Consider the following 111,626-nt stretch of genomic DNA (forward strand, 5'->3'; position numbering starts at 1 on the left):
GGCGTACGCGGGCACGGAGCTGGAGTTCATCGTCTTCAAGGACACCTACGAGCAGGCCTGGACGAACGGCTACCGCGACCTGACCCCCGCCAACCAGTACAACGTCGACTACTCCCTGCTCGGCACCGGCCGCGTGGAGCCGCTGCTGCGCCGCATCCGCAACGAGATGGGCGCCGCCGGGATGCGCGTGGAGTCCGCCAAGGGCGAGTGCAACCTCGGCCAGCACGAGATCGCCTTCCGCTACGACGAGGCCCTGGTCACCTGCGACCAGCACAGCGTATACAAGACCGGCGCCAAGTCGATCGCCGCGCAGGAGGGGTACTCCCTCACCTTCATGGCGAAGTACAACGAACGCGAGGGCAACTCCTGCCACATCCACCTCTCGCTGCGCGACGAGGACGAGCGGCCGGTCTTCGCGGGCGACGAGCCGGGCGGCATGTCGGAGACGATGCGGCACTTCCTGGCCGGGCAGCTCGCCGCGCTGCGCGACTTCTCCCTGCTGTACGCGCCCAACATCAACTCCTACAAGCGGTTCCGGCCCGGCTCCTTCGCCCCCACCGCCGTCGCCTGGGGCCCCGACAACCGCACCTGCGCCCTGCGCGTGGTCGGGCACTCCCCGTCCGCGCTGCGCCTGGAGAACCGCGTGCCGGGCGGTGACGTCAACCCCTACCTCGCCGTCGCCGGGATGATCGCCGCCGGCCTGCACGGCGTGGAGCAGAAGCTCACCCTCCCCGAGCCCGTCACGGGCAACGCCTACGCCAGCGACGGCGTGGCGCACGTGCCGGCCACGCTGCGCGAGGCCGCCGAGCTGTGGGAGGCCAGCCCGATCGCCCGGGCGGCCTTCGGCGACGAGGTCGTCGAGCACTACCTGAACATGGCCCGCGTCGAGCAGGACGCGTACGACACCGCCGTGACCGACTGGGAGCGCTACCGCTCCTTCGAACGCATGTGAGGCAGCGAGTGCCCGAAGCACCCGAACCGCTCGAAGCGCTGGACGTGCTCAACCCGGCCACCGAGGAGGTGATCGCCACCGTCCCTGCGGCCCGCCGGGAGGACGTCGACGCCGCCGTCACCCGCGCGGCCCGCGCCCAGACCGCCTGGGCGGCCCTGGCCCCGGCCGACCGCGCGCGGCTGCTGCGGCGTTTCGCGGCCGTGGTCGACGCGCACGTGGAGGAACTGGCCGCCCTGGAGGTGCGGGAGGCGGGCCACACGGTGGGCAACGCCCGCTGGGAGGCAGGCAACGTCCGCGACCTGCTCGACTACGCGGCGGGCGGCGTCGAGCGGCTCAGCGGCCGGCAGATCCCGGTGCCCGGCGGCATCGACGTCACCTTCCTGGAGCCGCTCGGCGTCGTCGGCGTCATCGCGCCCTGGAACTTCCCCATGCCCATCGCCGCCTGGGGGACCGCCCCGGCGCTCGCGGCGGGCAACGCGGTGATCCTCAAGCCCGCCGAGACCACCCCGCTGACCGCGCTGCGCCTGGCGGACCTGGCACTGGAGGCGGGACTGCCCGAGCACCTCTTCCAGGTGCTGCCCGGCCGGGGCCCGGTCGCGGGGGCGGCCCTCGTCGAGCACCCGGGCGTCGCGAAGATCGTCTTCACCGGGTCGACCCGCGTCGGCAAGCAGATCATGGCCACGTGCGCCGGCACCCTCAAGCGGGTCACCCTGGAGCTCGGCGGCAAGTCGCCGAACATCGTCTTCGCCGACGCGGACCTCGAGAAGGCCGCGGCGACCGCCCCGATGGCCTTCCTCGACAACGCCGGGCAGGACTGCTGCGCCCGCACCCGGATCCTGGTCCAGCGCCAGGTGCACGACCGCTTCATGGAGCTGCTGGAGCCCGCCGTCCTGGCCGTCGGGGTCGGCGACCCGGCTGATCCGGCCACCGGCATGGGCCCGCTCATCTCCGCCGTGCAGCGCGACCGCGTCCGCTCGTACGTGTCCCCCGACGCGCCCGTCGCGATCCGCGGCACGGCCCCGGAGGGCAAGGGCTTCTGGTACCCGCCGACCGTGCTGACCCCCGCCGACCCGGCCGGGCGCGTCGCGGTGGAGGAGGTCTTCGGCCCGGTGGCCGTCGTGCTGCCCTTCGAGGACGAGACCGACGCGCTGCGCCTGGCCAACGCCACCCCGTACGGACTGTCGGGCTCGATCTGGACCCGGGACGTCGGCCGCGCCCTGCGGCTGGCCCGGGGCACCGCCGCCGGCAACCTGTCGGTGAACTCCCACAGCTCGGTGCGCTACTGGACACCGTTCGGCGGGTTCAAGCAGTCGGGGCTCGGCCGCGAGCTCGGCCCGGACGCGCTGGCCGCCTTCACCGAGACCAAGAACGTCTTCATCAGCACGGAGGAGTGATCCCGGCAATGACGGAAGCAGAAGCAGTGGTGTGCCGCCGCCTGGTGGGCCGGACGGCGGTGGTCACCGGCGCCGGCAGCGGCATCGGGCTCGCCTCGGCGCGCCGGCTGGCCTCCGAGGGCGCGCACGTGGTGTGCGCCGACATCGACGAGGCCGCGGGCAAGGCGGCCGCCGAGGAGGTCGGCGGGCTGTTCGTCCAGGTCGACGTCACCGACGCCGGGCAGGTGGAGGCGCTGTTCAAGGCGGCGTACGACACCTACGGCTCGGTCGACGTCGCCTTCAACAACGCCGGCATCTCGCCCCCCGACGACGACTCGATCCTCACCACCGGCATCGACGCCTGGCGCCGCGTCCAGGAGGTCAACCTCACGTCGGTGTACCTGTGCTGCAAGGCGGCGCTGCCGTACATGCAGCGCCAGGGCAAGGGCTCGATCATCAACACCGCGAGCTTCGTCGCCGTCATGGGTGCGGCGACCTCGCAGATCTCGTACACCGCCTCCAAGGGCGGTGTGCTGGCGATGTCCCGCGAGCTGGGCGTGCAGTTCGCCCGGGAGGGCATCCGGGTCAACGCGCTGTGCCCGGGACCGGTCAACACCCCGCTGCTGCGGGAGCTGTTCGCCAAGGACCCGGAGCGCGCCGCGCGCCGCCTGGTGCACATCCCGGTGGGCCGCTTCGCGGAGGCCGAGGAGATCGCCGCCGCCGTGGCCTTCCTCGCCAGCGACGACGCGTCCTTCATCACCGGAGCGGAGTTCCTGGTGGACGGGGGCATCGCGGGTGCGTACGTGACCCCTCTGTGACCGGGTGACTGACGGGAATCTTAAGGGCCGGGCCTTAGGGTGACGCCGTGACCATGACGACCCCGCCCGGCTGGTACCCAGAGCCCGGGCAGACAGGCAACGGGCCCGCTCTGGAGCGCTGGTGGGACGGGACCGCGTGGACCGAGTACACCCGCACGGCCCCGCCCCCCGCCCCGGCGTTCGGCGCCGGGGCGCCGGGCCATCCGCAGTACCCCGGCTACCCCGGCGCGTTCCCCGCCGCCCCCCGCAAGCGGCGCGGCGGTCTGATAGCGATCGCCGTCGTCGCCGCGGTCGTGGTGGCCGGCGCGGTGATCGGAGGCGTCGTCGCCCTCGGCAGGAGCGGCGGCGACGGCGCGGACTCCGCCCGGCCCGCCCCCTCGTTCACGGCCCCCGGGCAGGGCCCGGAGGGCGACGGTCCGGGCGGTGGGGGTCCGGACGGCGGCGGCCCGCAGGACGTGCCCAAGAGCGAGCCCGGCTTCGCCCTGGACGCCGTCGACGGCGTCAGCCTGCCCGTTCCCGACGGCTGGACCGGCTCCACCAGCCGGTACGGGCTCGCGGAGCTCACCGTGGGCGAGTACGCCTGCCCCGGCGACGCCTCGAACACCTGCCTGCGCGGCGGCGTCTTCTCCATGCCCGCCGCGTCGGTGAAGCTGAAATCCACCACCGCCGAGGCCGCGGCCAAGGAGGACATCGCCGGCAACGCCGAGGGGGCCTACGGCGGCAAGGTCTACGGCGACATCACCTCGCACACGCAGCTGCTGTCGAAGAAGGTCACGGTCGCCGGCGAGCAGGGCTACCTGGTGCGCTGGAAGGTCGTCACCGAGAGGGGCGACGACGGCTACGTCCAGTCGCTGGTGTTCCCCTCGCCGTCGGACCCCGACAGGCTCGTCCTGGTCCGCTACGGCTTCGACGTCAACCCCAAGGCGCCCGGCCTCGCGGTGATGGACGAGATCACCAAGGGCATCAAGGCGTCGGGCTCCGGCGGCGGCACCGGCGTGTGACCCCCGTCCCCGCACGAGGGCGCCCCGGTCCGGTCCGTCCGGCCGGGGCGTCCGGGCGTCCGGGTGTCACAGGAACGTCTTGCCCTCGCCGCGGTAGGTCGGCACCGCCCGCACCACCCGGTCGCCCTCGATCAGCTGCAGCGTGTCGAAGCGCTCGCACAGCTCGCCCGCCTTGGCGTGCCGGAACCACACCTTGTCGCCGATGAGCAGGTCGTCGGCGGCCGTCCCGATCAGCGGCGTCTGCACCTCGCCCGGCCCCTCCTGGGGGTCGTAGCGCAGCCCCTGCGGCAGGTGGGGTACCGGCAGCCGGTCCCGGCCCGCCGCGCCCGATGCCGGGTAGCCGCCGCCGAGGACGGTGACGACGCCCACACCCGGGCGGCGCACCACGGGCTGCGCGAACAGCGCCGCCGGACGGCCCCGGAAGGAGGTGTAGTTGTCGAACAGCCGCGGCACGTACAGGCCCGACCCGGCGGCGACCTCCGTCACCGCGTCCTCGGCGGCCGTGCTCTGCACGCTGCCCGTCCCGCCGCCGTTGACGAACTCCAGCCCGGGCGCCACCTCCCGCACCGCCCGGACGACCTCCGCGCGCCGCGCCGCCAGCTCCCGGCGTGCCGTCGCCTGCATCAGCCGCACCGCGCGCGAGCGCAGCGGCCGGCCGCCGACCGAGTCGCCGACCCCGGCCACATGGCCCTCGTACGCCATGATCCCCACCAGCCTGAACCCGGGCCGCCGGGACACCTCGCGGGCCAGCGCGGCCATCTGCTCGGGCTGGTGGAGCGGGGAGCGCAGCGCCCCGATGCGGAGCCGGCCCCCCAGCATCTTCAGCGAGGTGTCCAGCTCCAGGCAGACCCGGACGATCTCGGAGCCGCCCGCGCGCGAGGAGTCGATGAGGTCGAGCTGCGCCGCGTCGTCGACCATGACGGTCACCGCGGCCGCCAGCTTCGGGTCCGCGGCCAGCTCCGCGTAGCCGGAACGATCCGCCGACGGGTACGCCAGCAGGACGTCGTCGAAGCCCGACCGCGCCAGCCACAGCGACTCGGCGAGGGTGAACGACATGATCCCCTCGAAGCCGTCCCGCTCCAGCACCCGCTCCAGGAGCGCGCGGCAGCGGACCGACTTGGACGCCACCCGGATCGGTTTGCCGCCCGCCCTGCGGACCAGGTCGTCCGCGTTGGCGTCGAACGCCTCCAGGTCCACGATCGCCACCGGCGCGTCGAGGTGGGCGGTGGCCCGGTCGTACCGGGCGCGAGCTGCTCCGCGATCAGACATGCGCGAAGCTTGCCAGAATGCCCCTACCGAGCGGTAGGGGCAAGTGATCCGTACTGACGCCTCGTGACGTCGCCGCGCCCAGTAGAGTGACGCCGCAGTCCATCGTGTGAACGGGCCGACCGCCGTGCGGCCGTGAGGGGGCACCGGGTGAGCGCCGGTTTCGACAGCGGGGGAGCGACCCCCCGGCCGAGCTGGTCCCCTCCGCGCCCCATACCGCCGCCCCCGGGCACCGCCCCGCACACCTCCGCCCCGGCTCACTGGGCCGCCTCCGCAGCCGCCGGCCGGGCGTCCGTGCCGTGGGCCGCCGCGGGCCCCGCCGCGACCGGCGAGCCGGAGGGCGGGCTGCCCCAGGAGCTGTACGGTACGACCCCCGCGCCGGCGCCCCCGTACCCGTGGCCCGCAGGCGAGCGGGGCCCCGTCGGCGTCGCCTACCCGGCCGGCCCCGTGCCGCCCTCGGCCGTGCCCGGTGCGCCGCCCGTGCCCGGGCATCCCCCGGCCGCGGCCTGGTCCTCGCCCGTCCCGCCCTCCGCACCGCCGCCGCACCCTCCCCGGCCGCCGCACGCGTCCTCGCACGCCGACCGGGCCCGGCCCCGTACGGCTGCCGCCGCGCTGTGCCTGGTGCTGGGCCTCGGTCTCCTCGCCGGCGCCGGCGCCGGGATGTGGATCAACCACGACCCGGCCGCGCCCACGCCCACGGCGGCGGAGGCGAGCAAGCGCGACTTCGCCCTCGCCCGCGGCCTGTGGCACAGCACGCCCGTCGACACGCTCTTCCCGCCCACCCTGCACGGCAAGGGCCTCGGCCCGGGCGGCGCCGAACGCACCTGGACGCGGATCGGCGTGGCGCCCGCCGGCAACTGCCAGGAGGCCTTCGACCCGCAGCTGGCGAAGGTGCTGCGCCCCGCGGGCTGCGTGAAGCTGCTGCGCGCCACGTACACCGACGCGACGTCGAGCGCCGTGACCACGGTCGGACTGCTCGTCACCAGGGCGGACGCCCCCGCGATGCGCAGACTGCGCGACCGCTGGTCCGCCGAACGCCTGGGCTCCCGCGCGGATCTGATGCCCCGTCCGGTCGCCTTCCCGGGCACCGTCTCGGCCGGCTTCGGCGACCGCCAGCGCGCCAGCTGGACGGTCACGGTCGCCGCCGACCTCCCCGTCGTCGTGTACGCGGTGAGCGGCTTCGCCGACGACCGCGAGATCGCGACCCCGCAGCCCGCCGCCTCGGCCGTCACCGCGGGCGCCACGGCCGCGCCCGCCCAGGCCGGACTCGGCCACGAGGCCGATGCCCTGGCCGATGCCGTCGACGGCCGGGCCCGCCGTGCCGCACGCTCGCTGACCGCCACCCCGACGGGAGGTTCCGGATGAGGCGACTGGCCACCGGGATGGCCGCCGCGGCCCTCGCCCTGCTGCCCGTCGTCCCGGCCCACGCCGACGCCGTACGCGACGCGGACTGGGCGCTGGACGCGCTGCACGCACAGGAGGCCTGGCAGCGGACGAAGGGCGCGGGCGTCACCGTCGCCGTCCTCGACACGGGCGTGGACGGCACCCACCCGGACCTGACCGGGCAGGTCCTCAAGGGCAAGGACATGGTCGGCTTCGGGGCCCGCCGCGGCGACAGCGCCTGGGCCCGGCACGGCACCGGCATGGCCGGGATCATCGCCGGCCACGGCCACGGCCCCGGCGGTTCGGACGGCGTGCTGGGCATCGCCCCGGAGGCCCGGATCCTGCCGGTCCGGGTGATCCTGGAGGACAAGGACCCGCAGCGGAAGAAGGCCCGCACCACGCGCGGCAGCGCCCTCGCCGACGGCATCCGGTGGGCCGCCGACCACGGTGCCGACGTCATCAACCTCTCCCTCGGCGACGACAGCCGCACCGCCCACCCCGAGGCGCAGGAGGACGACGCGATCCAGTACGCCCTCCGCAAGGGCGTGGTCGTCGTCGCCTCCTCGGGGAACGGGGGCGAGCAGGGAAACCGGGCCTCCTACCCCGCGGCGTACCCGGGCGTCATCGCGGTGGCCGCCGTCGACCGCTACGGCTCCCGCGCCGCCTTCTCCACCCGCCGCTGGTACGCGACGGTCGCCGCACCCGGTGTCGACGTCGTGATCGCCGACCCCAACCGCCGCTACTACGAGGGCTGGGGCACCAGCACCGCCTCCGCCTACGTGTCGGGCACCGCCGCACTCGTCCGCTCCGCCTACCCCCGGCTCAGCCCCGCCCAGGTGAAGCGGCTGCTGGAGGAGTCGGCGCGGAACACCCCGGCGGAGGGCCGCGACGACGCCGTCGGGTACGGACTGGTCGACCCCGCGGCGGCGCTGAAGGCGGCGGCGAAGCTCAAGCCCGAGGGCGCCGTGCCGAGCGCCGCCCCCTACGCGCGCAAGTACTTCGGCGCCGGCCCCGACGCGGCGAAGGCGGCCGCGGCCGCCGACGGGGACGCCCTGGGCGACGGCATCGCCGTGGCCTTCGCGATCGCCGGCACCGGACTGGTCGCGGCGGCCGCCCTGTTGTGGCTGCGGCCCCGGCTCACGACGTCCCGGAACGGCGGGCGGCGCGGCTGAACGCGTCCACCGCCGCCCGCGCGGCCCGTTCCACCAGCGTGATGCCCGCGGCCTGGGTCGTACTGCCGCGGGAGACCACGGCGACCAGGTAGGTCCGGCCGCCCGCCCGGACCCGCCCGATGCTGTTGATGTCCCACAGCCCGGTCGTACTCCGTTGCAGCCAGCCGTTCTTGACCTCGAACGAGCCGTCCGCCGCGGTTGGCACGCCCCAGGCCTGCGCGGCCGGGACGCGGCCCATCAGCCGCCGTACGTACGCGCGGGACGTCGCGTCGAGGGCGCCGTCGGTGCCGAACACCCGCTGCAGCAAGGTGAGCTGGTCGGCCGCCGTGGTCTGGGTCAGCCCCCACAGCAGCCCGCTGCCCGCCGTGGTCGAGGTGAGCCCGAGGCGGCGGTTGGCGGCGTCCAGCCCGGGGCCCTGGCCTATCGCCCGCCACAGCGCGGTGGCCGCGGCGTTGTCGCTGTTCTCGATCATCACCTCGGCCCGGGCCTCCTCCTGCGCCGTCAGGTCCCGCCCCGCGTCCTGCGCCTGGAGCAGCAGCGCCGCCAGGATGTCGACCTTGACGATGCTCGCCGTGTCGTACAGCCCGTCCCCGTGCACCGCCCGGGCGCCCGAGGCGGTGTCCAGGACCGCCACGGAGCAGTGCGCCCGCGGGTCCCCCGACACGTCCCGCAGCGCCGTCTCCAGCACCTCGCTCCACACCACCTGGGGCTCCACGCTCGCCTTCACGATCACCACGTTCGCCGCCGCCCCGCCGGTCCCGGCCGCGGTGAGCGCCGCCGTGCGCGGCGGCGACGCCGACCCGTACGTCACCGTGCCGAGGACGGCGCACGCCAGGAAGGCGGTCGCGGTCACACCGCGGACGATGCCGCGCGGGGCGCGGGGGACACGGGCAGTTGCGCCCGCACGGCCGGGACGCCGTGCGGCGGGTTCGTCGGAAGCCATGCCCACGGAAGCTAGGGACCGAAACTGCGCGGTCCGTGAGAGGCGGATGAAGGGGGCGTAAGAAATCCCCGCCCGGCACCCCGGATACCCTCGGGAGGTGGCTCTCAAGAACATCCCCGACCCCGGTTTCTCCGACGACGACGGCACCGCCGACCCCCGGCTCGCGGCGGCGCTCGCCGCCTACGACGCCGACCCGTCGGCCGAACCCGAGGTGCTCGCCGCCCTCCCGGGCGCGCGCTTCCTGGTGCCGGTGGTGGCACTGCTCGGGGAGGTCGAGGAGGGTCCCGGGGGGCTGCGCCGCGAGAAGACCAGCGACATGGCGGTGCCCACCATCCAGGCGGCCGACGGGCGCAGGGCGCTGCCGGCCTTCACCTCCACCGAGGCCCTCGCGCGCTGGCGGCCGGACGCGCGGCCGGTGGCCGTGCCGCTGGGCCAGGCGCTGCAGGCGCTGGCGCACGAGAAGGCCGACACCCTGCTGATCGACATGGCCGGGCCCGTGCCGTACGAGCTGACCGGTGCCGCGCTGCGTGCCGTCGCCTCGGGCCGCGCGGGCGCGGACCCGCTGGCCGACCCGGCGGTCCGTGCGGCCCTGCGGGCCGCGGTGGGCGCGGCGCCGGAGGTGGTCCGCGCGCACCTGGTCCCCTCCGCCGGTTCCGACGGCACGCTGGGACTGGTCCTGGACCCGGGCGCCGACGTGCGTCAGGTGGCCCAACGCGTCTCGACGACGCTCGCGGCGGACGAGGTGCTCCGCGGCGCGCTCGTGCGGGGCATCGAGCTGGCGCTGCTCCCCGCCGACACCAGGCTGCCCGGCGAACCGCTCTTCACGCGCTGACGGCGCCGCCCCACCGGGGGCGACGCCGTCGTGAGCGCGGGGTGCGGGGTGCGGTGCGGGGACTAGCCGTGGACGGGGCCGGTGAACTTCTCGCCCGGGCCCTCGCCCGGCGCGTCGGGGACGACGGACTCCTCGCGGAAGGCGAGCTGCAGCGACTTCAGGCCGTCCCGCAGCGGAGCGGCGTGGTAGGAGCCGATCTCGGTCGCGCCGGCGGTGACCAGGCCGGCCAGCGCGGTGATCAGCTTGCGTGCCTCGTCGAGGTCCTTGTGCCGCTCGCCGTCCTCCGCGAGGCCGAGGTTCACCGCCGCCGCGCTCATCAGGTGCACCGCGACCGTGGTGATCACCTCGACCGCCGGGACGTCCGCGATGTCGCGGGTCAGCGTGTCGAAGTCGGGGCGGTCCGCGGAGGGGGACTCGTGCTGGGGGCTGGCGTCACTCATGCCTCACACGATAGGGCCACGTCGGCCGATTACGGTCTGCGGTCGGACGCTGGTATGCTTGACGATCGACCGGCTGGACACCCCGTGGACGTCATGGAAACGGAGCGTTCCAGCCCACAAGTGGAGGCTCCGATCTCCCACCTTGCCGACTCTTCAAGGGCGGCGGGTCACCGGTCAGGTGCCGTGTCCCCGGACGAGGACAGGGCGCCCGATGCGCCCCGCGGGGAATTCCGCGGCGGTGCTCCCGGTTGTTGGAGCATCCGCCTGTGACCCGTATGGGGCGTTTTTTGACGTCTCCTCACGGGCCGGACCAAGTTTCAGACGTTACGCGGCTGTCAATCCAGTCAGACGCGTGGTGCTACCGAGGAGGCCCCATCAGCGCCGAGCCCCGCATCAACGACCGGATTCGCGTCCCCGAGGTGCGACTCGTCGGTCCCAGTGGCGAGCAGGTCGGCATCGTGCCGCTTGCCAAGGCACTGGAGCTTGCGCAGGAGTACGACCTCGACCTGGTCGAGGTGGCGGCGACCGCGCGCCCGCCGGTCTGCAAGCTCATGGACTACGGCAAGTTCAAGTACGAGTCGGCCATGAAGGCCCGTGAAGCGCGCAAGAACCAGGCGCACACGGTCATCAAGGAGATGAAGCTCCGGCCGAAGATCGATCCGCACGACTATGACACCAAGAAGGGTCATGTCGTCCGGTTCCTCAAGCAGGGCGACAAGGTCAAGATCACGATCATGTTCCGCGGTCGTGAGCAGTCGCGCCCGGAACTGGGCTTCCGACTGCTGCAGCGGCTCGCCGACGACGTCCAGGACCTGGGCTTCGTGGAGTCCTCGCCGAAGCAGGACGGCCGCAACATGATCATGGTTCTCGGTCCGCACAAGAAGAAGACCGAGGCGATGGCCGAAGCCCGCGAGGCGCAGGCCGCCCGCAAGGCCGGTCGCCTGCCGAGGGACCCCGATGATCAGGAGCAGGAGTCGGAGGAGGAGCACGTGCAGGACGCTCCCGCCGACGCCAGCTGACGCCGTCTGACGGCGTTCGCCAGGACCCGGAGTTCCGCTCCGGGTAACGCAATGAAGGACTGACGCTCTCCGTCCGCTCCAGGGCGGACGGGAGGGCCAGCGACGAGGAGACTACGGCGCATGCCGAAGAACAAGACCCACAGCGGTGCGAGCAAGCGATTCAAGATCACCGGCTCCGGCAAGGTGATCCGCGAGCGCGCCGGCAAGCGCCACCTGCTTGAGCACAAGCCGTCGACGAAGACCCGTGCCCTCACCGGCACTGTCGTCCTGGCCAAGCCCGACGCCAAGAAGATCAAGAAGCTTCTCGGCAAGTGACGGCACGCCCCCTTCGACCAGGGGGCGCGATGTTGGACCGGGACCCATTCGTTTTCGGGCCGTGTGAGCACCCCCACGGTCCCTTAGAAGGAGTTATCTAGTGGCACGCGTCAAGCGGGCAGTCAACGCCCAGAAGAAGCGCCGGGCGATCCTCGAGCAGGCCAGCGGTTACCGCGGCCAGCGTTCCCGCCTGTACCGCAAGGCGAAGGAGCAGGTCACCCACTCCCTCGTCTACAACTACAACGACCGCAAGAAGCGCAAGGGCGACTTCCGTCAGCTGTGGATCCAGCGCATCAACGCCGCTGCCCGCGCCAACGGCATCACCTACAACCGCTTCATCCAGGGTCTGAAGGCCGCCAACGTCGAGGTCGACCGCAAGATCCTCGCCGAGCTGGCCGTGAACGACGCCAACGCGTTCGCCGCGCTGGTCGAGGTGGCCCAGAAGGCCCTGCCGAGTGACGTCAACGCCCCCAAGGCGGCCTGACCCACGCTCTTCCGGACCCGCAGGCCGTGTGCCTGCGGGTCCGTGCTGTGTCCCGGAGCGCCGCGCCGCGCGTCCGGCCGGACCCGACCGAAGTGAGTGCACCCCCATGCCCGGCCCCGAGCTGACCTCCCTGCGATCCCCCCGCGTCGTCGCCGCGCGGCGGCTGGCCAAGCGCAGCTTCCGCGGCAAGGAGCGGCGCTTCCTCGCCGAGGGCCCGCAGGCCGTGCGCGAGGCCATGGCGCACCTGGTCGAGGTCTACGTCACGCCCGAGGCCGCCGCCCGGCACGAGGGGATCGTCGCCGCGGCCCACGCCGCCCGGGTGCCCGTGTTCACCGCGACCGACGAGGTCGTCGCGGAGATGTCGGACACCGTCACCCCGCAGGGGATCATCGGCCTGTGCCGCTTCCTGGACACCCCGTTCGAGGAGATCCTGCGCGCCCGGCCCAAGCTCGTCGCCGTCCTGGCCCACGTGCGCGACCCCGGCAACGCCGGCACCGTGCTGCGCTGCGCGGACGCCGCCGGGGCGGAGGCGGTCGTCCTCACCGACGCCTCCGTGGACCTGTACAACCCCAAGGCCGTACGGGCCTCCGTCGGCAGCCTCTTCCATCTGCCGGTCGCCGTCGGCGTCCCCATGGAGGCGGTGGTCGACGGCCTGCGCGGGGCGGGCGTCCGGCTGCTCGCCGCCGACGGCGCGGGGGAGCGCGACCTGGACGCCGAACTGGACGAGGCCACGATGGGCGGCCCCACGGCCTGGATCTTCGGCAACGAGGCCTGGGGTCTGCCGGAGGAGACCCGCGCACTCGCGGACGAAGTGGTGCGCGTCCCCATCCACGGCCGCGCCGAGAGCCTCAACCTCGCCACGGCCGCCGCCGTGTGCCTCTACGCCTCCGCCCGCGCGCAGCGTGCTCCCGGAGGGTGCCGCACCGTAACAATGAGCTAGTAGTGTGACGCCCTCGGGGACCGCCTTGGAGAGGGGGTTACGGGGATGGACGTCAGGACGACCGGCGGCACGCCGCCGAGCGCGCTGGAGGGCTGGCCGACTGTCCTGACCGAACTCGGCATCACGCCCGACGAGCTCCCGGACGGCCTCGTCGTCGCCGACGAGCACGGACTCGTCCTCTGCTTCAACGCCGCCGCCGCCCGGATCACCGCGCTCGACCCCGCCGACGTCCTCGGCCGCCCCCTCGAGCAGGCGCTGCCCCTGGAGGACCTGGACGGACGCCGCTGGTGGCAGCTCACCGACCCGTACGCGGGCCTGGCCACCCGCACCGGGCAGCCCGAGCGCAACCTGCTGCTCCCCGGCGGACGCGAGGTGCTGGTCTCCGCCAGGTACGTCCGCGACCACCCCACCGGCCCGGTGCGCCGACTGGTCGTCGCGCTGCGCGGCACCGAGGCGCGGCGGCGCACCGAGCGCAGCCACGCCGAACTGATCGCCACCGTCGCGCACGAGCTGCGCTCCCCGCTCACCTCCGTCAAGGGCTTCACCGCCACCCTGCTGGCGAAGTGGGAACGCTTCACCGAGGACCAGAAGAAGCTCATGCTGGAGACCGTCCACGCCGACGCCAACCGCGTCACCCGGCTGATCGCCGAGCTGCTCGACATCTCCCGCATCGACTCCGGCCGACTGGAGGTGCGCCGCCAGCCGGTCGACATCGCCGCCGCGGTGCGGCGCCACGTGGACGCCCTCGTCGCCGCAGGACAGCCCGCGGACCGCTTCGCCGTACGGGTGACGGAGTCGCTCCCGTCGCTGTGGGCCGACCCCGACAAGGTCGACCAGATCCTGGGGAACCTGCTGGAAAACGCCGTGCGCCACGGCGAGGGAACTGTCACCATTGACGTAGCACCTTCGTCGTCACCGCGCGAGCGCGGATGGTCCGGAACGGCAGTGACCGTGAGCGACGAGGGCCCCGGCATCCCGGAGGAGTCCATGAACCGCGTCTTCACCCGCTTCTGGCGGGGCAGCAAACGCGGTGGCACGGGCCTGGGCCTCTACATCGTCAAGGGCATCGTCGAGGCCCACGGCGGCACGATCACGGTGGGTCGCGCGCCCGGGAAGGGCGCCCAGTTCCGATTTATCCTGCCCGTCGGGGCGCCGGCCTTCACGGTCTGAGCATCGCGTGGTGATCCACCGGCCCCGACGGGCGTGACCAGCCTTTCCCCGTGGCCCCGATAGACTCGACCCTTGGCATTCAGCGGTCGGGCAGGCAGGTCGGCCACGCCATCACCCACATCGGAACGGGAAGAAATGTCGGCACCGAACAAGTCGTACGACCCTGTCGAGGTCGAGGCACTGAAACCGGAAGAGATCGAGCGCCGGCGCGACGAGGCGCTCGCCGCGATCGCGGAGGCCGCCGACCTTGACGCGCTGCGCGAGGTCAAGGTCGCGCACACCGGGGACCGCTCGCCGCTCGCCCTGGCCAACCGTGAGATCGGCGCACTGCCGCCGCACGCCAAGGCGGACGCGGGCAAGCGCGTCGGCCAGGCCCGCGGCACGGTCAATCAGGCGCTCAAGGCCCGGCAGGAGGTGCTGGAGAGCGAGCGCGACGAGCGTGTGCTGGTCGAGGAGGCGGTGGACGTCACCCTGCCGTACGACCGTGCCCCGCGCGGCGCCCGGCACCCGCTGACCACGCTCTCCGAGCGCATCGAGGACGTCTTCGTGGCCATGGGCTACGAGGTGGCCGAGGGCCCCGAGGTCGAGGCCGAGTGGTTCAACTTCGACGCCCTCAACATCTGGGCGGACCACCCGGCCCGCACCATGCAGGACACGTTCTTCGTCGAGGGCGACAAGCCCGCGGGCTCCGGCCCGGAGGAGAGCGGCGTCGTGCTGCGCACCCACACCTCCCCGGTGCAGATCCGCTCCCTGCTCGACCGCGAGCCGCCGGTCTACGTGATCTGCCCCGGCCGGGTCTACCGCTCCGACGAGCTGGACGCCACCCACACCCCGGTGTTCAACCAGGTCGAGCTGCTCGCCGTCGACGAGGGCCTGACCATGGCCGACCTCAAGGGCACCCTGGACCACATGGTCCAGTCGCTCTTCGGCGAGGACATCACGACCCGGCTCCGCCCGAACTACTTCCCCTTCACCGAGCCGTCCGCCGAGATGGACATGGTCTGCTACGTCTGCCGCGGCGAGTCCGTCGGCAACCCGGACCGTCCCTGCCGCACCTGCGGCAGCGAGGGCTGGATCGAGCTCGGCGGCTGCGGCATGGTCAACCCCCGGGTGCTCACCGCCTGCGGCGTCGACCCGGAGAAGTACAGCGGCTTCGCCTTCGGCTTCGGCATCGAGCGCATGCTGATGTTCCGTCACAACGTCGAGGACATGCGAGACATCGTCGAGGGTGACGTGCGCTTCACCCTTCCGTTCGGGATGGAGATCTGATGCGGGTCCCGCTTTCTTGGCTGCGGGAGTACGTCGACCTGCCCGCCGGCGAGTCCGGCCGCGACGTCCAGGCCAAGCTCATTTCCGCCGGCCTCGAGGTCGAGACCGTCGAGCAGCTCGGCGCCGGGCTCAAGGGCCCGCTGGTCGTCGGCAAGGTGCTCACCATCGAGGAGCTGAGCGGCTTCAAGAAGCCGATCCGCTTCTGCACCGTCGACGTCGGCACCGCGAACGGCACCGGCGAGCCGCAGGAGATCGTCTGCGGCGCGAGCAACTTCGCCGTCGGCGACAAGGTCGTCGTGATCCTTCCCGGTGGCGTGCTGCCCGGTAACTTCGAGATCTCCGCGCGCAAGACCTACGGCCGCAACTCGCACGGCATGATCTGCTCCGCCCGCGAGCTCGGCATGGGCGACGACCACGACGGCATCATCGTGCTGCCGCCGGAGCACGAGGCCGGCACCGACGCCATAGAGCTCCTGGAGCTCGTCGACGAGGTGCTGGACATCGCGGTCACCCCGGACCGCGGCTACTGCCTGTCCATGCGCGGCGTCGCCCGCGAGGCCGCCATCGCCTACGGTCTGCCGCTGCGCGACCCGGCGCTGCTCGACGTGCCCGGCCCGAACTCCTACGGCTACGAGGTGCGGGTCGCCGACCCGGTCGGCTGCGACCGCTTCACCGCGCGCACCGTCACCGGGCTCGACCCGGAGGCCGGCTCGCCGATCTGGCTGCAGCGCAGGCTGCAGAAGGCCGGCATGCGCCCGATCTCGCTCGCCGTGGACGTCACCAACTACGTGATGCTGGAGCTGGGCCAGCCCCTGCACGCCTACGACCGGCACCGCATCGAGGGCGCCATCGGCGTCCGCCGGGCCCAGCCGGGCGAGAAGCTGACCACGCTCGACGGCCAGGTCCGCGTCCTGGACGCCGAGGACCTGGTGATCACCGACAACCGCGGGCCGATCGGCCTGGCCGGGGTCATGGGCGGCGCCAACACCGAGATCGACGACACCGGCGCCTCGACGACCGACGTCGTCATCGAGGCGGCGCACTTCGACCCGGTCGCCATCGCCCGCACCGCGCGCCGCCACAAGCTGTCCTCCGAGGCGTCCAAGCGCTTCGAGCGCGGCGTGGACCCGCAGGCCGCGGCCGCCGCCGCGCAGCGCACCGTCGACCTGCTGGTACTGCTCGCGGGCGGCACCGCCGAGGCGGGCGTCACCGAGGTCATCGCGCCCTCGGCGCCGCACACCCTCACGATCCCCGCCGACCACCCGGACAAGGTGGCGGGCATGGCGTACGGCCGCGAGACCGTGGTGCGCCGGCTGCAGCAGGTCGGCTGCGACGTCTACGGTGCCGACGAGCTGATCGTCACCGTGCCGTCGTGGCGGCCCGACCTGCGCGACCCCAACGACCTCGCCGAGGAGGTCATCCGGCTGGAGGGCTACGAGAACCTGCCCTCCACCCTGCCGAACCTGCCCTCCGGCCGCGGTCTGACCGAGTCGCAGAAGCTGCGCCGCCGGGTCGGCCGGGCGCTCGCCGGGGCCGGCTACGTCGAGGTGCAGAACTACCCGTTCCTCGGCGAGGCCGTCTTCGACCAGCTCGGTCTCGACGCGGACGACCCGCGCCGCATCACCGTCAAGCTGGCCAACCCGCTGTCGGACGAGGAGCCCGCGCTCCGCACGTCCATGCTCCCCGGCCTGCTCGGCGCGCTGCGCCGCAACGTCGGGCGCGGCGCGCACGACCTCGCGCTCTTCGAGACCGGACTGGTCTTCCGCCCCAGCGGCGAGGAGCCCGCGCCGCCGCGGCTGCCGGTCGACCGGCGCCCGACCGACGCCGAGATCGCCGCCCTGGACGCCGCCCTGCCGCGGCAGCCGCGGCGCGTCGCCGTCGTCCTGGCCGGAGCCCGTGAGCAGGCCGGCTGGTGGGGCGAGGGCCGTCCCGCGGGGTCGGCCGACGCGATCGAGGCGGGCCGGATCGTCGCCCGCGAGGCCGGGGTCGAGCTGATCGTCCGCCAGGACCAGCAGGCACCCTTCCACCCCGGCCGCTGTGCCGCGCTCCTCGCGGTCGTCGACGGCGAGGAGGTGCTGGTCGGCAACGCCGGCGAGCTGCACCCCCGGGTGATCAAGGCGCTGCACCTGCCGGAGCGCACCTCCGCCATGGAGCTCGACCTCGACCGCCTGGAGCGGGCCGCCGGCGGCCCGGTCGTCGCGCCCCGTGTGTCCACCTTCCCGGTGGCCACCCAGGACGTCGCCCTGGTCGTGGACGCCTCCGTCCCGGCCGCCGAGGTGGAGGGCGCCCTGCGCTCCGGCGCCGGCGAACTGCTCGAATCGCTGCGGCTGTTCGACATCTTCACCGGTGAGCAGATCGGCGCGGGCAAGAAGTCGCTGGCCTACAGCCTGCGCTTCCGCGCCCCGGACCGTACGCTCACCGCGGAGGAGGCCTCCGCGGCCCGTGACGCCGCCGTCGCCGCCGCGGCGGAGAGCACGGGAGCGGCCCTGCGCGGCGCCTGAGGCGCACGCATGCGGGGCCCTGTGGGGCGCCCCCGGTCCGCCGGGTGCGCCCCACCGGCGTTCCTGCCGGTCACGTAGCCCGATCGGGTGAAATGGCTCCACTGGGTATCCGGTTCGTCGCGCCGAGTCGCCACAATCGATCGCGAACCAGGGCCCACTCGACGCGGGGGCTGTGTCGTCGCCGACCGCGTCAACGGCTTCAGGGGGAGCCCCGAGGCATGATCCGACCCAGGGCAGTGGGCCGCCCGAGCGGCCACAGGGCGCGGGGGCTGGCGCTCCTGTCGTTGCCGGGGCTGTGGGTGGCCGCGGTGCTGGGCCTGGTCTACGCGGTGCCGGGGGGAGTCCAGTGGGTGCCGGCCGTGGTCGCGGCCCCCGTGATCGCCTGCGCCGGGACGGGACGCCGCCGCTGCGTCCTGGCCAGCGGCGCGCTTGCCGTGGCGGCCGTCGCGGTGCCGGACACCGGGCAACGGCTCGGCACCGAGGTCGCCGTCCTCGCCGTCCTCGCCGTCTGCTTCCTGCTCGTCGACCGCAGGGCCCGGCTCGCCGCCGAGCTCGACCGCACCCGGGAGATCGCCCTCGCGGCCCAGCAGGTGCTGCTGCCCCCGCTGCCGCAGCACGTCGACGGCCTCGCGGTGGCCGGCGACCACCTCTCGGCCAGCCGCGGCGCCCGCGTCGGCGGCGACCTGTACGAGGTGCTCGCCACGCCCCACGGGGTGCGCGCGGTCATCGGCGACGTGCGCGGCCACGGTCTCGAGGCCATCGGCACCGTCGCCGCGCTGCTGGGCAGCTTCCGGGAGGCCGCGCACGACGAGCCTGAGCTCGCCGGCGTGCTCCGGCGCCTGGACCGGGCGCTCCACCGGCACCTGCGGGGGCGTTCGCACGCCGCCGAGGAGTTCGTGACCCTGATGCTGCTCGAACTGGGCGAGGACTGCGACGTCCAGGTCATCAACTGCGGCCATCCGCAGCCGTACCTGCTCTGCCCCGGCCGCCCCGGGCACCTGCGCGCCCATCCGCTGGAGGCCGGCGAACCGTTCCCGCCGCTCGGCCTGTTCGACCCCGGTCCCGGTACGAAGGCCGTCCCGTGCGGTGAACTCCTGCCCGGCCAGGCGCTGTTCCTGCACACCGACGGCGTGATGGACGCCCGGGACGCCGCCGGGGAGTTCTTCCCCCTGGTGCCGGCCCTGGAGGGGGCCGCCCAGGCGGCCGCCCGCGGCGGCGTGTTGTGCGCGCGGTCCCTGGTCGACGGGGTGCGGGCATCGTTCCTGCGGCACACGCGGGGGCGGCTCACCGACGACATGGCGCTGCTCGTGCTCCACCGGGACGCCTCCAGGGTGCCCGCCCAGACGGGCGCCGCCCCCACCGCAACCGGGGTTCCCGGAGTGCCGCGCCCTTGATCCGGCCCAATCCTTGGTAAACCTGGGTCGATCCCCGAGCGAAACGCCCATTGCTCGTATACCGGCCAGAACGAGGAGAGGGGCAGGCATGGCAACCTCCACCGTCACCGGAGCCGAACTGTCCACGCCCACGGGAGAACTGATCGCCGTGGTCGGCCCGCCCGGGCCGCAGCGCTCGGCCCTGCAGCTCGCCCTCAACAGCGCACCCTGGAGCCGGGGTCCGTCCGTCACGACGACCGTCATCAGCCGCGGCGCGTGGAGCGAGCTGCGGCGCGTGGCGGCCGCGGGGATCACGGTCGTCGCGGCGTGCGACAGCGCGGTGGCCGCGGATGCGGGGGCGCACCGTGTGGTGCTTCTGCCTCATCCCGATGGGGTTGCCTGACCCCGTGTCGCCGTGTGCGGGTCGTTTGCGCCCCGGGGTGCCCCTTGCGGCCTGTCGTTCGGGTGCGGGTTGTTTGCGCCTGCGGCGGGCGGGGAAACCGCCCGCCGCAGGCGCAAACAACCCGCACACAACAGCCGGCCGCAAGGGGTGACACGGGGCAACCCGGAGGGCGACGTGACTGCGGCCATTGACAAGGCAGTTGGGCAAACGTTGTCATGAGCATATGCCGTCCCTGATCGGGCGTCGGGAGATCCTCGACCATGCCCGGACACAGCTGACCGCCGGTCCGGGTGTACTGCTCCACGGAGCGGCCGGGATCGGCAAGTCCGCCCTGCTCGCGGCGCTGACCGACGAGGTCCCGCCGGGAGGCTCCGTGCTGCGGGCGGTGCCCGTCGAGGAGGACGCCAAGCTGCCCTTCGTGGCGCTGATGGACCTCTTCGCCCGCGTGCCGGAGGAGTACGTCGACGGGCTGACCGCGGGGCCACGGGCCGCGCTGCGGGCGGCGCTGCTGCGGGGGCACGAGCCGGTCGCGACGCAGAGCCGGCTGGCGGTGCGCGACGCGGCCGTCGAGCTGCTGCGGGCGCTCGCGGCGGCCGGCCCCGTGCTGATCGTCGTCGACGACCTGCAGTGGCTCGACGTGCCCAGCGCGGAGGTCCTGTCGCTCGCGCTGCGGCGGCTCCCGCCGGGCGAGGGCGTGCGCTTCCTGGCCGCCGAGCGGGTCGTGGAGGGCGAGGAGCCGCCCGGGTTGCGGTGCTGCCCGCCGGGCACCACCGCGCTGCTCGTGCCTCCGCTGTCCGACGGCGACGTGGCGGAGCTGCTGCTGGACGACACCGGGGCGGAGCTGCCCGAACGCGCCGTGCGGGCCGTCCAGGACACGGCCGCGGGCAATCCGCTGTACGCCCTCGAACTCGGCCGCGCCCTGCTGCGGGACGGTACGCCCTTCGAGGCCGGGGACGTGCTGTCCGTACCGCCGCGGCTGCGCGACCTGCTGCTGGACCGGGTGCGGCTGCTGCCCGCCTCCGCCCGGCAGACGCTGCTGGTCGCCAGCGCCGCGGCCCGCCCCACGCTGCCGCTGCTCGGTGCCGCGGGGATCCCGGACCCGGAGGGCGACCTGGGCACCGCGGAGAGCCTGGGGGTCGCCGCGGCCGACGCCGAAGGAACGATTCGCTTCCAGCACCCGCTGATCCGGGCCGCCGTGTACACCGACGCCCCCGAGCACGGCCGGCGCACCGCGCACAAGCTGCTGTCCCGCGTGGTCCCCGAGCCCGTGGAACAGGCGCGGCACCTGGCCCTGGCCCACCCGCACGCCGATGAGGCCACCGCGGCCACGCTCACCGCCGCCGCCGGGTCCGCGCGCCGCCGCGGCGCCCCCGCCACCGCCGCGGAACTGGCCGCCCTGGCGGTGCGCCGTACCCCCGAGGACCGCCCGGCCGAGCGCGCCGACCGGCTGCTGGCCGCGGCCGAGTACGCCAGCGACGCCGGGCTGCGGGGGGACGCCGACCGGGCCGCGGAGACCGTGCTCGCCGAGGCCGCATCCGCCCGGCAGCGGGTACTGGCCCGGCTGATCATGCTCGGCAACGCCGGTCAGGCGCTCGGCGCCGCGGGCCGCCTCATCTCGGACGGCCTGGTGGAGGCCGAGGGGCATCCCGAGCTGGAGGCCCGGCTGCACCACTGGGCCGCCCTGCGGCACCTCATCTGCGGGCGGCCCGCGCAGGCCTCCGCCCACGCCCGCCGGGCCGCCGACATCGCGGTCCAGGCGGGCGCCGTCGACACCCGCGTGGCCGCCCTGGCGCTGCTCGCCCGGCTGCACGCGCTGCACGGCGAGGCGGGGGCCGCCGAGGCAGCGCTGGGCGAGGCGTTCGGCCTCCCGGTGGCGCCCGACGGGCCCGGCGCCCGCGAACTGGTGCGCACCCGCGCGATCCTGGCCGCCGACGCCGACCGCATCACCGAGGCGGAGGGCGAGGTGGCCGGTCTCCTGGGCAGGACCGGCGAGTACGCCTCGGTCGAGGAGACCGCCGCCACGCTGGTGGCGCTGATCCGCATCCAGGTGCGGTCCGGACGCTGCCGCGAGGCCCTGGACAACGTCGCCCGCTGCGCCGTGCTCCCCGTCAGGGCCGGCAGCGACTCACCGCCGGTGCTGTACGCCGCCGCGCTCGCCGAGACCGCCGGGGGGCGCCTGGAACGCGCGTTGGAGCTCGCCGACCGCACCATCCGGGCCTGCATGACCGACGGGGACCAGCTCTTCCTGCTGCGGGCCCTGGGCGTCCGCGGCCGGGCGCAACTGCTGGCCGGTGGGCGGGAGAACACCGCGGCGGCCGTCGAGACCCTGCGGCAGGTGCGCAGGCTGGGGGAGACGATGGGCATCGCCGACCCGGTGATGCTGCGCTGGTACGGGGACCTGGCCGAGGCGACCGTCATCCTCGGTGACACGGACTCCGCCGCCGAGATCCTGCGCGCGGCGCGCCGCCGCGCCGGGGCCCGGCCCTCCGCCAGCGTGCAGTCCGCCCTGGACCGGGCCGAGGGGCTGCGCGACTGCGTGCTGGGCCGTTCCAAGCGGGGCGTCACCCGCATCCAGGCCGCCGCCGACCGCCTGCGGGGCCGTTCGCTCCCCATCGACCTCGCCCGCACGCTGATCGTGCTGGGTGCCGCCGAGCGCCGTCCGCGGCGGGCGCCGGCGGCCCGGGGCGCCCTGGTCGAGGCCCTGGAGATCAGTTCCGCGGTCGGCGCCGCCCCGGTCGAGGCCCGGGCCAGGGCGGAACTGGCCCGGCTCGACGCGCGGCGGGAGACGACGGCGCGGACGCCGAACTACACGTAGTCGTAGAAGCCGTGGCCGCTCTTGCGGCCCAGCCGGCCAGCGTCGACCATGCGCTGGAGCAGCGGGGGAGCGGCGTACAGCGGCTCCTTGAACTCCTCGTACATCGAGTCGGCGACCGAGGCCACGGTGTCCAGCCCGATCAGGTCGGAGAGCTTGAGCGGGCCCATCGGGTGGGCGCAGCCCATCTCCATGCCGTTGTCGATGTCCTCACGGCTGGCGATGCCGGTCTCGAACATCCGGATCGACGACAGCAGGTACGGGATGAGCAGCGCGTTGACCACGAAGCCCGCGCGGTCCTGGGCCCGGATCGGGTGCTTGCCCAGCACGTCGGTGACGAGCTTCTCGGCGCGCACCAGCGTCTGGCCGTCGGTGGTGAGGGCGGGGATCAGCTCGACGAGCTTCTGCACCGGCGCCGGGTTGAAGAAGTGGATGCCGAGCACCTGCTCCGGGCGGGAGGTCGCCACGGCGAGCTTCACCAGCGGGATGGAGGAGGTGTTCGAGGCCAGGATCGCGTCGCGGCGGGTCACCACCTGGTCGAGCACCTGGAAGATCTCGGTCTTGACCTGCTCGTTCTCGACGACGGCCTCGATGACGAGGTCGCGGTCGGCGAAGTCGCCCAGGTCGGTGGTGAAGGAGAGGCGCTCGAGCGCGGCGTCGCGCTCCTCCTCGGTGATCTTGCCGCGTTCCGCAGCCTTCTGCAGCGAGCTCGTCAGCCGCGTCCGGCCCAGCTCCAGGGCCTCGCCGGTGGTCTCCGCCACCCGGACCTCCAGTCCGGCCCGGGCGCACACCTCGGCGATACCCGCGCCCATCTGGCCACAGCCCACCACACCGACATAACGGATGTCGTCGTTCAACGCCCAGCCTCTCCCTGATCGCGAGATGGAGACCCGGACCGTCGTGAGGTCCGGACCAGCCCGCTCGACATTACACCCGGCCGGCGTACCGGTCCGGGTCCCGGTGCGGCCCGCCCCGGCGGGCCCGGCCGCCCCGTTGACCGGCCCCGACACCGCCGGTGCCGCCCGCGCGCCGGAAGTGGCGCGGGCGCCGCACGGGGCGGGCGGGGCCCGGGGCGCCCCGGACACGCCGGGGTCTGGGGAGGTTGCCGGACGGACCGATTCGGCCCAGTATCAGCGAAATATGAATATGACGGGCGATCAGGGGACAGCCATGCGCCGACTCTCACGCAGGAGCTTCGCCGCGGGCGCCGCCGGGGCACTGGGCACCGTCCTCGCCGCGGGCGAGGTCGCGAGGGCGGCGGAGGGGGCGGCCGGGGCGGTGGCCGCGGCGGCGACGGGCCCGGCCCGGGCCGTGACGGGCGGAGCCGGCGCGACGGGGCAGTTCCGCGGCATGTGGCTGGCGACGGTCGCCAACCGCGACTGGCCCTCGGCCCGCGGGCTGTCGGCCCGTCAGCAGCACGACGAACTGGTCGGCTTCCTCGACCTCGCCGTCGAGCGGCGCCTCAACGCGGTCGTCATGCAGGTCCGGCCGACCGCCGACGCGCTGTGGCCGTCCCCGTACGAGCCCTGGTCGGAGTTCCTGACCGGTGTCCAAGGGCGGGACCCCGGCTGGGACCCGCTCGGCACGGCCGTGGCGGAGGCGCACGCGCGCGGGCTGGAACTGCACGCCTGGTTCAACCCGTTCCGCGTCGCCACCCACGACGACCCGGAACGGCTCTCCCCGGACCACCCGGCCCGGGTCAACCCCGACTGGCTCGTCGCCTACGGCGGCAAGCTCTACTACAACCCGGGGATCCCCCAGGTGCGGCGCTTCGTGCAGGACGCCATGCTCGACGCCGTCCGCCGCTACCCCGTCGACGGGGTGCACTGGGACGACTACTTCTACCCCTATCCGGTCGCCGGCCGGCACTTCGCCGACGACGACGCCTTCGCCCGGTACGGGGAGGGCTTCGACGACCTCGCGTCCTGGCGGCGCGACAACATCGACCTGCTCGTCAGCGAGACCGCCGCCCGCATCCGGGCGCTCCGCCCCGCCACCCGCTTCGGGGTCAGCCCCTTCGCCGTCTGGCGCAACCGCCGCACGGACCCGCGCGGCTCCGACACCCGCGGCGGGGTCCAGACGTACGACGACCTCTACGCCGACACGCGCGGCTGGGTCCGCAAGGGCTGGATCGACTACATCGTCCCGCAGGTGTACTGGCACATCGGCTTCGACGTCGCCGACTACGCCACGCTCGTGCCCTGGTGGGCCCAGGTCGTCGACGGCACCCGCGTCCAGCTCTACATCGGAGAGGCCCTGTACCGCGCGGGCGCCGCGGGCGAGGCCAAGGCCTGGCAGGACCCGGCCGAACTCTCCCGCCACCTCGAACTGGACCGGAACCATCCCCAGGTGCTCGGCAACGTCTTCTTCTCCGCCAAGGAGGTCGCCGCCGACCCCATCGGCGCGATGTCCCGGGTCGTCGCCGACCACTACACGACGCAGGTCCGCACGCCCCGCCCCTGACCAGGGGCGCGGGAGCGTCGAGCGGGACCGCGGCCGCGTGGTGCGACGGCCGCGGTCCGGCACGATCCGGTGCGGAACGGTTCAGCGGGTCGGGGTCGCGCCCCGCCCGTGCTCCACCGTCGAGTCCGGTCCGGGGGACAGGATGCACTCGTGCCCGTCGTCGTACCGGACGCGGTACGGCGGCTCGCCCTCCTGCCCCATGACCTCGACGATCTCGGCCACCTTGTCGTGCTGGCCGACTACCCGCCCGTGCTGCCTGACCCGGTCACCCTTGTTCGCGTGCATCGGTAGACCTCCTGAGAACTCGGCGGTCCGCAGCCTTGCCCCTCCAGTCTAGGTTCGGGCGTCCGCTCCGCACCCTCTGGAACGCGGCCCGGGGCTCAGTCCGGCCGCAGGCCGAGTTCCGCCAGCATGCGCGGGTCGGGGGCGCGCCGGTAACCCGCCCACAGCGGGCCGCCGCAGGTGTGCAGCACCGCGTCGACCGCCGCGGCGAAGGGCTCGCGCGGGCCGCCGCGGACGAGATCCCGGTAACCGCCGAGCAGGAGCCCCGCGAGCTCGGGCTCGGCCTCGCGCAGCCGGCGGGGCAGCCACTTGCCGCCACCGCGCCAGTGGCCGCGCGTAGCGAGCAGCAGCTCGGCGGCGCGGTCCAGCAGGGCAGCGGCCACCGCGAGGAGCTCCTCCTCGTCCCGGGCGCCGAGGAGGTCGTCGCGCAGGTCGGTGACGGCGTAGCGCCGGTGGTCGCGCTCGGCGTCCGGGACGGCGGGCGGCCCGGCGGCGAGGATGCGCTCCGCCGTGTCGCGCAGCCGGGCGGCGGTGCCGTCGCGGTCGAGCAGGACGACGCCCCGCGCGCACATGAACGCCATCGTGCCGCTGCCGCGGTCGCGGTCCCACCCCATGAAGGCACGCAGCGACTCGGTGGTGTGCACGAAGAGCTCGACCGGCCAGGAGCCCCAGGTGAACGATTCCGCGTGGCACCCGGCGGGCGGATCGAGGACGACGACCACGTCCAGGTCGGACGTCGCCGTCCCCTCACCGCGGGCCGTGGACCCGCCCAGGAAGCCCGCGAGGGCGTCGGGGAAGCGTTCTGCGAGCAGGGCGCGGGCCGCGCCGACCGGATCGTCCATGGTCGGACCCTACGCGCCGCTCGCCACGGGGTTCAGAACGGGTAGTGCGCCTGCTGCGTGGCCAGGGTGACCCAGCGGGTGTTGGAGAACGCCTCCAGGCCCCAGCGGCCGCCGAAGCGGCCGTAGCCGGAGGCCTTGAAGCCGCCGAACGGCGCCTGCGGTTCGTCCGCCACGGACTGGTCGTTGACGTGCACGATGCCGGTGCGCAGCCGGCGGGCGACGGCGAGCCCGTGGGTGCCGTTCTCCGTGATGACGCCCGCGGTCAGACCGTGGTCGGTGTCGTTGGCCAGGGCCACGGCCTCGTCGTCGTCGGCGAAGGAGGCCACGGTGACGACGGGGCCGAAGGCTTCCCCGTAGTAGACCTCCGCGTCCTTGGGCACGTCCCGCAGCACGGTGGCCGGGTGCACCGCGCCGTCCGGCTCACCGCCGCCGGTCAGCACGGTGGCGCCCTTGGCGACCGCGTCCCGCACCAGCTCCGCGACGCGCCGCGCGGAGGCGGAGCTCACCAGCGGGCCGATCACGGTGTGCGGGTGCGAGGGGTCGCCCGAGGGCAGCGTGCCGACCTTGGCGGCGAACTTGGCCGTGAACTCCTCGGCGAGGCTCTCGTGGACGAGGATCCGGTCGCCGGACATGCAGATCTGCCCGGAGTTGAGGAAGACGCCGAAGACGGCGGCGTCGACGGCGTAGTCCACGTCGGCGTCGTCCAGCACGACGATCGCGTTCTTGCCGCCGAGCTCCAGCACGGCGGGCTTGAGGTGGCGCGCGGCATGGGTGCCGATGATCCGCCCGACCTCGGTCGACCCGGTGAAGTTGACGATGCGGACCCTCGGGTCGGCGATGAGGGCCTCGGCGACCTCCGCCGCGTCCTCACGGGCGTTGGTCACCACGTTCAGCACGCCGTCGGGCAGCCCGGCCTCGCGCAGCACGTCCGCGACGAACAGGCCGCAGGCCACCGGGGCGTCCTCGCTCGGCTTCACCACCACCGTGTTGCCCGCCGCCAGCGGCGCGGCGACCGCGCGGACACCCAGGATGACCGGGGCGTTCCACGGCGCGAAGGCGCCCACGACGCCGACCGGTTCGCGTACCGCCATGCCGAGGACGCCCTCCTCCTGCGCGCTGAGCACCTCACCGCGCGGCGCGGTGATGGCGGCGGCCACCTCGCGCAGGATGTTGGCGGCCAGCCCGACGTTGAAGTACGCCCAGGGGCGCGTGCCGCCGGCCTCGTGCGCCATGATCTCGGCAGCCTGCTCGGTGCGGGCCTCCAGCAGGTCGGCCGCGGTCAGGAAGATCTTGCGCCGTGCGAACGGGCTGAGCGCCGCCCACTCCGGGAACGCGGCCTCGGCCGCGTCCACCGCCCGGGTGATGTCCTCGGCACCCCCGGCGGCCACGGTCGCGTACACCTCCCCGGTGAAGGGGCTCACGTCCTCGGCCGTGCGTCCGGAGACGGCCGGGACGTCCTTGCCGCCGATCAGCAGTTCGCGGGTGATGGTCATGGCAGCCCCTGTCTGGCACGCGAACGCCTTCGTTCGCACAGTGAACTATCGTTCATTGAACGTTTGAGCACTGAGTCTGCGACGCACCCACCGCGCTGTCAACGGACCGGAACGCGCTTTGTGGAGGTGGCGGGAGCCAGCCCGCGCCGGGGTCCGGCCTTCGCTCCGCGAGGCGACGGTGGCCTGCGCCCGGTCCGCCGGAAGGCCGGGACGGCGCTCGGGCCGCGGCTCCCGAAGATCGGTCCCCGGCGCGTCGTGAACCCGCCGTCGGGGGAGACGGCATCTGCGGGGAGGTGGCCGCCGCCCGGCGAGCGCTCACGGCGCGGCGCGCCGGGGAGAGCGCGAAGCGGCGCTGCACCGTGAAGCTGACGGACTCGGGATCATCGGTCGCCCAGTGCGATGACGACGAGGGGGAACGGGGCCGGCAAGTAGCCGCGCGCGGGGGGCAACCGGCGGCTGCACCGGCCGGCCGCCTGGCAGACGGCGCGGGTACCCCCAGCGGTGCCCAAGCCGCCGGCGGGTCCGGGTGGCGAGCCGGAACGACGCCGCCCCGCGCGGTGGGCGCGGGGCGGCGTACGGCGGCGAGAGGGGGACGTCAGGCGTCGGCGCCGCCGGCGCGCTCCGCGTCGCGCTCCTTGAGGCGGGCGGCCTCCTTGCGGACCTCGGCCTGGGTGGCGCGCTCCTTCTGCAGCCACTCGGGCTCTTCCTGCTTCAGGGCCTCGATCTGCTCCGTGGTGAGCGCCTCGGTGACCCCGCCGCGGGCGAGGCCGGAGTTGGAGATGCCCAGCTTCGCCGCCACCACCGGGCGCGGGTGCGGGCCGTTGCGGCGCAGCTCCCGGAGCCACTCGGGCGGGTCGGCCTGCAGCGCGTTCAGCTCGTCGCGCGACACGACGCCCTCCCGGAACTCGGCGGGGGTGGCCTCGAGGTACACACCCAGCTTCTTCGCCGCCGTGGCGGGCTTCATGGTCTGGGCGGATTGGTGCGACGTCATGCCTCAAGGATATCGATCGCGGGAGCGGTCCCCGACCGGTGCCGGGGTAGCCTGGCGGGATGACCGGCTCGGAAGCTCCCCCCTCGTTCCGCCTCGCCTACGTCCCGGGCGTGACCCCCGCCAAATGGGTGCGGATCTGGCAGGAGCGGCTGCCGGACGTCCCGCTCGAGCTCGTCATGGTCACGGCCGCCGAGGTCCCCGGGATGCTCCGCGGCCTCGACGCGGACGCGGGCTTCGTACGGCTGCCGATCGACCGGACGGACCTCAGCGCCATCCCCCTCTACACGGAGACGACGGTCGTCGTCGTCCCCAAGGACCACCTCGTGGCGGCCGCCGAGGAGGTGTCGCTGGCGGACCTGGCCGACGACGTGGTGTTCCACCCCCTCGACGACACCCTGGACTGGGAGCAACTCCCCGGGCGGCCCGCGATCGAGCGCCCGGCCACGACCGATGACGCCGTCGAGCTCGTCGCGGCGGGCGTGGGGGTGCTGGTCGTGCCCCAGTCGCTGGCGCGCCTGCACCACCGCCGTGACCTCACCTACCGCACGGTGGTCGACGCCCCGCAGTCGCGGGTGGCCCTGTCGTGGCGCGAGGACACCACGACCGACCGGGTCGAGGACTTCATCGGCATCGTGCGCGGCCGCACCGTCAACAGCACCCGCGGCCGCACCCAGGCCCAGGCCCAGCCGCAGCCGAAGAAACAGCGCCCCGAGGAGGGGGCGGCGCGGCGCAAGCCCGCAGCGGGCAGGTCGTCCGGCCGTACGTCCGCCAAGACCCCCCGCCCCGCGAAGCGCGGCAAGCCCCGCCGCCGCTCGTAGACGGGGTGAGGGCACGCGGCCGCCACCGGCCGGAAGTCCGGACGCCGACCGGGCCGCCGACCACGCCGACCAGCCCCACCCCGAGAGCCAGGTCGGCCCCGTCCCAGGGGCGCCGCGACGCGCCCGGGGGCCGGACGATCATGTGACTCCTCGCTGTCCGGCTCCCGCGCCGGCACCGGGAATCGACAAGTAGCCGTACTGGGAGGGCGGGTGTCCGGCGTGAGACCCCGGCCCCGGCACTGACTCTCGACAGCCGCGCAGCGAATCCACCGTCTCGCTGTGCATCTGCATGCGGCAAGTCTGGCGCAGGGTCCCGTGCGCGCGTGTACGGGACGGGGAGCCTGACCGGTTGCGAGGTCCACCTCTTTCACCGTCCACCCGAGACCGTCGATCCGAAGGACGACGCCCACGGCCAGATCGATCAGCGCCTCGCGGCGGCGGTTCACGCTGTCGAGCCGGCAGTCACGAGTGCCCGCCAGGTCGGTCTGGTCCGCCGCCGTATGGCAACGGCGAAGGGCCGCATCCCGCCCCCGGACCACCGAGTGGGAGTACGGCCCTTCGGGACGTCGGTCTGGCTGGGTCAAGGGCCTACTGGCCGAGGACGACGTCGGACGGGCCGTTGTAGGCGTTCATGTGAGTGATCAGCCCGGACTCATCGAACTCCATGACATCTACCGACCGGACCTCGACGGGTGCGCCGTCGACGACGGCCCTGACAGTGAAGGCCATTGCTGCCGCGGAGCCGTGCGACGTACGGATCGGGGTGTCCAAGGTGAACGTCGACCCTACGGGCACCTGGTCGAACATCTTGGGCAGGCGCTCGGCGGCATCGGCGACGCCTGTGCCGACAGGGTCCTCCAGCGTGGCGCCGTCCGCGAACAAGGCGACAGCGCTGGCGACGTCGTGGTTGTTGAGCGCGTCCAGATACCTCTGCAGGGCAGCGCGCATGTGCTCTTCGGTGGGCATGGTGCCTCTTCCTAGGACTCGTGTTGTCAAGTGCGAGTGAGCCTCGCCTTCAGCATTCTAACCGAGATACAAATCTTGTTTGCAGACTCGAGTCGTAATGCCTATGCTGACACTCAGCGTCAAGTTAGGTTGCTGGTGTCGCTCAGGGTGTCCAGATCAGGGCAGCGAGAGCTATGGCGATACCTGCCACGTCGCGGACGCGGCGAGGAATCCGGACGGCAGCACCTGGCACGAAGATGCCCGCTCGTCGCCAGTGCGACGGCCGCGCAGGCAGTCACATCGGCAGCAGAGCCGCGTCGTGCACTTCCTCAACCTCCGGCACGTTGCCGGGATCACAACAGGAGAACCAACCATGCTCGAAGGATTCGAACACGCCTACGCCGAGGTCAACGGAACCCGTCTTCACTACGTCATCGGCGGTGAAGGCGAACCTCTCGTCCTCATGGAGGGATGGCCCCGTACGACCCACGCTCTTCGCGGGGTCATGGCCCCGCTGGCCCGGCACTTCCGTGTCATCGCGGTGGACATCCGGGGGATGGGCGAATCGGACAAGCCCGCCGACGGCTACGACAAGAAGAACATGGCCAAGGACGTCTACGAACTGGTCCGCAGCCTGGGATACGAGCGGGTCAACATAGCCGGCGGAGACATGGGCTCAACCGTCGCCTACAGCTTCGCTGCCAACCACCCCGAGGCCACCAGGAAGCTGGCCGTCTGGGAAGGTGCCACCTTTACTTCTGCCCACCTCGGGATCCCCGCGTTCCCCCAGCCGGGCGGATGGAACACCTGGTGGTACTCGCTGAGCCACATCGACGACCTGCCCGCGAAGCTCCTCGCCGGACGGTTCCGGCACGTGATCGACTGGGCCATCGACCACTTCGCGGTCCACCCCGAGAAGATCAGCGAGGAGGACCGCGCCATCTACGCGGCGGCCTACGACGACCCCGACGCGATCAGGGCGGGTTTCGCCTGGTACGGCGCGATCCACCAGGACCTGGCCGACAACGAGACCTACTCCAAGCTCACCATGCCTGTCCTGGCGCTCGGCGGCCCGCTCGTCATCGGCGCCATCGAGGGAGCGGTGAAGGAACTCGCGATCGACACCCGCTTCGTCACTGTCCAGGACACCGGTCACTACATGGCGGAGGAGCAGCCCGAAACCCTTGCTGCCGAACTCCACGAGTTCTTCGCCTGACAGCCGTTCCTACCCGAGGACGCCCGGCATCACGGTGCCCGCAGGGATCAGGTACGTCGCCGAGAAGCGCTCCGATGGTCCGCGTCCATCCAACCAGGAGTGTGCCGTGCAGACCCCAGTCGCTGCCCACAAGACGCCGCGGCCGCGTGCCGACGCGCTGCGCAATCGGGAGCGGATCGTCACTGCGGCCCGGGAGATGTTCGTCGAGTACGGCCCCGACGTGCCGCTGGATGAGATCGCCCGTCGGGCCGGTGTCGGCAATGCCACCCTGTACCGGAACTTTTCCGACCGTGACGCGCTCGTGCGCCAGCTCATCCACTCCGTCATGGACCGCACGATCAAAGCTGCCCAGATCGCACTCGAGCAGGACAGTGACCCGTTCACCGCTCTGGAACGCTTCGTGCACACCGTTGCCGCGGAACGGATCAGCGCGCTGTGTCCGATGATCGCCAGAAGGTTCGACCAGCACCATTCTGGTCCGGAAGCGGTGGCGCAGCAGGTTGAGCTGCTTGTCTCCGAGGTCATGGACCGTGCCCGGGCGGCCGGACAGCTACGGCCAGATGTCGGTGTAGGTGACCTCATGATCGCGATCGCCCAGCTGAGCCGCCCGCCGGCCGGTACGCAGTGTCTCGGCATCGACCGTGTCATGCACCGCCATCTGCAGATGTTCCTGGACGGTCTGCGAACCCCAGCCCAGTCCGTCCTGCCGGGCGCGACCGTCGCTCTGGAGGATCTGCGGCACCCCTGAGCACAGGCCAATGGGTCGGGGGCCGCGCCACGGTCCCTCTCCCGGACATCCAACCGCGCTTCCCGAGGGATGCTGCGGCCACCCGAGCTCTCGGCCCTTCGCACGCCCGCACCTGCGCCCAAGGCTCACGCGGTGCACACCCGCCCCTTCCAGCTCCAGCAGCTTCTTTCCGCAACGAAGTCCCGAAGTGGATACTCCCATGTCACATGCAGTTACCAAGGCTCCTCGAGCCGCCGCGCAGAGCGGCAGTGACGCCAACCGCTGGAAGGCGCTGATCTTCATCGCGCTCGCCCAGCTGATGGTCATCCTCGACGCCACGATCGTGAACATCGCGCTGCCCTCAGCCCAGGGCGACCTGGGGATATCGGACGGCAACCGGCAGTGGGTCATCACGGCCTACGCTCTTGCCTTCGGCGGCCTGCTCCTCTTTGGCGGCCGTATCGCCGACCTGTGGGGCCGCAAGCGCGCCTTCGTGTTCGGCCTGATCGGCTTCGCCCTCGCCTCCGTGCTTGGCGGGGCGGCTACGTCGGGCCCGATGATGTTCGGCGCTCGTGCTCTGCAGGGCGTCTTCGGCGCCCTGCTCGCCCCCGCCGCGCTCTCCCTGCTCTCAGTGATGTTCACCGACACCAAGGAGCGTGCCAAGGCGTTCGGTATCTTCGGCGCCATCTCCGGTGGCGGCAGCGCGGTCGGCCTGCTCCTCGGCGGTCTCCTCACGGAGTACCTGGACTGGCGCTGGACGTTCTTCGTCAACGTCCCCTTCGCCGTCGTCGCCTGCGCAGGTGCCTACTTCGTCATCAGTGAGCCCGAGGGCGGCAGTAACCGCTCCCCTCTGGACATACCTGGTGTCGTCCTTTCTGCCCTTGGCCTGGTCTCCCTCGTCTATGGCTTCACCCGTGCCGAGTCCGCCGGTTGGGGCGATGCTGTCACCATCTCGATGTTCGTCGCGGCCCTGGTGCTGCTGAGCACTTTCACGCTGATCGAGTCCAAGGTCAGGGCGCCACTGCTGCCACTGCGCGTGGTCACTGACCGCAACCGGGGTGCCGTCTACATCTCGCTCGGCCTCGCTGTCATCGGCCTGTTCGGCCTGTCCCTCTTCCTGACCTACTACCTGCAGGTCGTGAAGGGCTACACCCCGATCAAGACTGGTTTCGCGTTCATCCCCATGGTGGCCGGCATGATCACGGGTTCGACCCAAATCGGTGCCCGCCTGATGACCCGCGTCCGGCCCCGTCTGCTCATGGGCCCCGGCTTCCTGGTCGCCGGCATCGGCATGCTGCTGCTCACCCAGTTGGAGATCGGATCGACGTACGCCGCTCTGCTGCTGCCTGCGACAGTCTTGCTCGGCGTCGGCATTGGTACAGCGTTCATGCCCGCCATGTCTCTCGCCACACAGGGCATCCAGCCTCAAGACGCCGGTGTCGCCTCCGCCATGGTCAACACCTCGCAGCAGGTTGGCGGCGCGATCGGCACAGCCCTGCTGAACACGATCGCCGCTTCCGCAACGACATCGTTCGTCAAGGACCACGCTGCCAACGCAACCTCAAAACCGCAGGCGCAACTGGTCCGGCTCCAGGGCATGGTGCACGGCTACACCTCGGCGATCTGGTTTGCCGTCGGCATCCTGGCGCTCGCCTCACTGATCGCCTTCGCTTTCGTCAATGCCAACCGTCCGGGCTCTGCCTCGGCTTCTTCCGGTGACGGCGAGGACGCGCAGGACCGGCACGTGGTGCCGGTCGTCGCGCACTGACCACCGGCCACTGGCTCAGCGGAGCCCGAACGGCCGGCATCCATTTCGTTGCGCTGTCGGCCCTCGGTGAAGACTTCCATTCCGTGGAGTAGTGAGCATGACCCCCACGCTCAGCTCAGCTGCTGCAGAGCTGACGGTGAAGGGCCAGGGCGGCCCGAAAGGGAATCCTGAGTTCGCGCAGGCCACGCTTTTTGGTCATGCCGCCAGCACAGCGCATATGGAGACGCTCACCGTGATGACGATCGGCGAACTTTCCGAAAAAGCAGGAGTTACGCCACGCATGCTCCGCTATTACGAACAGCAAGGGCTGCTCACTCCGGGGCGTGGAAGCAACAGCTACCGGCTGTACGAGGATACGGCCGTGGAGCTGGTAGTACAGATACGCGAGCTCATTGAGTCAGGACTTCCGTCGCGTCTTCTGCGCACCGTGCTGCCCTGGCTCGGAAACCAGGATTGCGATACTCAGGTCACCTGCGGTGCCCTCGGCCACGAAGAGTTTGACGCGCTGCGTGAGCACATCCGCAGCATAGACCGCCGCATCGAGGTGCTGTCACGCAACCGCACCGCCATCAGGGACTATCTCCGCCTCATGAGCGCGGACACGCACGGTGACGGACGTCACAGCGGTCAAACTTGACCTTGACACTAGCGTCAATCTTTAGCCTCCAATGAGTACGCGTAAGCCATTTGAATTCCATAAGGAGATATCGTCATGCCCAAGGCATTGACAGGACGGACCGCGCTCGTGACCGGAGGGTCGCGCGGTATCGGTGCCGAGATCGCCCGTGGCCTGGCGCGCGAGGGGGCAAGTGTTGCCATCACTTACCGAAAGTCGCGCGAGCAGGCCGAAGAGGTCGTCGCCGAACTGGTTGCCCTGGGGGTGAAGGCATTCGCTCTGCAGACGGACCAGTCCGCTCCACAGGAAGCAGCAGCCGCCGTCCACCAGGCCGCCGAGCAGTTCGGCGGACGAATTGACGTCCTGGTGAACTCCGCCGGAATCGCCGTCACCGGCGGAGTCGGCCAGCTGGACGACCTCGAAGGAATCCAGCAGATGATGGCCACCAACATCATGGGAACCATAGCCACGACGCACACCGCGGCTCGCTACCTGTCCGACGGCGGGCGGGTCATCTTGCTGGGAAGCATCGTCGCCCACCGGATCGCCGTTCCTGGCGCTGCGGAGTACGCCGCCAGCAAGGCCGCGATCGACCAGCTGGGGCGCGGGTGGGCGCGTGACTTCGGCCCGCGCGGCATCACCGTCAACGTCATTCAGCCCGGAGCGACCGACACCGACATGAATCCTGCGGACGGCCCGTTCGCCGCAGCCCAGGTGGCAATGACGCCCCTCGGCCGCTTCGGTACGACCGACGACATCGCCAAGGCGGTCGTCTTCCTCGCGAGCGAGAACGCCGCGTTCATCACGGGCGCGCGATTGACCGTCGACGGCGGAGCCAGCATCTAGCCCAGGAGCAGCAATACCAGCGCGCGGGGCTCCGGGGCCAAAGAGACGGCCCATGGCACCGGAGTCCCGCCGTAGCCGAGTCTGTCCGTACATCCGTCCTCGGCCTGCTCCAGGCCCAGCGCGACCACTTCGGCGCCCACACCTACCGGTGCACCGACCGCCCCGGCAGCCACCGCACCCGCTGGGACACCGATCGGCTCGAACCGGTCAGCGAGTAGCAGCAGCCTGGCGCCGACGGCCGTCGCTGACGCGAGCGTGCTCGCGACGGATCCGGCCGCACGCGGCAGCCACCCCCGCAGGTGCCACGGTGACCCATCGGTCTTGGCCTGCTTCCCGATGGCCTTGGCCCGGTGCACAGCAACATCCCAACGTCCCACGAGGGCCACTCCGCGAGGTGGCCTCCCGGACCCGGGGCCGCATGAGCGGAGTCGGCCCCGATCGCGCTCATCCCGTGGGGACGAGGATGCGGCGCGACCCCGGGTCCGGCGGCCGGAAGACCCCGCGCCGCCGGACCCTGGGACAGTCGGCGAATCCGGGCCCGCGACTGCACTCCGCGGCCGACCGACCAGGCCCGGCCCGGTCACCGGAAAGCGCAACACCAACTACTCGCACTGCAGCGAGCTGAGCGCGTCCGACATGCCACGGCCCGCACGCTCTCGTAGTCCGTCAACAGCACGCTGACGTGCAGGAAGGCACACGCCGTGGGACACACGGAGCGCACCGCGCATCAGTGCGCCGCTGTCAGCTTGGGCCTGATGCGCAGCTTCGAGCTGCTCGGAAAACGATGGAACGGGCTGATCATGGCGGCACTCATGCAGCACCCTGCACGCTTCGCTGCGTTGCGTCGTTCGATCCCCGGCATCAGCGAGCGCATGCTCTCCGACCGGCTCACCGAGCTCGGCGAGGCGGGCTTGCTCGTCCGCGAGGTCGACCCGGGTCCCCCGCTACGCGTGAGTTATCGACTTACCCAGGCCGGCGAAGCACTCCGACCGGTCCTTGGGGAACTGTGCTCCTGGGCGAAGAACTATCTGTCCGACGACGGGGACGCCACCCGCGCCGACAGCGAACCGGCCCTTTGCTGCTGACCGACGCGACAACAAAGCGCCGCTCTCGCAGCGATGCGCCACGTCCCGGTCCTCCGACGCCGTGGAAGCGCCGGCACCCGCGCCGTGCCCGGCAACGGCGGCCGCGGTGTCTATGGCGGCCGACCTGCTGCGAGGTGTTGACCACCGCGGAGGCGACGCCGGCGTCACGCGGCTTGCTGGGAAGCGGTCACTTCACAGTGTCACGCGGAGGTAAGTGCTGCGAAGGCGTCATCGGTGAGGGTGTCGAGCGCGACTCGTGTGTCGACGTCGACCCATTGCTCCAACGCGACCGTCACGCACTCCATAGCTGCCGCAACACGCACGTGCGCGGCCAGGGGGGACATGCCCTCGGAGGCGGAACGCTCGACGAGTACTTCTGCCAGGGCGGGGCGCCAGCCGAGCTGCTTCTCGCGGAGGCGGGCAACGAGCGCGGGTGTGTTCTGTACCAGGCGCAGCAGCGCGAGTGTGTCCTCGGGGTCCTTGTCGAAGTACTTGATGGCGGGATCGACAGCCCGCCGTAGCGATGTCCAGCTGTCCTCGTCGGCGGGCCGGGTCCGCAGGGCGTCGGCCATCTGGTCGCCGAGGGGATCGAAGCCGCTGAGGACGACCTCCTCCTTGCTGCCGAAGTAGCGGAGGAAGGTGCTGCGGGACACCCCGGCCGCCGCGGCCAGGTCGTCGAAGGTCACCTTCTCAAAGGATTCGCGGTGGAACAGTCGGAACGCCACCTGGGCAAGCTCGCTACGAACGGCATTGCGCGCGATGTCCCGTGTCTTTGCCCGCGTCGTATCCATCCCACGATTGTACTTCACAACGGCCACTCGCTTGCCAGACTGGATCCTGGTGGCTGATCTGATGCTTAGTTGCAGTTGTGGACATGGGTTTTGCCTGTGCATTTGCGGTTGCCTGTTTGCGGGTGACGCCCGCGCCTTCCCGGGACCCCTCAGTGAACAGGATGGAACAGCCTCAACGGCAAGAGCTCTCGCAACCGGCTGCGGAGCGGCTCCCGCGGAGGCGCGGCGGCACACCGGCCTTCGCCGACGCGTACGAAGGACACAGTTCGGAGAGCGCTGCTTCATCCGTCAAGCAGTTCCGGGCGATCGCGTCCCGGTTCGGCAAACACGGCAGAGGGGTTCCGCGAACGGATGTGTCGACTCCTTGATACTGAGTTGCAAGATGGCTATTGGGTGGCATGCTTGCAAGTGAGTGGCTGCCGCGGGCTAAAATCGTCACGTGAACACGACACGGGACATCGCGCGCAACGCTGTTCGCCTCGAGCTGGCCGAGGTGGCGATCGGCTTGTTCTGCAGCCGCGGCTTCGAGCAGGCCACGTTCGACGATCTGGCTGTGGTGGCCGGCGTGTCCCGCAGCACCTTTCTGCGCTACTTCGGGACCAAGGAGGACGTCGTCCTCAGCGTCCTGGACCCCTTGGGCGATCTGATGTCCGAGGAATTGCGTTCGCGGCCCGCCGGCGAAGAGGAGTGGACGTCGCTGCGACGGGCCGTCGATCCCGCCATCGAGTACTTCTCCGGCAACCCCGCCGACAGTCTCGTGCTGCTTCGACTCACTCAGACCACACCTTCCCTGGCCGGTCGTCTGTGCGAGAAGCAGGCCAACTGGCGCCCCGCCCTGGCGGAGATCCTTGCCGCACGCACCTCCCCAGGGAACTCGACGCTCCTGGCCTCACACGTGCGCGCGGCAGCCGCCCTGCACTGCCTGGGCATCGCGGCAGAGCATTGGACCAACGCCGAAGCACGCCTCCCCCTCGGAACCCTCGTCGATCAAGCCTTCGCCACCTTCACTGCTCCGCGCCCTGCCACGGCGTGAACTCTCGTGACGCCGCAACGTTGCCGTGCAGGCGACGAGGGGGTCATGGCTTCGGGCGATCGTACTGGCCGAGACGGATCCCGGTAGGCGCCTAGTCGGGGGGTCTCTCGTTGATGGGTGATCAGCGGATCGGATGTACCCGTCCGGTTGGTGTTCACTAATGCGATGTGGGACCGGATTGAGAGCCGCTGATGCCGGCCGTTCCGCTCCGTGGCCAACAGCGGGCCGACCACCGCCGGACCGTGGATGCCATCGCGTAGGAGTACCGCACCTGGTCACCCCGGCGGGAGCTCCCAGAATGGCGCGGACCCTTTCGGAGCGTGCACAAACGCCTGATCAGATCGGCCATGGACGGCACGTGGGCACGGGTCCTCACGGCGGTCCTTGCCAGTGGCCGACGCCGATGACGACGTGGGCTGGACAGTCTCGGCGGGCCAAGAACCCGCCCCGCGGTCGTCCGTGCGGATCGTGCCTGCTCTTGCCCACCGTGCAGTCATTCCGCGGCCCGCCGACCATGTCGGGCATCGCCTGCGGCGAGGCCGCGCCGGAGGCCGCCCGCCCGGCTCGCTCACCGTGTCCCCAAAAGTCGTTGAGGGTCTCGATCCGCCGACTGCGCAGGCCAACGATCAGCTCACTGTCGAGTCGTCCTCGCGGTGCCCGGGAGCACCGCGAGGACAAATCCGGTTGTCAGCCGAAGAACTTCTGCAGTTCGGCGGCGAGCGCCTCCGGCTGCTCCTCGGCCAGGTAGTGGCCAGTGTCCTCGATGGTGACGAAGCGGGTGTCGGTGGCCCTGGCCCGCACTGCCCCCTCGATGGCGCCGATGACAAGCGGGCCGCCCAGTCCGAGGACGGGCATGGTCAGCTTCGGGTAGGTTTCGCCGTCGGCGAGATCCTGATGGATCGCGGCGTACGTGGCGAAGGACGCCCTCACCGCTTCGGGGTCGTCGTACGCCGCCGCGTAAATGGCGCGGTCCTCTTCGCTGATCTTCTCCGGGTGGACCGCGAAGTGGTCGATGGCCCAGTCGATCACGTGCCGGAACCGCCCCGCGAGGAGCTTCGCGGGCAGGTCCTCGACGTGGCTCAGCGAGTACCACCAGGCGTTCCATCCACCCGGCTGAGGGAAGGCGGGGATGGCGAGGTGGTCTGACGTGAACGTCGCCCCCTCCCACACCGCGAGCTTCTTGGTCGCCTCCGGGTAGTTCGCGGCGAAGCTGTAGGCGACGGTCGAGCCCATATCTCCGCCGGCAATGTTGATCTGCTCGTATCCCAGGCTGCGAACGAGTTCGTAGACGTCCTTCGCCATGTTCTTCTTGTCATAGCCGCCGGCGGGCTTGTCCGATCCGCCCATACCGCGGTAATCGACGGCGATGACCCGGAAGTGCCGGGCCAAGGGGGCCATGATCCCCCTGAGGGCGTGCGTGGTGCGGGGCCAGCCCTCCATGAGGACGAGCGGCTCCCCTTCGCCGCCGATGACGTAGTGAAGGCGGGTGCCGTTCACCTCGGCGTAGCCGTCTTCGAATCCTTCAAGCATGGTCGGTTCTCCTGTCGTGGTACCGGCAATGTGCCGAGAAGGTGGTAAATGCGCTGATGCGACGCTGCCGAGCACGGTCCTCCGGCAGTGCGGTTGACGTGCAGCCGACCTGGCTGCGCTGCGCGGCTTGGGAGCCGACGGCATCGGTACCGACATGGCCCCGGTGTCGCTGGCTGCGGCCCTTGATCGTTCGCTGCGCCCGCGGAGTGGCGCGGTATCGCACGGCGACACTGGCGTCGACCGAGAAGCCTCGATGGGCACGGACTCTCTCGTCTGACGCTGAGTGTCACTATAGCCATCAAGACGCAATGTTGTAAATGAGTGCCCGATGCGGGCTGAGATACCCATCGGGAGGCCTGCTCTCACGTGATCGCTTGAGTCTCAGGAAGGGGCGCCATGGCTACCGAAGAAGACATGCGGGCTGCGCTGCAGAAGCACCTGGACGCGCTCAACGCCCTCGACGTCGTCGGTGCCCTCGACCTGTTCGCACCGGGCTCCACGGTGGAGGACCCGTGGGCAGCGGCGTCGCACTCGCCACCGAGCGCCTGCACGAGATGTTCGGACAGATCCCCGACGGTGCAACGTTCGCCCTGGGCACCCCGATCCGGACCTCGCACGGCAACGCCGCGGCGATGGCCTTCACCGCCAGGGTGGTCCTCGACGGCGAGCCCATCGAAGTCCGGGCAGTGGACGTCATGGAATTCAATGATGAAGGCCGGATTGCCCACATGAACGCCTGCACTGGCCCGTCCGACGTCATTCACGGCAGGACTTGTCCGGGCGATCCGAGGGCGATGGCAGAGTGATCGTTCCGCTTGACTAGCCTTGCCGTCATGAATCGCTGGGAAGAGCTGACTGGTGGGAGCTCCGGAGAGGACTACGCCGCGCGTCTCGCGGTTGTGGCCGACAGCGGCAAGGACATGCATGGTGAGGCGCGATTCTGCGCCGCGCTCGTGCCCGCGGGAGCGCGGGTGCTGGACGCCGGGTGCGGTACCGGACGGGTCATGATCCGGCTCGCGGAGCTCGGGTATGACTGTGTCGGGGTGGATCTCGATGAGTCCATGCTGGCGGTGGCCCGCAGGGAAGCGCCGGACCTGACGTGGATCCGGGCCGACCTGACCGATTTTGCCCCGGCCGATGTTCATGCCGCTGCGGGCTTCGACCTCGTGGTCGCCGCCGGCAACATTTTCCCGCTTCTCGCCACAGGTACCGAGGCGGCGGCCGTCGGCCGAATGGCCGCGGTGCTGCGCCCGGGCGGTCTGTTCGTCTCCGGATTCGGCTTGGATGAGGCCCACCTGCCGGTGCCGCCAAGCATCACGCTGCCGGAGTACGACACCTACTGCGCCGCGGCGAGCCTCGCCTTCGTCGACCGCTTCGCCACCTGGGACGCCGACCCTTATGAGGGCGGCGGCTACGCGGTCAGCGTCCACCGGCGCTGAAAGATCCCGGAAGCCGTCTTGGCGCAGGCGGTATGGGTCGCGTGTTCTTGGGCCGTTTGCTTGCCGGGCGGGCTGTGGCGCTGAAGGTCGTCCATCCGCACTGCGCGCGCCAGGCGGTCGGTGACGCTTTCACGGCACCGGTGGTGGTGGCCGGTCCGGAGGGTGACTTGCCGTGGTTGGTGACCGTCCGCGTACCCGGGGCCGAGCCTTGCCGAGACGGTCGCGGCGGGCGGTCCTCTGATCCTCACCGCATAGGACACGGTCTGGGGCGAACGCCTGTGGCCAGTGGCCCGACCCGACTTGGCCGCACGAAGCCATACGGGTCGTCTCGGCATGTTCACGTGGTGGTGGCGAGTCCGGAGTGAGGGCCAACTATCGTCCTGAGGGGCCAGGCGCAGATCCTCGTCATAGGCGGCGGGGCCGGAACGGGCCGAAAAGCTTTGCATAAAACTTCCGGGCGCCGTATAGTCATGCCATCGACGAGGAGGGTCCATGGCATTCCGGGCAGCGGTGGCGGGAGCGAGCGGGTACGCGGGCGGGGAGATCCTGCGCCTGTTGCTGAACCACCCCGAGATCGAGATCGGCGCGCTCACCGGGAACACCAACGCCGGGCAGCGCCTCGGCGGCCTGCAGCCGCATCTGCTGCCGCTGGCCGACCGCGTCCTGGAGGCGACCGACGTGGAGGCGCTGGCCGGACACGACGTCGTCTTCCTCGCACTGCCGCACGGGCAGTCGGCCGCCGTCGCAGAGCAGCTCGGTGACACGGCCCTCGTCGTCGACTGCGGCGCCGACTTCCGGCTCGCGGACGCCGCGGACTGGGAGCGGTTCTACGGCTCCCCGCACGCGGGCACGTGGCCGTACGGCCTTCCGGAGCTGCCGGGTGCGCGCGCCGCGCTGGCGGGCTCCAGGCGCATCGCGGTGCCCGGTTGCTACCCCACCGCGGTCACGCTCGCGCTCTTCCCCGCGTACGCGGCGGGCCTGGTGGAGCCCGAGGCCGTCGTCGTCGCCGCGTCCGGCACCTCCGGTGCGGGCAAGGCCGCCAAGCCGCACCTGCTGGGCAGCGAGGTCATGGGCAACATGACCCCGTACGGCGTCGGCGGTACGCACCGCCATACCCCCGAGATGATCCAGAACCTCTCCGGCGTGGCCGGGGAGCGGGTCTGCGTCTCCTTCACCCCGACGCTGGCGCCGATGCCCCGTGGCATCCTCGCCACCTGCAGCGCCAAGGCCAGGCCCGGCACCACCGCCGACGCCGTACGGGGCACCTACGAGAAGGCGCTGGCCGACGAACCGTTCGCGCACCTGCTGCCGGAGGGCCAGTGGCCCGCCACCGCCGCCGTGTACGGCTCGAACGCCGCGCTGATCCAGGTCGCGTACGACGAAGCCGCCGGCCGGGTCGTCGTCGTCAGCGCCATCGACAACCTCACCAAGGGGACCGCCGGCGGCGCGGTGCAGAGCATGAACATCGCGCTCGGCCTCCCCGAGGGACTGGGCCTGAGCACCGCGGGGGTCGCACCATGACCCCCCGCCCCGCCGCCCGCGCCCGCCGCGCCGTCGCCGAGCTGCTCACCCGGGCCGCGCCCTGCGGCGCGGGGGCCGACGCGCCCGGCACGGCCCCGGTGACCGGGCCGTACACCGACATCACGGCGAAGGCCGCGCCCCTGCGGTGCGTCGGCCCAGAAGCGGACAAGGAGACGACACAGTGAGCGTCACGGCAGCACAGGGATTCACGGCGGCGGGCATCGCCGCCGGGATCAAGGAGAACGGCAACCCGGACCTCGCCCTCGTGGTGAACAACGGTCCGCGGCTCGCCGCGGCCGGCGTTTTCACCTCCAACCGCGTCAAGGCCGCCCCCGTCCTGTGGTCGGAGCAGGTCCTCAAGGGCGGTCAGGTCTCCGCCGTCGTCCTCAACTCCGGTGGCGCCAACGCCTGTACGGGCCCCCTGGGCTTCCAGGACACCCACGCCACCGCCGAGGCGGTCGCCGACGCCCTCGGGCAGAGCGCGGGGGAGGTCGCCGTCTGCTCCACCGGGCTGATCGGCGTCCGGCTGCCGATGGACAAGCTGCTGCCGGGCGTCGCCAAGGCGGCGGCCGAGCTCTCCGCCCACGGCGGCGAGAAGGCCGCCATCGCCATCAAGACCACCGACACCGTCCACAAGACCGCCGTGTACGAGGGCGAGGGCTGGACGGTCGGCGGCATGGCCAAGGGCGCGGGCATGCTCGCACCGGGCCTGGCCACCATGCTGGTCGTCCTCACCACCGACGCCGACCTGGACTCCGCCGCCCTCGACGGGGCGCTGCGCGCCGCCACCCGCACCACCTTCGACCGGGCCGACTCCGACGGCTGCATGTCGACCAACGACACGGTGCTGCTGCTCGGCTCCGGTGCCTCCGGCGTCACCCCCCCACCGGAGCCGTTCGCCGCCGCCGTCGAGCAGGTCTGCGCCGACCTCGCCCGCCAGCTGATCCGCGACGCCGAAGGCGCCTCCAAGGACATCAAGATCGAGGTCGTCAACGCCGCGACCGAGGACGACGCCGTCGAGGTGGGCCGCTCCATCGCCCGCAACAACCTCCTCAAGTGCGCGATCCACGGCGAGGACCCCAACTGGGGCCGGGTGCTCTCGGCGATCGGCACCACCTCCGCCGCCTTCGAGCCGGACCGCCTCAACGTCGCGATCAACGGCGTGTGGGTCTGCAAGTCCGGCTCCGTCGGCGAGGACCGCGAGCTGGTCGACATGCGCTACCGCGAGGTCCACATCACCGCCGACCTCGCCGCCGGCACCGAGACCGCGACCATCTGGACCAACGACCTGACCGCCGAGTACGTCCACGAGAACAGCGCCTACAGCTCATGAGCGCCCGCAAGCATACGGCCCTGCCCAAGGCGCAGATCCTGATCGAGGCGCTGCCGTGGCTGACCCGGCACCACGGCAAGACGGTCGTCATCAAGTTCGGCGGCAACGCCATGGTCGACGAGGAGCTGAAGGCGGCCTTCGCCCAGGACGTCGTCTTCCTGCGGCACGCCGGCCTCAAGCCGGTCGTGGTGCACGGCGGCGGCCCGCAGATCAGCGCGCAGCTCGACAAGCAGGGCCTGGTCAGCGAGTTCAAGGCGGGGCTGCGGGTCACCACCCCGGAGGCCATGGACGTCGTCCGCATGGTGCTCGCCGGGCAGGTGCAGCGCGAGCTGGTCAACCTGCTCAACCAGCACGGCCCGCTCGCCGTCGGCCTGACCGGTGAGGACGCCCACACCATCAGCGCGACCCGGCACCGCCCGATGATCGACGGCGAGGCCGTCGACATCGGCCGGGTCGGGCAGATCACCGAGATCGACACCGGTGCCATCCGGGCCCTGCTGGACGACGGCCGCATCCCGGTCGTCTCCTCCATCGCCCGCAGCGCCGACGACGGCCACATCTACAACGTCAACGCCGACACCGCCGCGGCGGCGCTCGCGGCCGCGCTCGGCGCGGAGACCCTGATGGTCCTCACGGACGTCGAGGGCCTGTACGAGGACTGGCCGCACAGCGACGAGGTGATCAGCCGGCTCACCGCGAGCGAGCTGGAGAAACTGCTGCCCGAGCTGTCCAGCGGCATGGTGCCCAAGATGGAGGGGTGCCTGCACGCGGTGCGCAACGGCGTCCACACCGCCCGGGTCATCGACGGGCGGGTCCAGCACTCGATCCTGCTGGAGATCTTCACCGACGAGGGAATCGGCACGATGGTGGTACCCGACGGCGTCGACACGGCGGGCGGCACATCGCGGAACGAAGGGGAACGGGCATGACCGGGACCGGCGACCAGGGGAACGAGGCGCTCACACGGCGCTGGCAGGGCTCCCTGATGGACAACTACGGCACCCCGCGGCTGCCCCTGGTCCGCGGCGAGGGCGCCCGGTACTGGGACGCCGACGGCAACGAGTACCTGGACTTCCTCGGCGGCATCGCGGTCAACGCCCTCGGCACCGCCCACCCCGCCGTCGTCCGCGCGGTCTCCGAGCAGATCGCGACCCTCGGCCACGTCTCGAACTTCTTCATCGCCGAGCCCACGGTCGCCCTCGCCGAGCGGCTGCTCCAGCTGTCCGGCCGGCCTGGCCGCGTGCTGTTCTGCAACTCCGGCGCCGAGGCCAACGAAGCCGCCTTCAAGATCGGCCGGCTGACGGGCCGTACGCACATGGTGGCCACCGACGGCGGCTTCCACGGCCGCACCATGGGCGCGCTCGCGCTCACCGGGCAGCCGAGGAAGCAGGAGTCCTTCCGCCCCCTGCCCGGTGACGTCACCCATGTGCCCTACGGCGACGCCGACGCGCTGCGCGCCGCCGTCACCGAGCGGACCGCGCTGGTGATGCTCGAGCCCGTCCAGGGCGAGAACGGCGTCATCGTGCCCCCGGCCGGATACCTGGCCGCCGCCCGGGAGATCACCCGCGCCACCGGCACCCTGCTCGTCATGGACGAGGTGCAGACCGGCATCGGCCGCACCGGCCACTGGTTCGAGCACCAGGCGCAGGGCGTCGAGCCGGACGTCGTCACCCTCGCCAAGGCGCTCGGCGGCGGCCTGCCCATCGGCGCCACCCTCGCCTTCGGCCCCGCGGCCGAGCTGCTGACCCCCGGTCAGCACGGCACCACCTTCGGCGGCAACCCGGTGGCCTGCGCTGCGGCGCTGGCCGTCCTGGACACCATCGCCCAGGAGGGCGTGCTGGACAACGTCAAGCGCCAGGGCGAGAAACTGCGCCAGGGCGTCGAGGCGCTGGACCACCCTCTGGTCGATCACGTGCGCGGTGCGGGCCTCCTGCTGGGTATCGTGCTCACCGAGCCGCTCTCCGCGCAGGTGCAGAAGGCGGCTCAGGACGCCGGACTCCTGGTGAACGCCGCCGTACCCGACACGGTGCGGCTCGCCCCGCCGCTGATCCTCGGTGACGCCGAGGTGGACGCGTTCCTGGGGGCGCTGCCGGGTGTCCTCGACGCCGTACATGCCGCAGAGGGACACCGATCCGGAGAATGACACGACGATGAGCGAGGCGCAGCAGCAGGCCGGCGGGGGAGCCGCCGCCGTACCGCAGACCCGGATGGCACGCCACCGGCGGATCGTCGACATCCTCAACCGGCTGCCGGTGCGGTCCCAGAGCCAGCTCGCCAAGCTGCTCTCCGACGACGGGCTGAGCGTCACCCAGGCGACGCTCTCCCGTGACCTCGACGAACTGGGCGCGGTGAAGATCCGCACCAACAACGGCGAACTCATCTACGCCGTGCCCAGCGAGGGCGGTTTCCGCACCCCCATGGCGCCGCTCGGGGAGTCGGTGAAGGAGGAGCGGATGAGCCGCCTCGCCGGCGAACTGCTGATCTCCGCGGAGGCCTCGGCCAACCTCGTCGTCGTCCGCACCCCGCCCGGCGCGGCGCAGTTCTTCGCCTCCGCGATCGACCAGGCCGAGGTGTACGACATCCTCGGCACGATCGCGGGCGACGACACGGTCATGCTGATCAGCCGCGACCCGGCCGGCGGGCAGGCGGTCGCCGACCACCTGCTGCGCCTGGCCGCGGGCGGTTAGGACCGGGCCCCGGGCCCGGTCAGACGACGGGGCTCAGGCCCCCGTCGAGGTTGATGCCGGTGCCGGTGACGTAGCCGGCCCGGCCGGACAGCAGGAAGGCCACCAGGTCGGCGAACTCCTCGGCGCGGCCCACCCGGCCCAGGGGGATGCCGGACTCGCGGCCCATCGTGGCGTACAGCTCCTCGACGGTGATCCCGCGCTCCTCGGCCTGCCGGGTCCACTGGCCGCTCTCGACCAGGCCGACGAGCACGGCGTTGACCCGGATGTTGTCGGGCCCGAGCTCCTTGGACAGCGCCTTGGTCAGCGCGAGGCCGGCCGCGCGGGAGACCGAGGTCGGGGTGCTGCCCGCGCCGGGGGCCTTGGCGGAGACGGCGAGGGTGTTGACGACGCTGCCGCCCCCCGCGGCGCGCAGGTGGGGGAGGGCCAGCCGGGTCAGCCGCACCGCGGCGTGCAGCTTCAGCTGCAGGTCCTCCTCCCACACCGAGTCGTCCTGGCGCTCGAAGAAGCCGGCCGCGCTGCGCCCGGCGTTGTTGACCACGGCGTCGATCCGTCCCCAGCGCCCGTCGGCGGCGGCGACGAAGCGCTCGAGGTCCTCGGGGCGGGTGACGTCGGCCGGCACGCCCAGTACGTCGGCGCCGGTGGCGCCCAGTTCCTTCACCACGTGCTCGATGCGCTCGGGGTCACGTCCGCACAGCGCCACCTTGGCGCCCTCGGCGGTCAGCCGGCGGACAAGGGCCGCGCCGAGTCCGTCGGACCCTCCGGTGACCAGCACGACCTTGCCGTTCAGTTGCAGATCCATGTGACGCATTCTTGCCACCTGGAACAGCTGATCGTCAAGCGCTCAACTTGGCGACGAAACGCCCGAATCCCGAGGTGTGCCAGGTCGTGCCGTCGGGGTCGACGGCGAAGGCCTCCACATCGGGGAGTCCTTCCAGCCATTCCCGGGCCCGGCCGCCCATGGCGTAGCCGGCCGTCGCCCAGGTGTCCGCCTCGGTGAGGGACGCGCACACCACGGTGAGCGACGCGAGTCCCCCGGCGGGCGGCGCACCCGTGTGCGGGTCGAGGATGTGGCAGCCGCGTTCGGCGGGACCGGAGGTGGCGACGGCCAGCTCGCCGTCCGCCTCGACGACGGTGGCCAGCCCCCCGGGCCGCAGCGGATCGGCGATGCCGACCCGCCAGGGGCCGCCGGTCAGCTGGACGTCGCCGCCGCCGTTGAGGCAGACCTTCCCGGCGCCCGCCGCCGCGATCGTCCTGGCGGCCCGCTCGACCGCCCAGCCCTTGACCAGGCCGGTGGGGTCGAGCGCGGTGCCGGGGCCCGCGTAGCGCGGGGTGAACCAGCCGTCGGTGCGGCGCTCGGCGTCCCCGCACAGCCCCAGGACCTCGCGCACCTCGGGTGAGCACTGCGCGAGGGCGAGTTCACCACGGCCCAGCCGGCTGATCTCGCTGTCGGCCCGGAAGGTGGAGAACACCGCGTCGACCTGGTGCAGGCCCGCCACCGCCTCGTCCAGGGCCGCCCGGACGCGCGGCTCGCGGGCACCGCGCACGTCGAAGGAGAACACCGTCCCCATGCAGTGCTCCACGTGCCGCAGGCGCGGGGGGTTGTCGGACATCGTCAGGCACCGGCCTTGTCCAGGGCGCTCTGCAGCGACTTCCGGTAGCCCTCGCTGGTGAAGGAGGCACCGGAGACGGTGTCGATCTGCGCGCTCTGGGCGGTGACCGCGGCCCGGTCGAGCTGCGGGACGGCGCTGGCGGTGAGCTGGTCGCTGGTGGGGGTGCCCGCGGGCGCCTGGACGGCCGTGGCCGAGACGATCCGCCCCCCGTCGACCGTGATCTTGACCTGGACGGGGCCGTAGCTGGTCTGCGCGACGTCCCCGGTGACGGTCTTCCGCGCGGGCGCGCCACCCTGCTTCCCCGGGGCCCGCGCCCCGCCGGTGCCGCGTCCGTCCGCCGGGGCCGAGGCCACCGGCACCGACGGGTCCGGGCCGGCGGGCGAGGGGGCCGCGGAGACCGGCGGCCCCTGCTGTGCCGGGGCCCCGGCCTGCGAGGTGAAGGGCGCCGTCGTCGGCTTCAGGGCGAGCAGCAGCACGACCCCGGAGACGGTCGTCACGCTGCTCAGGAGGATCCGGCGCAGCGGGTGCTTCTTCTTCACTCGGACCTCACATCTCGAAGGACTCGTGGTGGATACGGCGTTCGGGCACTCCCGCCTCGCGCAGCGCGGAGTACGACTCCTCGGCCAGCCCCGGGGGGCCGCACAGGTACACGTCGTGCCGGTCGATGTCCGGCAGCATCCGCCGCAGTCCCTGCGCGGTGATCTCCGGGCGGGCGCCGCCGGGTCCGTTCACCGCGTACACCAGGCGTGCGCCGCGTTCGGCGGCGATCTCCTCCAGCTCAGCCCACAGCGCGAGGTCCTGCCTGCTGCGGGCCCGGTACAGCAGCGTGAGGTCGCCGGGCGCGGCCGGCAGCGTCTCGAACAGCGCCCGCAGCGGGGTGATCCCGGCGCCGCCCGCCAGCAGCAGCACCTTGCCGCCGCGGCGGCGGGCGGCCGTCATGGCGCCGTAGGGGCCCTCGGCCCACACCCGCGTGCCGGGTTCGAGCGAGGCCAGCGCGGAGCTGTGGCCGCCCACCGCCTTGACGGTGATCCGCAGCAGGTCGGGCCGGGGCGGCGCCGACAGCGAGTACGGGTTGGCGCTCCAGCGCAGCCCCGGGGCGAGGAAGCGCCAGCGGAAGAACTGGCCGGGCTCGGCGCCCAGGCGGTGCAGCCTGCGTCCCGTGATCAGCACCGAGACCACGCCCGGCGCCTCCTCGACGGTCTCCGCGACCCGCATGCGGTGCCTCATGTTGAGCCGGACCGGCACCAGCACCCGGTACCAGAGGACCAGCCCCGTCACCGAGCCGTACAGCGCGTACCAGATGCCGCGCGCGGTGGCGCTGCCCGCGAACTCGGCACCGGTGGCCAATTGGTGCCAGAAGGTCAGGTAGACCGCTGCGTAGGTCAGCAGGTGGACGTAGTACCAGGTCTCGTAGCGCAGCCGGCGGCGCAGGACGCCCGCCGAGACGAAGCCGATGACCAGCAGCAGCACGGTGCCGGCCGTCGCCTCGATCATCCGCGGGTAGTCCAGGACCACGGAGACCGACTGCTGTACGAGCGGCTGCCCGGACTGCTCGGAGTAACCCCACAGGATCAGCGCGACGTGGACGACGACCAGGCAGACGGCGTACCGGCCGCTCATCGCGTGCCAGCGGGCCACCCGGTCGCTGCCCACGCGCCGCTCCAGCGCGGGGACGCGCGCCATCTGCAGGACGACCAGGGCGATGGCGTAGCCGCCGAGCAGGCCGGTGATCCGGCCCGCCGCGGTGAGCCAGCCGGCCGTGGTCGGCTGGATGTAGGGGGTGTTGCCCCACCACAGCCACACGACCCCGGCGGCGCCCGCCCAGGCCAGCAGGAGCAGCGGGATCGCGGGGGAACGGCGGGGCCGGATCCGGCGCATGGCCTGCCGCCTGCCCGCCCTGCTGTTGTGGATCATCGTGGTCGTGGCCGCCATGCGCATGGGTACGCACGGCTCCGCGCCCCTGCTCAAAGCCCGGTTTCCCACCACGCGCCGTACCGCGATGTGGTATTGCCGTGCGCTCCGCGGGGCGGACGGGTGCGGGCGGCCCGATCGTCCGGGGCGCGGCTGTCGCGGGGAGCGGCCGACCCGCCTGTGAGCTGCGACGACACGGCCGATTGACGAATCATGCGGGGGAGTGCATACTTATACCCAACAGCGTATGCATCACCATCGCCGCCATACGCACCGGACCTCGCGCACCAAAGGAGAGACCCGTGACCGAGCGCGTCGTACTCGCCTACTCGGGCGGACTGGACACCTCCGTCGCCATCGGATGGATCGCCGAGGAGACCGGCGCCGAGGTCATCGCCGTGGCCGTGGACGTCGGCCAGGGCGGCGAGGACCTGGACGTCATCCGCAAGCGGGCGCTCGCCTGCGGCGCGGTGGAGGCCGAGGTCGCCGACGCCAGGGACGAGTTCGCCGACGAGTACTGCCTCCCGGCGATCAAGGCCAACGCCCTCTACATGGACCGCTACCCGCTGGTCTCCGCGCTCTCCCGGCCGACCATCGTCAAGCACCTGGTGGCCGCCGCCAAGAAGCACGGCGCCTCGATCGTCGCCCACGGCTGCACCGGCAAGGGCAACGACCAGGTCCGCTTCGAGGCCGGCATCTCCTCCCTCGCCCCCGAGCTGACCTGCATCGCGCCGGTCCGCGACTACGCGATGACCCGGGACAAGGCGATCGCGTTCTGCGAGGAGAAGAACCTCCCCATCGCCACCACCAAGAAGTCCCCCTACTCGATCGACCAGAACGTCTTCGGGCGGGCCGTCGAGACCGGCTTCCTCGAGGACATCTGGAACGCCCCGATCGAGGACGTCTACGAGTACACCCAGAACCCGGCCGGCCCCCGCGAGGCCGACGAGGTGGTCATCACCTTCAAGCAGGGCGTCCCGGTCGCCATCGACGGCAAGCCGGTCACCGTCCTGCAGGCCATCCAGCAGCTCAACGAGCGCGCGGGCGCCCAGGGCGTCGGCCGGATCGACATGGTCGAGGACCGCCTGGTCGGCATCAAGTCCCGCGAGGTGTACGAGGCTCCGGGCGCGATCGCCCTGATCACCGCCCACCAGGAGCTGGAGAACGTCACCGTCGAGCGCGAACTCGCCCGCTACAAGCGGCAGGTCGAGCAGCGCTGGGGCGAGCTGGTCTACGACGGCCTGTGGTTCTCCCCGCTCAAGCGGGCCCTGGACGGCTTCATCGACGAGGCCAACCAGCACGTCACCGGCGACATCCGGATGACCCTGCACGGCGGCCGCGCCGTCGTCACCGGCCGGAAGTCCGACCAGTCCCTGTACGACTTCAACCTGGCGACCTACGACACCGGCGACACGTTCGACCAGTCGCTCTCGAAGGGCTTCATTGAGATCTTCGGCATGTCGTCGAAGATCGCGGCCAAGCGCGACCTGGCCTAGTCAGTAGCCTCGACCACGGCAGCCCGCCTCCCCGCCCCTGCCGGCGGGGAGGCGGCCGCACATCCACCCCCGAGGGAAGCGAGCAGACCAGTGAGCACCAACAGCGGCGACGTCCGGCTCTGGGGCGGCCGTTTCGCCGACGGTCCCGCGGAGGCGCTGGCCAAGCTCTCCGCGTCCGTCCACTTCGACTGGCGGCTCGCGCCGTACGACATCGCCGGCTCCCGCGCCCACGCGCGCGTGCTGCACAAGGCGGGCCTGCTGAGCGACGTCGAGCTGACCCGCATGCTCGCCGGCCTCGACCAGCTGGAGTCCGACGTCGCCGACGGCTCCTTCACCGGGACCATCGCCGACGAGGACGTCCACACCGCCCTGGAGCGCGGCCTGCTGGAGCGGCTCGGCCCCGACCTCGGGGGCAAGCTGCGGGCCGGCCGGTCCCGCAACGACCAGGTCGCCACGCTCTTCCGGATGTACCTGCGCGACCACGCCCGGATCATCGGCGGCCTGATCGCCGAGCTGCAGCACGCCCTGGTCCGGCTTGCCGAGACGCACTTCGACGTCGCCATGCCCGGCCGCACCCACCTGCAGCACGCCCAGCCGGTGCTCTTCGCCCACCATGTGCTCGCCCACGTCCAGGCGCTGTCCCGGGACGCCGAGCGGCTGCGCCAGTGGGACGAGCGCACGGCGGTGTCCCCGTACGGTTCCGGCGCGCTGGCCGGTTCCTCGCTCGGGCTGGACCCGGAGGCGGTCGCCAGGGACCTCGGCTTCGAGCACGGCTCGGTGGCCAACTCCATCGACGGCACGGCCTCGCGCGACTTCGTCGCCGAGTTCGCCTTCATCACCGCCATGATCGGCGTCGACCTCTCGCGGATCGCGGAGGAGGTCATCATCTGGAACACGAAGGAGTTCTCCTTCGTCACCCTCCACGACGCCTTCTCCACCGGCTCGTCGATCATGCCGCAGAAGAAGAACCCGGACATCGCGGAACTCGCCCGCGGCAAGTCCGGGCGGCTCATCGGCAACCTGACCGGCCTGCTCGCCACGCTGAAGGCGCTGCCCCTGGCGTACAACCGCGATCTGCAGGAGGACAAGGAGCCGGTCTTCGACTCCTGCGACACCCTCGAGGTCCTGCTGCCCGCCTTCACGGGCATGATGGCCACGCTCACCGTCAACCGGGAGCGCATGGAGGAGCTCGCCCCGGCCGGCTTCTCGCTCGCCACGGACATCGCCGAGTGGCTGGTGAAGCGGGGCGTGCCCTTCCGTGTCGCGCACGAGGTCGCGGGGGAGTGCGTCAAGGTCTGCGAGGCCGAGGACATCGAGCTGGACCAGCTGACCGACGAGCAGTTCGCCAAGATCTCCCCGCACCTCGCTCCCGAGGTGCGCACCGTGCTGAACGTGCCCGGCGCGCTGGCCGCCCGCGACGGTCGCGGCGGGACCGCTCCGTCGGCGGTGGTGGTCCAGCTCGCCGAGGTCAAGCGGGACCTCGCCGTCCAGTTGGCGTGGGCGCAGGCCAAGGGCTGATCCCGCGAGCAGGGAGCCCGGCCGGGTCCGTCCACCCGGCCGGGCTTCTTCCTCGTCGCGTGTGAGACATTGATGTCTCATCTGGGTTAGCCTTGTCTCATGAGCTTCGATCGTGAGCAGGTCCTGCGGGACGCGGCCGACCTGCTGTCGCGGCGCGCCACCGCCTCCATGGACGAGATCGCCAAGGCCGCCGGCATCAGCCGGGCCACGCTCCACCGGCACTTCCCCGGCCGGGACGCGCTGGTGCGGGCCCTCGGCCTGCTCGGCATCGCGCAGACCGAGGAGCGCCTGGACGCGGCGCGCATCGAGGAGGGCGACCCCGTCGAGGCCGTCCGCCGGCTCATCAGCGAGGCCGTGCCCGTCTCCGGTTTCCTGGCCTTCCTCTACGGCGAGAACCAGATCTACGACGTCGCCGAGATCAACGAGGGCTGGGCGCGCATCGACGCCCGGGTCGCCGCCCTCTTCCGGCGCGGCCAGGAGGACGGCGCGTTCCGCTACGACCTGACCCCCGCCTGGCTCGTCGAGGCGCTGTACGCGCTCATCGCCGCTTCGGCCTGGTCCGTCCAGGACGGCCGCATGGCCCGCCTCGACCCCGCCCGCATGGTCACCGAACTGCTGCTCGGCGGCATGCTGCGCGACCCCCGGAGCCGGTCGTGACCACCGCCGCACCCGTCACCACCCCGCGCCACGACGACCGCGGCCACCCGGGGCGCTGGCTCGCCCTCTGCGTCCTCACCCTCGCGCTGCTGCTCATCGCCGTCGACGCCACCGTGCTCGGCCTGGCCGTGCCCTTCCTCAGCGCGGACCTGCGGCCCACCTCCACCCAACTGCTGTGGATCGGCGACGTCTACTCCTTCGTCATCGCCGGCCTGCTGGTCTCCATGGGCGGCCTCGGCGACCGCGTCGGACGCAAGCGGCTGCTGCTCACCGGCACCGCCGCCTTCGGCGCGCTCTCCGTGCTCGCCGCGTACGCCACCACCCCCGGCATGCTCATCACCGCCCGCGCCCTCATGGGCGTCGCGGGCGCCACCCTCATGCCGTCCACGCTCGCACTGATCCGCACCCTCTTCCCCGACCCGCGCGAGCGGAGCTTCGCCATCGGCGTCTGGGGCGCCGTCTCGACCGCGGGCGCCGCCCTCGGCCCGGTGGTCGGCGGGATCCTCCTCGAGCACTTCTGGTGGGGCTCGGTCTTCCTCATCAACCTGCCCGTCATGGCCCTGCTGCTCGTCGTGGGCGCCCGGTTGCTGCCCGAGTCCCGTGACCCGGCGCCCGGCCCCTGGGACCCCGCCAGCGTCCTGCTCTCGCTGCTGGGCATGTTCGGCGTCGTCTACTGCGTCAAGCAGCTCGCCGTGCACGGACCCGGACCCGGCGCGGCCGGTGCCGGCGTCCTCGGCGCGGCCTGCCTGTACACCTTCGTCCGCAGGCAACTCGCCCTGCCCAAGCCGCTGCTGGACATGCGTCTGTTCCGGCACCGGGGCTTCTCCGGCGCGGTGCTGGCGGACCTGCTCACCGTGCTCGGGCTCGCCGGGAGCGTCTTCTTCCTCTCCCAGTTCCTCCAGCTCGTCCAGGGCCGCTCCCCGCTCCAGGCGGGACTGTGCGAACTCCCGGCGACCCTCGGCGCCGCCGCCACCGGGCTCGTCGCGGGCGCCGTCGCGCGCCGCTGGTCGGTGCGGGTCGCCGTCACGGGCGGCCTCGGCGCCACCGGACTCGCCCTGACCGCCCTCCTGGCCCTGCGCCCCGGCACGGGCTACCTCTTCCTCGGCGCGGCCCTGCTGGTCGTCGGCGCCGGAGCCGGGCTGTCGTTCACCGTCACGGCCGACGTCATCCTCTCCAGCGTCCCGCCGCAGCAGGCCGGTGCCGCCTCCGGCGTCTCCGAGACCGCGTACGAACTCGGCGCCGCCCTCGGCATCGCCCTCCTGGGCTCCGTGGTCACCGGCATCTCCGGCGGCCCGGCCTCGGCCGACCCCGCCGCCTTCACCGACGGCCTGCGCGCCGCCTCCGCCGCCGGGGGCGCCGTCCTGCTGCTGGCGGCCACCGCCGCCTGGCGCCTGCTGCGCGGCCAGCGGCTCGCGGACGGCCGGGTCACCCCGGTGGGCCCCTGACGGCCTGACGGGCTGACCGTCCGGGGCCCGGTCAGCCGGCCCCGGGGTCGTCGAGGGTGAAGACCGTCAGCCACTGCGAGCCGGCGGGCGTGTAGCCCAGGTCCATCAGCGCCGTGGTGACCGCGCGCATGTGCCCCGCGCCGTACAGGATCCCGGCGGTGAACGGCTCGGGACGGCCGGCGCGGGCGTGGTGCACATGCGTCACCGCGTCGATCAGCAGGCGGTCGCGCCGGTGCACCACCAGGTCGTCCGTCCCCGTCCAGAATTCCGCGGCCTCCACCTCGTCGTCGCCGGGCAGGTCCTCGAGCTGCAGGTGCCGGGCGAGGAACCGGCGCGTACCCAGCAGCCGCATGCCCGCGACGTAGACGGGGATGAGCGCGGCCAGCGTCGCGCGCTCCCTGAGCGGCACCCGCCGCCACCTGTCGTCGAACTCCTCACCGGTCATGTCCGGGCACACCACGGGCACGCCCAGCGTGGCGAAGTCGATGTCCTGGACGACCAGTCCCAGGCGTTCGTGGCCCGCGAGGCTGCGGTACGACCGCGTGAGCGCCAGCGCCGCCGTACCGCCCCGGACGCCCTCGGCGATCACCAGGTCGCACGAGGCGCGCAGACGGGCCGTCACCTCCGCGTAGAACGCCGGCTCCGCCAGGTGGACCATCGGGTACAGCTCGAAGGTCAGCGCCGTCCCACGGCTGCGGAAGCGGATGACCGCCGACCGTACCCCTGCCAGCTCCGTGACCTCGATGTACTGCACGCGTCCCCCCGCCCCCGGCGGATCCGTCAATCGGGGGGACGCGCCACGAGGGCCGAGGGGTTGCACCGGTGCCCGCGCGGACCACCGACGTCAACTCCCGGCGAGCGAGGCGGGTTTGCAGTCCGTATGCTGCCGGTACCCGCCGCGGGGGAGGGAGCGCCATGAGCACGGACGCACAGTCCGGCCAGGACACCGACGTCCTGGCCGTCCTGAGGGAGCACACCCTCGACTGCCGCTACGAGGAGGCCGAGGCCCTCATCGGCGCCGAACTCGCCCGGGCGGAAGGCGACCCGGGGCGAACGGCCCGACTGCACGTCGCGCGGGGCCGGTTGCGGCTGCGGCAGTACGAACACTCCGCGGCGCTCGCGGAGTTCGCCACGGCCCTGCGCCACGACCCGGAATGCGGCCCGGCGGCGGGGTGGCGCGTGGCGGCCCTGGACCGCATGGGCCGCCACGACGAGGCCCTGGCCGAGGGCACGGCGGCCGCGGCGCGGCTCCCGGAGGCCGTGGACGTCCACACCGCGCTGGGCTGGCTGCACCACAACGCCTGCCGCTGGGACGAGGCACTGGCGGCCTTCGAGCGGGCCACCGCCGTCGGACCGCGCCACGCGGAGGGCTGGATCGGTGCCGCGTGGACGCGTGTCGAACTGGGCGACACCGCGGCCGCGCTGCGGGGACTGGAGGACGCCGAGCGCGGCCTCGCCGACCCCGTCGAGGTCCGCTGCGCAGCCGTACGGATCGCGGCGAGCCGGAGCGGTGGCGAGGTCGCCCACGCCAAGCTGGCCTCCGCCCGCTCCCTGGACAGGGACGGCATCGCCGTACTGACGGCGGAGGCCAGGTACGAGAGCGGCCGGGGGACGGGCCGGGCCGCGCTGGAGGCCGCCGAGCGCCTCGTGGCCCGGTACGGCCGCCGGCCCGACGCGCACGTCGAACACGCCCGCTGCCTCATGGAACTCGGCCGCCGGGACGAGGCCGCCCTGGCCTGCGACCGGGCGCTGGCGCTCGAACCGCGCTGGGCGCTCGCGTGGGAGTACAAGGCCGCGGTGCAGCGGCTGCGCGGCGACCTGGCGGGAGCGCTGGCCACGGGCCGGCGGGCGGTGCGGGCGTGCGGGTACTCGCCCGGAGTCAGGCTCGAACTGGCCGTCGCCGAACTCGCCGGCGGAGCACCCGACCGCGCCCTGGCCCTCACCGAGGAGGCGCTGGCACTCGATCCCTGCTCCGGCTGGGGCTTGGGCGTCCGCGCCGAGCTGCTGCTGCGCGGCGGCGACGTGGACGGGGCCGTCGCGGCCGTCGCGCACGCGGCCGCGCTGCGGCCCGCCGACCCGGAGGCACTGGCGAGCCTCGCCTGGGCCCTGGGCGCGGCCGCCCGGTACGACGAGGCGCTCGCCGCCCTGGCACGCGCCAGGGAGCTCGACCCCGCAGACACCTCCCTGATCGAGCGCGCCCTGGCCATGCTGCGCAGCGCCCACCGCTGGGACGACGCGGCGGACCTGATCGCCTCGGTGCGTGCCGCGGACCGCACCGGTGACCTGGAGGGACTGCTCCTGGAGGAACAGGCCTGCCTGTCCTACGCGCGGGAGCAGTATGCGCGGGCACTGGAGGAGTGCGAGGCCGCGCTGCGGGCGGAACCGGGACGCCGCTTCGCGGCCCGCCTGCGCGCGCGGTCCCTGCGCGGGCTCGGACGTCTCGCCGACGCCGAGGCCGCCGCCCGGCAGTGCGCCGAGGCCGCCGCCGACGACCCCGAGGCCTACGCCCTCCTGGCGACGGTCCTGTTCGCCGCGGAGCGCACCGACGAGGCACTGGCCGCCGTCGACCGCGCCCTGCTGCTCGACGGCAACTCGGCGCAGGCGCACGGCGCGCGGCTCGACGGCCTCCGGGAGGCGGAACGGTGGGACGAGGCCGAGGCCGCCCTGGAGGAGGCCGCGCGCTGCGGCGTACCCGCCGACGTCGTGGCCGCCCAGCGTGCCAGGACGGCCCTGGGGCGGGACGATCACGACGCGGCCCTGGCCGCGGCCGAGGAGTGCCTGCGCCTGCGTCCGGACGACGTGGAGGCGCTGGAACTGCTCACCGCGGCGCACCTCGGCCGCGGAGACGGGCCCGCGGCCGAGTCGGCCGCGGGCCGGGCCGCCGCCGCGACGCCCCGCTCGGCCGCGGGCCCCTGCGTGCTCGCCTGGCTCTTCGCCGAGCTGGACCGCCCGGCAGAGGAGTGCGCGGCGTACGAGGAGGCGCTGCGGCGTGAACCGGACCACCGGGACGCGCTGCTCGGCAGGCTCTCGGTGCTGCGCAAGCTCGGGCGCTGGGACGAGGCCGAGCGGGCCGCGGAGGAGGCGGCCGGGCTGCGGCCCGAGGACCCGCACGTGCTGATCGCCGTGGGCCGGCTGTACTCGGCGATGGAACGCCCCGGCGACGCGCTGCCGTTCGCCCGGCGCGCCGGCGAACTCACCGATGGTGCCGCCGACGCCGTGGGTCTGCTGGCCTGGGTGCTGCGCCGCTCCCGGCGCTGGGACGAGGCGGAGCAGGTGCTGCGGCGCAGCGTGGAACGCCGTCCCACGGCGCCGGACGCCCACATGGACCTGGCCTACTGCCTGTGGGACCAGGACAGGGACGCGGAGTGCCTGGAGAGCGTCGACCGCGCCCTCGTCCTGCGGCCCGACCGCGTCCGCACGCTGACCTTCAAGGTGGAGGTGCTGTGCGCGCTGCGGCGGTGGAACGAGGCGGAGGCCGTGGCGCGCCGTGCGCGCGGCAGCCACCCGGAGATCGCCGCCGCGCACGTCGCGACGGCCCAGGTGCTCGCCGGCACCTACCGCCGGGAGGAGGCACTGCCCCACCTGCGGCGCGCCCTGCAGCTCGAACCGGACCACGAGTGGGCGTGCCGGCTGCTGATCGGCACCCTCGCCGGGCTGGGCCGCTTCCAGGAGGCGGAACAGGCCGCGGAGGCGCTGCTCGGCCAGGTCCCGGACGCGGTGTCCGTGCGGTGCCGGCTGGCCGCCGTGCTCCGCGAGCAGCACCGTTACGACGAGGCCCTGGCCCAGTGCGAACGCGCCCTGGCCGACGACCCGTACAGCGTGGCCGCCCACGACCAGCGGGCCACCGCACTGCGCGAGTGCGGCAGCCTGGACGAGGCCGAGAGCTGCGTCGAGGAGTTCACCCGAGGCCGCCCGCACCTGACGTCCATCCGGTTCGAGCTGGCGGCGGTGCACGCGGAGCGCGGCGACCACACCACGGCCCGGCGGGTCCTGGACGAGCTGCTGGAGTCCGCCCCCGGTCCCCTCGGCCGGGCCGAGGCCCGTGCCGCGACCGGCTGGGTCGCGCTGATGGACCAGCGTCCGCTGGACGCGGCGGACGCCTTCGGGGAGACCCTGCGGCAGTGGCCGCACGACCACGACTTCCGGGTCGGCCGCGCCTGGTCGCTGGTGCGCCTGGCGGACCTCGTCCCCGGCGGCCCGCAGGCGGACGAGCGCCTCGCCGAGGCGGCCGCCCACTGCCGTGCCGTCAGCCGTGAGGACCCGCGCAACGCCGTCGCCCACACCTGCCTCGGGCTGATCGCGCACCGGCGTGGGGAGCCCGCCGCCGCCGAGCGGCACCTGTCCCGGGCCGTGGAACTGGACCCGTACGGGCGCTCCCACACCGAACTGGGCGCGCTCCACGTGCAGCTCGGCCGGTACACGCAGGCCGAGACCGTGCTGCGGAGGGCCGTGGAACTGGACTGGTACGACGTACAGGCCCACGTCGAACTGGGCAGCCTGGCACTGCACCGGGCCCGGGAGGGCGCAGGCGCCGCCACACTGGCGGAGGCGGCCGGGGAGTTCCGCCGGGCCGTCGCGGTGGACCCGGACAGCGGCAGCGCGGCCCTCGGGCTCGCGGTGGCGCTGGCGGAGGGCGCGGGGGACCTCGGCGCCGCCGAGGAGGAACTGCGGCGTGTGCTGGGCCGGCGCGGGGTGCGGGACCAGCCGGAGTGGCAGCTGCGGCTCGCACTCGCGCGCCTGCTGGTGCAGGCCGGCGACGCCGAGCAGAGCGCCGACCGTTACCACGACGCGGGCGTGGAGGCCCGGGCCGCGATCCGGCTGGCCGAGCGCGAGGCCGAACCGCACTTCGTGGCGGGTGTCGTGGAGCAGCGCCTGGGCACGCAGACCGTCGACGTCCGGCTGAAACTGCTCCACCGGAGCCGGGCCCGGCGTTTCCTGACCCGCTGCCGCCGCCTCGACCCGGCGCACCAGGACGCGGAGCGGGCGCTGCGGCTGCTGGAGGAGGACGCCCGGGCCGCCCGGGGGAGCCGGCTGAGCAGCGCGGTGCTGGTGCTCGTGGCGACCGCCGTCCTCGCCGCGGCCTGGGTCGACTTCCTGTGGAAGCACCACGTCACCGCCGTGATGCTCACGACGCTGACGCCGGTGCTGGCCGGGCTCATCGCGGTCGGGTTCCTGCTGCCGGTGCTGATCCGGCTCAAACTCCCGGGCGGGATGGAGGCCGACCTGTCGGCGAGCATCGGCCAGATCTCCCGCGGCCCACGCGGCGAGGTCGTGCTCACCCCGGCGCGGACGCCCGCCGGCAACGGGCCGGTCGGCCGGATGCCGCGCCTGTGAGCGGGGAGGGGGCCGGGGGTGCTACGCCGCCGTCGCGTGGTCCGTGGCCTTGGACGCCTTCGCCTTCGTGGCGTAGATGTCGACGTACTCCTGGCCCGACAGCAGCATCACGTGGCTCATCACCTCGTCGGTGACGGCACGCAGCACGTAGCGGTCGCGGTCCATGCCCTCGTAGCGGGAGAACTCCAGCGGCTTGCCGAAGCGGACGGTGAAGCGGTGCACCCGCGGGACGCCGGCGCCACCCGGCTGGATCCGCTCGGTGCCCACCATCGCGAACGGGACGACCGGCGCCCCGGTCATCAGGGCCAGCCGCGAGACGCCCGTGCGCCCGCGGTAGAGACGGCCGTCGGGGGAGCGGGTGCCCTCGGGGTAGATGCCGAAGACCCTGCCCTCGTCCAGGATGCGACGACCGGTCATGAGCGCGGCGACGCCGCCGTGACCGCCGTCGCGGTCCACGGGGATCATGCCGACGGAGGTGAAGAAGGCCGCCATCAGCCGGCCCTTGATCCCGGGGGTGGTGACGTACTCGTCCTTGCCGATGAAGAAGACCTGACGCTTCACGACCAGGGACAGGAACATCGAGTCGATGAACGTGACGTGGTTGCCGGCGAGGATCACGGGACCGTCGCCCGGGATGTGCTCCGCGCCCTCGACCCTGGGGCGGAACAGGACGCGCATCAGTGCTCCGAGCAGTGCCTTGAGGATGATGCGGAACAACGGGTCCTCCGGTCGTGGTCGGCGGGAGTCCGGCCGGACGCCCGCGGGGGTTCGCCCACCAGTGTGCGCCTCCCCCGGTGAGGACGATACTTCCGCCACGTCGCGACACGCACACCGGGTTCACACGACCGGTACGCATTGTTGATCTGCGTTTCCGTCGCGTTCCGTCGCTCGCCGCCCGACGGCAACACCGGCCCGCCTACGATGCGCGCGTCGCTTGGCAGGATCCGGACAGACGTTCGGCCGACACGAGGGAGCGCACATGACGCACGAGCAGCAGGGCGGCCGGGAGCAGCGCAGGGGGCCCGGGCGCCGGGCACTGATCGGGGCCGCGGCGCTCGGCGCCGGCGTCACCGTGCTCGGCGGCGCGGGCACCGCCGTGGCCGGCGAGCGGGACTCCTCGCACGGCTCCTCGCACGGTTCCGTCCCCGTCCTCCCGCTGCCGGTCCCGACCGTCGTCGGCCACCGCGGTGCGAGCGGCTACCGCCCCGAGCACACCCTGGGCTCGTACCAGCTCGCCCTCGACCTCGGCGCCGACGTCATCGAGCAGGACGTCGTCCCCACCAAGGACGGGCACCTCGTCTGCCGCCACGAGCCGGAGATCGGCGGCACCACGGACGTCGCCGACCACCCCGAGTTCGCCTCCCGCAGGACCACCAAGACCATCGACGGGGTCGCCACCACCGGCTGGTTCACCGAGGACTTCACCCTCGCCGAGCTCAAGACCCTGCGCGCGGTCGAGCGCCTGCCCGCACAGCGGCAGCGCAACACCCTCTACGACGGCCACTGGGAGGTGCCCACCTTCGAGGAGGTGCTGCGCTGGGCCGACGAGCAGGGCCGCAAGCGCGGCAAGGCAGTCTGGCTGCACGTCGAGACCAAGCACCCCACCTACTTCCGCGGCATCGGCCTGGGCCTGGAGGAGCGGCTCGCCAAGCTGCTGCGCCGCTACGGCCGCGACAAGCGCAACTCCCCGCTGTTCCTGCAGTCCTTCGAGCCCGGCAGCATCCAGCGGCTCGGCGCGCTCGGCCTGCGCAACCCCAAGGTCGTCCTGCTGGACGCGGCGACCACCCGTCCGTACGACTTCGTCGCCGCCGGGGACCCGCGCACGGTCGCCGACCTCGTCACCCCGGCCGGTCTGAAGTGGATCGCCGGTTTCGCCCAGGGCATCGGCCCCACCCTGAACCTGATCATCCCGCGTGACGCGACCGGCAAGCTCGGCACGCCCACCACGCTGGTGCGCGACGCCCACAAGGCCGGGCTGATCCTGCACCCCTACACGATGCGCAACGAGAACAGCTTCCTGCCCGCCGACTTCCGGGTCGGCACGGACCCCAACGCCTACGGCGACGCCTTCGGCGCCTTCAAGGTCTACTTCGAGCAGGGCATCGACGGCATCTTCTCGGACAACTGCGACACCGCGCTCCTGGCCCGCGCGGACTTCCTCGGCCGGAAGTGATCGTCAACACGAGGTGATCCCCTCCCGCGCACGGGTGGTTCCCCCGCCTGGGGGCAACCACCCGGCGCGGCACGGGTGTCCCGGCGGGCATGACCCCGCGCGTACGACACGAAGAACTGGCCGCCATCCGGCCGCTGCTCGCCGCCGAGGCCGCGGCCGAGTCGGTCCCCGCCTGCATCGAGGCGGCCGACCTCGAACAGTCCGTGTGGCTGCGGTTGCTGGAGCTCCCCGAGCCGCCCGCCGACCCCGCCCGCTGGCTGCGCCGTGCGGTGCGGGCCGAGGCCCGCCTCGCCGTGCGCCGGGCCCGCCGGGAGACGCCGTACGGCCCCGGCCGCCACCCTGCCGCCGCGGCCCTGCCGAGCACCGAACAGCAGGTGCTCGCCGCCGAGCAGCGGCGCACCCTGTTGGCCGCCGCACGCCGGCTGCCCGGGCGCTGTCCCGAGCTGGTATCCGCCCTGATCTCCCGTTCCGACCCCACTTACCGGGAAATCTCCCGGGAGTTGGGAATCTCACAGGGCAGCCTCGGGCCGATGCGTTCCCGGTGCCTGAGTTGCCTGCGTACGATCCTCGCAACCGGGGTTGCAGCACCCGTACGACGGGGTAATGCACCGTAAACAGTCGGCGTACGGACGCTTGTGCACGGCCACGCCGCCTTCCGGAAACGATTCAGGGCAACGTCCCGCGCCGCACCCTCACCCCCCGCGGCCCGGGCGGACTCGAAGGAGAGGCCAGCGCACATGGGCATGAGCGTGACCATCTCTGCGGCGACCGTCGACGACGCCGAGAAGATCCTCAAACTGCAGTACCTCTGCTACCAGGACGAAGCCGCACTGTACGGGGACTACGGCATAGAACCGCTGACCCAGACCCTCGACGCGCTGCGCGCCGAACTCGAGGGCGGGGTCGTGGTGGTGGCCCGGCTCGGCGAGGAGGTGGTGGGTTCGGTCCGCGGTTCCGTGGACGAGGACGGCACCGCGCGGATCGCCAAGCTGATCGTCCACCCCCGCATGCAGCGGCACGGACTCGGCGGCCGTCTGCTGCGGGCCATCGAGGAGCGGCTGGCCGCGGAGAGCGAGGCCAAGCGGTACCGGCTCTTCACCGGTCACCGCAGCGAGTTCAACCTGCGGCTGTACCGCAAGCTGGGCTACGCGCAGGTGGGCAGCGTCGAACCGGTCACCCGGCAACTGAGCCTGGTGCACATGGAGAAGCCGGCCGACCGGCCCGAGACCTACGCCGCGAGCGCCTGAGCCCGCGTCAGGATCAGGAGTCCTGCTGTGGCCGTGCCTGCCGGCGCAGCCACAGCAGGCCGGTCACCGGCACGACGACGGGCAGGAACAGGTAGCCCATGCCGTAGTCGGACCACACGGTCTGGTCCGGGAACGCCCCGGAGTCGACCAGCGTCAGCGTGCCCACGGTCAGCACGCCGACCAGTTCGAGGGTGCAGCTGACCAGCGCCACCTTCCGCGCGCCCTCGCCGCCCCGCCACAGGGCCACCGTGATCACCGCGTAGAGGACGCCCGCCAGCAGCGAGAGCAGGTAGGCCAGCGGCGCCTCGTCGAACTGCAGGCTGATCTGCACGACCGCGCGGGAGAGCGCGGCGACGGTGAAGACCCCGTACAGGGAGAGCAGCAGCCTGCCCGGCCCGCGGCCGATCCCGCGCTCGGCGGCGGCCGGCGCAGTGTTGCCCTTCGCGGTCTCAGGCACTGACGCCTCCCCAGATGTCGTGGAGCCGCACCTCGAGCACGGCCAGGACCACCCCGCCCGCGGCCACGATCGCCGAGCCCCAGCGGGTCCGCTCGGTCAGCGACATGAAGCCCGCCGCCGGGACGGTGCAGGCCGCGCCGATCAGATACGCCACGAAGATCGTCGTACCGTCCACCGGCTTCTCGCCACCGGTGAGCTTGACCACTCCTATCACCAGCTGGACCAGCGCCAGCACCGCCACCAGTGCCATGCCGATGAAGTGCCAGTCCTTGGTGGGCTGGTCGCGGAAGGCCGCGTAACCGCACCAGGAGGCCAGGAGCAGCGCCGTGGCCGAGACCACGATCGTGAGCGCGTCGAGCATGGCGCGACTCTATTACGGGCGGGAATCGCCGGGTCCCCACCCCCTGGGTGTCCACATTCCGGACTGCGGGATCGGATATTGGTACGCCGTACGGGCGTCTGCTTTACTGGTGCGCATGACCACGACGAACCGCCGCTGCCGCGCGACCGAGGCGATGACGCCCGGTGTTCGTCGTATGTGTCGAATGTGTGCACGCTGAGGGCCCACGCCACCTGAGTCTCGCGCCCCGAAGCGAGACCCGCCCCTCCTGCCACGGATCGCACCTCCCCATGGACCTGGAACTGCAGCAGACCTTCCGCCGCTGCCGGCTGGCGCACGCCCCCCAGCCGCCCGGCACCCACTGCTGACCTTTCTCCCACGCCCTCCGAGGGGCGCAGCCATGCCATGTCCGCGGTCCATACGCCCCGTGTGCGGCTTTCGTTCGCCGCGCACTCGACAGTGACGGAAATCCAGTGATCACCACAACGGGCCTGACCAAGGTCTACCGTTCCCGTGACCGGGAGACGGTGGCCCTCGACGGCGTCGATCTGCACGTCCGCGAGGGTGAGGTGTACGGCGTCGTCGGTCGCAGCGGCGCCGGCAAGAGCACGCTCATCCGCTGCGTCAACCTGCTGGAGCGGCCCACGGCGGGCACCGTCGAGGTGGCCGGCCGGGACCTGACCGCGCTCGCCGGCCGCTCCGACCGGGCGGGCTCCGCGCTGCGGACCGCCCGCACGGGCATCGGCATGGTCTTCCAGCACTTCAACCTGCTGTCCTCGCGCACCGTCCGGGACAACGTCGAGCTGCCGCTGGAGATCCTCGGCGTCTCCGGCCGCGAGCGCCGCCGCAAGGCCCTCGAACTGCTCGACCTGGTCGGCCTCGCCGACAAGGGCCGCGCCTTCCCGGCGCAGCTGTCCGGCGGCCAGAAGCAGCGCGTCGGCATCGCCCGCGCCCTGGCCGGCGACCCCAAGGTGCTCCTGTCCGACGAGGCCACCTCGGCGCTCGACCCCGAGACCACCCGCTCGATCCTGCAGCTGCTGCGCGAACTCAACCAGCAGCTCGGCCTGACCATCCTGCTCATCACCCACGAGATGGACGTGGTCAAGGCCATCTGCGACTCCGCCGCGCTGATGAAGGGAGGCCGCATCGTGGAATCCGGCAAGGTCACCGACCTGCTCGCCACACCCGGCTCCGAACTGGCCCACGAACTCTTCCCGGTCGGCGGCGAGCCGTCCGGTGCCGGCCGCACCGTGGTCGACCTCACCTTCCACGGCGAGGCCGCCACCGAGCCCGTCATCTCCCAGCTCTCCCGCACCTACAACATCGACATCTCCGTGCTCGGCGCCGCCCTGGAGACCATCGGCGGCCGCCAGGTCGGCCGGATGCGGATCGAACTGCCCGGCGCCTTCGAGGACAACGTGGTGCCGATCGGCTTCCTCCGCGAGAAGGGCCTCCAGGTCGACGTCGCCCCGGTCGGCGGCGACGAGCTGGTCGAGGAGGGCGCGAAGTGAGCTGGTCGGAAATGCAGCCGCTGCTTTCGCAGGCCTGTTGGGAAACGCTGATCATGGTCGGCTGGTCCACCCTGATCGCGGTGGCCGGGGGACTTCCGCTGGGCGTCCTGCTGGTGCTGACCGACCGCGGCGGACTGCTGCGCAACGCCACGGTCAACAAGGTCGTCGGCGTGGTGGTGAACCTCGGCCGCTCGCTGCCCTTCCTCATCCTGATGATCTCGGTGCTGCCCTTCACCCGCTGGGTGATCGGCACCACCATCGGCGCCGAGGCCATGGTCGTCCCGCTCTCCATCGGCGCCATCCCGTTCCTCGCGCGGCTGGTGGAGACCTCCGTCCGCGAGGTCGACGACGGACTCGTCGAGGCCGTCCAGGCCATGGGCGGCAGCACCTGGACCGTCGTCCGCAAGGCCCTGCTGCCCGAGTCGCTGCCCTCCCTGATCGCCGGGCTCACCACCACGGTGATCGCGCTCATCGGCTACTCCGCCATGGCCGGCACCATCGGCGGCGGCGGCCTCGGCGACCTGGCCATCCGCTACGGCTACCAGCGTTTCGAGACCTCCCTGATGCTCGTCACGATCGGCGTGCTGATCGTCATCGTGACCGCCGTCCAGCTCGCCGGCGACCTCGCCGCCCGCAGCGCCTCGCACCGCGGCCGCAGCTCCACCACGCCCCGGCTGCGCCTGCTGCGCCCGGCCGCGACCCCCGAAGCCTCCTGACACCGCAAGGCAACACCGTTCCAGAAAGGCACTTTTCGTGCGTACCAGCATCAAGATCACGACCGCCGTCCTCGCCGCCGCCGGCCTCAGCCTCGGCCTGACCGCCTGCGGCGCGGACTCCGGCTCCAAGAAGGACAGCGCGAGCGACCCGCTCGTCGTCGCCGCGAGCCCCGTCCCGCACGCGGAGATCCTCAACTTCGTCAAGGACAACCTGGCGGCCAAGGCCGGGCTCAAGCTCGAGGTGAAGGAGTTCAGCGACTACGTGACGCCGAACACCGCCACCGAGGACGGCTCCGTCGACGCCAACTACTTCCAGAACCAGCCCTACCTGGACGACTTCAACAAGAAGAAGGGCACCCACATCGTGCCCGTCGTCACGGTGCACCTGGAGCCGCTGGGCCTGTACTCCGACAAGCTGAAGTCGGCCGACGCGATCAAGAACGGTGCCACGATAGCCGTCGCCAACGACGCGGTGAACGAGGCCCGCGGCCTCAAGCTGCTCGCCGCCAACGGCCTGATCACCCTCAAGGAGGGCGTCGGCAACGAGGCCACCCCCGCCGACATCACCGCCAACCCCAAGAACCTGAAGTTCAAGGAGCTGGAGGCCGCCCAGCTGCCGCGCTCCCTGCAGGACGTCGACGCCGCCGTCATCAACGGCAACTACGCCATCTCCGCGGGCCTGAAGCCCGCGAAGGACGCCCTGGTGCTGGAGTCCGCCGACAACAACCCCTACGGCAACTTCCTCGCCGTCAAGGAGGGCGACGAGAAGGACCCGCGCGTGCTGAAGCTCAAGAAGCTGCTCACCTCGCCCGAGGTGAAGAAGTTCATCGAGGACAAGTACGCCGGCTCCGTCATCCCCTCCTTCTGACCCGCCGGGCCCGGGCGGGGGCGGGCAGCGCGTTCACCGCGCCCCGCTCCCCGCCGCCCCCGGCCAGTCCAGCAGCAGCTGCTGCGCGCGCGGCAGCCGTGCCACGACCAGGTCGTACGAGTCCTCGACCAGCTCGCGCACCATCGCGTCGGGCAGCGAACCGTCCAGCGTGACCGTGTTCCAGTGGCGCTTGTTCAGGTGCCAGCCGGGCGCGATCGCCGCATGCTCCGCCCGCAGCCGCACCGCCAGGTCGGGCTCGCACTTCAGGCTCACCTTCAGCGGCTCCTCCCCCAGCGCGCTGATGGCGAAGATCTTCCCGCCGACCTTGAAGACGGTCACATCGGTGTTCCGCGGGAAGGGGTTCTCCTCCGCCGCGCCGTTGAAGCCGAGGCAGAAGCCCCTGAGCCGGTCCGCGTCCATCCGCCCATTCAACAGGGCGCCACCGACACACCCGCGAGATCAGCGCCGCCGCACCCAGTACACGTCCGTCGTGTAGGGCATGTCCACGGCGTCCTTGCCGCGCGTGGCGTCGTGCCCGGCCAGCACCGCCTCCACCTCGGCCAGCACCCGCTCCTGCTCCGCCGGGTCCATCACCGCGATGTGGCTGGAGGACGTCATCCGCTCCACCACGTCCGAGACCGTCGTGGAGTGCAGGTTCGGCCAGTGCCGCTCGTGCACCCGCGACCAGCCCCGGCGGCCGGTGAAGGCCTTGCGCCAGCCGTCGTCCAGAGGGCTCGGCAGGTCACGCGGCGCGAGCCGGAAGACGATGTCCTGGTAGTCCCGCACCCAGGGGACCGAGGTGTCGTAGGTGTTCCACACCAGTGCCAGCGAACCGCCCGGCCGCAGCAGGCGCTCGACCTCCGCCAGGGCCTCCTCCTCCTGGAACCAGTGCCAGGACTGCGCGGCCACCACCGCGTCCGCGCACCCGTCTGGCAGGCCCGTGGCCTCGGCCGTCCCGGCCGACACCCGCACCCCCGGCAGCAGCTCCGCGAGCCGCTCCCGCATCTCCGTCACCGGCTCGACCGCGATCACCTCGGCGCCGGTCAGCGCCAGCAGACGGGTGAACTTGCCGGTGCCGGCGCCCAGGTCGACCACCGTGCGGCCCGCCTCGAGGGGCAGCGCGTCCGCCAACTCGGCCAGGGCCGCCATGGGGTACGAGGGTCGCGACCGCTCGTACACACCCGCGGCCCGCTGATATCCGACTCCTGCTGCGTGGTGCACCGTCACGCGGGCAGACGCTAGCAGGACCGTATGACCACAGGCGTAGCGGACCTGCGGAAAAGCCGGGGAACAGCACACCAACTGCTCCCGTCGTGCCGATGGTTGGACGTACGCTGGGGCGACGGCCGCGCAGGCCCCCGCGGCGACCCGGTCCTGCGGTGACCCGGTGGATGTTGCATGCTGTGCACTTCACACATGCCCTGGCTACGGAGCGTCGAATGACCAGCTTCCCGGAGATCTCCATCAGTACGGAGCGGCTGGTGCTGCGCACGTACGAGGAGTCCGACGTCCCCGCCCTGGCGGAGATGATGAACGACGAGTCCGTCATCGCCTGGACCTCCGTGCCGTATCCCTACACCGAGGCGGACGCCCGCTCCTTCATCGCCGGGTTCGCCCCCGCCGAGCGCGCGGAAGGCCGCGGCATCGTGCTCGCCGTCACCGAGTTCCTCACCCAGCGGCTGGTCGGCACCGTCCACCTGCAGCGCACCGACTGGCGCATCCGCAGCAGCGAGGCGGGCTACATGATCGCCCCCTGGGCGCGCGGCGAGGGCTACGCGGCGGAGGCCGTCCAGGCCACCGCCCAGTGGCTCTTCGACGACCAGAAGTTCGAGCGCCTGGAACTGCGCACCGCCGCCGACAACGCCGCCTCGCAGCAGGTCGCGCAGAAGATCGGCTGCATCAGCGAGGGCGTGCTCCGCAACGCCGGCCTGGTCCGCACGCAGACGGAGGGCGGCCGCTGGGAGGAGATCCGCACCGACCTGATCGTCTGGAGCCTGCTCCCGGAGGACCTCGACGGCCTCGCGGAGGAGTCCGCCGACGGCTCCGACTACGCGGCGTACGCCGACTGGCAGTGAGCACGGGCTAGCGCAAGATCCTGGCCGGGGTACTGTGCACACCCCGGGATCACCTCACCCCCGGGCACCACACCGCGACGCGCCCAGGAGGCAGGACGACGATGGCCGACCGTGTCACCGTGATCGGGTGGGACGGCTCACCACCGGGCGAGGCAGCGCGCTCCGCGCTGTCGGCCGCCACCTTGGTGGCCGGGACCCGGCACCACCTGGCACTGCCGTTCGTGCCGGAGGACGCCGAGCGGATCGTACTGGGCAGCATCGACCTGGCCGCCCGCCGCATCGCGCGGCACCGCGGCACCGCGGTCGTCCTCGCCGACGGCGACCCCGGCTTCTTCGGCGTCGTCCGCGCCCTGCGCACCCCCGAGTACGGGCTGGAGGTCGAGGTCGTGCCCGGCGTCTCCTCGGTCGCCCAGGCCTTCGCCCGGGCCGGGATGCCCTGGGACGACGCCCGGGTGGTCGTCGCGCACACCCGCACCCTGCGGCGGGCCGTCAACGTCTGCCGCGCCCATCCCAAGGTCGCCGTGCTCACGGCCCCCGGCGCCGGGCCGGCCGAACTCGCCCTGCTGCTCGGCGACGAGCACCGCACCTTCGTGATCTGCGAGGCCCTCGGCACCGAGCACGAGCAGGTCACCGTGCTCACCTCCGACAAGGTGGCCGACCACACCTGGCGGGACCCCAACGTCGTCCTCGTCGTCGGTGCCGCCCCGGCCGCCGCCCCCGCCCACGTTCCGGTTCCGGCCGCCGCCGCGCAGGCCGGCTGGCTCGCCGGCGGGGACCCCGACTCGTCCGACCGGGTACGGGGCTGGGCGCTGCCCGCCGAGCGGTACGTGCCCGGGGACGGCCCGGCGCACCTGCGCGCCCTGCAACTGGCCCGGCTCGGACCGCGGGCCGGCGACCTGCTCTGGGACATCGGCGCCGGCGGCGGGGCCGTCGCCGTGGAGGCGGCGCGGTTCGGCGCGGCCGTCATCGCGGTGGAGGCCGACGCCGAGGCGTGCGGCCGGATCGAGGACACCGCACGGGACTTCGGGGTCCAGGTCCGGGTCGTCCACGGCCTGGCGCCGCACGTGCTGGAGGACCTTCCGGAACCGGACATCGTGCGCATCGGAGGCGGCGGACCGGAGGTGGTCGCCGCCTGCGCCGCGCGCCGGCCGGAGCGAATCGCCGCGAGCGCCGCGAACCGGGACGAGGCCGAAGCCGTCAGCCGCGCCCTCGACGAGGGCGGATACGCCGTGGAACGCACGTTGTTGCAGGCAGTCGAGCTGGACGACGAGTGGTCCGAGCGGGAGCGCACGGTGGTCTTCGCGCTCCTCGGACACCGCAGGTGAGCCAGTGGGTTGCGCCCGCATTGGCACCGGTTTGAGGTGAACCCCCCTGAGCACGCGCGGGCACACGCACGGTAGGCTGACGGACCGCTGTGCCGTTGTCGCGCATTGACGTCGCGTGAGGGCTGATCAGTAATGGTCAGTACCGGTCAATCGCCGTCGTCGTGCCGGTTGCCGCCCACGCTCGTTCTCTCTGTGGGCAGTGTGCTCGGCGCAGCGATGGAAGGAGCGAAACCGATGGGCGAGGGGCACGCATGACTGACACCGGCCAGGTCCCGGGTGAGGGACTGCCGGAGAACGCAGGCGAAGAAGCGGTTCTGCAGCCGCACGCCGACCTTCCCGGCAGTGGCGCGCAGCAGCAGTCCGTCCCCTCGTGGGACGTCGATCCGCTCACCGCGCCGGTTCCTCCCGAGTACCACTACCTCGACCAGCCGTCCGGCCCGGTGCCGGTGGAGGAGGACGAGGAGATGCTGCTGATGCCCGGTCTGCAGGGGTCCTGGGGCGACCCGCAGCCCGTGCCGCCGCAGCCGGCGCCGGTCGCCGCCGTACCCGTTCCGGCGCCCGCTCCCGTGATCCCGGCCGCGCCGGTCCCGGCGCAGGCCCCCGCCCCCACCCCCGTGCCGGTCGAGCACACCCCGCACGGGGTCCCGGTGGCGCCCGAGGGCATCGAGCACGACGCCCACGAGAGCGGCGGCCGTGATTCCGTCTCCCTCGACTACTCCGCCGTCCGCACGGAGATGCAGGTCGCACCCGGCATGCCGGCGCCGGAACCGCTCCCGGCCGAGCAGGCCGTGCCGCCGCAGCCCGCCCCGTTCGTGATCGAGCACGCGGTGCCGGAGCAGGCCGTACCCGTGGCCGTGGAGCCCGTCGCGCAGCCGGGGCCCGCGGAGGAGGCCGTCCAGGTCCGGGCGGCCGAGCCGGCCCCGCAGCCCCATGTGCCCGCGCAGGCGCAGCTGCAGGAGGCCGCTCCCGTACCGCCGCGGCGCCCGTTGCACATGGGCCCCCCGATCCCGGACCCGTCCAACGGCGGCGGCATCGTGCGCTCCCTGGCCGACCGCGGCCCGGCCACGCCGCCGCCCGCGCCGCAGCCGGTCCCGGCGCCCATGCCCCAGTCCGGGCCGCCCACCATCGGACCGGAGTACCTGGACATCCCCCGCGACGAGGCCCCCGCCGAGACCCAGGCGCCGGTGCCGGCCCCCGCGTCCGGCGAGACCTGGACGGCCCCGGTGCCGGAGGCCGTCGTGCCCGTGCCCGTGCCCGCACCGGAGCCCGAGCCGGTGGCCGTCCCCGCGTCGCCGCTGGAAAGCCCGGACGAGCCGCTGCCGTTCGGCATGGAGCCCGCCGCCGAGGTGCCCGTGGCACCGGTCGTACCGGAGGCGCCCGAGCCCGTCGCGGAGCCTGAAGCTGTCGCGGAGCCCGAGCCGGTCGCGGTCGTGCCGGAGCCGGTCGCCGTGGTGCCGGAGCCGGAGCCCGAGCCGGTCGTCGAGGCCGAGGCCGAGGTGGAGCCCGAGCCCGAGCCCGAGCCCGTGCCCGTCGCAGTCGAGCCGGTCGCCGAGCCCGCACCCGCCGCGGTCGTGCAGGAGGACACTCCGGTCACCGTCGCCGAGCCGCAGCACGAAGCGGACCTGACACCCGAGGAGCCCCAGGCGTCCGAGGAGCCCGAGGCGCCGGTCGCCGGCGAGGAGGAGGAGCAGGAGCTGCTGCTGCCCGCCGCCGAGGGCTACGACCCCGCCGTGCGGGACGCCGTGCACCGTGTCATCCGCGAGCGCCGGGACATCCGCAACGGCTTCCGCAAGGACCCGATCCCGCACGAGGTGCTGATCCGCGTGCTGGAGGCGGCGCACACCGCGCCGAGCGTCGGCCACTCCCAGCCGTGGGACTTCGTCGTCATCCGCTCCGCCAAGACCCGGGAGCGCATGCACGAGCTCGCCATGCAGCAGCGCGAGGCGTACGCCAAGTCCCTCCCCAAGGGCCGCGCCAAGCAGTTCCGCGAGCTGAAGATCGAGGCGATCCTCGACACCCCGGTCAACATCGTCGTCACCGCCGACCCCACCCGCGGCGGCCGCCATACGCTGGGCCGTTACACCCAGCCGCAGATGGCCCCGTACTCGTCGGCGCTCGCCGTGGAGAACCTCTGGCTCGCCGCGCGCGCCGAGGGCCTCGGCGTCGGCTGGGTCAGCTTCTTCGACGAGCGCGAGATGGTCCGCGAACTCGGGCTGCCCGAGCACCTCGAGGTCGTCGCGTACCTCTGCGTCGGCTACGTCGACGAGTTCCCCGAGGACCCCGAACTGGTGCGGTCCGGCTGGTCCAAGCGGCGCCCGCTGGCCTGGGTCGTCCACGAGGAGGAGTACGGCAACCGGGCCCTGCCCGGCGAGGAGCCGCACAACCTCCTGGAGGAGACCCTCCGTGGCATCCGCCCGCTCGACGCGAAGGCGCTCGGCGAGGCCTGGGAGCGGCAGAAGCGGATGACCAAGCCGGCCGGCGCGCTCGGCATGCTGGAGATCATCTCCGCGCAGCTCAGCGGCCTGTCCCGGCAGTGCCCGCCGCCCATCCCAGAGCCCGCGGCCGTCGCGATCTTCGCCGGGGACCACGGGGTGCACGCCCAGGGCGTCACCGCCTGGCCCCAGGAGGTCACCGGCCAGATGGTCGCCAACTTCCTCGGCGGCGGGGCCGTGTGCAACGCCTTCGCCCACCAGGTGGGCGCCGAGGTGTGCGTGGTGGACGTCGGCGTCGCCTCCGACCTGCCCAGCACCCCCGGTCTGCTGCCCCGCAAGGTCCGTCCCGGCACCGCCGACATGACCGCCGGGCCCGCCATGTCGCGCGAGGAGGCACTGCGCGCGATCGAGGTCGGCATCGAGACCGCCCGCGACCTCGTCGCCGCGGGCAACAAGGCGCTGCTCACAGGGGAGATGGGGGTCGCCAACACCACCGTCTCCGCGGCCCTGATCTCCGTCTACACCGGGGTCGACCCGGCGGAGGTCACCGGACGCGGCACCGGCATCAACGACGAGATGCACGCCCGCAAGATCGACGTCGTGCGGCGCGCCCTCGAACTCCACCGGCCCGACCCGTCCGACCCGATCGAGGTCCTCGCGGCGATCGGCGGCCTCGAGCACGCGGCCATGGTGGGCCTGCTGCTCGGTGCCGCGTCCCTGCGGACCCCGGTCATCCTCGACGGCGTCAGCGCGGGCGCGGCCGCCCTGGTGGCCCGCGCCATCGCCCCCGAGGTCCTCGCGGCCTGCATCGCCGGCCACCGCAGCGCGGAGCCCGGCCACCGCGCGGCGCTGACCAAGCTGGGCCTGCGCCCGCTCGTCGAACTCGACCTGCGCCTCGGCGAGGGCACCGGCGCGCTGCTGGCGCTGCCGCTGGTGCAGAGTGCTGCGCGGGCGATGCACGAGGTGGCGACGTTCGACTCTGCGGGGGTCACCGAGAAGTCCTGACGCGGGCGGTCGTGGTGGGCGGGTTGGCTCGCGGCCCGGTTGTCGTGTGCGGGTGCGTTGCGCCTGCGGCGGGCGTCCCCCGCCCTCCCGCCCGATTGCCCGGCGCGGTCAGTGACCGCCTCGCTGCGTACGTGGTGGGGTCGGTGCCGCGCCGGCGCACTCTCCCAGCCTTCGGCCGGGGGGACCCCCACAGCGCTCGCGGTTTGGCCCTACGTCATTAGGCGCCCGGGTCCGCCGCTCGTCTCCCCCAGCCTTCGGCCGGGGGGACCCCCATGGGCGCACCCCGCCACACCTCCTCATGCCGGTTGGGGCGCATGACGGCCGGTGGGGGGTGAGTAGGGCACCTGCGGCAACCCCGGACCGCCCTCCTACCCCCCACCGGCCGTTGGTCGCCGCACGATACGGAGGGGGCGGGGTCGATGGGGGCACCCCCGGCCGAAGGCTGGGGGAGGGTGGGTGTTCTGGACGCTGACGTGTATGTGTTGTGTGGCACGGACGGCACAACAAGTACCGCCCGCCATGCACGCGCGCAGGCCCGCACCAACCGTGCCGGATGGGGGTCCCCCCGGCCGAAGGCTGGGGGTGGGTGGGTGGGTGGGGGACGCCCGCCGCAGGCGCGAACAACCCGCACACGACCACAACGGCAAGCGCACCGCAGGTGTGATCTTGGGCGCTGCGGCGCAGCCACCCCGCACCGTAGGGTTGGGGCGGGGCAGGGTCGCCCCGCACCCCCGCACCCCCGCAACCCCACCCCCCGTCGCGCCGCGAGGCACACGCCGCGAGGCACACCCGAGGAGCCGCACCGCCATGACTGCCGCCGAGGACCGCAACGACGCACCCGCCTACCCCGTCGGACTGCGCCTCACGGGCCGCCGAGTGGTCGTCCTCGGCGGTGGCCAGGTCGCCCAGCGCAGGCTGCCCCCGCTGGTCGCGGCCGGCGCCGACGTCGTCCTGGTCTCCCCGTCCGCGACGCCGTCCGTGGACGCGATGGCCGCGGCGGGCGAGATCCGCTGGGAGCGCCGCCGTTACCGGCCGGGCGACCTGGCCGGCGCCTGGTACGCGCTCATCGCCACCACCGACCCCGAGGCGAACGCCGCGGCCTCCGCGGAGGCGGAGGAGCGCCGCGTGTGGTGCGTCCGCAGCGACGACGCCGAGGCGGCGACCGCGTGGACGCCGGCGACCGGCCGTACGGAGGGCGTGACCGTCGCCGTCCTCACCGGCCGGGACCCGCGGCGTTCGGCGGCCGTGCGGGACGCGATCGTCGAGGGCCTGCGCGACGGCTCGCTCGCCGCGCCGCAGCACCGGGGGAGGACCCCGGGCGTGGCGCTGGTCGGCGGTGGCCCGGGCGACCCGGACCTGATCACGGTGCGCGGCCGCCGGCTGCTCGCGGAGGCGGACGTCGTCATCGCCGACCGGCTCGGCCCGCGCGACCTGCTCGACGAACTGCCGCCGCACGTCGAGGTGATCGACGCCGCGAAGATCCCGTACGGCCGGGCGATGGCCCAGGAGGCGATCAACGCGGCGCTGATCGAGCACGCGAAGGCGGGCAAGGCGGTCGTGCGGCTCAAGGGCGGGGACCCGTACGTGTTCGGGCGCGGCATGGAGGAGGCGGAGGCGCTCGCGGAGGCGGGCATCCCGTGCACCGTCGTGCCGGGGATCTCCAGTTCCATCAGCGTCCCGGCCGCCGCCGGCATCCCGGTCACGCACCGGGGGGTGGCGCACGAGTTCACCGTGGTCAGCGGCCATGTGGCCCCGGAGGACCCGCGCTCGCTCGTGGACTGGGCGGCCCTCGCCCGGCTGCGCGGAACGCTGGTGCTGCTGATGGCCGTGGAGCGGATCGGCTCGATCGCGGCGGCGCTCGTGGAGCACGGCCGGGGCGCGGACACCCCCGTCGCGGTGATCCAGGAGGGCACGACGGCGGCCCAGCGCCGGGTCGACGCGACGCTCGCGACGGTGGGGGAGCGGGTGGCGCAGGAGGGCATCCGGCCGCCCGCGGTGATCGTCGTCGGCGAGGTCGTCGCCGTGGGCGCTCGCGTAACCGGCGGTAACAAGTGACGTCGGTGCCGTTGGCACCGCACTTCGGACAAGGCAGTATCACCCTGTGGCTGAGCTCATCACCATCGACGACCCCGACGACCCGCGTCTGCACGACTACACGTCGCTGACCGACGTGGAGCTGCGCCGACGCCGCGAGCCCGCCGAGGGGCTGTTCATCGCGGAGGGCGAGAAGGTCATCCGGCGCGCCCGGCAGGCCGGTTACCGCATGCGCTCCATGCTGCTGTCGGCCAAGTGGGTCGACGTCATGCGGGACGTCATCGACGAGGTCCCGGCGCCGGTCTACGCGGTCAGCCCCGAACTCGCCGAGCAGGTGACCGGCTACCACGTGCACCGCGGCGCCCTCGCCTCGATGCAGCGCAGGCAACTGCCCGACGCGGCGGCCCTGCTGGGCGACGCGCGGCGGATCGTCGTCATGGAGTCGGTCAACGACCACACCAACATCGGCGCCATCTTCCGCAGCGCGGCCGCCCTCGGCATGGACGCCGTCCTGCTCTCCCCGGACTGCGCCGACCCGCTGTACCGCAGGTCGGTCAAGGTCTCGATGGGCGCCGTCTTCTCCGTCCCGTACGCCCGGCTGGAGAGCTGGCCCCGGGACCTGGAGGCGGTCCGGGAGGCGGGCTTCAAGCTGCTCGCGCTGACCCCCGACGAGAAGGCCACCGACATCGACGAGGCCGCACCGCACCGGCTGGAACGCGCGGCGCTGATGCTCGGCGCCGAGGGCGACGGCCTGTCGACCCGCGCCCTGGTGGCCGCCGACGAGTGGGTGCGCATCCCCATGGCGCACGGCGTGGACTCGCTGAACGTGGGGGCGGCCGCCGCGGTCGCGTTCTACGCGGTGGCGACCGGCCGCCCCCGGGACTGACTCAGCCCGCCGCGGCCGGCAGGTCCACCAGGGCGGCGAGGGCCGCCCGGTGGCGGCCGGGCGTGCCCAGGGCGATCTCGTCGGCCTTGGCGCGCTTCAGCCGCAGGTGGGCCGGGTGCTCCCAGGTCATGCCGATGCCGCCGTGCAGTTGGACGCACTCCTCGGCGGCCCGCACGGCGACCGGTGCGCAGAACGCCTGCGCCACGGCGACCGCGACCGGGGCGTCCGCGCTGTCGGCCGCGAGCGCGTCGGCGGCGTTGCGCGCGGCGGCGCGGGACTGGACGACCTCGAGCCACAGGTCCGCGAGCCGGTGCTTGAGGGACTGGAAGGAGCCCACGACCCGGCCGAACTGGTGACGCTCCTTCAGGTACGCCACCGTCTCGTCCAGGCACCACTGGGCCAGGCCCAGTTGCTCCGAGGCCAGCAGCCCCGCCCCCGTCAGCAGGGCCCGTTCCACGGCCGCCGCAGCGGTCCCGGGCCCGGCGAGCCGGCGGGCCGCCGCCCCGTCGAAGGAGACGTCCGCGATCGGCCGGGTCAGGTCGAGGGGCACCGGTACGGACAGGGCGACCTCGGGCGCGTCGGTGCGCACCTCGTAGAGCCCGGGCCCGTCCGGACCGTTCGCGGGCACGATCAGCACGTCCGCGGCGGTCGCGTCGGCGACGCTGGTCACGCGCCCGGTGAGGACGCCGTCCGCGTCGGCCCGTACGCCCTGGGAGACGTCCGAGCCCGGCGCCGTGGGCAGCGGCACGGCCAGGGCGGCCGTCCGCTCGCCCTCCGCGAGGCGCGTCACGACGGCGTCGGCCTCCGCGGTGCCGGCCGCCAGCAGCGCCGCGGTGGCCAGCACGGCGCTGCCCAGGAAGGGCACGGGTGCCACGAAGGCCCCCAGCTCCTCCAGCACGACCGCGGCCTCCCGCGCGGAGGCGCCCTGGCCGCCGAGCTTCTCCGGCACCAGCAGCCCCGCGACCCCCACCTCCCGGGCCAGGGTCCGCCACAGCGCGGCGTCGTACGGCTCGTCGCCCTCGCAGCGCGCCAGGACGTCCGCCGGTGCGCACCGGTCGCTGAGCAGACCGCGCACCGCGGCGCGCAGGTCGTTCTCGACGTCGGAGTAGAGCAGGTCGGAGCTCATCGCGGCAGGTCCTTCCAGGGGACGTCCTTGTCCGTACGGGGCTCGGAGGGCAGGCCGAGGACGCGCTCGGAGATGATGTTGCGGAGGATCTCGGACGTACCGCCCTCGATCGAGTTGCCCTTGGCCCGCAGATAGCGGTAACCGGCGTCGCGGCCGTAGAAGTCGACGATCTCCGGGCGGCTCATCGTCCACTCGCCGTACCGCAGCCCGTCCTCGCCCAGCAGCTCCACCTCCAGGCCGCTGATGCGCTGGTTGAGCGAGGCGAACGCCAGCTTCATGCCCGAGCCCTCGGGGCCGGGGGCGCCCACCGCGAGCTGCTGGCGCAGCCGTTCGCCCGTGAGGCGGGTGACCTCGGCGTCCACCCACAGCCGCAGCAGCCGGTCGTGCAGGTCCGGCGTGCGCAGCTCGGGCCGCTCCCGCCACGTCGCGGCGACGGTGCCGATCATCCCGCCCTCGCGGGGGAGCGCGGTGCCGCCGATGGCGACCCGCTCGTTCATCAGCGTCGTCTGCGCCACGCGCCAGCCGTCGCCGACCTCGCCGAGGCGGTGGGCGTCGGGGATCCGCACGTCCGTGAGGAAGACCTCGTTGAATTCGGCCTCACCCGTGATCTGCCGCAAGGGCCGCACCTCGACGCCCGGGTCCGTCATGTCGCACACGAAGTACGTGATGCCCTGGTGCTTGGGGACGTCCGGGTCGGTGCGGGCGATCAGGATCGCCCAGCGCGCGTTGTGGGCGTTGGACGTCCACACCTTCTGGCCGGTGACGACCCAGTCGTCGCCGTCCCGCACCGCGCGGGTGCGCAGGCCCGCCAGGTCCGAGCCGGCGCCGGGCTCGCTGAACAGCTGGCACCAGACCTCCTCCCCGGTCCACAGCGGGCGCAGGAAGCGCGCCTTCTGCTCCTCGGCTCCGTACCGGAGGACGGTGGGGGCCGCCATCCCGAGGCCGATGCCGATCCGGCGCGGTTCGTTGTCCGGCGCCCCGGCGGCCGTCAGCTCGGCGTCCACGACCCCCTGCAGGGCGCGCGGCGCACCCAGCCCGCCGAGGCCCTCCGGGTAGTGCACCCACGCCAGGCCGGCGTCGAACCTGGCCCGCAGGAAGTCCAGGCGGTCCGTCGCCGCCGGATCGTGAGAGGCCAGCAGCGCGCGCACCCGCTCGCGCAGCTCCTCCGGTGTGACCGTCATGCGAATGCGTCCCTCCGCGTGTGCGTAGCCCTAAGCAAGCGCTTAGAAACTAGCTCACGTGGCGCCCTCCCGTCACCCCCTGGTGCGCCGCGTCTCATGTGCGGCGCCGTTGTGGTTGGCGTCGGGGGTTGCCCCGCCGCCCTCCCTCCCCCAGCCTTCGGCCGGGTGGACCCCATCCGGCGCGGTCAGTGACCGCCTCGCTGCGTACGTTGCGGGTCGGTGGGGTGCCACGCCTGGGCACGCCCCCAGCTTTCGGCCGGGGGGACCCCCACCTCGGCGCTCGCGGCGCTGCCCCACGTCATTCGGCGCCGCGAGCACCGCTCGTCTCTCCCAGCCTTCGGCCGGGGGAGACGAGCGGCGGACCCGGCGCGGAATGATGCGGACGTAAACCGCGAGCGTTGAGGACGTGCGCCGGCGCGGCCCCGACCCAGGCACACAATGCGCAGGCCCGCACTGACCGTGCCGGGCAATCGGGCGGGCGGCGGGGAAACCGCCCGCCGCAGGCGCAAACAACCCGCACACAACAACAGGCCGCAACGCAAACCAACCCGCCCACAGAACACCTAGCGCGGGGCCGCCGGAGGCATCCCTCACCGCCCCCAGCGCCACGTCGATGAGCCCGCCGACCCGCTCGGTGCCACCGCTGTCCGTCCACACGCCCGCGACCGCGTTGAGGCAGGACAGCACCGTCGCGGCGAGGGCCCGCGCCCGCAGCTCCCGGTGCTCCTCCTCGAGGCGCGCGGCCACGATCGGCACGAGCAGGTCCTGCCACTCGCGCTGCTTCTTCGTTCCCGGCGGTCCGGGCGGCCGGGACGCGGACCGGACCGGGACAGGCCGCCGGCGGTGTCCCGGTGGCCGTGCCTACGAGGTGGCAGGCCTACGGCGCGTGCGGCGCCGTCGCGTCGGCGCCGGCCCCGGGCAGTAGGCCGATGCCGCGGCTGGGGCCCTGGCAGCCCTGGGCGGCGGCGATGCCGAGCGCGACGAGGAGGGTCACGGTGACGAAGACGATGAGCCGCTGCCGCAGCAGCCTGCGGTCGGCACCCACGGGCCGGCGGCCCGCCGGCGTACGGGGGGCCGGGGTGCGGCCGGAGGGCGTCCGGGCCGGGGTGCGCGGCGAGGCGGGCGTACGGGGGGAGGCCGGGGTGCGCGGCGGGACGGGCGTGCCCGCCGCCGTCCGCCGCTCGGTCTGCTGGTCCGCGTACGCCTGCGCCCGCGGGCCCGTGGGGCGCTCGGCGCGCGGACCGGACGCCCTCGGCACGATGTCGCGCCGGCCCGGCGCCGCGCCGAGGCCGCGGGCCTCACGGGCGGCGATCTCGGCCAGCCGCTCGGAGAGTTGGACCGTGCTGGGCCGCTGCTCCGGGTCCTTGGCGAGGCAGGCGTACACCAGCGGGGCCAGCGAGTCCGGCACACCGGTGAGGTCCGGCTCCTCGTGGACGACCCGGTAGAGCATGACCTCCGAACTGCCCTGCCCGAACGGAGAGTCGCCCATCGCCGCGTACGCCAGCGTCGCGCCGAAGGCGAAGACGTCGGTGGCCGGGGTGACCGCCGCCCCGCGGACCTGCTCCGGCGCGAGGAACCCGGGGGACCCGACGGCGGTGCCCACGTGGGTGAGGGTGCTGGCGCCGGTGGACCAGGCGATGCCGAAGTCGATGATCCGGGGGCCCTTGGGCGACAGCAGGATGTTGGAGGGCTTCAGGTCCCGGTGGACGACCCCGGCCTCGTGGACGGCGACCAGCCCCTCCGCCAGCGCGGCGCCGATGGACGCGGTCTCGGCGGCCGGGAGCATGCCGTCCCGGGCGACCTTGTCGTGCAGGGAGGGCCCGGGAACGTACTGCGTGGCGAACCACGGGCGGTCCGCCTCCAGATCGGCGGCGACCAGCCGGGCCGTGCAGCCGCCGCGGATGCGTCTCGCCGCGGACACCTCGCGCGCGAAGCGGGAGCGGAACTCCTGGTCCTCGGCCAGCTCGGGGCGGATCACCTTCAGCGCGACCCGCTGGCCGCGCTTGTCGGCGCCCAGGTAGACGACGCCCATGCCGCCCGCGCCCAGCCTCCGGTGCAGGCGGAACGAGCCGACGACACGCGGGTCCTCGCGCCGGAGCCGCATCATCGCCATGTCGTCCATCCCCGCTGCCTGCCTGGCCAGTCTGACGCCGACAGCTTACGGACTGACCGCCCGTCGCGCCGCGAGGCCGCGCCCGCGCGGGGCGGCGGATTGTCAGTGCCAGATGGGATCCTTGAAGGGTGGGGAAAATTCCGGCCGCTGACGGCCAGGAATTTCGTCATGCCGTCAACAGTCCGTCGGACAAGGGGGATTGACGCCATGAAGGGTGACCGCGTGGAGATAGTCGTCGACGCGGGCGACACGACAAGGACGTACGAAGTGGTCGCCACCAGGGCGGGCCGCAGGGTCGAAACGGCGGTCCGCCGAGGGGTGGTGGAAGTGAGCGAAGTCACCCGGTCCGGCTCCGTGGTGCGCACCGCGCGCTTCATGGCCACCCGGGTCCTCGCCCTGGTCGAGCAGCCCATGCCGACCGGCGACGCGGAGGACGAGGAAAGGGGCTGACGGTCCCCGTCCGCGCCCGCCCGGGAGATCCCCTCGGGGATGTCCCGGGGGTGCGGCCGGGTCCCTCCACCCAGGGGAGTACGCGACCGGACCCGGAGTCATCCTCGGGGAGGCCAGGGAAGCGGTACGAGGGCATGACGACCGGCGCCGGCGCCGCGCCTAATGTTGAGGTCAAGCGGCGGGCGGAGCACTCGTCCCCCGAGGTCAAACGCCCGCCGCCCTGACAACTGTGCATGATCACGGACCACGACCGGGAGAGGGCCATGGCGAACACGGTGAGCCGTACGGTGCGGCCGGCGCGCGGCAGCAGGATCGCCGCCTTCGGCATACGCCCGTCGGGCACCCGGCATCCGCTGGTGGCGGTGGCGATGGTGCTGCCGCTCGCGGTGCTGCTCGCGGTGGCCTTCGGGGGCTGGGACGCAGTGGTCACACAGGCGTCGTCCGTAGCCGGTCTGATGGGGCGCTGACAGACGCCCCGCGGCCCCGGAAGAGCGGTCCGGGTCCGCGAGGACCGGTGAACCAACCCCGTGGGGACGGGGGTACGGCGGACGGCATGAATGCCCGGGTACCGTGGCGGTACCCGGGCATCACACCCGGCATTGCCAGTGGGCGGCGCGCTGCCGCACAGTGGGCCGGTGACACGGGGCATGGGGGAGGAAGTGACCAGCAGCGGAGCACCGCTGACGCACGCCCTGGGGGCGGTCGCGGCAGCGGCCTCGCGGGTACCCGCCCAGGCGCGGCCCGCCGTGCTCGCCGAACGGCCCGACGCCACCGTCGTCCGCGGCGGCCGCCTCGTCGCCAAGGCCCACGCCCCGGGCACCGATCCGCAAGAGCTCGACCTGCGGCTGCGCGTGGCCGCCCATCCTCTGCTCGACGGCGTCCTGCTGCCCCCGGCGCCGCTGCCCGACCACGGCGGCGCGTTGAGCGCCGTGCTCCTCGGCCGCACCGTGAGCCTGTGGCCCCTCGGCGAGCCGGTCGACCGCGACGACCCGGACTCCGCACCCTGGGCGGAGGCCGGCGCGCTCCTGGCCCGTCTGCACACCGTGCCGGTGGCCGCGCTGCCCGGCCCGCCGCCGCAGATGCGCGGCCCCGTCAGGGCGGCCGGCGCGGTCGCGAGGATGCTCGCCGCCGGCGCCGGCGACCCGGCGGTGCTCGCCGCCTGGCGCGGCCTGCCGCCCTGGGCGCGCGGCGAGGCCCCGCAGCCGCGGCAGGTGCTGTGCCACGGCGACCTGCACCTGGGCCAACTGGTGCGCCACCCGGCGCCCGACGGGCCGTGGTGCCTCATCGACGTGGACGACCTCGGGCTCGGCGAGCCCGCCTGGGATCTGGCCCGGCCGGCGATGTGGTTCGCCGCCGGGCTGCTCGACCCCGCCGACTGGGGCCGCTTCCTCGGCGCGTACCGCGTCGGCGGCGGCCCCGCCGTTCCAGCGGACGGCGACCCGTGGCCGCATCTCGACGTGGCGGCACGGGCGTTGGCGGTCCAGACCGCGGCGACAGCCGTCGCCAAGGCCGCGCAGGAGGGCCGCGCACTCGACGGGACGGAACGCACCGTCCTCGATACGTGCCGCCGAATCGCGGAAGTAAAGTGCAGTCCTACGCCGGGGGAGGACCCCCGGCCGGCGCGAACGAGGAGATGAGCCGACGATGCTCTGTCCCAAGTGTCATGGCCCGATGCAGACGTTCACCCGCAGCGGCGTCCAGATCGAGCAGTGCGGCAACTGCCGGGGGATCTTCCTGGACTACGGGGAGCTCGAGGCGCTGACCCGCATGGAGTCGCAGTACGCCCAGCCCGCCCCGCCGCCGCCCGGTTACCCGCAGGCGTATCCGCAGCAGCACGCCGCCCCGGCCTGGGGCGCCCCGCACGGCGGGCACCACGGGGGCCACCACGGCCACCACAAGCAGCAGAGCTGGGCGCACATGCTCTTCTCGTCATGACACGACCGAGGGCCGGAGCGAACGCTCCGGCCCTCGGCTGCTGGTGGACGATACTGGGATTGAACCAGTGACCTCTTCCGTGTCAGGGAAGCGCTCTCCCGCTGAGCTAATCGTCCTCGGTACTGCGGGTGGTGCAGCGTGCGCGATACTGGGATTGAACCAGTGACCTCTTCCGTGTCAGGGAAGCGCTCTCCCGCTGAGCTAATCGCGCTCGGGTCCCCCGTGCCGAAGCGTCGGGGAAGGCCCTCCCGGGCCCAGTGGACGATACTGGGATTGAACCAGTGACCTCTTCCGTGTCAGGGAAGCGCTCTCCCGCTGAGCTAATCGTCCTCAGAGGTGGAGACGGGATTTGAACCCGTGTAGACGGCTTTGCAGGCCGTTGCCTCGCCTCTCGGCCACTCCACCAGCGCGGGGGCGGTGACCCCCACTTCGAGCGGACGACGAGATTCGAACTCGCGACCCTCACCTTGGCAAGGTGATGCTCTACCAACTGAGCCACGTCCGCAGTGTCTCCCCCGGAGCTCGCACCCGGGCGGGACCTCCGCCGATGCGCTTGCGCGTCCCGGCGACGAGTTGAACTCTAGCGGATTACGGCTCCGCCACCAAAACGCGTTTCCGCAGCGTGCCGGGTCGGTGACCAGCGCATCTCGTTCGTCGCCGCCGACTTAGACTCGCACTCGCCCCACCGGACCGACCTGGGAAGCCCCGTGCCCGACCTCGAGCCCCTCGCCAGATTCGGCGGCCTCGTCGCCTCCGACCTGCGGGATGTCACCACCGACCCGGCCGCGCTGGACTCGTCCGGCTTCTGGGCGGTGGTCGCCGGCTTCGAGGGCGACATGGTCTGCGCGCGCTTCGGGAACGTCCGGCCGGAACCTGCCGCGGCCGCCCACCGCCGGCTCTGGAAGGGCCCCGCCCCCGGCGACTGGACGTCCTCACTGGACCGCGCCGGGTACACCGCCGGAGTGCGCCGCGTCCGCGAGTACATCGCGGCCGGCGAGGTCTACCAGGCCAACCTCTGCCGGGTGCTCACCGCGCCGCTGCCCGATCCGGACGCCGACGTCGACGCCCTCGCGGCCGTCCTCGCCCGCGGCAACCCCGCCCCGCACGCGGGGACGGTCCGGCTGCCCGCGCACGGCATAGAGGTGGCCAGCGCCTCCCCCGAACTCTTCCTGCGCCGCCGCGGCGAGGTGGTCGAGTCCGGACCCATCAAGGGCACCGGCCGCACCGAGGCCGACCTGCTGCCCAAGGACCACGCCGAGAACGTCATGATCGTCGACCTGGTCCGCAACGACCTCGGGCAGGTCTGCGCCACCGGCACGGTCACCGTCCCCGACCTCTGCGTCGTGGAGAAGCACCCCGGCCTGGTCCACCTCGTCTCCACCGTGCGCGGCGAACTGCGCGAGGGTGCCGGCTGGGCCGCGCTGCTGGACGCCGCGTTCCCGCCGGGCTCCGTCACCGGCGCCCCCAAGTCCAGCGCCCTGCGCATCATCGCCGAACTGGAGACCGCCCCCCGCGGCCCCTACTGCGGCGGCATCGGATGGGTCGACGCCGACCGCGGCACCGGCGAGCTCGCCGTGGGCATCCGCACCTTCTGGATCGACCGCGCCGCCCCCGGCGGCCCCGTGCTGCGCTTCGGCACCGGTGCCGGGATCACCTGGGGCTCCGATCCCGAGCGGGAGTGGGACGAGACGGAACTGAAGGCCTCCCGGCTGCTGGCAGTAGCGTCGGGTACGTACGACTCGAACGAAGGCGAACGGAACCATGGGGCAGAGTGACACCGTGAGCACGACCACCGCCGGCGCGATCTGGGTCAACGGCGCGCTGCGCGAGACCGACGAGGCGTCCGTGTCCGTCATGGACCACGGCCTGACCGTCGGGGACGGCGTCTTCGAGACGCTCAAGGCCACCGGCGGCACCGCCTTCGCGATGGACCGCCACCTGCGCCGGCTGGCCCGCTCCGCGCGCGGCCTCGGCCTGCCCGAGCCCGACCTGGACGAGGTGCGCCACGCCTGCGAGGCCGTCCTCGCCGCCAACCCGGCGCCCCACGGCCGGCTCCGCGTCACCTACACCGGCGGCACCTCGCCGCTCGGTTCCGAGCGCGGAACCACGGGCCCCACCCTGGTCGTCGCCCTCGGCACCGCGACCGTCCGCCCCGACACGACGGCCGTCGTCACCGTCCCCTGGACCCGCAACGAGAAGGGCGCCCTCGCGGGGCTCAAGACGACCTCCTACGGGGAGAACGTCGTGGCCCTGGCCCGCGCCCACCAGCACGGCGCCTCCGAGGCGCTCTTCGCCAACACGCAGGGACGCCTCTGCGAGGGCACCGGCTCCAACGTCTTCGTCGTCCTCGGGGGCAAGCTGCTCACCCCGCCGCTCGCCTCCGGGTGCCTCGCCGGGATCACCCGCGAGCTCGTCATCGAGTGGGCCGGGGCCGAAGAGGCCGACCTGCCCTTCGAGGCCCTCGCCGAGGCGGAGGAGATCTTCGTGACCTCCTCGCTCCGCGACGTCCAGGGCGTCCACCGGGTCGACGACCGCGAGCTGGCCACCGGGGCCCGCCCCGGCCCGGTCACGGCCAAGGCGATGCGGGTCTTCGCGGAGCGGTCCGTGGAGCACCCGAACCCCTGAGCCGGGGCGGTCCCGGGTGGTTGAACCCGTGACGTAACCGCGGCGACCCGGTAGAACTCCACACCATGACCACCACCCTGCGCCCGGCCGAGCCCGAACAGCGCTGGCGCGGCGGAGTACGCGCCCGCCGCTTCCACGTCTGTGTCAACGGGCGCCCGGTGGGGGAGACCACCCTGTGCACCGACGCCCGGTTCGGGCCCGAGGTCGGGCGCATCGCCGCACTGCGGATCGACCACGACCAGCAGCGCCGCGGCCGCGGCACGGTCGCGGCCCTCGCCGCGGAGGAGGTCCTGCGGGGATGGGGCTGCCGCCGCATCGAGGTCTCGGTGCGGACGGAGGACGCGGCCGCGCTCCGGCTCGCGGGCGTGCTGGGGTACGTCGTCCGCAACCGGAACATGCTCAAGGCGCTGCCCGACGCGCCGCCCGCGCTGCCCGACGGCAGCGTCGTGCGGCCCATGACGGAGGCGGAGTACCCGGCGTGGGCGGCCCGCAGGCGGGACGAGTACGTCCGGTCCTGGACGCGGCGCGGCGTGCCCGAGGCGCAGGCCCGCGCCAAGGCCGAGGCGGACGACCTGGCCGCCCTCCCCGAGGGGCTCGGGACGCCCGGCGCCGTGCTGAGGGTGCTGGAGGTCGGCGGAGCCGGGGAGGCCGGGCAGGTGGTGGGGGAGCTGTGGCTGGGGCACAGGGACGAGGCCACGGGGTTCGTCTTCGACGTCCACGTCGCCGAGGGGCACCGGGGCCGGGGTCACGGGCGCACGCTCATGCTCGCCGCGGAGCGGGAGTGCCTGGCGGCGGGGCTGCGGTGGATCGGGCTCAACGTCTTCGCCGGGAACGAGGCGGCGGAGGGGCTCTACGGGGCGCTGGGGTACGGGGTGACGGAGGTGCATCTGGCGAAGCCGCTTCTCTGAGTGCCCGGGGGTGGGGGTTGCGGCCGGTTGCTGTGTGCGGGTTGTCTGCGCCTGCGGCGGGGCGTCCCCCGCCCTCCCTCCCCCCAGCCTTCGGCCGGGGGGACCCCCATGGGCGCACCCCGCCACACCCCCTCCGGTCGTGTGCGCGACTGACGGCCGGAGGGGGTGGGGGTTGTGGGAAGTCGTTCCGCAAGGCATGAGGGGCCTCCCGGCCGACGGCTGGCGGAGGGTTGGCACACCCCACCACCGGCGTGCACACGCCGGGATGCCGGTTACCGGCCCAGGGCGGCGTCCGCGAGGGACTCGATGCGGGTGCGGAGGCCGTCCTGGGACGTGCCGCCGTCGAGGCGTTCGCCGGAGATGACGTAGGTGGGGGTGCCGGTGACGCCGATGGCCTTGCCCTCGGCCTGGTCGGCGTCGACGACGAGGAGGTGCCGCCCGTCGACGAGCGCCGTGTCGACCTCTTCCGCGTCGAGGCCCAGGTCCGCCGCGATCTCGACCAGCAGTGCCTCGCCGCGCTCGCCCAGCTCGTCCGTGCGGGCGAGGACCGCCTCCGCGTACTCCCAGCCGCGGCCCTGGGCGAAGGCCTCCTCCGCGGCCTGGGCGGCGGCGTAGGCGTGCTTGTGCTTCTCCAGGGGGAAGTGCCGCAGCTGGATCTCCAGGGCGTCGCCGTACCGCTCGCGCAGGGCGTGCAGGTCGGTGAGGGCGGTGGCGCAGTCGGGGCACTGGAGTTCGCACCAGTACTCGAGGACGACGGTGCGGGGAGTCGCTTCGTTCATGGGGCCAGTCTCCCACCGGGGGAGGAGCCGTCCCGGAGATCACCCTGAGGTTGCCGCCGGGCCGTGGCCCGCAGGTGGGGGACGGGTGCACGATGGAGCGAGCAGACCATTTCGGAGGAGCTCCGCATGCTGACCTCGACCGTGTGTGTCGCGCTGTCCGCGGCGGGCCTGGCGATCGCCCTGCTCACCGCCTACCGGCGCAGGTTCCGCAGGGCGACGATGATCGCGGCGGTGGCGCTGCTGCCCGTCGGCCTGTACATGACGGGACTGGTGTCGCTGGCCGGGACCGTCGTCCGGGCCGTCGCCGACTGGGCGGCGGACCTGGTGTTCAAGCCGTCGGTGTGGGCGGGCTTCGCCGTGCTCGCCCTGTCGGTCGTGCTGTACTTCCTCGCTCGGGTATCGGGGCGCCGCAAGGGCGTCGCGGAGGCGAGCCCGCGCCGGGAGGTCGCGTCGGGCGCGGGGGCGCCGGCTCTGGCGCAGGGGAAGAAACCGGTCCCGAAGGCGGCGAAGACCGATCCCGACCTGGCCGAATTCGGTGAGATCGAGGAGATCCTCAAGCGCAGGGGGATCTGAGCGGCGTGTTGGTGGCAGGGGGGGGCGGGGTTACGTCATCATCGCCCTGGCGGACCTCAACTACCGCCCCCTGAGCGGGATTTGGTGTGTCCGGGGGCGTACGGTTGTGCGAGTTCGCGTCCCTCCGAGCACACCGTAAGGCCATGGAAGCCCAAGCAGACGACGACGAGCCCCGCGGCTGCCTGTTCGCGCTTTCCCAGCCGCCGCTCATGCTGTTCCTGACCGTGATCGGCAGTCTGCTCGCCTTCGGCGGGCTCTACGACCTCTGGCCGTTCTGAGCCGGCACGGCGACGGCCTCGCGGCGGCGCGCCCGGTACGCGGCGACGTGGAGCCGGTTGCCGCAGGTGCGGCTGTCGCAGTAGCGGCGTGAGCGGTTGCGTGACAGGTCGACGAAGGCGCGCCGGCAGTCCGGGGCGTCGCAGCGGCGCAGCCGTTCCCGCTCCCCGGCGACGAGGAGGAAGGCCAGGGCCATCCCGCAGTCGGCGGCCAGGTGGTCGGCGAGGGAGGCGCCCGGGGCGAAGTAGTGGACGTGCCAGTCGTAGCCGTCGTGGTCGGTCAGCCGGGGCGTGGTGCCGGCCTCGGCGACGAGCGAGTTGACCAGCGCCGCGGCCTCGGGCGTGGCGGGCGCGGAGAAGACCTGGGCGAAGAGCTGCCGTACGGCGCGCACCGCGACGAGGTCGTCCTCGTCGAGCGATCCCACGTCGCTGATCTCGTTGCGCTCCACGAAGGCGCGCAGCGCCGCGAGGTCGGCCAGACCCTCGCGGCCGTCACTCTCCGGTGTGGTGTTGATGAGATCCACCACGCAGTCGAGTGCGCACCTGGTGTCATGGTTGATCAGCACGGAATCGCTCTCTCCCTGGCCTGGTGGGTCGGGCGTTCCGGTGACTTTAGCGCGAGAGCCGTCGTCGTGGAGCGTGCTGCTCCCCGACGACGGCTCCGGCAGGTCGGGTCCGCGCCGTACCCCCGAGATGCGTACGGCGACGGACGGTCGGTGGACTCAGCTCTCGGCGAGGATGTGCGAGAGCTCGGTGTCCAGGTCGAAATGACGGTGTTCGGTGCCGGGGGGCACCGCGGCGTCGGTCCGCTTGAGGAACGACTCCAGGGCCCGCGCCGGGGCCTCGAGCAGCGCCTCCCCCTCCGGAGAGCTGAGGGCGATGCACACGACGCCCTGGCCGTGACTGCGGGACGGCCAGACCCGGACGTCGCCGGTGCCGGTGGGCCGGTGCAGACCTTCGGCGAGCAGGTCGCGGGCGAAGACCCATTCGACTGTCTCCTCGGCACCGGTGTGGAAGGTGGCGTGCACGGCGTAGGGATCGGCCGTGTCGTACCGCAAGCCCGCGGGTACGGGCAGTGACGATTCGCTCGACACAACGAGGCGCAGGTGCAGCTCGCAGCTGACCGTGGTGTTCATAAGCGCCAGGGCCTTTCGCTCAGTGTGCGCTCGGGGATTCGCACGTCGGCGAAATCGACATGCCACCTGCGGGGACGTTGTAAACCCCTCTGACGGGTTTGTGAGGGTTCCGGTACCTCGTCCGGCCGAGTTCTTTTCCTCCCCGGCGAGCCATTCCGGTGACGAAGTGGCTTCGGGTAAGTTTGGGAGCATGACTGCGGAGAGTGACGGGCGGGAGGTGGCCGTGGCCATGGATCCCGCGACCGTCGACAACGGGGACGGCGGGGACGTGGAGCCCGAGGGCTCCGAGCGCCCGCTGGGGTCGAGGGCGCCACGTTTCATCCGGCGCTCCCGCGCGCTGCACGTGAGCTGGCAGGTCGGGGTCTTCCTGGTGGGTCTGGCGATCGTCGGGACGGGCGTGGTCCTGCTCCCGCTGCCGGGACCCGGCTGGGTGGTGATCTTCGCCGGCATGGCCGTCTGGGCGACCGAGTTCGTCTGGGCCCAGCTGGTGCTGCGCTGGACGAAGCGGAAGGTGACCGAGGCGGCACAGAAGGCGCTCGACCCGAAGGTGCGGCGGCGGAACCTGACGCTGACCGCCATCGGGCTGGTGATCATCGGCGTCCTCCTGGGGTACTACCTCTGGCGGTTCGGCTTCGTGATGCCGTGGAAGGCCGACCTGCACTGAGGGCGCACCGTCCGCGATGGTCGGGGCACCCGCTGACATGCGGTAATGTTGTTCCCGCACCGGGGCGATTAGCTCAGCGGGAGAGCACTTCGTTCACACCGAAGGGGTCACTGGTTCGATCCCAGTATCGCCCACCCGGACCGAGGGCCCGGAAGCCGAGAGCGGCTTCCGGGCCCTCGTCGTCGTATCCGGCGGTGGTGCCGTACCAGTGAGTACGGGAAGCGCTTTCCGTCATTCTGCGCCTTACCCATTGACGCCTCGGCAGGGTCTCCCTACGGTTTCTCGGCAAGCGCTTGCCTTAATCGTTTCAGGCCCTCCGCGGGACGCGGGGTGGCGTCTGCCCGAAGGGGGCTTGTCGTGGGCGTTCGACGGAGTGTGCGCGGGCCGTGGGGCCTCAGGGCCGCCAAGGCCGCGGTCGCCGCGCTGGCGCTGCTGGCGGCCGGCTGCGGGGGCGGCGGCGACCCGGACGGCGGGACCGTGACCATCCGCTACTCGTGGTGGGGCGCCCAGGACCGCGCCGAGCTGATCCGGAAGACGATCGCGCTCTTCGAGAAGGACCACCCGCACATCAAGGTCAAGACCGACTTCGCCGAGTACGCCGACTTCTGGAGCAAGTTCACCACCCAGGCCGCCGGCGGCAACGCCCCCGACGTCTTCCAGAACTCCGTCGCCTTCCTGCGCAAGTACGGTGAGAAGGACCTGCTGCTCGACCTGAACACCCAGGTCAAGGCCGGCAACCTCAGCATGGACGACTTCCGGGCCGGCCTGGAGAAGGCCGGCGAGGTCGACGGCAAGCTGCTCGGCGTCCCCGTCGGCGGCAACACCTTCGCCCTGGTCTATAACCCCGAGGCCTTCGAGCGCGTCGGCGTCACCCCCGCCGCCGGCTGGACGTGGGACGAGTTCGACGCCGCCGTCCACAAGATCAGCGCAGCCGAGGGCGACCTCTACGGCGCCAGCGACAACGGCGGGGTCATGTACCTGTACGACCTCTACCTGCGCCAGAACGGCAAGGCGTTCTTCACCGCCGACAACGAGCTCGGGTTCACCGAGACCGACCTCAGGCAGTGGTGGGGCGACCACTACGCCGACAACAAGGCGGGCGACCTGGTCCCGGCCAAGAAGAGCGAGCAGATCAAGCCCAAGTCCTCGGTCAGCGGCGACCTTTCCGCCGCCGAGTTCACCTGGGACAACTTCATCGTCCGCTACGCCGCCGAGACCGGCACCAAGCTCGCCCTGGCCCCGGTCCCGACCACCGACGGCACCAGGACCGGCCAGTACATCTCCTCGCTGATGCTCAGCGGATCGGCCCGCACCCGGCACCCCGAGGAGGTCGCGGAGTTCATCGACTTCATGGTCCACGACCCCGAGGTCGGGAAGATCATGGGCTACAACCGCGGCGTCCTGCCCACGAACGCCCAGTTCGACGCGTACCGGCCGACCGGCGTCGACGCGCAGATCGCCGCGTACGAGAAGTCCGTGACCGGGGTCATCGAGCCGATCACCCCGCACCCGGCGGGCGCAGACGTCGCGGAGGCGGCCTTCCTGCGGATCTACGGCGACGTCGCCCTGGGCAAGACCTCGGTCGACGACGCCGTCACACAGTTCTTCGGCGAGGCGAAGACCGCGCTCGGCTCCTGAGGGGACATCCCGTGACGCGCACCCAGACCGCCGTGCCGGATGTCGCCGAGCGGCGCCGCACCCCGCAGGACCGGCCCCCGGAAGGCCGGCGGCGGGGACGCCGGGAGACCCTGGCCGGCTACCTGTTCCTGACCCCGTGGTGCGTCGGCGTCCTGCTGCTGACACTGGGCCCGATGCTCGTCTCGCTCTACCTGGCCTTCACCGACTACAACCTCTTCGACTCCCCGAAGTGGACCGGGCTGAGGAACTTCCGCGACATGTTCGCCGACGACCGCTGGTGGCACTCGGTGCGGGTGACGCTGGAGTACGTACTGGTCGGCACCCCGCTCAAGCTCGCCGCCGCCCTCGCCGTGGCACTGCTGCTGGTCAGGCCCCGTCGGGGCCAGGGCTTCTACCGCTCCGCCTTCTACACCCCGTCGCTGATCGGGGCGAGCGTCAGCATCGGCATCGTGTGGCGCTCGGTCTTCCAGGACGACGCCGTCGTGGACCGCGCGCTGCACCTCGCCGGCTGGGACGTCGGCGGCTGGGTCGGCGACCCCGACTGGTCGCTGCCCACCCTCGTCACCCTGACCGTCTGGCAGTTCGGCGCCCCGATGGTGATCTTCCTGGCGGGGCTGAAACAGGTGCCGCGGGAGCTGTACGAGGCGGCGGAGGTCGACGGGGCCGGGGCCTGGCGGCGGTTCCGCTCCATCACCCTGCCCCTGATCTCACCGGTGCTCTTCTTCAACCTGCTGCTCGAACTCATCCACTCCTTCCAGGTCTTCACCTCGGCAGTGGTCCTCGGGGGCAGCGGCGGCGGGGCCGGCGGCCCGGCCGACTCCCTGCTCGTCTACACCTGGTACCTGTACGAACAGGGCTTCCGCAACCTGCGCATGGGCTACGCGTCCGCCATGGCCTGGATGCTGATGCTGGGCATCGGCCTGCTGACCGCGCTGCTGTTCCGCACCCAGCGCGACTGGGTCCACTACGAGGACGGGACGGACGCCCGATGACCCCCGCCGGCACGGCCCGCCGCCGCACGGCACGCACCCTCGCCTGGCACGCCGGCGCCCTCGCCCTGCTCGTGGTGATCCTCTACCCGGTGGTGTGGCTGGTCGGCGCCTCGCTCAAGCCCGGCGACGAGATCGTCGGCAGCCTGGAACTGCTGCCCGGCCGCCCCATCGCCGACAACTACCGGCGGCTGACCCGCGGCATCGCCGACATCCCCGTCTCCACCTTCTTCACCAACTCGCTCGTCCTGGCCGTCGGTTCGGTGGTGGGCGTACTCACCTCCTGCTCGCTGGCGGCCTACGCCTTCGCCAGGATCCGCTTCGCCGGGCGCAACCTGCTCTTCGCGGTCATGATCTCGACGCTGCTGCTGCACCTTCCAGGTGCTCATCATCCCGCAGTACGTGCTCTTCCAGAAACTCGGCCTGATCAACACTTACGTTCCGTTGCTGCTCGGGAAATACCTCGCCGCGGACGCGTTCTTCGTCTTTCTCATGGTGCAATTCATGCGCAATCTCCCGCGGGAATTGGACGAGGCCGCGCGCCTCGACGGCTGCGGACATCTGCGCATCTATTGGAGCATCGTGCTCCCTTTGTGCCGGCCCGCCCTCATCACGAGCGCCATCTTCACGTTCATCTGGTCCTGGAACGACTTCATCGGGCCCCTGCTGTACCTGAACGAGCCCGACAAGTACACGGTCTCGCTCGGGCTGAAGATGTTCATCGACCAGGACAGCGTGGCCGACTACGGCGGCATGGTCGCCATGTCGCTGGTCGCCCTCCTGCCCGTGCTCCTCTTCTTCCTGGCCTTCCAGCGCCACCTGGTCGAGGGAGCAGCCACGTCCGGACTGAAGGGCTGAGGCCGATGGCGTTCGGCGGTGCCCGTACTGCTGTGGGTCGGTTCGCGCTGTTCGCCGAGTGCCTGCTGACCGGGGTGTGGCTGGTGGCTGCCGCGCTGCCGCTGGTCACCGCGCTGCCCGCGTTCGCCGCCGCCTGCGGGCACCTGCGGCGGCACCTGGACGGAGAGCGGTCCACGTGGCGCGACTTCATGGCGGAGACCGCGGCCGCGACCCGCGCCGGGTGGCGCTGCACGCTGCTGTGGTGGGGCGGGCTCGCGCTGCTCGGGCTCGACCTGGCGGTGGCCCGTTCCGGGATGCCCGCTGGGGGAGCGTTCACGTGTGCCGGTGTCCTGGCCGCGGTCGTCCTCGTGGTGACGGGGATTCGCGCGGCTGCGGTCTGGCGGCCCGGGGAGAGCGGCCGGGGTGCGGCCGGCCGTGCGGTGCGGCGCGTCGTGGGCGACCCCGGGGGGACGCTGCTTCTTGTGGGCGGGGTGGTGGTGGTCGGGGTGGCCGCGTGGATGCTTTTGCCGCTGGGGGCGGTGGCGTTGGGGTGCGTGGCGGGGGCGGCGGTGGCGGTGGAACGCCGTTCCTCTGCTGGTGCGTTGTGATGGCGGGTGGGGTGCCTCTTGCGGCCCGTTGTTGTGTGCGGGTTGTTTGCGCCTGCGGCGGGCGGTTTCCCCGCCGCCCGCCCGATTGCCCGGCGCGGTCAGTGCGGGTCTCGCATCGTGTGCCTGGGTCGGGGCCGCGCCGGCGCACTCCCCCAGCCTTCGGCCGGGGGGACCCCCTCAGCGCTCGCGGTTTGTCCCTGCAGTATTCGGCGCCGGGTTCGCCGCTCGTCTCCCCCCAGCCTTCGGCCGGGGGGAGGGAGGGCGGGCGGGGGACGCCCGCCGCAGGCGCAAACAAAGCCGCACACAATCACCGGGCCCCACAGAACGCACCCGGCACCGCTAGCGGAGGCGCCCCAGTGCGTTCCGCACGCGCCGGACGTCGCGCAGACGGCGCTCGTACGTCGCCCCGACCCCGAGCAGGAGGACGCCCGCCAGGGCGAGCGGCACCCAGCGGGGGACCGCGCCGAGGGCCTGGGCGATGTAGGGGGCCAGTTCGTGCAGCGCGTCGAGCGCGAGCACGCCCGCCCCCAGCAGGAGCGGTGCCGCCAACCGGTGGCGGGCACCGAGGAGCATCACGGCGAGCGAGGCCGCGCCCAGGGTCAGGGGGCGGACCCAGCCCGGGTCGCCCCAGGCGGCGGCGAGGCTGGGCAGGAGGGTCGCGCAGAGCCCGGGGGCGTAGGCGGCCCAGGACGAGGACGCGGGGTCGCGGCGTCGCCGCAGGGCTCCGACGGCCAGGGCGGCGACCGTGACGGGGAGGGTGTACGCCTCCGGGACGTGGACGTCGGACGCCGCGAGGCGTACCCAACTCGCCGCGATCATCAGGCAGGTCGCGACGTAGCCGAGCCACCGCCGGTCGGCCTGCAGCGCCGCGACGGCCGCGGCGAGGACACCTGCGAGGGCGAGGGCCAGGGCGAGGAGTGCGGGGTCGTCGGCGACGAGGCCGATCGCGAGGAGGGCCGCGGCGTGGCCGGGGTGCTCGAAGGGGCGTCCGGGGGCGCGGAGGGCGGCGGCCTGGGCGGCCGCGGCGATCGCGAGGAGGGTGAACGCGGCCGCGTGGGCGGGCAGTCCGGTCCAGGCGAGGCCCGCCGCGCAGGCGACCCCCGCGGCGGCGCTCACCACGCGGGTGCGCGGGGCCACGACGCACAGCGCGCCGAAGCAGGCCAGCAGCAGGGCGAGCACGGTGAGCGTCGTCGTGCGCTCCGGGTGGGCCCACGCGACGGCCGTCACGGCGAGCCCGCAGGCGCCCACCAGGGCGGTCCAGGTGAGCGCCCGGGCCGACAGCGCGAGCAGCGCGGCCACGACGACGAGCCGTACGGGCAGCGGGCCGGGCACGCACACGGCGACCACGGCCGCGACCAGGGCGCCGGAGGCGGCGAGCGGGCCGTACGGGGTGGCGCGGTGCAGCCGCGCCGCCGTGGCCAGTTCCGCCGCGAGCAGGCCGGACACGGCGACCGCGCCGTACGGCCCCTCCCACGCGTCGGGCGCGACCACGCCCACGATCAGCGAGGGCAGCGCCCACAGCAGGGCGAGGGCGTGCACCGCGGCGGCGCCGGCCGCGAGACCGGCGGCCACCGTGCGGAGGCGGGCCGGGACGGCGCGGGCCGCCGCGCCGAGCACGACCGCCGCGCACGCCAGGTACCCCGGCACGATCCACTCGCCGGGCACGTCCGACCGGAGGATCCCGCCGGCCGCGCCCACGACCGCGAGCGCCGCGACCCCGGACAGGATCCCCGACACGGTGGGGGGCGCCGCGGGCCGCAGTGCGACGGTGAGCGCCACCGCGGCGGCGCCCAGCAGCAGTACGCCCGCGCGCAGTGCCGCTCCGCCGTCGTCGGCCGAGACGGAGAGCCCGCCCGCGGTGAGCAGCGTGCCCAGACCGACGGCCGTCCCGGCGACGGCGGCGGTGATCCGCGTCCCGCGCCCGCCGGTGAGGAGGGCGACCGCCGCGTCCAGCGCGGCCGTGACGAGCAGGGCGGCCGCGAGCCCGTACGCCGACTCCGCGGCCGACGCCCACAGCGCCAGGGGGAGTTGACCGATCACCACGGCGAAGGGCACCGGCAGCACGAGCCGCCCGAGCGCCTTCCCGTACCCGGCCCAGAGCGCGGCGACGACGGCCAGGGACACCGCCGCGAAGCGCAGCCCGTCGGCGCCGGGGAACGCCACGCGGTGCAGCGCGTACGCGTCGAGCAGCAGCAGGACGAGGCCGAGGCAGGCGACGACCTCGGCCGTGGCGGTCAGCGTGCGGCGCAGCAGCAGTACGGGCACGCCCGTCGCCGCGAGGGTCAGCGCGCCCAGGACGGCGGCACGTCCGCCGATGCCGAGGTGGCCCCAGCTGATGACGGTGAACGCGATCGCGGCGACCGCCAGCAGCATACCGCCCAGGGCGAGCAGCAGGTTCTGCACCGCGTGGGGCGACGTCTCGCGGCGCGGCGGGGCACCCCACGGCGTGCCCCACGGCGCCGGCGGGTACGGCGGCCGCAGCTGCGCCAGCAACTGCCCGCGGCGTGCGATGAGGCGGCCGCGTTCGGCGTCCAGCCGCAGGAGGGCGCGGTCGGTCTCGCGCAGTTCCTCGGCGACCGGCCCGACCAGGGGCAGCGCGCAGCGCGGGCACGCGGGCGGCGCCGTCGCGGGCAGGTAGGTGCCGCACGCGGGACAGCGGTCGTGCGGCGGGGGCATCGTCTCCATGGCTCGGAGTGTGGCGCGGCCCACGTGCGCGGGCATGCGCGCCGGTACTCAGATCCGCGCTGAGTACGCACACTGGCTCCATGGACTGGAGCCGCTACCGCTTCCGCAGCCTGTGGCGGATCGCCGCCCCGCCCGAGGCCGTGTACGGCCTCCTGGAGCGCCCGCACGAGTACCCGGTCTGGTGGCCCCAGGTCCGCGAGGTGCGGCAGACCGGCGAGACCGCCGGCACCCTGCGCTTCCGCTCGGTCCTGCCGTACGACCTGTTCGTCACCGCGCACCAGACCCGCCGCGACCCGCGCGCGGGGGTGCTGGAGGTGGCGATGTACGGGGACCTGGAGGGGTGGGTGCGCTGGACGGTCGGCGCGGACGGGGCGGGCGGCGGCACCCGGCTGCTCTTCGAGGAGGACGTGATCGTCAACAAGCCGCTGATGCGGCGGCTGGCCGTCCCGTGCCGGCCGCTGTTCCGTGCGAACCACGCGCTGATGATGCGGCAGGGGCGGCGGGGCCTGTCCGCCCGGCTGCGCGCGGAGGGGGCACCGGGCCGGGAAGCCGTTTGAACGCAGCCGCCCGCGCCCTGTATTGTTCAGGTCGTCCCGGGCGATTAGCTCAGCGGGAGAGCACTTCGTTCACACCGAAGGGGTCACTGGTTCGATCCCAGTATCGCCCACCGTCACGAAGGGCCGGTCCATCACGGACCGGCCCTTCGGCGTGTGCCTAGGCCGCCGGTTCCTCGGGGGCCCGCGCGGGTGTCGGCCGCAGCGGCCAGGCCGGGTCGACCCGGTCGTCCGTGCCGCTGCGGGCGAACCACGCCTGCAGCCCGCGGGCCTGGCCGGCGTGCCAGAGGGCCTGGCGGGCGTGGAGTTCGGCGGGCGGCACCCCGCCGATCCGTGTGGCGAAGCGGTGGCCCAGCACCCGTACGAGCGCGAGCGCGGCGAGGGCGTCCGCCGCGGCGTCATGGGCGTCGGTCAGCACCACGCCGTAGTGCGCGCACAGGTCGGTGAGGGTGCGGCGGCCCTTGCGGTAGCGGTCGAGGTGCTTGTCCAGGACCCGGGGGTCGAGGACCCGCAGCGGGCCGCGGACCAGGTAGGCGTCGAGCGCCATGCCGCGGTGGCGCTTCAACTCCCGGTCGAGCAGCGTCAGGTCGAAGGGTGCGTTCATCACCACGAGCGGCACGCCGGCCGCGGCCTGGTCGGCCAGCGCGCGTGCCAGTTCCTCCATCACCGGGCCGGGACGGCGTCCGTTCGCCCGGAGGTAGTCGTCGTCCAGCCCGTGCACCGCGCGGGCCCCTTCGGGCACCGGGACCCCCGGGTCCACCAGCCAGCGGGTCGTCCTGGCCGGTATGCCGGGGGCGTCCTCGATCACCAACGCGGCCGAGACCACCCGGTCGTGTTCCACGTCGACCCCCGTGGTCTCGGTGTCGAAGGCGGCCAGCGGGCCGTCGTACCAGTGCGGCATGGCGCACCTCCCGTGCGGATCGCAGGATGCGGGCGGCCGGCGGCCGCCCTTACGGTACGTACCCGTGACCGCACGTCACCGAACCGCAACGGTTTGCGACTTGTCGCTGGTGGGGATGAAGAGGGCAACGGGGATCACTAGGATTCCCGCGCCCGGAAAGGCACGGAGAGCGATGGCGCTCGAGCAGCCCGGCCCGGGTGGGCTGCTGTCCGAACCGAACGCACCGCTGCGCGGCGGACTCGCCACCACCAGCTGCATGGAAACCCTCCAAGTGGGATATCTGCACGCGGTGGCGGCGGCCGCTGGTTGTTCGCTCGCCCAGCCCTTCCCGGACAACGGCATCGACTGGCACATAAGCCACAGTTCGCACGGCCACGGTGTGGACGACGAGGTCACGATCAAGGTGCAGCTCAAGTGCACCTACCAGGTCGCCCCGCGGCCTCCCGGTCCGACCTTCGGCTTCACCCTGGAGAACGAGCACCTGGTGAAGCTGGCCCGGACCCCGGTCTCGGTGCACAAGATCCTCGTGGTGATGCTCGTGCCGCGCACCCAGGAGGAGTGGCTGCGTGCCGGCCACGACCGGCTGGAGCTGCGGCACTGCTGCTACTGGACGAACCTCGCCGGTCACGCCGCGACCGGCAAGCGCAAGACGACCGTGCGGATACCCACCGCGCGGATCTTCGACGACCGGGCCCTGTGCGAGATCATGACGCGGGTCGGGGCGGGAGGGAGGCCCTGATGAGCCGGACGGCAGACGACGCACTCGTCCCGCCCGACCCCGAGCGGGTCGACCCCGGCGTCCTCGTCGCGCTGCTCGTCCGCCACGGCTGGCGGCGGCGTGGCGGCGCCCCGGGCCGCTACACACGCTGGACGCCCCCGGGCGAGCCGGAGTCCGCCGCCCGGACCAGCCTCCTGGTGCCCGAGCGGCGTACCGCGGGCGCCCGCTACGCCGACCACGCCGAGCTGCTGGGCGAGGCCCTCGACGCCCTCGCCCGCTGCGGCGAGCCCTCGGCGCGCGAGGTGCTGACCGCGCTCGCCGTCCCCGGCGACGAGATCCATTGGCACCAAGAGCTGCCGCCGGCCGCCGGCGCGGCCGTGCCGTGGACGGCGGCGGAGCAGCTGCGCGCGGCCGCCCGCGCCATGCTCATGTCCGCCGCCCGCGCCGAGCGGGACCGCTTCGGCTACTTCGGCGCGCGCCACACCGGGCACGCCAACGCCTTCCTGGAGCAGGTGCTGGTCGGTGCCGCGCCGGGGCACCAGCTCACCGCGTACGCGCCGGTTCCCGAGGGCCGCCGCACCGTGACCACGCTGCTGCGCGCGCTGCAGGCGGCCCGGGACGCCGTGGACTACCAGCGGACCACCGGCGGCATGGAGGCCTTCGACGCGGCGGTGGGCCTCGGCGTCTGCCACGAACTGGCCGACTCCCTGATCCGGATGGTGCGCGGCACCGAGGGCGTGGTGGTCACCCTCGCCTGGGCCCCGGCGGCCGGGCCGCCCGTGGGGTTCGCCAGGGTGCCGGAGCCGGTCGAGTTCTCCCCTGGCGACCTCCCCGCGCTGGAGGCCGCCAGTGAGCGTTACGTGCGCGAGGAACCCTCGGTCGACGTGCGCGTCACCGGCACCGTCACCCGGCTGCGCCGGCCGCGCCCCTCCGGGGGCGGCAGCATCCGGCTGCGCGTCCTGGCCGGTGCGGACGTCCGCCACGTACGCATCCGCCTCCCCGAGGAGGGGTACCGCATCGCGGCCCAGGCGCACCTGGTCGGGCTGCCGGTCCGGCTGTCCGGGCGGCTGGAACGGCGTACCGGCTTCCGCCACCTCACCCACCCGTCGGCGCTGACCCCCGTCCACGTCGACGAGTCCGACCGCGACCGGCTGATGAAGGCCCTGCACGGCGGCGTCGACACCTTCGAGGACTCCTTCGGCGGCTGACCGGGGGGCGCACCGGGCGGGGGCCCCCGACGCCGGGGCCATCGCTTCGCGGGGCACCCGCCCGGCTCGGTAGGATTCACCGGTGCAGCTTTCCGCTGCCGGACCCAGTGGGACATACGTCAGGAGAGACCGGTGTCAGACGTCCGTGTGATCATCAAACGCGATTCCGATGAGCAGGAAGAGCGGCTGGTCACGACGGGCACGACGGCCGCCGAGCTCTTCGACGGCGACCGCACCGTCGTCGCCGCGCGGGTCGGGGGCCAGCTGAAGGACCTCGCCTACGAGGTCGCCGACGGCGACGAGGTCGAGCCCGTCGGGATCGCCAGCGAGGACGGCCTCAACATCCTGCGCCACTCCACCGCGCACGTGATGGCGCAGGCCGTGCAGGAGCTCTTCCCGGAGGCCAAGCTCGGCATCGGCCCGCCGATCAAGGACGGTTTCTACTACGACTTCGACGTCGAGAAGCCTTTCCACCCCGACGACCTCAAGCGCATCGAGAAGAAGATGCAGGAGATCGTCAAGCGCGGCCAGCGCTTCTCCCGCCGTGCCGTCGGCGACGACGCGGCCCGCGAGGAACTCGCCGACGAGCCCTACAAGCTGGAGCTGATCGGCCTCAAGGGCTCCGCAGCCGAGGCCGCCGAGGGCGCCTCCGCCGAGGTCGGCGCCGGCGAGCTGACCATCTACGACAACCTGGACGCCAAGACCGGCGAGCTGTGCTGGAAGGACCTCTGCCGCGGTCCGCACCTGCCCAGCACCAGGTTCGTCCCGGCGTTCAAGCTGATGCGCTCGGCCGCCGCCTACTGGCGCGGCAGCGAGAAGAACAAGCAGCTGCAGCGCATCTACGGCACCGCCTGGCCCTCCAAGGACGAGCTCAAGGAGTACCTGGACTTCCTCGTCGAGGCCGAGAAGCGCGACCACCGCAAGCTCGGCTCCGAGCTCGACCTGTTCTCCATCCCGGAGCAGATCGGCTCGGGCCTGGCGGTCTTCCACCCCAAGGGCGGCATCGTCCGCCGGGTCATGGAGGACTACTCGCGCCGCCGGCACGAGGAGGAGGGGTACGAGTTCGTCTACACCCCGCACGCCACCAAGGGGAAGCTCTTCGAGACCTCGGGCCACCTGGACTGGTACGCCGACGGCATGTACCCGCCCATGCAGCTCGACGAGGGCGTGGACTACTACCTCAAGCCCATGAACTGCCCGATGCACAACCTGATCTTCGACGCGCGCGGCCGCTCGTACCGTGAACTGCCGCTGCGCCTGTTCGAGTTCGGCACCGTGTACCGGTACGAGAAGTCGGGTGTCGTGCACGGCCTCACCCGGGCCCGCGGCTTCACCCAGGACGACGCGCACATCTACTGCACCAAGGAGCAGATGGCGGACGAGCTCGACAAGACGCTCACCTTCGTCCTCAACCTGCTGCGCGACTACGGCCTGACCGACTTCTACCTGGAGCTGTCGACCAAGGACCCGGAGAAGTTCGTCGGCTCCGACGAGATCTGGGAGGAGGCCACCGAGACGCTGCGGCAGGTGGCCGAGAAGCAGGGCCTCCCGCTCGTCCCCGACCCGGGCGGCGCCGCGTTCTACGGTCCGAAGATCTCCGTCCAGGCCAAGGACGCCATCGGCCGCACCTGGCAGATGTCGACCGTGCAGCTCGACTTCAACCTGCCCGAGCGCTTCGACCTGGAGTACACGGCCGCGGACGGCACCAAGCAGCGCCCGGTCATGATCCACCGTGCGCTCTTCGGTTCCATCGAGCGCTTCTTCGCGGTGCTGCTCGAGCACTACGCGGGCGCCTTCCCGGCATGGCTGGCCCCCGTCCAGGCGGTCGGCATCCCGATCGGCGACGCGCACGTGTCCTACCTGCAGGAGTTCGCCGCCGAGGCGAAGAGGAAGGGCCTGCGCGTCGAGGTGGACGCCTCCGCCGACCGGATGCAGAAGAAGATCCGCAACGCGCAGCGCAGCAAGGTGCCGTTCATGGTCATCGTCGGCGACGAGGACATGGCGGCGGGCTCGGTCTCCTTCCGCTACCGGGACGGCTCGCAGAAGAACGGCATCCCGCGCGACGAGGCGATCGCCGAGATCGCCAAGGCCGTCGAGGACCGGGTCCAGGTCTGAGCCGCCGGCACGACGCACGGCGACGGGCCCCCGGAGGTCAGCCCTCCGGGGGCCCGCCCGCGTCCGGCCGCTCGTCGGCACGGCGGAAGCTCTGGGTGAGCCAGGCCGAGAACGAACCGACGACCGCGCCGATCAGGACGACGCCCAGGAACATCACCCCCACCGCGATCACCCGTCCGCGCACCGTCACCGGCACGAGGTCGCCGTAGCCGGTCGTGGTGATCGTGGAGCACAGCCACCACACCGACTGGCCGTAGGTGCGGATCTGCGCGCCGGGCGCGTCGTGCTCGTCCGCGTACACCTGCAGGCTCGCCGCGAAGCCGAGGAGCAGCGCGCTGAGCCCCGCGTACCCCATCACCCGGGCCTCCAGGGAGAACCGCGGCTGCTTGTGCAGGTCCTGGACCCTCCCGTAGATCTGCAGCAGACGCAGCGGGCGCAGCAGCGGCAGGACCACCACGACCAGGTCGAGCCAGCGCCGGCGGACGTAACTCCAGCGGTGCGGCGCGACGGCCACCCGGACCAGGTAGTCCAGCACGAAGAGTCCCCAGGTCACGACGGTGACCGTCAGCAGCAGATCGGACCATTCGGGCGGCAGGTCCGGGACGAGCACGCGCACCGCGTACGTGACGAGGAACACCAGGGACGCGAGGGACAGCGGCACACTGCCCCGACGCTCCCACTCCCGCAGCCGCCGCTCGTCATCCATGGGCATGGGGCCAGCATCGTGCCCCGCACGCGGGAGCGCCCCCGGCGACACGCAGGGCCGGGACGACGCCATATGCTGCAAGGCATGACGAGTGAGCCGGAACTGCAGAACGGAGTCGGGACGCAGGACGCGTTCCAGCGCCTGTGGACGCCGCACCGCATGGCGTACATCCAGGGCGAGAACAAGCCGACCGGCCCAGGGGCCGGCGACGGCTGCCCCTTCTGTGCGATTCCGGAGATGAGCGACGAGGACGGGCTCGTCATCGCGCGCGGCGACGTCGTCTACGCGGTCCTCAACCTCTACCCGTACAACGGCGGCCACCTGATGGTGGTGCCCTACCGTCACGTCGCGGACTACACCGACCTCGACGGGCCGGAGACCATCGAGCTCGCCGAGTTCACCAAGCGCGCCATGGTCGCGCTGCGCTCGGCCTCGGGCGCGCACGGCTTCAACATCGGCATGAACCAGGGCACCGTGGCGGGCGCCGGGATCGCCGCGCACCTGCACCAGCACGTGGTGCCGCGCTGGGGCGGCGACACCAACTTCATGCCGGTGGTCGGCCACACCAAGGTGCTGCCGCAGCTCCTCGCCGACACCCGCAAGATGCTCGCCGACGCCTGGCCGGCCGGCTGACCCGGTCCGTCCCGCCGACCGGGCCGGGGCCGGGCGGCGCGCGAGCCGTCCGCCCCCGGGCCCGTCAGTAGACGTCGGCCTCGCTGGGCGAGGCGTCCTGCACCATGTTGCTCAATATGCCCGAGCGGTTGTTGAACTTCGAGACGTCCACCCCGTTCTCCTCCATGACGGTGATGGCCGCGGAGTGCACCGCCCGCAGCACGGGGGTGGCGGCGCGCAGGGCGTCGTCGGCCATGAAACGGTGGTTCCAGGGCTGTGAGGCCCAGCTGTGCCGCAGACCGAAGGGCTCGGGCAGGACGATCTTGCCGCCGAGGTGGTCGAGCACCTGGGGGAAACGGGTCAGGGGGGCCCGGGCGGCCAGCCGCACCACCTCGTCGCTCGTCACGAGCGGCAGCTGCACCTTCTTCGTCTCCCAGAACTTGACCGGGTGGGCTATCTCCTTCTCCTTGGCCTCCGGTGCCGTGGTGAACAGGGAGTGCACCGGTCCGAGCGCGTGCCCGGTCACCTCGATCCGCAGGGTGCTCGCCAGCACGGTCACGGTGACCATCATGGTGATCACCAGCTGACCGTCCCAGACCACGAACTGCAGACCCAGGTAGTGCCGGTTGCCCTTGTCGAACTGCTGCTCGTTGCAGATCCGCTGGATCTCGAAGTCGCGGACGGTGTAGCCGTCGACGTCGGAGCCGGTGGGCCGGGTGATCTTCTTGGCGCCCTCGCCGACGTGGGAGACGACCCAGTGCTGTATCAGCGGCTTGGGGAAACCACCGGTGTGCAGCGGGCCGCGCTGCAGGCCGCGCAACTTGCCGTGGATCACCTTGATGACGTCCCAGCTGCGGAAGGGGTGGATCTCGCTCAGCCCTTCGCGGGGCGTCAGTTCCTCGGCCATGTGCCAGGCGCCCCACCGGGCGCCCATGCCGAGCACGCCCTTGGGGCCTTGGTAGAAGACCACGTTGCTCTGCTGCTCGGCGGAGAGCTTGGCCAGGCTCTGGCGCAGCTTCTCGGCCCGGGTCTGGTTGGGGTTGCGCGGCACGGCCTCGGGGATCTTCGCGCCGACGCCGCTGCCCGAGACCAGCCCCGCCCAGCGTTCGCGCAGGTCCTTGGCGGTCTGCTCGCAGAGCCGCTTCGCCCAGAACCAGCCGAGGACCGGGGCCACCATCATCACCCTCAGGTACTGCGACCAGAAGCCGGTGAGCGGCGGGTTGACGACGAAGAGGACGGCGAAGAAGCCGACCACGAGCAGCACCACCGAGCCGAGCAGCCCTGCCCGGGAGCCCTCGGACCTCCGTACGAGGGCCCGCAGTTGGAAGGCGCCCAGCCAGACCAGCATCCCGGGCAGGAACAGCAGGCCGAACACGACCATCACGGCCGTCAGCTTGTTGTCGCGCTCCTGGCGGATCCGGTTGGCGGCCAGGCAGTGCTCGACGACGGTCTGCGGCTCCGCGCCGAAGGACTGCACCAGCTCGTTGCGGGAGGCGCCCAGCATCCGGTTCTGCACGGCGCGGGCGAAGGCCTCGCCCAGGTTCGCCTGCAGCAGCTTGACCTTCGCCTCCTTGACCGACGACTTGCCCGCGTCGGCCGTGGCGAGGGCATCCATGGGACTGTCGCGGTACGCGGCCGACGCGAGGGCCTGGGTGGCCCCCGTCTGCCCGTCGACACCGCTCAGCGGTATCTGCGCGCCCGGGCTCAGGAAGTCGAAACCGTCGGTCACTGCCGCCCCCTTCTGGTCCCCGCCCGTGCGGACGTGAACCCGCACGGCCCTTTCCCCGGTCGCGGCACCGGCACACCTGCGAGGCCGCCCACCCAGCGTATACGGGGGGTGTGACGTGCGTCATCGGCCCGGCGGAAGAAGATCGTTCCGCCGGGCCGCCAACGTCCCCCGTACGGGGGTTACTTGCCGGACTCCTGGGCGTGCTGCTCCCTCAGCTTCTGCGCCAGCTGGGGCGGCATCGGCTCGTGCCGGGCGTAGTTGCGGCCGTACCGTCCGGTGCCGTGCGACAGCGACCGCAGGTCGACCGCGTAGCGCCCGATTTCGATCTCCGGTACCTCGGCCCGCACCAAGGTGCGTCCCAGGCCGACCGGTTCGGTGCCCAGCACCCGTCCGCGGCGCCCGGACAGGTCGCTCATCACCGGCCCGACGTACTCGTCCGGCACCATGACGCGGATCTCACTGACCGGTTCCAGCAGGTGGATGCGGCACTGCGTGGCCGCCTCGCGCAGGGCGAGCGCGCCCGCGGTCTGGAAGGCGGCGTCGGAGGAGTCCACCGAGTGCGCCTTGCCGTCGACCAGGGTGATGCGGATGTCCTCGACCGGGAAGCCGAGGGCCACGCCCTTGGCGGCCTGGGCGCGGACGCCCTTCTCCACCGAGGGGATGAACTGCCGCGGTACCGCGCCTCCGACGACCTTGTCGACGAACTGGATGCCGGAGCCGACCGGCAGCGGTTCGACCTCGATGTCGCAGATGGCGTACTGGCCGTGCCCGCCGGACTGCTTGACGTGCCGTCCGCGCGCCGTCGACTTCTCGCCGAAGGTCTCGCGGAGCGCCACCTTGTGCGGCACGGCGTCGACCTGCACGCCGTAGCGCGTGCGCAGCCGCTCCAGCGCCACGTCCATGTGGGCCTCGCCCAGGCACCACAGCACGACCTGCCGGGTGTCGGGGTTCTGCTCCAGCCGCATCGTGGGGTCCTCGGCGACGAGCCGGGACAGGCCGACGGAGAGCTTGTCCTCGTCGGCCTTGCTGTGCGCCTGGATCGCGACCGGCAGCAGGGGGTCCGGCATCAGCCAGGGCTCCATGAGCAGCGGGTCGTCCTTGGCGGAGAGCGTGTCGCCGGTCTCCGCGCGGGTCAGCTTGGCGACGCAGGCCAGGTCGCCGGCCACGCAGTGCGGCACCGTCCGCTGCTGTTTGCCGAAGGGCGAGGACAGGGCGCCGACGCGCTCGTCGACGTCGTGGTCCTCGTGGCCGCGGTCCTCCAGGCCGTGGCCGGAGACGTGGACGGTCTCGTCGGGGCGCAGGGTGCCGGAGAACACCCGCACGAGGCTGATCCGCCCCACGTACGGGTCGGAGGAGGTCTTCACGACCTCGGCGGCCAGCGGTCCGTCCGGATCGCAGGTGAGCTGCGCGTGCGCCGTCCCCTGGGGCGTGCTGACCTGGGGGACCTCACGTTCCAGCGGCGTCGGGAAGCCGCCGGTGACCAGTTCCAGCAGTTCCACGGTGCCGATGCCCTGCTTGCAGCCCTCCGCGGCCGGCGCGGCGGCCAGCACGGGGTGGAAGGAGCCGCGCGCCACGGCACGCTCCAGGTCCTGGACCAGCGTTTTGAGGTCGAGCTCCTCGCCGCCCAGGTAGCGGTCCATGAGGGTCTCGTCCTCGCTCTCGGCGATGATCCCCTCGATCAGCCGGGCGCGCGCGTCGTCCATCGCGGGCAGCTGCGCCTCGTCCGGCGGGCGCTCCTCGCGCTTGCCGGAGGAGTAGTCGTAGACCCGCTGCGACAGCAGGCCGATGAGCCCGGTCACGGGTGTGTGGCCGTCCGCGGTCTCCTCCCCGTGGAGCGGGAGGTACAGCGGCAGCACCGAGTCGGGTGAGTCGCCCCCGAAGGCCTCACGACACGTCTCGGTCATCTCCTCGAAGTCGGCCCGTGCCGCCTCCAGGTGCGTGACGACGACCGCACGCGGCATGCCGACCGCCGCGCACTCCTCCCAGACCATCCGGGTGGCGCCGTCGACGCCGTCGGCCGCCGAGACGACGAAGAGGGCCGCGTCCGCTGCCCGCAGACCGGCCCTGAGTTCCCCCACGAAGTCGGCGTACCCGGGGGTGTCCAGCAGATTGATCTTGATTCCGTCCCACTCCACCGGTACCAGCGAGAGCTGTACCGAGCGTTGCTGACGGTGTTCGATCTCGTCGTGGTCGGAGACGGTCCCGCCGTCGGACACGTGCCCGGCGCGGTTCACCGCCCCTGTCGCCAGGGCGAGCGCCTCGACCAGCGTCGTCTTCCCGGAGCCACTGTGGCCGACCAGCACCACGTTGCGTACATCCTCGGGCCGGCCGGCCGCCAATGCCCTTCCGGCGGCTCCCGGACCTGCGTCTCTCCTGTCGCCCATGTGCCTCGCCTCCCGGTCCGTCACGGCATGGGGACTGGCGCCACGGGAGACCACCCGCCCAGGGCGGTCTGCAGTGACGCCCGCGGTAATTCGACCTTCCCACGCCCGTCACGGTGCGTCCATACGTCGTACGTGCCGCGGTAGGACGGGAGCCACGGACCTGCCGCGGAACGCGCCTGGCTACGATGGGCCAGCCGGACGGCCGACGGGGTCGTGCCGGTGCACCCCACGAACCTCCGGGAAGGCCATGCTGAACAAGTACGCGCGTGCTTTCTTCACGCGTGTCCTCACACCGTTCGCCGCGTTTCTGCTCCGCCGGGGCGTCAGCCCGGACACGGTCACGCTGATCGGCACGGGAGGCGTGGTCGCAGGAGCGCTGGTCTTCTACCCCAGGGGCGAGTTCTTCTGGGGCACGGTCGTCATCACCCTGTTCGTCTTCTCGGACCTCGTGGACGGCAACATGGCCCGCCAGGCGGGCGTCTCCAGCCGCTGGGGCGCCTTCCTGGACTCCACCCTGGACCGGGTGGCCGACGCGGCCATCTTCGGCGGGCTGGCGCTCTGGTACGCCGGGGGCGGGGACGACCTCGTGCTGTGCGCGGTGACGATCTTCTGCCTCGCCAGCGGCCAGGTGGTCTCGTACACCAAGGCGCGCGGTGAGAGCATCGGACTGCCGGTCGCGGTCAACGGCCTGGTCGAACGGGCCGAGCGACTGGTGATCTCACTGGTGGCCTGCGGCTTCGCGGGGCTCCACAAGTTCGGCGTCCCCGGCATCCAGTGGCTGCTGCCGATCGCCCTGTGGATCGTGGCCGTCGGCAGCCTGGTGACGCTGGTGCAGCGGGTGATCACCGTGCGCCGCGAGGCCTTCGAGGCCGACGCGGCGGCGCACGAAGGGAGCGGGCGGGCGTGAAGGACGGGCTGACCGACGCGCTGTACGGACTGGGCTGGGGTGCGGTCAAACGGCTGCCGGAACCCGCCGCGGCGCGGCTCGGCCGGTCCGTCGCCGACCTGGCCTGGAGCCGCCGCGGCAAGGGCGTGCAGCGCCTGGAGTCCAACCTGGCCAGGGTTGTGCCCGACGCCGACGAGGCGCGGCTGCGGGAGCTGTCGAAGGCCGGCATGCGCTCGTACCTGCGCTACTGGATGGAGTCCTTCCGGCTGCCGGCCTGGAGCAAGGAACGCATCCGCTCCGCGTTCGACTGCAAGGACCTGCACCACCTCGAGGACGGCCTGGCCTCCGGCCGCGGCGTCGTCCTCGCCCTGCCGCACATGGCCAACTGGGACCTCGCGGGCGCCTGGGTCACCACCCGGCTCGGGGTGCCCTTTGCCACCGTCGCCGAGCGGCTCAAGCCCGAGAGCCTGTACGACCGCTTCGTCGCCTACCGCGAGGGCCTGGGCATGGAGGTGCTGCCGCACACCGGCGGCGCCGCCTTCGGCGCGCTGGCCCGGCGGCTTCGCGGCGGCGGCCTGGTGTGCCTGGTCGCCGACCGCGACCTGTCCTCCTCCGGCGTCGAGGTGGACTTCTTCGGCGAGGCCACGCGCATGCCCGCGGGCCCCGCGCTCCTCGCCCAGCAGACCGGGGCGCTGCTGCTGCCGGTCACCTTGTGGTACGACGACTCGCCCAACCTCCAGGGCCAGGTCCACGCACCGATCGAGGTGCCTGAGGACGGCACGCGGGCGGAGCGGACCGCCGTCATGACGCAGCGCCTGGCGGACGTCTTCGCCGCCGGCATCGCCGCGCACCCCGAGGACTGGCACATGCTGCAGCGGCTGTGGCTCGCCGACCTCGAACCGCGGGCGGACGCGCCCGCCGGGCAACCGGCAGGGCGCGGCGCGGCGTCCTCCCCGGTGTCCGGCGACCCCACCGACCGCTCCGGAACGGAGAAGCCTTGAGGATCGGGATCGTCAGCCCGTACTCGTGGGACGTCCCAGGCGGCGTCCAGTTCCACATCCGCGACCTCGCCGAGCACCTCATCGCGCTCGGCCACGAGGTCTCCGTCCTGGCGCCGGCCGACGACGACACCCCGCTGCCGCCGTACGTCACCTCCTCCGGCCGTGCCGTGCCCGTGCCGTACAACGGCTCGGTCGCGCGGCTGAACTTCGGCTTCCTGTCGGCCGCGCGGGTGCGCCGCTGGCTCCACGAGGGCGCCTTCGACGTCATCCACGTCCACGAGCCCTCCTCGCCCTCCCTCGGCCTGCTGACCTGCTGGGCCGCGCAGGGGCCGATCGTGGCCACCTTCCACACCTCCAA

104 protein-coding genes, 7 tRNA genes and 2 pseudogenes (2 of these 113 only partly in view) are annotated in these 111,626 nt (G+C 72.8%); 76 read left to right on the forward strand and 37 right to left on the reverse strand.

The features are described from left to right. The 4 genes in view from ACFYYN_RS16955 to ACFYYN_RS16970 are tightly spaced (at most 53 nt apart) and all read left to right on the forward strand, a layout consistent with a single transcriptional unit that may run on beyond the window. On the forward strand, positions 1–952 hold the 3' portion of the coding sequence (locus ACFYYN_RS16955) for a glutamine synthetase family protein (protein ID WP_500546439.1). It extends 425 nt beyond the left edge of the window; only the last 952 of its 1,377 coding nucleotides appear in the window; the start codon falls outside the window, past its left edge; its stop codon occupies positions 950–952. Between the two features lie 8 nt (positions 953–960). Beyond that, positions 961–2,346 (forward strand): aldehyde dehydrogenase family protein, encoded by a 1,386-nt coding sequence (locus ACFYYN_RS16960; RefSeq protein ID WP_500546440.1) that lies wholly within the window; start codon positions 961–963, stop codon positions 2,344–2,346. Positions 2,347–2,354: 8 nt separating this feature from the next. Next, positions 2,355–3,143: a 3-oxoacyl-ACP reductase gene (locus tag ACFYYN_RS16965; RefSeq protein ID WP_500330611.1), complete on the forward strand. Its 789-nt coding sequence runs from the start codon at positions 2,355–2,357 to the stop codon at positions 3,141–3,143. 53 nt (positions 3,144–3,196) lie between these two features. After that, complete coding sequence (locus ACFYYN_RS16970; protein ID WP_500546556.1) at positions 3,197–4,144, forward strand: DUF2510 domain-containing protein; 948 nt, start codon at positions 3,197–3,199, stop codon at positions 4,142–4,144. A gap of 66 nt (positions 4,145–4,210) precedes the next feature. On the opposite strand, the gene ACFYYN_RS16975 is transcribed toward ACFYYN_RS16970, so the two are convergent. Further along, on the reverse strand, positions 4,211–5,413 hold the full coding sequence (locus tag ACFYYN_RS16975) for an amino acid deaminase/aldolase (RefSeq protein WP_500546441.1): 1,203 nt from the start codon (positions 5,411–5,413) through the stop codon (positions 4,211–4,213). 147 nt (positions 5,414–5,560) lie between these two features. Between ACFYYN_RS16975 and ACFYYN_RS16980 the strand changes: the two genes are divergently transcribed. Continuing rightward, positions 5,561–6,775: a hypothetical protein gene (locus ACFYYN_RS16980; RefSeq protein WP_500546442.1), complete on the forward strand. Its 1,215-nt coding sequence runs from the start codon at positions 5,561–5,563 to the stop codon at positions 6,773–6,775. Then, on the forward strand, positions 6,772–7,965 hold the full coding sequence (mycP, locus tag ACFYYN_RS16985) for a type VII secretion-associated serine protease mycosin (RefSeq protein ID WP_500546443.1): 1,194 nt from the start codon (positions 6,772–6,774) through the stop codon (positions 7,963–7,965). The genes ACFYYN_RS16980 and mycP overlap by 4 nt, the downstream gene beginning before the upstream one ends. On the opposite strand, the gene ACFYYN_RS16990 is transcribed toward mycP, so the two are convergent. Then, positions 7,931–8,818 carry a serine hydrolase gene (locus tag ACFYYN_RS16990; protein WP_500546444.1) on the reverse strand — a complete coding sequence of 296 codons (888 nt, stop codon included), beginning with the start codon at positions 8,816–8,818 and terminating at the stop codon, positions 7,931–7,933. The genes mycP and ACFYYN_RS16990 overlap by 35 nt on opposite strands. Before the next feature lie 187 nt (positions 8,819–9,005). Here ACFYYN_RS16990 and ACFYYN_RS16995 point away from each other — a divergent pair, with 187 nt between their 5' ends. Next, positions 9,006–9,740 carry an SseB family protein gene (locus ACFYYN_RS16995; protein ID WP_500546445.1) on the forward strand — a complete coding sequence of 245 codons (735 nt, stop codon included), beginning with the start codon at positions 9,006–9,008 and terminating at the stop codon, positions 9,738–9,740. 62 nt (positions 9,741–9,802) lie between these two features. Here ACFYYN_RS16995 and ACFYYN_RS17000 read toward each other — a convergent pair whose 3' ends face one another. Beyond that, positions 9,803–10,180 carry a DUF1844 domain-containing protein gene (locus ACFYYN_RS17000; RefSeq protein ID WP_431960495.1) on the reverse strand — a complete coding sequence of 126 codons (378 nt, stop codon included), beginning with the start codon at positions 10,178–10,180 and terminating at the stop codon, positions 9,803–9,805. 338 nt (positions 10,181–10,518) lie between these two features. On the opposite strand from ACFYYN_RS17000, the gene infC reads away from it, so the two are divergent. The 10 genes from infC (at position 10,519) to ACFYYN_RS17050 (ending at position 22,469) form a co-directional block, all read left to right on the forward strand. Continuing rightward, positions 10,519–11,199, forward strand: coding sequence for a translation initiation factor IF-3 (gene infC, locus ACFYYN_RS17005; RefSeq protein WP_500330684.1), 681 nt, complete (start codon positions 10,519–10,521; stop codon positions 11,197–11,199). 120 nt (positions 11,200–11,319) lie between these two features. Continuing rightward, a complete protein-coding gene (rpmI, locus tag ACFYYN_RS17010; protein ID WP_018564306.1) occupies positions 11,320–11,514 on the forward strand; it encodes a 50S ribosomal protein L35 in 195 nt (64 codons plus the stop codon). A gap of 100 nt (positions 11,515–11,614) precedes the next feature. Further along, positions 11,615–11,998 carry a 50S ribosomal protein L20 gene (gene rplT, locus ACFYYN_RS17015; protein ID WP_018564305.1) on the forward strand — a complete coding sequence of 128 codons (384 nt, stop codon included), beginning with the start codon at positions 11,615–11,617 and terminating at the stop codon, positions 11,996–11,998. A 106-nt stretch (positions 11,999–12,104) separates the two neighbouring features. Further along, a complete protein-coding gene (locus ACFYYN_RS17020) occupies positions 12,105–12,938 on the forward strand; it encodes a TrmH family RNA methyltransferase (RefSeq protein WP_500546446.1) in 834 nt (277 codons plus the stop codon). A 45-nt stretch (positions 12,939–12,983) separates the two neighbouring features. Further along, positions 12,984–14,108 (forward strand): sensor histidine kinase, encoded by a 1,125-nt coding sequence (locus tag ACFYYN_RS17025; RefSeq protein WP_500330598.1) that lies wholly within the window; start codon positions 12,984–12,986, stop codon positions 14,106–14,108. Positions 14,109–14,243: 135 nt separating this feature from the next. Next, the gene (gene pheS, locus ACFYYN_RS17030; RefSeq protein ID WP_499510888.1) at positions 14,244–15,377 is read left to right on the forward strand and encodes a phenylalanine--tRNA ligase subunit alpha; all 1,134 of its coding nucleotides are present in this window, start codon (positions 14,244–14,246) and stop codon (positions 15,375–15,377) included. Beyond that, entirely contained in the window at positions 15,377–17,878 is a 2,502-nt protein-coding gene (pheT, locus tag ACFYYN_RS17035) for a phenylalanine--tRNA ligase subunit beta (protein WP_500546447.1), read from the forward strand. Before pheS ends, pheT begins: the two co-directional genes overlap by 1 nt. A 218-nt stretch (positions 17,879–18,096) precedes the next feature. Next, the gene (locus ACFYYN_RS17040) at positions 18,097–19,272 is read left to right on the forward strand and encodes a PP2C family protein-serine/threonine phosphatase (RefSeq protein ID WP_500546448.1); all 1,176 of its coding nucleotides are present in this window, start codon (positions 18,097–18,099) and stop codon (positions 19,270–19,272) included. 88 nt (positions 19,273–19,360) lie between these two features. Next, complete coding sequence (locus ACFYYN_RS17045) at positions 19,361–19,654, forward strand: hypothetical protein (RefSeq protein WP_499510885.1); 294 nt, start codon at positions 19,361–19,363, stop codon at positions 19,652–19,654. A 223-nt stretch (positions 19,655–19,877) separates the two neighbouring features. Continuing rightward, positions 19,878–22,469: an AAA family ATPase gene (locus tag ACFYYN_RS17050; RefSeq protein WP_500330593.1), complete on the forward strand. Its 2,592-nt coding sequence runs from the start codon at positions 19,878–19,880 to the stop codon at positions 22,467–22,469. Here ACFYYN_RS17050 and ACFYYN_RS17055 read toward each other — a convergent pair. After that, a complete protein-coding gene (locus ACFYYN_RS17055; RefSeq protein WP_500330591.1) occupies positions 22,460–23,323 on the reverse strand; it encodes a 3-hydroxybutyryl-CoA dehydrogenase in 864 nt (287 codons plus the stop codon). The genes ACFYYN_RS17050 and ACFYYN_RS17055 overlap by 10 nt on opposite strands. 313 nt (positions 23,324–23,636) lie before the next feature. Between ACFYYN_RS17055 and ACFYYN_RS17060 the strand changes: the two genes are divergently transcribed. Beyond that, the gene (locus tag ACFYYN_RS17060) at positions 23,637–24,929 is read left to right on the forward strand and encodes a glycoside hydrolase family 10-like protein (RefSeq protein ID WP_500546449.1); all 1,293 of its coding nucleotides are present in this window, start codon (positions 23,637–23,639) and stop codon (positions 24,927–24,929) included. Positions 24,930–25,010: 81 nt separating this feature from the next. On the opposite strand, the gene ACFYYN_RS17065 is transcribed toward ACFYYN_RS17060, so the two are convergent. The 4 genes from ACFYYN_RS17065 to ACFYYN_RS17080 form a co-directional block, all read right to left on the reverse strand. Next, the gene (locus ACFYYN_RS17065) at positions 25,011–25,214 is read right to left on the reverse strand and encodes a DUF1918 domain-containing protein (protein ID WP_499510881.1); all 204 of its coding nucleotides are present in this window, start codon (positions 25,212–25,214) and stop codon (positions 25,011–25,013) included. A 95-nt stretch (positions 25,215–25,309) separates the two neighbouring features. Beyond that, positions 25,310–26,053: a nucleotidyltransferase domain-containing protein gene (locus ACFYYN_RS17070; RefSeq protein ID WP_500546450.1), complete on the reverse strand. Its 744-nt coding sequence runs from the start codon at positions 26,051–26,053 to the stop codon at positions 25,310–25,312. Between the two features lie 32 nt (positions 26,054–26,085). Further along, on the reverse strand, positions 26,086–27,546 hold the full coding sequence (locus tag ACFYYN_RS17075; protein WP_500322349.1) for an aldehyde dehydrogenase family protein: 1,461 nt from the start codon (positions 27,544–27,546) through the stop codon (positions 26,086–26,088). Between the two features lie 595 nt (positions 27,547–28,141). Continuing rightward, a complete protein-coding gene (locus tag ACFYYN_RS17080) occupies positions 28,142–28,537 on the reverse strand; it encodes a DUF5997 family protein (protein ID WP_500322350.1) in 396 nt (131 codons plus the stop codon). A 59-nt stretch (positions 28,538–28,596) separates the two neighbouring features. Here ACFYYN_RS17080 and ACFYYN_RS17085 point away from each other — a divergent pair, with 59 nt between their 5' ends. Then, on the forward strand, positions 28,597–29,355 hold the full coding sequence (locus tag ACFYYN_RS17085) for a LysR substrate-binding domain-containing protein (RefSeq protein WP_500546452.1): 759 nt from the start codon (positions 28,597–28,599) through the stop codon (positions 29,353–29,355). A 588-nt stretch (positions 29,356–29,943) separates the two neighbouring features. Here the strand turns inward: ACFYYN_RS17085 and ACFYYN_RS17090 are convergent. Next, positions 29,944–30,321 carry a nuclear transport factor 2 family protein gene (locus ACFYYN_RS17090; RefSeq protein ID WP_500546453.1) on the reverse strand — a complete coding sequence of 126 codons (378 nt, stop codon included), beginning with the start codon at positions 30,319–30,321 and terminating at the stop codon, positions 29,944–29,946. A 352-nt stretch (positions 30,322–30,673) separates the two neighbouring features. Between ACFYYN_RS17090 and ACFYYN_RS17095 the strand changes: the two genes are divergently transcribed. The 7 genes from ACFYYN_RS17095 (at position 30,674) to ACFYYN_RS17125 (ending at position 36,558) form a co-directional block, all read left to right on the forward strand. After that, positions 30,674–31,516 (forward strand): alpha/beta fold hydrolase, encoded by an 843-nt coding sequence (locus ACFYYN_RS17095; RefSeq protein ID WP_500546455.1) that lies wholly within the window; start codon positions 30,674–30,676, stop codon positions 31,514–31,516. A 106-nt stretch (positions 31,517–31,622) separates the two neighbouring features. Next, positions 31,623–32,264, forward strand: coding sequence for a TetR/AcrR family transcriptional regulator (locus tag ACFYYN_RS17100; RefSeq protein ID WP_500546456.1), 642 nt, complete (start codon positions 31,623–31,625; stop codon positions 32,262–32,264). Positions 32,265–32,463: 199 nt separating this feature from the next. Then, complete coding sequence (locus ACFYYN_RS17105) at positions 32,464–34,011, forward strand: MFS transporter (protein ID WP_500546457.1); 1,548 nt, start codon at positions 32,464–32,466, stop codon at positions 34,009–34,011. A 97-nt stretch (positions 34,012–34,108) separates the two neighbouring features. Then, complete coding sequence (locus ACFYYN_RS17110) at positions 34,109–34,648, forward strand: MerR family transcriptional regulator (RefSeq protein WP_500546458.1); 540 nt, start codon at positions 34,109–34,111, stop codon at positions 34,646–34,648. Positions 34,649–34,723: 75 nt separating this feature from the next. Further along, positions 34,724–35,473 (forward strand): SDR family NAD(P)-dependent oxidoreductase, encoded by a 750-nt coding sequence (locus tag ACFYYN_RS17115; protein WP_500546459.1) that lies wholly within the window; start codon positions 34,724–34,726, stop codon positions 35,471–35,473. A 104-nt stretch (positions 35,474–35,577) separates the two neighbouring features. Then, positions 35,578–35,691 (forward strand): hypothetical protein, encoded by a 114-nt coding sequence (locus tag ACFYYN_RS17120; RefSeq protein ID WP_500546557.1) that lies wholly within the window; start codon positions 35,578–35,580, stop codon positions 35,689–35,691. 537 nt (positions 35,692–36,228) lie between these two features. Next, positions 36,229–36,558, forward strand: a complete 330-nt coding sequence (locus tag ACFYYN_RS17125) for a winged helix-turn-helix transcriptional regulator (RefSeq protein WP_500546460.1) — start codon at positions 36,229–36,231, stop codon at positions 36,556–36,558. A 200-nt stretch (positions 36,559–36,758) separates the two neighbouring features. Here the strand turns inward: ACFYYN_RS17125 and ACFYYN_RS17130 are convergent, their stop codons facing one another. Further along, entirely contained in the window at positions 36,759–37,349 is a 591-nt protein-coding gene (locus tag ACFYYN_RS17130) for a TetR/AcrR family transcriptional regulator (protein WP_500546461.1), read from the reverse strand. 439 nt (positions 37,350–37,788) lie between these two features. On the opposite strand from ACFYYN_RS17130, the gene ACFYYN_RS17135 reads away from it, so the two are divergent. Next, positions 37,789–38,382: a TetR/AcrR family transcriptional regulator gene (locus ACFYYN_RS17135; protein WP_500546462.1), complete on the forward strand. Its 594-nt coding sequence runs from the start codon at positions 37,789–37,791 to the stop codon at positions 38,380–38,382. A gap of 165 nt (positions 38,383–38,547) precedes the next feature. After that, a pseudogene (locus tag ACFYYN_RS17140) lies at positions 38,548–38,943 on the forward strand (transposase); the annotation flags it as partial. A gap of 126 nt (positions 38,944–39,069) precedes the next feature. Here ACFYYN_RS17140 and ACFYYN_RS17145 read toward each other — a convergent pair. Further along, positions 39,070–39,912: an alpha/beta fold hydrolase gene (locus tag ACFYYN_RS17145; protein ID WP_500546463.1), complete on the reverse strand. Its 843-nt coding sequence runs from the start codon at positions 39,910–39,912 to the stop codon at positions 39,070–39,072. A 512-nt stretch (positions 39,913–40,424) separates the two neighbouring features. On the opposite strand from ACFYYN_RS17145, the gene ACFYYN_RS17150 reads away from it, so the two are divergent. From ACFYYN_RS17150 to ACFYYN_RS17185, 8 genes are all read left to right on the forward strand, one after another. After that, on the forward strand, positions 40,425–40,718 hold the full coding sequence (locus ACFYYN_RS17150) for a nuclear transport factor 2 family protein (RefSeq protein WP_500546464.1): 294 nt from the start codon (positions 40,425–40,427) through the stop codon (positions 40,716–40,718). Between the two features lie 27 nt (positions 40,719–40,745). Next, positions 40,746–41,351: a class I SAM-dependent methyltransferase gene (locus ACFYYN_RS17155; protein WP_500546465.1), complete on the forward strand. Its 606-nt coding sequence runs from the start codon at positions 40,746–40,748 to the stop codon at positions 41,349–41,351. A gap of 492 nt (positions 41,352–41,843) precedes the next feature. Then, positions 41,844–42,872, forward strand: a complete 1,029-nt coding sequence (argC, locus tag ACFYYN_RS17160; RefSeq protein ID WP_500546466.1) for an N-acetyl-gamma-glutamyl-phosphate reductase — start codon at positions 41,844–41,846, stop codon at positions 42,870–42,872. Further along, positions 42,869–43,057, forward strand: coding sequence for a hypothetical protein (locus ACFYYN_RS17165; RefSeq protein ID WP_499510867.1), 189 nt, complete (start codon positions 42,869–42,871; stop codon positions 43,055–43,057). The genes argC and ACFYYN_RS17165 overlap by 4 nt, the downstream gene beginning before the upstream one ends. Next, positions 43,054–44,205 (forward strand): bifunctional glutamate N-acetyltransferase/amino-acid acetyltransferase ArgJ, encoded by a 1,152-nt coding sequence (gene argJ, locus ACFYYN_RS17170; RefSeq protein WP_500546467.1) that lies wholly within the window; start codon positions 43,054–43,056, stop codon positions 44,203–44,205. Before ACFYYN_RS17165 ends, argJ begins: the two co-directional genes overlap by 4 nt. After that, on the forward strand, positions 44,202–45,134 hold the full coding sequence (argB, locus tag ACFYYN_RS17175) for an acetylglutamate kinase (RefSeq protein WP_500546468.1): 933 nt from the start codon (positions 44,202–44,204) through the stop codon (positions 45,132–45,134). The genes argJ and argB overlap by 4 nt, the downstream gene beginning before the upstream one ends. Next, positions 45,131–46,348, forward strand: coding sequence for an acetylornithine transaminase (locus tag ACFYYN_RS17180; protein WP_500546469.1), 1,218 nt, complete (start codon positions 45,131–45,133; stop codon positions 46,346–46,348). The genes argB and ACFYYN_RS17180 overlap by 4 nt, the downstream gene beginning before the upstream one ends. A 7-nt stretch (positions 46,349–46,355) precedes the next feature. Then, positions 46,356–46,892: an arginine repressor gene (locus ACFYYN_RS17185; RefSeq protein WP_499510863.1), complete on the forward strand. Its 537-nt coding sequence runs from the start codon at positions 46,356–46,358 to the stop codon at positions 46,890–46,892. Between the two features lie 19 nt (positions 46,893–46,911). On the opposite strand, the gene ACFYYN_RS17190 is transcribed toward ACFYYN_RS17185, so the two are convergent. From ACFYYN_RS17190 to ACFYYN_RS17205, 4 genes are read right to left on the reverse strand one after another with little or no spacing between them, the layout of a single operon-like run. Next, entirely contained in the window at positions 46,912–47,691 is a 780-nt protein-coding gene (locus ACFYYN_RS17190) for an SDR family oxidoreductase (protein WP_500546470.1), read from the reverse strand. A 34-nt stretch (positions 47,692–47,725) separates the two neighbouring features. After that, positions 47,726–48,502 carry an FAD:protein FMN transferase gene (locus tag ACFYYN_RS17195; protein WP_500546471.1) on the reverse strand — a complete coding sequence of 259 codons (777 nt, stop codon included), beginning with the start codon at positions 48,500–48,502 and terminating at the stop codon, positions 47,726–47,728. Between the two features lie 2 nt (positions 48,503–48,504). After that, positions 48,505–49,041, reverse strand: a complete 537-nt coding sequence (locus tag ACFYYN_RS17200; RefSeq protein WP_500546472.1) for an FMN-binding protein — start codon at positions 49,039–49,041, stop codon at positions 48,505–48,507. A 7-nt stretch (positions 49,042–49,048) separates the two neighbouring features. Next, positions 49,049–50,434, reverse strand: coding sequence for a ferredoxin reductase family protein (locus ACFYYN_RS17205; RefSeq protein WP_500322362.1), 1,386 nt, complete (start codon positions 50,432–50,434; stop codon positions 49,049–49,051). A gap of 281 nt (positions 50,435–50,715) precedes the next feature. Between ACFYYN_RS17205 and ACFYYN_RS17210 the strand changes: the two genes are divergently transcribed. The 4 genes from ACFYYN_RS17210 to ACFYYN_RS17225 all read left to right on the forward strand — a co-directional run bounded on the left by ACFYYN_RS17210 (position 50,716) and on the right by ACFYYN_RS17225 (position 55,529). Beyond that, on the forward strand, positions 50,716–51,909 hold the full coding sequence (locus tag ACFYYN_RS17210) for an argininosuccinate synthase (RefSeq protein WP_500546473.1): 1,194 nt from the start codon (positions 50,716–50,718) through the stop codon (positions 51,907–51,909). Positions 51,910–51,999: 90 nt separating this feature from the next. Beyond that, a complete protein-coding gene (gene argH, locus ACFYYN_RS17215; protein WP_499510857.1) occupies positions 52,000–53,427 on the forward strand; it encodes an argininosuccinate lyase in 1,428 nt (475 codons plus the stop codon). 99 nt (positions 53,428–53,526) lie between these two features. After that, positions 53,527–54,084: a TetR/AcrR family transcriptional regulator gene (locus ACFYYN_RS17220; RefSeq protein ID WP_500546474.1), complete on the forward strand. Its 558-nt coding sequence runs from the start codon at positions 53,527–53,529 to the stop codon at positions 54,082–54,084. After that, entirely contained in the window at positions 54,081–55,529 is a 1,449-nt protein-coding gene (locus ACFYYN_RS17225) for an MFS transporter (RefSeq protein WP_500546475.1), read from the forward strand. Before ACFYYN_RS17220 ends, ACFYYN_RS17225 begins: the two co-directional genes overlap by 4 nt. A 31-nt stretch (positions 55,530–55,560) precedes the next feature. Here the strand turns inward: ACFYYN_RS17225 and ACFYYN_RS17230 are convergent, their stop codons facing one another. Beyond that, a complete protein-coding gene (locus ACFYYN_RS17230; protein ID WP_500546476.1) occupies positions 55,561–56,283 on the reverse strand; it encodes a hypothetical protein in 723 nt (240 codons plus the stop codon). Between the two features lie 161 nt (positions 56,284–56,444). Between ACFYYN_RS17230 and ACFYYN_RS17235 the strand changes: the two genes are divergently transcribed. After that, positions 56,445–60,863 (forward strand): tetratricopeptide repeat protein, encoded by a 4,419-nt coding sequence (locus tag ACFYYN_RS17235; RefSeq protein WP_500546477.1) that lies wholly within the window; start codon positions 56,445–56,447, stop codon positions 60,861–60,863. Between the two features lie 21 nt (positions 60,864–60,884). On the opposite strand, the gene ACFYYN_RS17240 is transcribed toward ACFYYN_RS17235, so the two are convergent. After that, on the reverse strand, positions 60,885–61,541 hold the full coding sequence (locus ACFYYN_RS17240; protein WP_500322404.1) for a lysophospholipid acyltransferase family protein: 657 nt from the start codon (positions 61,539–61,541) through the stop codon (positions 60,885–60,887). A gap of 301 nt (positions 61,542–61,842) precedes the next feature. On the opposite strand from ACFYYN_RS17240, the gene ACFYYN_RS17245 reads away from it, so the two are divergent. From ACFYYN_RS17245 to ACFYYN_RS17255, 3 genes are all read left to right on the forward strand, one after another. Then, a complete protein-coding gene (locus tag ACFYYN_RS17245) occupies positions 61,843–63,036 on the forward strand; it encodes a glycerophosphodiester phosphodiesterase (protein ID WP_500546478.1) in 1,194 nt (397 codons plus the stop codon). Positions 63,037–63,125: 89 nt separating this feature from the next. Beyond that, positions 63,126–63,650 (forward strand): sigma-70 family RNA polymerase sigma factor, encoded by a 525-nt coding sequence (locus tag ACFYYN_RS17250; protein WP_500322371.1) that lies wholly within the window; start codon positions 63,126–63,128, stop codon positions 63,648–63,650. A gap of 123 nt (positions 63,651–63,773) precedes the next feature. Continuing rightward, positions 63,774–64,283 (forward strand): GNAT family N-acetyltransferase, encoded by a 510-nt coding sequence (locus tag ACFYYN_RS17255; RefSeq protein ID WP_500322372.1) that lies wholly within the window; start codon positions 63,774–63,776, stop codon positions 64,281–64,283. 13 nt (positions 64,284–64,296) lie between these two features. Here the strand turns inward: ACFYYN_RS17255 and ACFYYN_RS17260 are convergent, their stop codons facing one another. Together ACFYYN_RS17260 and ACFYYN_RS17265 are read right to left on the reverse strand one after the other, a co-directional pair. Then, positions 64,297–64,740 (reverse strand): hypothetical protein, encoded by a 444-nt coding sequence (locus ACFYYN_RS17260; protein WP_500546480.1) that lies wholly within the window; start codon positions 64,738–64,740, stop codon positions 64,297–64,299. Further along, positions 64,733–65,101 carry a hypothetical protein gene (locus tag ACFYYN_RS17265; protein ID WP_499510848.1) on the reverse strand — a complete coding sequence of 123 codons (369 nt, stop codon included), beginning with the start codon at positions 65,099–65,101 and terminating at the stop codon, positions 64,733–64,735. The genes ACFYYN_RS17260 and ACFYYN_RS17265 overlap by 8 nt, the downstream gene beginning before the upstream one ends. A gap of 452 nt (positions 65,102–65,553) precedes the next feature. Here ACFYYN_RS17265 and ACFYYN_RS17270 point away from each other — a divergent pair, with 452 nt between their 5' ends. The 3 genes from ACFYYN_RS17270 to ACFYYN_RS17280 are packed head-to-tail and all read left to right on the forward strand — an operon-like array spanning position 65,554 to position 68,175. Then, entirely contained in the window at positions 65,554–66,591 is a 1,038-nt protein-coding gene (locus ACFYYN_RS17270; RefSeq protein ID WP_500546481.1) for a methionine ABC transporter ATP-binding protein, read from the forward strand. Beyond that, positions 66,588–67,307 (forward strand): methionine ABC transporter permease, encoded by a 720-nt coding sequence (locus ACFYYN_RS17275; RefSeq protein WP_500322376.1) that lies wholly within the window; start codon positions 66,588–66,590, stop codon positions 67,305–67,307. Before ACFYYN_RS17270 ends, ACFYYN_RS17275 begins: the two co-directional genes overlap by 4 nt. Positions 67,308–67,344: 37 nt before the next feature. Further along, the gene (locus tag ACFYYN_RS17280) at positions 67,345–68,175 is read left to right on the forward strand and encodes a MetQ/NlpA family ABC transporter substrate-binding protein (RefSeq protein ID WP_500546482.1); all 831 of its coding nucleotides are present in this window, start codon (positions 67,345–67,347) and stop codon (positions 68,173–68,175) included. A 33-nt stretch (positions 68,176–68,208) separates the two neighbouring features. Here ACFYYN_RS17280 and ACFYYN_RS17285 read toward each other — a convergent pair whose 3' ends face one another. Together ACFYYN_RS17285 and ACFYYN_RS17290 are read right to left on the reverse strand one after the other, a co-directional pair. Further along, positions 68,209–68,595 (reverse strand): MmcQ/YjbR family DNA-binding protein, encoded by a 387-nt coding sequence (locus ACFYYN_RS17285; protein WP_500546483.1) that lies wholly within the window; start codon positions 68,593–68,595, stop codon positions 68,209–68,211. 39 nt (positions 68,596–68,634) lie between these two features. Beyond that, positions 68,635–69,402 carry a class I SAM-dependent methyltransferase gene (locus ACFYYN_RS17290; RefSeq protein WP_500322380.1) on the reverse strand — a complete coding sequence of 256 codons (768 nt, stop codon included), beginning with the start codon at positions 69,400–69,402 and terminating at the stop codon, positions 68,635–68,637. A gap of 212 nt (positions 69,403–69,614) precedes the next feature. Here ACFYYN_RS17290 and ACFYYN_RS17295 point away from each other — a divergent pair, with 212 nt between their 5' ends. From ACFYYN_RS17295 to ACFYYN_RS17315, 5 genes are all read left to right on the forward strand, one after another. After that, complete coding sequence (locus ACFYYN_RS17295) at positions 69,615–70,250, forward strand: GNAT family N-acetyltransferase (protein WP_499510843.1); 636 nt, start codon at positions 69,615–69,617, stop codon at positions 70,248–70,250. A 101-nt stretch (positions 70,251–70,351) separates the two neighbouring features. Next, entirely contained in the window at positions 70,352–71,575 is a 1,224-nt protein-coding gene (cbiE, locus tag ACFYYN_RS17300; protein WP_500546484.1) for a precorrin-6y C5,15-methyltransferase (decarboxylating) subunit CbiE, read from the forward strand. Between the two features lie 251 nt (positions 71,576–71,826). After that, positions 71,827–75,012 (forward strand): nicotinate-nucleotide--dimethylbenzimidazole phosphoribosyltransferase, encoded by a 3,186-nt coding sequence (gene cobT / locus ACFYYN_RS17305; RefSeq protein WP_500546485.1) that lies wholly within the window; start codon positions 71,827–71,829, stop codon positions 75,010–75,012. 807 nt (positions 75,013–75,819) lie between these two features. Then, a complete protein-coding gene (cobA, locus tag ACFYYN_RS17310; protein ID WP_500546486.1) occupies positions 75,820–77,067 on the forward strand; it encodes a uroporphyrinogen-III C-methyltransferase in 1,248 nt (415 codons plus the stop codon). Between the two features lie 46 nt (positions 77,068–77,113). Further along, positions 77,114–77,932, forward strand: coding sequence for a TrmH family RNA methyltransferase (locus ACFYYN_RS17315; RefSeq protein ID WP_499510839.1), 819 nt, complete (start codon positions 77,114–77,116; stop codon positions 77,930–77,932). 1 nt (position 77,933) lies between these two features. Here the strand turns inward: ACFYYN_RS17315 and ACFYYN_RS17320 are convergent, their stop codons facing one another. From ACFYYN_RS17320 to ACFYYN_RS17330, 3 genes are all read right to left on the reverse strand, one after another. Then, positions 77,934–79,058 (reverse strand): acyl-CoA dehydrogenase family protein, encoded by a 1,125-nt coding sequence (locus tag ACFYYN_RS17320; RefSeq protein ID WP_500546487.1) that lies wholly within the window; start codon positions 79,056–79,058, stop codon positions 77,934–77,936. Continuing rightward, a complete protein-coding gene (locus ACFYYN_RS17325) occupies positions 79,055–80,239 on the reverse strand; it encodes an acyl-CoA dehydrogenase family protein (RefSeq protein ID WP_500546488.1) in 1,185 nt (394 codons plus the stop codon). Before ACFYYN_RS17325 ends, ACFYYN_RS17320 begins: the two co-directional genes overlap by 4 nt. Before the next feature lie 877 nt (positions 80,240–81,116). Next, on the reverse strand, positions 81,117–82,352 hold the full coding sequence (locus ACFYYN_RS17330; protein WP_500546558.1) for a serine/threonine-protein kinase: 1,236 nt from the start codon (positions 82,350–82,352) through the stop codon (positions 81,117–81,119). A gap of 207 nt (positions 82,353–82,559) precedes the next feature. On the opposite strand from ACFYYN_RS17330, the gene ACFYYN_RS17335 reads away from it, so the two are divergent. From ACFYYN_RS17335 to ACFYYN_RS17350, 4 genes are all read left to right on the forward strand, one after another. Beyond that, positions 82,560–82,802 (forward strand): DUF8836 family protein, encoded by a 243-nt coding sequence (locus ACFYYN_RS17335; RefSeq protein WP_499510833.1) that lies wholly within the window; start codon positions 82,560–82,562, stop codon positions 82,800–82,802. 263 nt (positions 82,803–83,065) lie between these two features. Further along, positions 83,066–83,269 (forward strand): hypothetical protein, encoded by a 204-nt coding sequence (locus tag ACFYYN_RS17340; RefSeq protein ID WP_018564248.1) that lies wholly within the window; start codon positions 83,066–83,068, stop codon positions 83,267–83,269. Between the two features lie 180 nt (positions 83,270–83,449). Beyond that, on the forward strand, positions 83,450–84,439 hold the full coding sequence (locus ACFYYN_RS17345) for a phosphotransferase enzyme family protein (RefSeq protein ID WP_500546559.1): 990 nt from the start codon (positions 83,450–83,452) through the stop codon (positions 84,437–84,439). A 7-nt stretch (positions 84,440–84,446) separates the two neighbouring features. Then, positions 84,447–84,737 carry a TFIIB-type zinc ribbon-containing protein gene (locus tag ACFYYN_RS17350; RefSeq protein WP_499510831.1) on the forward strand — a complete coding sequence of 97 codons (291 nt, stop codon included), beginning with the start codon at positions 84,447–84,449 and terminating at the stop codon, positions 84,735–84,737. 41 nt (positions 84,738–84,778) lie between these two features. Here the strand turns inward: ACFYYN_RS17350 and ACFYYN_RS17355 are convergent. The 5 genes from ACFYYN_RS17355 to ACFYYN_RS17375 all read right to left on the reverse strand — a co-directional run bounded on the left by ACFYYN_RS17355 (position 84,779) and on the right by ACFYYN_RS17375 (position 85,242). Beyond that, positions 84,779–84,853: transfer RNA gene (locus ACFYYN_RS17355), tRNA-Val, on the reverse strand. Positions 84,854–84,876: 23 nt separating this feature from the next. Continuing rightward, positions 84,877–84,948, reverse strand: a tRNA-Val gene (locus ACFYYN_RS17360). A gap of 47 nt (positions 84,949–84,995) precedes the next feature. Further along, positions 84,996–85,067 (reverse strand) — tRNA-Val (locus tag ACFYYN_RS17365). Between the two features lie 4 nt (positions 85,068–85,071). Further along, positions 85,072–85,142: transfer RNA gene (locus tag ACFYYN_RS17370), tRNA-Cys, on the reverse strand. A 27-nt stretch (positions 85,143–85,169) separates the two neighbouring features. Continuing rightward, a tRNA-Gly gene (locus tag ACFYYN_RS17375) sits at positions 85,170–85,242 on the reverse strand. 202 nt (positions 85,243–85,444) lie between these two features. Between ACFYYN_RS17375 and ACFYYN_RS17380 the strand changes: the two genes are divergently transcribed. From ACFYYN_RS17380 to ACFYYN_RS17390, 3 genes are all read left to right on the forward strand, one after another. Then, entirely contained in the window at positions 85,445–86,512 is a 1,068-nt protein-coding gene (locus ACFYYN_RS17380; RefSeq protein ID WP_500546490.1) for a chorismate-binding protein, read from the forward strand. Next, entirely contained in the window at positions 86,499–87,362 is an 864-nt protein-coding gene (locus ACFYYN_RS17385) for an aminotransferase class IV (protein ID WP_500324478.1), read from the forward strand. The genes ACFYYN_RS17380 and ACFYYN_RS17385 overlap by 14 nt, the downstream gene beginning before the upstream one ends. A 65-nt stretch (positions 87,363–87,427) precedes the next feature. Continuing rightward, positions 87,428–88,270, forward strand: coding sequence for a GNAT family N-acetyltransferase (locus ACFYYN_RS17390; protein WP_500546491.1), 843 nt, complete (start codon positions 87,428–87,430; stop codon positions 88,268–88,270). A 272-nt stretch (positions 88,271–88,542) separates the two neighbouring features. Here the strand turns inward: ACFYYN_RS17390 and ACFYYN_RS17395 are convergent, their stop codons facing one another. Further along, complete coding sequence (locus ACFYYN_RS17395; protein ID WP_500436444.1) at positions 88,543–89,049, reverse strand: DsbA family protein; 507 nt, start codon at positions 89,047–89,049, stop codon at positions 88,543–88,545. 126 nt (positions 89,050–89,175) lie between these two features. Between ACFYYN_RS17395 and ACFYYN_RS17400 the strand changes: the two genes are divergently transcribed. Continuing rightward, positions 89,176–89,622, forward strand: coding sequence for a hypothetical protein (locus ACFYYN_RS17400; RefSeq protein WP_500546492.1), 447 nt, complete (start codon positions 89,176–89,178; stop codon positions 89,620–89,622). 143 nt (positions 89,623–89,765) lie between these two features. Further along, positions 89,766–89,900 carry a hypothetical protein gene (locus ACFYYN_RS17405; protein ID WP_499510825.1) on the forward strand — a complete coding sequence of 45 codons (135 nt, stop codon included), beginning with the start codon at positions 89,766–89,768 and terminating at the stop codon, positions 89,898–89,900. Here the strand turns inward: ACFYYN_RS17405 and ACFYYN_RS17410 are convergent. Together ACFYYN_RS17410 and ACFYYN_RS17415 are read right to left on the reverse strand one after the other, a co-directional pair. Then, positions 89,879–90,463, reverse strand: coding sequence for a CGNR zinc finger domain-containing protein (locus ACFYYN_RS17410; RefSeq protein ID WP_499510824.1), 585 nt, complete (start codon positions 90,461–90,463; stop codon positions 89,879–89,881). The two genes, ACFYYN_RS17405 and ACFYYN_RS17410, sit on opposite strands and share 22 nt — an antisense overlap. Before the next feature lie 156 nt (positions 90,464–90,619). After that, a complete protein-coding gene (locus ACFYYN_RS17415) occupies positions 90,620–91,033 on the reverse strand; it encodes an SsgA family sporulation/cell division regulator (protein WP_003959770.1) in 414 nt (137 codons plus the stop codon). A gap of 190 nt (positions 91,034–91,223) precedes the next feature. Here ACFYYN_RS17415 and ACFYYN_RS17420 point away from each other — a divergent pair, with 190 nt between their 5' ends. The 6 genes and pseudogenes from ACFYYN_RS17420 (at position 91,224) to ACFYYN_RS17445 (ending at position 95,769) form a co-directional block, all read left to right on the forward strand. Then, positions 91,224–91,697 (forward strand): TIGR02611 family protein, encoded by a 474-nt coding sequence (locus ACFYYN_RS17420; protein ID WP_500546493.1) that lies wholly within the window; start codon positions 91,224–91,226, stop codon positions 91,695–91,697. A gap of 62 nt (positions 91,698–91,759) precedes the next feature. Continuing rightward, a tRNA-Val gene (locus ACFYYN_RS17425) sits at positions 91,760–91,831 on the forward strand. A 223-nt stretch (positions 91,832–92,054) separates the two neighbouring features. Beyond that, positions 92,055–93,335 (forward strand): ABC transporter substrate-binding protein, encoded by a 1,281-nt coding sequence (locus ACFYYN_RS17430; protein WP_500546495.1) that lies wholly within the window; start codon positions 92,055–92,057, stop codon positions 93,333–93,335. Positions 93,336–93,367: 32 nt separating this feature from the next. After that, entirely contained in the window at positions 93,368–94,327 is a 960-nt protein-coding gene (locus ACFYYN_RS17435) for a carbohydrate ABC transporter permease (RefSeq protein ID WP_500546560.1), read from the forward strand. Beyond that, positions 94,324–95,182: pseudogene (locus ACFYYN_RS17440) on the forward strand (carbohydrate ABC transporter permease). The gene ACFYYN_RS17435 and the pseudogene ACFYYN_RS17440 overlap by 4 nt, the downstream one beginning before the upstream one ends. Before the next feature lie 32 nt (positions 95,183–95,214). Beyond that, a complete protein-coding gene (locus tag ACFYYN_RS17445) occupies positions 95,215–95,769 on the forward strand; it encodes a DUF624 domain-containing protein (RefSeq protein ID WP_500546496.1) in 555 nt (184 codons plus the stop codon). Between the two features lie 339 nt (positions 95,770–96,108). Here ACFYYN_RS17445 and ACFYYN_RS17450 read toward each other — a convergent pair whose 3' ends face one another. After that, a complete protein-coding gene (locus ACFYYN_RS17450; protein WP_500546498.1) occupies positions 96,109–98,454 on the reverse strand; it encodes an SCO7613 C-terminal domain-containing membrane protein in 2,346 nt (781 codons plus the stop codon). A gap of 80 nt (positions 98,455–98,534) precedes the next feature. Between ACFYYN_RS17450 and ACFYYN_RS17455 the strand changes: the two genes are divergently transcribed. Both ACFYYN_RS17455 and ACFYYN_RS17460 read left to right on the forward strand, forming a co-directional pair. After that, the gene (locus ACFYYN_RS17455; protein WP_499510818.1) at positions 98,535–99,011 is read left to right on the forward strand and encodes an SRPBCC family protein; all 477 of its coding nucleotides are present in this window, start codon (positions 98,535–98,537) and stop codon (positions 99,009–99,011) included. A 38-nt stretch (positions 99,012–99,049) separates the two neighbouring features. Then, positions 99,050–99,121 (forward strand) — tRNA-Val (locus ACFYYN_RS17460). A gap of 47 nt (positions 99,122–99,168) precedes the next feature. On the opposite strand, the gene ACFYYN_RS17465 is transcribed toward ACFYYN_RS17460, so the two are convergent. After that, entirely contained in the window at positions 99,169–99,909 is a 741-nt protein-coding gene (locus ACFYYN_RS17465) for an exonuclease domain-containing protein (RefSeq protein WP_500546500.1), read from the reverse strand. 172 nt (positions 99,910–100,081) lie between these two features. Here ACFYYN_RS17465 and ACFYYN_RS17470 point away from each other — a divergent pair, with 172 nt between their 5' ends. The 3 genes from ACFYYN_RS17470 to thrS all read left to right on the forward strand — a co-directional run bounded on the left by ACFYYN_RS17470 (position 100,082) and on the right by thrS (position 103,950). Further along, positions 100,082–100,648: a DUF4365 domain-containing protein gene (locus ACFYYN_RS17470; RefSeq protein WP_499510816.1), complete on the forward strand. Its 567-nt coding sequence runs from the start codon at positions 100,082–100,084 to the stop codon at positions 100,646–100,648. Then, entirely contained in the window at positions 100,648–101,835 is a 1,188-nt protein-coding gene (locus ACFYYN_RS17475; protein WP_500546501.1) for a hypothetical protein, read from the forward strand. Before ACFYYN_RS17470 ends, ACFYYN_RS17475 begins: the two co-directional genes overlap by 1 nt. Before the next feature lie 132 nt (positions 101,836–101,967). Then, the gene (thrS, locus tag ACFYYN_RS17480; RefSeq protein ID WP_499510814.1) at positions 101,968–103,950 is read left to right on the forward strand and encodes a threonine--tRNA ligase; all 1,983 of its coding nucleotides are present in this window, start codon (positions 101,968–101,970) and stop codon (positions 103,948–103,950) included. A gap of 37 nt (positions 103,951–103,987) precedes the next feature. Here thrS and ACFYYN_RS17485 read toward each other — a convergent pair whose 3' ends face one another. Continuing rightward, on the reverse strand, positions 103,988–104,662 hold the full coding sequence (locus ACFYYN_RS17485) for a potassium channel family protein (RefSeq protein WP_500546502.1): 675 nt from the start codon (positions 104,660–104,662) through the stop codon (positions 103,988–103,990). Positions 104,663–104,728: 66 nt separating this feature from the next. Between ACFYYN_RS17485 and ACFYYN_RS17490 the strand changes: the two genes are divergently transcribed. Next, positions 104,729–105,289 (forward strand): HIT family protein, encoded by a 561-nt coding sequence (locus tag ACFYYN_RS17490; protein ID WP_500546503.1) that lies wholly within the window; start codon positions 104,729–104,731, stop codon positions 105,287–105,289. 64 nt (positions 105,290–105,353) lie between these two features. Here ACFYYN_RS17490 and ACFYYN_RS17495 read toward each other — a convergent pair whose 3' ends face one another. Continuing rightward, positions 105,354–106,997, reverse strand: coding sequence for an AbeC-like domain-containing protein (locus tag ACFYYN_RS17495; protein ID WP_500324454.1), 1,644 nt, complete (start codon positions 106,995–106,997; stop codon positions 105,354–105,356). A gap of 179 nt (positions 106,998–107,176) precedes the next feature. Next, entirely contained in the window at positions 107,177–109,381 is a 2,205-nt protein-coding gene (locus ACFYYN_RS17500) for an elongation factor G-like protein EF-G2 (protein ID WP_500546504.1), read from the reverse strand. 247 nt (positions 109,382–109,628) lie between these two features. Here ACFYYN_RS17500 and pgsA point away from each other — a divergent pair, with 247 nt between their 5' ends. The 3 genes in view from pgsA to ACFYYN_RS17515 are tightly spaced (each overlapping or abutting the next) and all read left to right on the forward strand, a layout consistent with a single transcriptional unit that may run on beyond the window. Then, on the forward strand, positions 109,629–110,288 hold the full coding sequence (gene pgsA, locus ACFYYN_RS17505; RefSeq protein WP_499510809.1) for a phosphatidylinositol phosphate synthase: 660 nt from the start codon (positions 109,629–109,631) through the stop codon (positions 110,286–110,288). Beyond that, the gene (locus tag ACFYYN_RS17510) at positions 110,285–111,268 is read left to right on the forward strand and encodes a phosphatidylinositol mannoside acyltransferase (protein WP_500546506.1); all 984 of its coding nucleotides are present in this window, start codon (positions 110,285–110,287) and stop codon (positions 111,266–111,268) included. Before pgsA ends, ACFYYN_RS17510 begins: the two co-directional genes overlap by 4 nt. After that, on the forward strand, positions 111,265–111,626 hold the 5' end (the start) of the coding sequence (locus ACFYYN_RS17515) for a glycosyltransferase family 4 protein (RefSeq protein ID WP_500324449.1). The gene runs 826 nt beyond the window's last position; 362 of the gene's 1,188 nt are visible here — the first part of the coding sequence; the start codon lies at positions 111,265–111,267; its stop codon lies beyond the right edge, outside the window. Before ACFYYN_RS17510 ends, ACFYYN_RS17515 begins: the two co-directional genes overlap by 4 nt.

The sequence above is a fragment of the Streptomyces sp. NPDC001902 genome (assembly GCF_042891295.1).
Classification (GTDB): Bacteria; Actinomycetota; Actinomycetes; order Streptomycetales; family Streptomycetaceae; genus Actinacidiphila.

Excerpts from the sequence above, each read along its gene's own strand:
- ACFYYN_RS16965 (WP_500330611.1), top strand. The coding sequence starts at position 2,355 with ATGACGGAAGCAGAAGCAGTGGTGTGCCGCCGCCTGGTGGGCCGGACG.
- ACFYYN_RS16970 (WP_500546556.1), top strand. The coding sequence starts at position 3,197 with ATGACGACCCCGCCCGGCTGGTACCCAGAGCCCGGGCAGACAGGCAAC.
- ACFYYN_RS16975 (WP_500546441.1), bottom strand. The coding sequence starts at position 5,413 with ATGTCTGATCGCGGAGCAGCTCGCGCCCGGTACGACCGGGCCACCGCC.
- mycP (WP_500546443.1), top strand. The coding sequence starts at position 6,772 with ATGAGGCGACTGGCCACCGGGATGGCCGCCGCGGCCCTCGCCCTGCTG.
- ACFYYN_RS17000 (WP_431960495.1), bottom strand. The coding sequence starts at position 10,180 with ATGAGTGACGCCAGCCCCCAGCACGAGTCCCCCTCCGCGGACCGCCCC.
- rpmI (WP_018564306.1), top strand. The coding sequence starts at position 11,320 with ATGCCGAAGAACAAGACCCACAGCGGTGCGAGCAAGCGATTCAAGATC.
- ACFYYN_RS17020 (WP_500546446.1), top strand. The coding sequence starts at position 12,105 with ATGCCCGGCCCCGAGCTGACCTCCCTGCGATCCCCCCGCGTCGTCGCC.
- ACFYYN_RS17025 (WP_500330598.1), top strand. The coding sequence starts at position 12,984 with ATGGACGTCAGGACGACCGGCGGCACGCCGCCGAGCGCGCTGGAGGGC.
- pheS (WP_499510888.1), top strand. The coding sequence starts at position 14,244 with ATGTCGGCACCGAACAAGTCGTACGACCCTGTCGAGGTCGAGGCACTG.
- pheT (WP_500546447.1), top strand. The coding sequence starts at position 15,377 with ATGCGGGTCCCGCTTTCTTGGCTGCGGGAGTACGTCGACCTGCCCGCC.
- ACFYYN_RS17040 (WP_500546448.1), top strand. The coding sequence starts at position 18,097 with ATGATCCGACCCAGGGCAGTGGGCCGCCCGAGCGGCCACAGGGCGCGG.
- ACFYYN_RS17045 (WP_499510885.1), top strand. The coding sequence starts at position 19,361 with ATGGCAACCTCCACCGTCACCGGAGCCGAACTGTCCACGCCCACGGGA.
- ACFYYN_RS17050 (WP_500330593.1), top strand. The coding sequence starts at position 19,878 with ATGCCGTCCCTGATCGGGCGTCGGGAGATCCTCGACCATGCCCGGACA.
- ACFYYN_RS17060 (WP_500546449.1), top strand. The coding sequence starts at position 23,637 with ATGCGCCGACTCTCACGCAGGAGCTTCGCCGCGGGCGCCGCCGGGGCA.
- ACFYYN_RS17065 (WP_499510881.1), bottom strand. The coding sequence starts at position 25,214 with ATGCACGCGAACAAGGGTGACCGGGTCAGGCAGCACGGGCGGGTAGTC.
- ACFYYN_RS17070 (WP_500546450.1), bottom strand. The coding sequence starts at position 26,053 with ATGGACGATCCGGTCGGCGCGGCCCGCGCCCTGCTCGCAGAACGCTTC.
- ACFYYN_RS17075 (WP_500322349.1), bottom strand. The coding sequence starts at position 27,546 with ATGACCATCACCCGCGAACTGCTGATCGGCGGCAAGGACGTCCCGGCC.
- ACFYYN_RS17080 (WP_500322350.1), bottom strand. The coding sequence starts at position 28,537 with ATGACGTCGCACCAATCCGCCCAGACCATGAAGCCCGCCACGGCGGCG.
- ACFYYN_RS17085 (WP_500546452.1), top strand. The coding sequence starts at position 28,597 with ATGACCGGCTCGGAAGCTCCCCCCTCGTTCCGCCTCGCCTACGTCCCG.
- ACFYYN_RS17090 (WP_500546453.1), bottom strand. The coding sequence starts at position 30,321 with ATGCCCACCGAAGAGCACATGCGCGCTGCCCTGCAGAGGTATCTGGAC.
- ACFYYN_RS17095 (WP_500546455.1), top strand. The coding sequence starts at position 30,674 with ATGCTCGAAGGATTCGAACACGCCTACGCCGAGGTCAACGGAACCCGT.
- ACFYYN_RS17105 (WP_500546457.1), top strand. The coding sequence starts at position 32,464 with ATGTCACATGCAGTTACCAAGGCTCCTCGAGCCGCCGCGCAGAGCGGC.
- ACFYYN_RS17110 (WP_500546458.1), top strand. The coding sequence starts at position 34,109 with ATGACCCCCACGCTCAGCTCAGCTGCTGCAGAGCTGACGGTGAAGGGC.
- ACFYYN_RS17115 (WP_500546459.1), top strand. The coding sequence starts at position 34,724 with ATGCCCAAGGCATTGACAGGACGGACCGCGCTCGTGACCGGAGGGTCG.
- ACFYYN_RS17125 (WP_500546460.1), top strand. The coding sequence starts at position 36,229 with ATGCGCAGCTTCGAGCTGCTCGGAAAACGATGGAACGGGCTGATCATG.
- ACFYYN_RS17130 (WP_500546461.1), bottom strand. The coding sequence starts at position 37,349 with ATGGATACGACGCGGGCAAAGACACGGGACATCGCGCGCAATGCCGTT.
- ACFYYN_RS17145 (WP_500546463.1), bottom strand. The coding sequence starts at position 39,912 with ATGCTTGAAGGATTCGAAGACGGCTACGCCGAGGTGAACGGCACCCGC.
- ACFYYN_RS17155 (WP_500546465.1), top strand. The coding sequence starts at position 40,746 with ATGAATCGCTGGGAAGAGCTGACTGGTGGGAGCTCCGGAGAGGACTAC.
- argC (WP_500546466.1), top strand. The coding sequence starts at position 41,844 with ATGGCATTCCGGGCAGCGGTGGCGGGAGCGAGCGGGTACGCGGGCGGG.
- ACFYYN_RS17165 (WP_499510867.1), top strand. The coding sequence starts at position 42,869 with ATGACCCCCCGCCCCGCCGCCCGCGCCCGCCGCGCCGTCGCCGAGCTG.
- argB (WP_500546468.1), top strand. The coding sequence starts at position 44,202 with ATGAGCGCCCGCAAGCATACGGCCCTGCCCAAGGCGCAGATCCTGATC.
- ACFYYN_RS17180 (WP_500546469.1), top strand. The coding sequence starts at position 45,131 with ATGACCGGGACCGGCGACCAGGGGAACGAGGCGCTCACACGGCGCTGG.
- ACFYYN_RS17185 (WP_499510863.1), top strand. The coding sequence starts at position 46,356 with ATGAGCGAGGCGCAGCAGCAGGCCGGCGGGGGAGCCGCCGCCGTACCG.
- ACFYYN_RS17190 (WP_500546470.1), bottom strand. The coding sequence starts at position 47,691 with ATGGATCTGCAACTGAACGGCAAGGTCGTGCTGGTCACCGGAGGGTCC.
- ACFYYN_RS17195 (WP_500546471.1), bottom strand. The coding sequence starts at position 48,502 with ATGTCCGACAACCCCCCGCGCCTGCGGCACGTGGAGCACTGCATGGGG.
- ACFYYN_RS17205 (WP_500322362.1), bottom strand. The coding sequence starts at position 50,434 with ATGGCGGCCACGACCACGATGATCCACAACAGCAGGGCGGGCAGGCGG.
- ACFYYN_RS17220 (WP_500546474.1), top strand. The coding sequence starts at position 53,527 with ATGAGCTTCGATCGTGAGCAGGTCCTGCGGGACGCGGCCGACCTGCTG.
- ACFYYN_RS17235 (WP_500546477.1), top strand. The coding sequence starts at position 56,445 with ATGAGCACGGACGCACAGTCCGGCCAGGACACCGACGTCCTGGCCGTC.
- ACFYYN_RS17240 (WP_500322404.1), bottom strand. The coding sequence starts at position 61,541 with ATGCGCGTCCTGTTCCGCCCCAGGGTCGAGGGCGCGGAGCACATCCCG.
- ACFYYN_RS17245 (WP_500546478.1), top strand. The coding sequence starts at position 61,843 with ATGACGCACGAGCAGCAGGGCGGCCGGGAGCAGCGCAGGGGGCCCGGG.
- ACFYYN_RS17250 (WP_500322371.1), top strand. The coding sequence starts at position 63,126 with ATGACCCCGCGCGTACGACACGAAGAACTGGCCGCCATCCGGCCGCTG.
- ACFYYN_RS17255 (WP_500322372.1), top strand. The coding sequence starts at position 63,774 with ATGGGCATGAGCGTGACCATCTCTGCGGCGACCGTCGACGACGCCGAG.
- ACFYYN_RS17265 (WP_499510848.1), bottom strand. The coding sequence starts at position 65,101 with ATGCTCGACGCGCTCACGATCGTGGTCTCGGCCACGGCGCTGCTCCTG.
- ACFYYN_RS17285 (WP_500546483.1), bottom strand. The coding sequence starts at position 68,595 with ATGGACGCGGACCGGCTCAGGGGCTTCTGCCTCGGCTTCAACGGCGCG.
- ACFYYN_RS17295 (WP_499510843.1), top strand. The coding sequence starts at position 69,615 with ATGACCAGCTTCCCGGAGATCTCCATCAGTACGGAGCGGCTGGTGCTG.
- cbiE (WP_500546484.1), top strand. The coding sequence starts at position 70,352 with ATGGCCGACCGTGTCACCGTGATCGGGTGGGACGGCTCACCACCGGGC.
- cobT (WP_500546485.1), top strand. The coding sequence starts at position 71,827 with ATGACTGACACCGGCCAGGTCCCGGGTGAGGGACTGCCGGAGAACGCA.
- cobA (WP_500546486.1), top strand. The coding sequence starts at position 75,820 with ATGACTGCCGCCGAGGACCGCAACGACGCACCCGCCTACCCCGTCGGA.
- ACFYYN_RS17320 (WP_500546487.1), bottom strand. The coding sequence starts at position 79,058 with ATGAGCTCCGACCTGCTCTACTCCGACGTCGAGAACGACCTGCGCGCC.
- ACFYYN_RS17325 (WP_500546488.1), bottom strand. The coding sequence starts at position 80,239 with ATGACGGTCACACCGGAGGAGCTGCGCGAGCGGGTGCGCGCGCTGCTG.
- ACFYYN_RS17330 (WP_500546558.1), bottom strand. The coding sequence starts at position 82,352 with ATGGCGATGATGCGGCTCCGGCGCGAGGACCCGCGTGTCGTCGGCTCG.
- ACFYYN_RS17335 (WP_499510833.1), top strand. The coding sequence starts at position 82,560 with ATGAAGGGTGACCGCGTGGAGATAGTCGTCGACGCGGGCGACACGACA.
- ACFYYN_RS17340 (WP_018564248.1), top strand. The coding sequence starts at position 83,066 with ATGGCGAACACGGTGAGCCGTACGGTGCGGCCGGCGCGCGGCAGCAGG.
- ACFYYN_RS17345 (WP_500546559.1), top strand. The coding sequence starts at position 83,450 with ATGGGGGAGGAAGTGACCAGCAGCGGAGCACCGCTGACGCACGCCCTG.
- ACFYYN_RS17350 (WP_499510831.1), top strand. The coding sequence starts at position 84,447 with ATGCTCTGTCCCAAGTGTCATGGCCCGATGCAGACGTTCACCCGCAGC.
- ACFYYN_RS17385 (WP_500324478.1), top strand. The coding sequence starts at position 86,499 with ATGGGGCAGAGTGACACCGTGAGCACGACCACCGCCGGCGCGATCTGG.
- ACFYYN_RS17390 (WP_500546491.1), top strand. The coding sequence starts at position 87,428 with ATGACCACCACCCTGCGCCCGGCCGAGCCCGAACAGCGCTGGCGCGGC.
- ACFYYN_RS17395 (WP_500436444.1), bottom strand. The coding sequence starts at position 89,049 with ATGAACGAAGCGACTCCCCGCACCGTCGTCCTCGAGTACTGGTGCGAA.
- ACFYYN_RS17400 (WP_500546492.1), top strand. The coding sequence starts at position 89,176 with ATGCTGACCTCGACCGTGTGTGTCGCGCTGTCCGCGGCGGGCCTGGCG.
- ACFYYN_RS17405 (WP_499510825.1), top strand. The coding sequence starts at position 89,766 with ATGGAAGCCCAAGCAGACGACGACGAGCCCCGCGGCTGCCTGTTCGCG.
- ACFYYN_RS17415 (WP_003959770.1), bottom strand. The coding sequence starts at position 91,033 with ATGAACACCACGGTCAGCTGCGAGCTGCACCTGCGCCTCGTTGTGTCG.
- ACFYYN_RS17420 (WP_500546493.1), top strand. The coding sequence starts at position 91,224 with ATGACTGCGGAGAGTGACGGGCGGGAGGTGGCCGTGGCCATGGATCCC.
- ACFYYN_RS17450 (WP_500546498.1), bottom strand. The coding sequence starts at position 98,454 with ATGGAGACGATGCCCCCGCCGCACGACCGCTGTCCCGCGTGCGGCACC.
- ACFYYN_RS17455 (WP_499510818.1), top strand. The coding sequence starts at position 98,535 with ATGGACTGGAGCCGCTACCGCTTCCGCAGCCTGTGGCGGATCGCCGCC.
- ACFYYN_RS17465 (WP_500546500.1), bottom strand. The coding sequence starts at position 99,909 with ATGCCGCACTGGTACGACGGCCCGCTGGCCGCCTTCGACACCGAGACC.
- ACFYYN_RS17470 (WP_499510816.1), top strand. The coding sequence starts at position 100,082 with ATGGCGCTCGAGCAGCCCGGCCCGGGTGGGCTGCTGTCCGAACCGAAC.
- ACFYYN_RS17475 (WP_500546501.1), top strand. The coding sequence starts at position 100,648 with ATGAGCCGGACGGCAGACGACGCACTCGTCCCGCCCGACCCCGAGCGG.
- ACFYYN_RS17485 (WP_500546502.1), bottom strand. The coding sequence starts at position 104,662 with ATGCCCATGGATGACGAGCGGCGGCTGCGGGAGTGGGAGCGTCGGGGC.
- ACFYYN_RS17490 (WP_500546503.1), top strand. The coding sequence starts at position 104,729 with ATGCTGCAAGGCATGACGAGTGAGCCGGAACTGCAGAACGGAGTCGGG.
- ACFYYN_RS17500 (WP_500546504.1), bottom strand. The coding sequence starts at position 109,381 with ATGGGCGACAGGAGAGACGCAGGTCCGGGAGCCGCCGGAAGGGCATTG.
- pgsA (WP_499510809.1), top strand. The coding sequence starts at position 109,629 with ATGCTGAACAAGTACGCGCGTGCTTTCTTCACGCGTGTCCTCACACCG.